Source organism: Bradyrhizobium dasycarpum, from assembly GCF_042019905.1.
Taxonomy (GTDB): domain Bacteria; phylum Pseudomonadota; class Alphaproteobacteria; order Rhizobiales; family Xanthobacteraceae; genus Bradyrhizobium; species Bradyrhizobium japonicum_B.
The window spans coordinates 171,622-284,789 of sequence record NZ_CP169574.1 but is presented as its reverse complement, the minus strand read 5'-3'; the positions used below and the strand labels follow the sequence as shown (position 1 = coordinate 284,789).

Here is a 113,168-nt window from a genome sequence, read left to right as displayed (position 1 = left end):
CCTTGTACCAGCCATCCATCCAGGTCAGCACGACCTGGATGTTGTCTTCGCCGCTCTCGAGGAACTGCTTGCAGCTCATGGTCGAAAGGTCCCATTTGACGGCGTGGGCGGGCATCGACGACAGCGAGAGCGCAGCGGCGAACAGAAGCGAGAACGTGGTCTTCATCGGAATCTCCATCGGCGCCGTGACGCCATAAAAGAAAAGCTTGCAGGGAAATCGGCGGAGAGGCTCTCCGCTCGAACGTCGTAAATGAAGTCTGAAGCGCCGTGCGAGCAGCGCCGATATTGAGTTTAGTTCAACGTAATTTCTGTGCATTACTCCACAATCATCGTGATGGACCGACGCCGATGATCGAGAAGCGTACAGCGCAGCGCCACCGTGTTTTCAAGGGTGGAACGATCACCTTCGAAAACAACGGCTTCGCCTGCACGGTGCGAAACATGTCGGCGGGCGGCGCGGCGATCGACCTCGACGCTCCCGTCACGTTACCGCAATCGTTCACGCTCTCGATCGCGCGCGACGAGCTCGTGCGGAATTGTCGCACAGTTTGGCGCCGTGACAAGCGCGTCGGCCTCGCCTTCGTGCGTTAGCGCCCGCGATGTGAACGGGTGTTCGCATCGCATCCACAAGGCAATGATGATTGCGCGCCGCGACGACGGCAACGCCGGCGCAGGCTTGCGGTCACCCGCGCGGCGGTCGCGGCGGCCTCGTCTTGGATCCCGCAGGTAAAGCTGGGCGGCCGCCGGCCCTGCGCCGAGGCAGCGGTCAGCGCCGGCACGGCGGCGGCGATGACCAAAACCCTCATCGGCGCAATCCCCTTCGTTTGGGGTACAAGCTGGCCCGCAATCGCGGAATAGCAATGCCGCGGGTTCAAGGGCTTGTGGAGGCCTCAGCAAATCTTGATCGGCAAGGACTTCGCCCGACCGCATTCGTGCCTATCTGTCCGCCCGCAGGGGACTTTCACGGATGTTACGGATCATTGCTCATGCGGCGCTGCTCGCCGGCGCACTCGCACTCGGTGCCTGCGGCTTTGCCGACAGCCGCGCGCCGGTGCCGGAGTTCATGCGCATGAAGGAGGCCGAGCAACTCCCGCCCGAAGCGCCTCCCGACGTCAAGCGTGTGGTGCGCGAGCAGATCGATGTGGTTTTCCTCGCCACCTCCTATCCGCGTGAGGTGCACGTCGCCCCGCCCCGTCGCGAGGTGCGCGGGCCGGGTTGGACCGCTTGCGTCCGCGCGCAGCTCACCTCCGCGACCGGCACGTCGCTGGGCGCCCAGACCTACATCGTCACGATCAACGGCGGGAAGGTCGTGGACCGCCGGCGGGCGGAAGCCGACGACATCTGCGGTACCGAGACCTACGAGCCGATCTAGGAACCGTCGCTGCCCGAAGGTTCCGGGAAAAACGAGCATCGCGGCGGGGAACGATCACTGCCTCCCCTTCTTGTTACCGCCGAGGGCAGTTTCGAGGAGGACATGATGAAGACATTTACGATTGCGCTGTTGGCGGGCGTGGGCGCCCTGGCAGCCGTCTCGGGCGCGAGGGCTTCCGATATCTACACCACCAGCGAGTACACCGACCCGGATCTGGTTCAGCAGGTGCGGCTCGTCTGCGACGACGCCGGCCGTTGCTATCGCACGCGCGGCGGTTCGCGGGTGATCGTGCGCGATTCCTACAATTACATGCCGCGTGACCGCTACTATGAGCGCCGGACGTATCATCGTCACTACGATGACGGCCCGCGCGCCGGCGTCGGCATTCGCGCGCCCGGCGTCAGCGTCGGCGTGGGCGTCGGCGACCGCTGGTAATCCGTAACGCGTGATGGTCGGGACCGGACGAGGCGAATCGCCCGGTCCCGTTCGTATGCCTTACGAGGTGACCGCGCTCATGCGGCGGTCGATTGCTGCTGGAACTGCTCGTACGCCGCGATCGCATCCGCGGCGTACATCAGCGAGGGCCCGCCGCCCATGTAGACGGCCATGCCGAGCGTCTCCTCGATCTCTTCGCGGCTCGCGCCGAGCTTGACGAGCGCCTCGGCGTGAAAGCCGATGCAGCCGTCGCAATGCGCGGCGACGCCGAGCGCCAGCGCCATCAGCTCCTTGGTCTTTTTGTCCAGCGCGCCGTCACGCGTGGCAGCCTGGGCAAGTGCGGAGAATCCCTTCATCGTATCGGGAATGTCGCTGCGCAGCTTCTTCCAGGTTGGCGGAGATGTTCCTGGTGATGTCGACGTAGTTCTTGTCCATCGGACCCTCGTTAGCTGGATTTAGCTGTGGTCGAAGCCGCCTCGCGCGGCGCGCGCAAGGCGATGTAGATCGCGGGAATCACCAGCACGGTGAGCAGCGTTGACGAGGCGAGCCCGAACAGCAGCGAGATCGCCAATCCCTGAAAGATCGGATCGAGCAGGATGGTCGCAGCTCCGATCATGGCCGCAAGCGCGGTGAGCAGGATCGGCTTGAAGCGCACCGCGCCGGCCTCCAGCACCACCTCGCGCAGCGACTTGCCGTCCCCGCCGCTGTGCCTGATGAAGTCGACCAGCAGGATCGAGTTGCGCACGATGATGCCGGCGAGCGCTATGAAGCCGATCATCGAGGTCGCGGTGAACGGCGCCCCCAGCAGCCAGTGCCCGATCAGGATGCCGATCAGCGTCAGCGGAATCGGCGTCAGGATGACGAGCGGCAGACGGAAGCTCCTGAACTGGGCGACGACCAGCACATAGATGCCGAGGATGGCCGCGCCGAAGGCAGCGCCCATGTCGCGGAAGGTCACCCAGGTGATCTCCCATTCGCCGTCCCACAGCAGCGTGGGGCGCGACTCGTCCGATGGCTGGCCGTGCAGGCTGATCGCGGGCTTCGGCAGCTTGCCCCAATCATGCGCATCCACACGATCGGCAACCGCGAGCATGCCGTAGAGCGGCGCCTCGAAGCGCCCGGCGAGCTCGGCCATCACCATGTCGGCGAAGCGGCCGTCGCGGCGGAAGATGGTCGGCGAGCCCTCTTCCATGGTCGCCTTCACGACCTGGCCGAGCTCGACCACGGTCTTGCTGCCGGGCACGGTGTTTGCCGGCACCGGCGTCGAGGCCAGCGCCTCGTCCCAGACCAGATCGCGCTTTCCGAGATGCACCGCGATCTCGATCGGGTTGCGGTCCTCGCCGCGATGCGAATAGCCGATCGAGGTGCCGCCGAACAGCGTCTGGATCGTGTCGTAGACGTCGCGCTGCTCGACGCCGAAGAATTCGAGCCGGTCCTGGTCGATCGAGAGCCGCAGCCGTGGCCGCTTCTCGCCGATGGAATCGTCGATGTCGACGATGAACGGCACTTCGGCGAAGATCTTCTTGAGCTCGGCCGTCACCGCCCGGCGCGTCGTCGCATCGGGACCATAGACCTCGGCGAGCAGCGTCGACAGCACTGGCGGCCCGGGCGGCACCTCGACCACCTTGATGCTGGTACCCGCGGGCGGATCGAGCGCCTTCAGCTTCTCGCGCAGATCGAGCGCGATCTCATGGCTCGCGCGCTTGCGCTCGCCGCGCGCAGCCAGGTTGACCTGCACCTCACCGAGCTCGGGCCTCTCCGCAGGTAGTAGTGCCGCACCAGACCGTTGAAATTGAAGGGCGCCGGCGTGCCGGCATAGGATTGCACCGAGGTGACCTCCGGCAATTGCCGTGCGATCTCGGCCGCGCCGAACAGCGTACGCTCGGTCGCCTCCAGGCTCGCGCCTTCCGGCAGGTCGACGACCACGGCGATCTCGGATTTGTTGTCGAACGGCAGCAGCTTGACCGTCACCGACTTGGTCGCAAACAGCGTCATCGACAGCACCGTCGCGATGCCGACGCCGAGCAGGAACAGCCACGCCGACCGCTTGCTCCGCACGATCGGCGTGGCGAAGCGCCGGTACAGCCGGCCGAGGCGGCCTTCGTCGTGCTCCGCATGCGCCGAGGCAACATCGCCCCTCGGCGCGAGCTTGAGCATCAGCCAGGGCGCCACCACCATCGCGACGAAGAACGAGAACAGCATGGCGGCCGACGCGTTGGCCGGGATCGGCGCCATATAGGGTCCCATCAGGCCTGACACGAACAGCATCGGCAACAGCGCGGCGACCACGGTCAGCGTCGCGACGATGGTGGGGTTGCCGACCTCCGCCACCGCCTCGATGGTGGCCTGCAGGCGCGGCCGGCCGTCGCGCATGGCCCAGTGCCGCGCGATGTTCTCGACCACGACGATGGCGTCGTCGACGAGAATGCCGATGGAGAAGATCAGCGCGAACAGGCTGACGCGGTTGATCGTGTAGCCCATGAGGTTGGCGGCGAACATCGTGAGCAGGATCGTGGTGGGAATCACGACGAACGTCACCAGCGCTTCGCGCCAGCCGATCGCGATCGCGATCAGGACGACGATCGAGACGGTCGCAAGGCCGAGGTGGAACAGCAGCTCGTTGGCCTTCTCGTTGGCGGTCTCGCCGTAATCGCGCGTCACCGTCACCTGGACATCTTCGGGGATCAGGCGCGACTTCAACCCTTCCAGGCGCTCCGCGATATTCTCGGACACCACGACCGCATTGGCGCCGGCCCGCTTGGCCAGCGCCAGGCTGACGGCCGGCGTCCGCGTCCACTGCCCGGCGGCCCCGCGCAGATCCGTCCAGACGCGATGCTCGGTGGTGCTCGGACCGACGACGACAGAGGCGACGTCCTTGACGTAGACCGGCCGGCCGTCGCGGCTCGTGATCAGCAATAGCCCGATGTCGGGGATGCCGGACAGCGTCTGCCCCGCCGCGACGCCCCGCACGATGCCGGCATCGCGAACCTGCCCGGCCAGGAACGAGCGGTTGGCGTCCTTGACCTTGGCCACGAGCTGCTGAAGCGTGACGCCGAACAGCGACAGCTTCTCCGGATCGGGCTCGACCCGGATCTGCTGCGCGGCGCCCCCGGATATGTAGGTCAGGCCGATGTCGTCGACCTTCATCAGCTCCGCGCGCAGCTTGTCGGCGAGCTCGTAGAGGTCCTTGTCGGTCCAGCGGCTGGCGACCTCGGGCTTCGGCGACAGCGTCAACACCGTCACCGCAACGTCATTGATGCCCCGCCCGACGATCAGCGGTTCCGGAATGCCGACGGGAATGCGGTCGAGGTTGGCGCGGATTTTCTCGTGCACCCGCAGGATGGCATCCTCGAACTTGGTGCCGACCAGGAAGCGCGCGGTGACCATCACGCGGTCGTCCTCGGTCTGGCTGTAGACGTGCTCGACGCCGTCGATGCCCTTGACGATCGATTCCAGCGGCTTGCTCACCAGTTCCACCGCGTCGGGCGCGCGCAGGCCGTCGGCATTGACGCGGATATCCACCATGGGAACGCTGATCTGCGGCTCCTCCTCGCGCGGGATCGCCACGACGGCGATCAGACCCACGACCAGCGCACCGATCAGGAACAGCGGGGTGAGCGGCGATGCGATGGTCGACCTGGTCAACCGTCCTGACAGCCCGAGATTCACGGCCGCACCAATTGGTCGCCGGCCTGGATGCCCGACAGGATTTCGAGGCCGTCGGGAAGCGACGGCCTCGGCACGTCGCGGCCGCGCTGCACCGGCACGTCGATCGTCTCGTCGCCCTTCCGGATCCGGACATAGTCGATACCGAACCGCGTCATCACATAGCCTGCGGGAATGACGAAGGCCGTTCGCGTTCCGGCGGCGACCCAGACCCGCAAGCGATCGCCGACGAAATATTCGCCGAGCCCCTCGACCGTCGCATCCGCAATGACGCGCCCCTCCTCGATCTGGGGATAGACGAGATCGACCACGCCCCATTTCGAGGCCTCTCCCGCCAGCTCCGCGCCATCGACGCGGACCTTGTCGCCGGCCTTGAGGAAGCGCGCGTGGCGCTCCGGCACGCGCAGCCGCAGCTTGAAATTCTGCTGGGCGACGGTGACGATGGGATCGCCCGCGAGCACGACGGATCCCACGGTGATCAGCCGCTTCAACACACGCCCGTCCGCCGGCGCGAGCACCTGTCCCTGGTTGAGCTGCTCGTTGATGACAGCACGTTCGGCGGTCTTGGCCCGCAGCCCGTTCTCGGCGACGTTGAGCGCCGTGCGCTGCTCGTCCAGCTTGATCCGCGGCAGGATACCGCGCTCGACCAACCCCTCGGTTCGGGTGAAGTCGAGTTGCGCCTGGTTGGCCTGCGCCTGCAGTGCCTCGATCTGGGCGTCGAGTGATTTCATTTGCAGCACGAGCTTCTCGTCACCGATGGCCGCGATCGCCTGGCCGGCGGCAACGCGATCCCCTTCCCTGACCTTGAGCTGAGCCACCGTGCCGCCGATGCGTCCGCGCGCGGGAACCACGCTGGTGCTTTCGACCGTGGCGAATACCGCCTTTTCGTCCGCGATCGATTGCCGCGCGACCACGATTGTCTCGGCTGCCGTCGCTGCTGTTGCAGACAGGCCTGTCGCCGCGAAAGCAGCCAACAGGCCCAAATATCTCGCCATACATCGCATGGGATTTTTCCGTGTCACGACCAAAGCATCACCACGCCGCAGCGCAGCTCATTTCATCTGCATGGGAGAGAAGCGTGTTGATCCTGGTCAAGGCGCCCTCCCCCGAGCTCTCGTAGGCTTGTTCCTGGCGGACTTCGGTGCGCAGAACGCCTGGTAGAGCGTCTTCAACACTTCACGCGCCGGCTCGCTGGCGATCGAATAAAAGATCGTCTGCGCGTCGCGCCTGGATGCGACCAGGCCATCCTTGCGAAGGAGCGCAAGATGCTGGGAGACCGTGGAGTCGCGCAGACTGAGGAACTCGGCCAGCTCGCCGACCGACCGCTCGCCGTCGATCAACTGACAGATGATGAGCAGACGGTGACGGTTCGAGAGCGCCTTGAGCAGCACGCTCGCCTGATCCGCCGCCCGCTCCATGACTTCGGTATCTATTTTCATACTTGCGTATATACAAAAATACGAATATATAGTCAAGCGCCGCATGACGGCCGGAACTGAACCGGCGAAGCGGCTTGGTCCAACGGAGGTACCCATGGCGGAAGTCGTCGTAATCGGAGCCGGTCTGAGCGGAACGCTGATGGCCTATGAATTGCTGCCCCAGTTGCGAAAGGAGGACCGCGTCAGCGTCATCTCGCAAGGCGCGGTCTATCACTTCGTACCCTCGAATCCCTGGGTGGCCGTCGGCTGGCGCAAGCGCGAAGAGATCGAGATCGATCTCGCAGATGTCATGAAACGCAAGGGCGTGCGGCTGCTGACGCAGGGCGCAAAGCGCGTCCACCCCGGGGAGAACCGTGTCGAACTCGGTGACGGCACGTCGATCGACTATGATTATCTGGTCGTCGCGACCGGCCCCGAACTCGCCTTCGACGAGATTCCGGGTCTCGGGCCGCAGGGTCATACCCAGTCGATCTGCCACGTCGATCACGCCGCACATGCCCGTGACGCGTTGGAGAAGCTCGCAGCCAACCCCGGCCCGGTCGTGATCGGGGCGGTTCAGGGCGCCTCCTGCTTCGGCCCGGCCTACGAATTTCTCTTCATTCTCGAGACCGAACTGCGCCGGCGGAAGCTGCGTGACCGGGTACCGATGACGTTCGTCACCTCGGAGCCCTATATCGGCCATCTCGGTCTCGACGGCGTCGGCGATACCAAGGGCCTGCTGGAACGCGAGATGCGCGAGAAGCACATCAAGTGGATCACCAATGCCCGCGTCGACAATGTCGCCCCTGGCTTGATGTCGGTGGAGGAGTTTGCCGACGACGGCACGTCCCGCAAGGCTCATGAGCTGTCATTCGCCTATTCGATGATGCTGCCCGCCTTTCGCGGCGTCGAGGCGGTGCGCGGCATCGAGAAGCTGACCAATCCGCGCGGCTTCGTCATCGTCGACAAGCACCAGCAGAACCCGGCCTTCCCCAATATCTTTGCAGTCGGCGTCTGCGTGGCGATCGCGCCGATCGGCGCGACACCGGTGCCGGTCGGCGTGCCCAAGACCGGCTTCATGATCGAATCCATGGTGACCGCGACCGCGATCAACATCGGTGCCCTGCTCCGTGGCAAGGCGCCGACGGCGCAGCCAACCTGGAACGCAATCTGCCTCGCCGATTTCGGCGATTCCGGCGTCGCCTTCCTCGCGCAGCCGCAGATTCCGCCGCGCAACGTCAATTGGTCTTCAAAGGGCGAATGGGTGCACTTCGCCAAGGTCGCCTTCGAGAAATACTTCCTGCGCAAGATGCGGCGCGGCGAGAGCGAGCCGTTCTACGAGCGCTTCCTGCTCGACCGGCTGAACATCGCCAAGATCAAGGAGGTCCGAACCGGCACATGAGCACGACACGCCAGATCGTCTGCGGACATTGCGGGCGCATCAACCGCCTGCCCGCCGGGCGCGCACCGGAAGGTGCGCGCTGCGGCGCCTGTCACCAGCCGATGTTCACGGGCCAACCGATCGAGGTGGACGAAGCCGCCTTCGGCCGTCATGTCGCCAGCAACGACATTCCCGTGCTCGTCGACGTCTGGGCACCATGGTGCGGACCCTGCCGCGCCATGGCCCCGATGTTCGCACGCGCGGCGCAACAGCTCGAGCCCGGCGTCCGTCTGTTGAAGCTGAACTCGGACAATGCACCAGCTCTGTCGTCGCAGCTCAACATCAGCGGCATTCCGACGCTGCTGCTGATGCGCGGCGGCCGGGAGATCGCCCGCCATTCCGGCGCGATGGATGCACGCAGCATCGTCGCCTGGACCGAAGCCAACTTGACCCGTTCGTAACGTCGCAAGATCAAAAAGGAGTCTGCCATGAATGTCGATAAAGCCGTCCTCGCGTTTGCTGGATGCGTCGTCCTGCTCGGTCTCGCACTGGGCACCTATGTGAATGCCTATTGGTACCTGCTGACGGCCTTCGCCGGGCTTAACATGCTGCAGGCCTCGTTCACGGGCTTCTGCCCCGCCGCCATCGTGTTCAAGAAGCTGGGCCTGAGCAGCGGCTGCGCGTTCTCCTGAACGCGCGGATGCAGCCTGAAATGCGGGGGAATTTGCCATGACCGACGACACCTTCATCGAGGGGCCTCTCTACGAGAAGCGCAGAAAGGTCTATCCGCAGTCGGTCCACGGGCCGTTCCGCCGCATCAAATGGGCGATCCTCTGCGTCACGCTCGGGATCTACTATCTCCTGCCGTTCGTGCGCTGGAATAGGGGCCCCGGGCTGCCCGATCAGGCCGTGCTGATCGATCTGCCGCATCGCCGCTTCTATTTCTTCTTCATCGAGCTATGGCCGCAGGAGGTGTATTATTTCACCGGCCTGCTCATCCTCGCCGCGATGATGCTTTTCCTGATGAACGCCGTCGCGGGACGGCTGTGGTGCGGCTATCTCTGCCCGCAGACGGTGTGGACCGACCTGTTCTATGCCGTGGAACGCTGGGTCGAGGGCGACCGCCGCGAGCGCATGCAGGGCGACAAGCACTACTGGACGTTCGACCACATCCGAAAGGTCGCGCTGAAGCATTTCCTCTGGATCATGATCGCCTGGTGGACCGGCGGCGCCTGGGTGCTCTATTTCGACGATGCGCCGACGCTGGTGAAGGAGCTCGCGACCTTCCAGGCTCCGTTCATCGCCTATCTCTGGATCGGGATCCTGACTGCGACGACCTACGTCTTCGCCGGCCATGCCCGTGAGCAGATGTGCATCTACATGTGCCCGTGGCCGCGCATCCAGGCGGCCTTGACCGACGAATGGGCACTCAACGTCACCTATCGCCGCGACCGCGGCGAGCCGCGCATGTCGGTGAAGAAGGCGGAAGCTGCCCGTGCGCAGGGTGGCCTCGCCGGCGACTGCGTCGATTGCCACCAGTGCATCAACGTCTGCCCGACCGGCGTCGACATCCGACACGGCATCCAGCTCGGCTGCATCCAGTGCGGCCTGTGCATCGACGCCTGCGACAATGTCATGCGCGAGATCGGACGTCCCCAGGGGCTGATCGGCTACGACACCGACATCAACATGCAGCGCCGGCGCGAGGGCAAGCCGCCGATCTATCGCATCGTCCGCCCGCGCACCGTGGTCTACGCCGCGGCGATCGCCATCGTCGGCAGCGTCATGCTGTACACGCTCGCCACGCGCGCGACCATGGACGTCAACGTGCTGCACGAGCGCAATCCGCTGTTTGTCCAGCTGTCGGATGGCGGGGTCCGCAACGATTACACCGTGCGCATTCTCAACAAGGGCGCACAGCGATCGTTTGCAATCGAGGTCTCCGGGCTGCCCGGCGCGACCGTTCGCGTTGCCGGCGTCGAGGCCGCTCCCGGGGACAAGCCCGTCGTCGAGGTCGGGCAGGACCAGACCCGCGAGGTCCGGCTGTCGGTGCAGGTCGGGCCCGCCGACCTGCCGAAGACCTCGCGCGATCTCGAGGTCACGATCACCGATACCGCCGGCGGTGGACGGGCGAGCGCCCGGGATCATTTCGTGCCGGGCGACAAGTAGGGTCTCATTGAGCATCCGGCAACGGATGCTCAATGAGACGTTAACATTACCGTTCGAATTGAATCGGCGCGCCAACGGTATTTTCCAATCTTTGCGCTAAGCATGGCCACGTGACGCGGCACTTGCCCGCGTGAACGGGACGAGGGGACGTGGTCGACATCGCGCAGCAGGCGGCGATTCATCCGGCATCCGCAAAGGACGCCATGGCGGCGCGCGTCCCGCTCGTTGCGATAGACGGCGGTCAATGGCGCGCACTCGCGCAGCGGGCAGTCGAGCCGAACGGATATTACCTGCCCGCCTGGGAACTCGCCGTCAGCGCCACCGCGCGCGGCCGCATGGACGCCTCGGCATTGCCTGCATTCGACGGCTCTTCGACGCGGCTGATCGGCCTGATGCCCGTGATCTCGCTGTGGCGAGCCTGGAGAATTCCCCTGCCCGCGCTGGTGAGCGCGCATCCCTACGGCACGTTGTGCAGCCCGCTGATCGATCGCGACGCTCCGATCGCGGCAGCCACGCAGCTGTTGCAGCAGGCGCGCAAGGCCGGTGCGCACGCGCTCGTGCTGAACGACGTCGCGCTCGACGGCGCCGCGATGAAGGCGCTCAAGCAGGCCTTGAGCCGCGACGGCCTGAAGCCGCGCGTCCTGTCCTCCTACCTGCGCGCCAGCCTCGATGCGACGCAGGACGACGAAACGCTGTTGCGGGACGCGCTCGGAGCGAAGAAGCTCAAGGAGCTGCGCCGCCTGCGCCATCGCCTCGAAGAGCATGGCCCCGTTACGTTCGAGGCCGCACGCCGGCCCGACGAGATCGGCCCCGCGCTCGAAACGTTCCTGCAGCTCGAAGCCAGCGGCTGGAAAGGCAAGCGCGGCACCGCGCTGGTCCAGCATGCCGGCGATGCGACGTTTATTCGCCGCGCCGTCCCGGCGCTGGCGGAGACCGCGCAGTGCGAGATCATCACGCTTCGCGCCGGCACGACGCCAGTGGCCGCCGGCATCGTGCTGCGCCACCAGGATCGCGCCTTCTTCTTCAAGCTCGGCATCGACGAGCGCTTTGCCAGGTATTCACCGGGCGTGCAGCTCACGCTCGAGGCTCACCCGCCATCTCTGCGCCGATCCCGCCATCGCTAGCGCCGATTCCACCGCGAGCGCCGACCATCCCATGATCAACCCGATCTGGCGGGGACGCTTCGCGGTCGGCGACGTGCTGATCCCGCTACGGCGGCACGATCCGGTGGTGGCGCTCATTCACGGAGCGCTGGTCGGCCTCAACGCCGCGCACGAGACCGCGCGACGCCTGGTTCGCCGGCTCCGCAAATCAGCGAAGACTACTCCGCCGCCTGCGCGTTGATCTCCGCCGAGACCTGGCGGATGGCGCGGGCGAGCAGGTTCGGATCCTGCGCGCCGGAGACCGCGTATTTCTGCGCGAAGACATAGGTCGGCACGCCGGAGATGCCCTTGTCGGCGGCCTCCTGGGCGTCCGCCGAGACGCGCGCGACGTCCTCGTCGGTGGCGAGGCGCCTGCGCACGTCCTCGGCATCGAGGCCGATATCGGCGGCCGCCTGCACCAGCACGTTCACATCGGTGAGATCGCCGCCGTCGCGGAAATACAGCTCCATCAGGCGCTGCTTCATCTCGGGCGCCTTGCCGATCGCCTCCGCCCACAGGATGAGACGATGGCAGTCGGTGGTGTTGGGTTGACGCGCGACCAGCTCGGGCTTGTAGACGAGGCCCTCCTCGCTTGCGGCCGCAACGACGCGCCCGGCAATGCCCTTGTAGGCTTCGACCGAGCCGAACTTCTGGGTGAGATAGGCCTCGCGGCTGATGCCTTCGCGCGGCACCCAGGGATTGAGGAAGAAGGGGCGGAAATTGAGCTTGACCGGGACGTCGGGCACCAGCGCCAGCGCGCTCTCGATCCGGTGCTTGCCGATGTAGCACCAGGGGCACACCACGTCGGAGACGACGTCGATCTGGAGCGGTTTCAGCGTGCTCATGTCAGGCGCCTCCTTTGGGCGGGTCACGGGTTCGCCGGAAGATAAGCCGAACCGGGGGAGGCGCAAGGCACCCGTCCCGCATGGCTCAGGGCTGCACCTCTGCGGTTATTGTGATGGCTCCGGCCCGCCGGGATAGTCGTGGCCACGATCAAGCCCTGGGATCAGGAAGGGGAGACCGCGATGAGCGCCATTTTCAAGCCGATATAGCTCAAATGCTTGATGGAGATGCCGGCATAGAACGCCAACTCCGCTTGGGTCAGGCTGCGTCGCAGGCGCCAGCCGCGCAGCAGCTCGCCGACGGGATTGGGGTGCGTAAAGGCCGGGAGGAACGTGTGTCCATCTATCTATTACGCGAGCGCCGACGCGCGCTGTAAACGCCGCTATGACAGCCCGGCCGCCATCTGCTTGAGCCGTTCGGCGGTGCGCTCGTCCGCCGGGAAGAAGGTTTCCAGCGCCAGCTCCGACAGCGTGATGTCGACCGGCGTGCCGAACACCATGGTGGTGGAGAAGAAGCTCAGGATCTCGCCCTGGTGACGCAGCTTGAAGGGGATCGCGACATTGTCGCTCGACAGCGGCCCCGCGCGCGCCGGGATCGGATAGCTCTTGAGGTCGTTGTAGAGCTTGATCAGCTCGGGGTCCGCGGTTGCCTCGCATTGCCGGTGCAGCCGCTCCAGGAGGTGCCCGCACCATTCCGCGAGGTTGACCGTGCGCGGCGCCAGCGCTTCGGGATGGAAGGCGAGCCGCAGCACGTTGAAGGGCTGGCCGAGCAGCCGCTGCGGAATGCCGTCGAGCAGCGGCGCCACCATGCGGTTGGCCGACACCAGGTTCCAGTGCCGGTCCACGGCGAGCGCCGGATTGGGCTCATGGGCCCTGAGCACGAGATCGATGGCCTGGCGGGCTGATTTCAAGGCAGGATCCCCCAGGGGCCGCTGCTGGAAGGCCGGCGCATAGCCGGCCGCGACCAGCAGCACGTTGCGTTCGCGCAACGGCACGTCGAGGCGTTCGGCGAGCCTCAGCACCATGTCGCGCGAGGGCGCGGCGCGGCCGGTTTCGACGAAGCTCAGGTGACGCGCCGAGATTTCAGCCTCGCCCGCGAGATCGAGCTGGCTCATGCGGCGGCGCTGCCGCCATTCGCGCAAATGGTCGCCGATATGGACCGGTTGGCTGCGTTCGGTACGCGCCGTGGATGCATGTGCGTTCATGGCCGAAAATCTAGCATGCAGGTGCCGGCCCTTCCATTACCTGCGAGGTCATGATTCCCCGTTTTGACCGTCGGCACGGAAATGCTAATGAACACCGTCATGCGCCGAATGAATACCAGCGAACTCGAAAGGCAGGCGAAGGGGGTGGCCGCCCTCATGCGCATGCTCGCCAATGAGCATCGTCTGCTCATCGTCTGCAAGCTCGTCGAATATGGCGAAATCAGCGCGAGCGCACTTGCCGAGGATGTCGGCCTTTCCGCTTCGGCTCTATCGCAGCACCTGGCGAAGCTGAAGTCCGAACGCATCGTTGCCTGTCGGCGCGACGGGCAGACGATGTGGTACCGTATCGCAGACCGGCGGATCGAAGAGCTGATTTCGACGCTGCACAGGCTGTTCTGCACGACACCAAAACGGTGATATGCGACTCTGACCGTTTGGGATCGCGGTGATTTGCTGCGTTCACTTCCGCCTGGCTTCGGCGGATTCGACCCACCAGAAGAACAGCGCGGCGCCGGCCGCAAGTGCGGCGAACCAGACGATGTCGGGCACGTGCGTCACATCCGGAAGACGGACTTTGCCCAGCGCCCAGACGTTGAGCACGTGCGCCTTCAACCAGTCGAAGCTGAGGGCGTAGAGGATGGCCCCGGCCACCATGCCGAGCGCACCGACCAAGGCATGGACGCTGCCGGTCGCGATGGCGCCGAGCGCCGTTCCCGGGCAATAGCCGTAGACCACCATGCCGGTGCCGAACAGGGCGGCGCCGAGCGCGACCGCCAGCAGGTTGGCATCCTTCACGTAGTATTTCGCATTGCCGGTGTCGACCAGCAACAACACGCCGATCCCACCGACCACGATCGCGGTGCCCATCACCTTCAGCACGGTGAAATCCCGCAGGCGGAACTGATTCTCGATCACATTGCAGTTGGTCACCTTGCCGCGTTGGAGCAGGAAGCCGAACGCCGCACCCATCAGCACCGGACCAAGGATTGTCATCATCGCTGTCATCGGAGGTCCCTCACCGTTTGCGGAACATGAGCGCGGAAATTCCGAGCCCGGTGGCGAACATCACCGCCAGGAACAGCCAGCTCGACAGCGCGAGCTGCAACCCGCCGGAGATGCCGTGTCCGCTGGTGCAGCCGCCGGCAAGCCGCGCGCCGTACATGATCACGGCTCCGCCGAGGAACGCGCCGATGAAACGCTTTGCGATCGACGGCCCGAACCGCTCCTTCCAGACCTCGGGCACGAGCTCGAGCCGCCACGTCCCCGACATCACCGCGGAGATGAAAGCGCCTGCCGGAATGCCGACGAGGAACCAGACACCGTAGTCCAATTTCAGCGGCATGCTCTTCCAATAGGCGTTCTGTGCCACCGCCTCGGGTCCGACCACGGGAATGGCAAACAGGGAGGCGATGCGCGAATAGGCGGTGGTGACGCCGAGCGGATCTCCGAACACGGCAAAGGCGATCCAGCTCAAAAGGCCAATTCCCGCACCAACGAGATAAGGCGACCAGTCAATCCGCGCCGTGCGCGGCGCTTCGCGAGCGTAGCTTTCCGTGATGGTGGTCATGTGCGTTTCCCCGGAAGCGTTGTGTTGTGCCAGGATCGTTGCGGCACGATCAGCCAGCACCGGCAAACATCATATTCAAAACATTTAATTTAGCAATCTCTAAAGTCTTTTTAGATGCCGGACGCCGGCGAGCCCGCGGCCGGTCGGGCTTGCGGCATGCCGGCGCGGTCGACGATCAGATCCGTGAGCCCCGCCCCCAGCCACATGCCGCCGAGCACGAGCCAGGCGGTGAGCGCAAAGACCGAGGCGCCGGTCACGCCGGCGCCGACCGCGCAGCCGCCGGCGAGCATGGCGCCGAACCCCATCAGCACCGCGCCCAGCAGGTAACGGCGCATGCCGAGCCCGTCCGAGAATCCTTCCAGCTTCAGCTCACCCGCATACGCCGCCGCGGCGAACGAGCCGAGGAACACGCCCGGAATAATGCCGAGGTCGAAGCCGAGCCGCAGCTGCGAGCTGTTCAGAACCAGCATCAGCAATTCGGCCGACGGTCCGCTGAAGGTGAGGCTCTTCAACGTCACCGGCGCGAATGAGGCCTGCGACAGCTGGTAGGTGAAGAGCCAGCCGGCGACGACGGCCGCGCCGGCCGCGAGCGCGGCAAGGATCAGGTGGCGCGGCAGCCGGCTGCGAAAGGCGAAGGACAGCCCCGCAATCAGCCAGACGCCTCCGAAGGCGAGCTTCTCGGGCGTGCCGGCGCCGAACATCGCCATGATGTCGCGCGACGGGCCGCCGTCGACCAGCCACAGATTGGTCACCCACTCGCGCGCGGGCGACAGCAAGCCGCGATAGGAGGCCTGAGCGGCGACCGCGAACACCAGTCCCGACAGCAGCGCCCTGAGATTGCCGTTGGCCGAGAGCACGAGCAGCCGGCTGGCGCAGCCGCGAGCCAGGATCATGCCGCAGCCGAACATCACCCCGCCGGCCAGCGCACCGGAGATGCTGCCCTGCTGCGCGAGCTGGCGCGCCTCGGAGACGTCGAGCCAGCCGAGCGCGACCAAGCCTTGCGTGCCCACCAGCGCGGCGGCGAAGGTCAACAGCCACACCGCAAGGCGCGGCCCGCCGGCGCCGCGGGAGAACTCGACGGCGGCTGCGCGCAGGCAGAAGCGGCTGCGCTGGGCGAAGAATCCAAAGAGACCGCCGACCAGGAGGCCGCCCAGCCATGACAGCCGGTCTTCCCCCATGAGATCGATGAATGTCGTCAGCACGGCCGCCTCGGTATGCCCTGGACTTGCCAATCTATCGCGAGGCGCGGCCGCGCTGTATGAGCGAGATCAAGCCCTGGGCGCAGCCCACGCCCGTTCAGGGACGCAGGTAGGCAAATCCCTGCTGTTGCAACTCGGCGAGCCGTACCACGCCGCCCTTCTCGGCGACGACGAAACCGGGCGTGAGATCGTCCAGCTTGACGCCCTGAGCCTTCATCGTGTTGGCGCAAGCATCGAAGCCGACGCCGGCATCGACGAGCTTCGCCATCATCGCAACAATGTGGTCGTGGGCCGCGAGGGCGTGGAAGGTGCGTAGCGCTGGCCCGTGCACGACCAACCTGATGTCGGCCTTCCCGGGCCCGCCGACGCCGTCGACATGGTTCTGCAGGTTGCCGAGAACGAAGACGACACGATCGGCATCGGCGAGATGATAGACGACGCGCTGTCGCCCCGGCGTTTCCGTCGCTGCGGACGCCTGGCGCACCGCGAAGGCACCAAATAGTCCGGCAAGGCTCGCACGAAGCATCGATCGACGCTGCATGGTCCCCTCCTATCGTGTCTGCTTGATGAACTCGGCGATGCGGTCGGCGACGTCCTCCGCGAACAGGTCGCGGAAGAAATGATCGGCGTCCTCGATTGTGTCGAGCTGCACCCGGCCGCCGCTCGACCCGGCCAGCGGAGCGAAGGCGGCTGCCACGTCGGGCACGACGCTATCCTTGGTCGCGGCGAGCACCAGCACCGGCAGCTTCACGCGCGCCACGAGCGCGGCGGTGTCCTGGCCGGCATCGGCGGCATAGAAAGACACAAAGGCACGGGCGGTCGCCACGGCGTTGCGGCAATAGATGAAGCCGGGCACGTCCATCCACTCCCCGCCGCGCCCGGCCGCGACCTGCTTGGTCGCCTGCTCCAGCAGCGGCGCGAGCGGCTTGCCATAGCTCGTGGCGTAGGCGGCTCGCAGATCGGCCTCGGCTTTTGCGGTGACCGGTGCCAGCAGCACCGCACCCGCCACCGCCGGGGATTCGCTTGCCGCGAGATAGCGCGCGACCTGGTTGCCGCCGCGCGAATGGCCGAACGCGAAGACGAGCCGCGACACGCCTCTTGCCCGCGCAACCCAGGCGCCGATCTCGGCAATCGCATCCTCGACGACGTAGTCATGTCGCACCGCGCAGTCATACATGCCCTTGCGGCGATCGGCTCCCAGCGACAGCGTATGCGCGAGCGAGGCGATGCCGCGCTGCTCCAGCGCCTTGGCAACGCCTTGAATGACCTCCATGTCCTTGTGCGCCAGCGTGCCGTGCGTCAACACGACCAGCGGCGTATCCGGCGTCATCGCATCGGGCGTGCGCAGCGTCGCGAGCGTCGTGCGACCTGCGACCGACAGTTCGAGCTCCTGCTCGGCCGCAGATGCGGGCCCTGCAAGCCAGAGCAACACCGTCAGTCCCATCAACCATCGCATCGGCGGCTCTCCTCACGGCCGGACAATCGTCCAATTCTTTTCGGCAAGATCCATTAGCGCGGTAACCCCGACCTGGGCGACGCTGATGCCTTTGAGCAGCGGAGGCCGCCTGCCCTCCTTCGCCGCCAGCGTCTCCAGCGTGTTGCCGCAGGCAATGAAGCTCACGTTAGGCATCGATTTCAGGAAATTCATCAGGCGCTCCCTCACCGGCGAACGGTCGTCGAGCAGCATGTCGAGGCCGCCATTGAAGGCGACCACGGCAATCTCGACGTCCTCGCCCTGCCCGGAATAATGCCGGGAGACGTTGGCGGCGATATCGAGGACGGCGCGCATCTTGACCGGGTCGTCGTCGCTGATCTGCAGCGCGAGCCTGTGAGGCTCAGCGGCCTGGGCCGCGGCCGGCGAGATTGTGACGAGCGAGCCGGCAGCGAGAGCCGCATGCAGCAGCGTGCGGCGGCTCGCCCGGCCGTGTCTCACTCCACGCCCCGCGACTTCTTCTCCTTGCCGTCCTCGGGCGTCACGTCGATGGCGGCAGCGCGCCCGGTGATCTTCACCGGGGCGATGCAATTCTTCATGCAGGGGTCCTTCTGCCAGAACGATTTCTCGCTGCTGGCGCGGTCGTCCATCACAAAGCCCTGCTCGTTCGGCATCTTGATCGTGGCAAGAGTCTTCCTGTTCAGCTCGAAGTTCTGATCGGTGACGACGTCGTTCAGATACAGAACGTAGGCGACCAGCGCATAATATTCGTCGACGGACAAGGAGCCCGTATTGCCGTAAGGCATGGCGTGCCTGACATAGTCGAACACGGTGGAGGCGTAGGGCCAGTACGAGCCCACCGTCTTGACCGGATTGTCCGAGGTCAGCGAGCCCTTGCCGCCGGCCAGCACCGGCCAGCGGCCGTTGCCCTCGCCGAACTCGCCGTGGCAGCTCGCGCAATTGTCCATGAACAGCTTCTCGCCCTGGGCGACAGTGCCCTTGCCTTCCGGCAGGCCCTGGCCATCAGGCCGCACGTCGATATCCCAACCGCGGATCTCGTCCACGGTCGGCGCGCGCCCGATGTGGTAGCGCGGCCCGCTCTTGGCGTCCGCCTTCTGCTGAGCAAGCGCCGGCGTGCTCAGCGCGCAGGCAAGCAGCGCGGCTGTGATGAGCTTAAGCGACTTCGACATTCTCGACCTCACCATTGGCCTGCACATGCCAGGTCTGGATGCCATTGTTGTGATAAATGGAGTTGACGCCGCGGATCTTGCGCAGCTCGGCCTTGCTCGGCTGCACGTATCCGGTCTCGTCCTGGACACGCGATTGCAGCAGCAGCGGCTCCCCGTTCCAGTCGAATTCGTAGTAGAAGCGCGTCAACGCCTTGTCGAGCACCGGCCCGTCGAGCCGCGCCGGCCACCAATTGCGGCCGCCGTCGAGCGACACGTCCACGCGCTTGACCTTGCCGTTGCCGCTCCAGGCAAGCCCGGAGACGATGGTGAAGCCCTTGCCGTGCCTGATCGGCGCCTGCGGGCTCGGGCTCGTGATCACGGACTTGGCGTCCATCGACCAGGTGAAGCGGCGCGCCTTGCCATTCGGCATGAGGTCCGTGTATTTCGACGTCTCCTCGCGGGTGTGCCAGGGCTGGTCACCGACCTTGATGCGGCGCAGCCACCTGACCCAGAGATTGCCCTGCCAGCCCGGCACCACGAGGCGCATCGGATAGCCCTGCTCGGGATAGAGCGCCTCGCCGTTCATCTTGTAGGCGATGATGCAGTCGTCCAGGGCCTTCTCGATCGGCAGGCTGCGATCCATCGCGGCGGCATCGGCGCCCTCGACCAGCAGCCACTTTCCGTTGGTCTTGACGCCGGCTTCCTCCAGCAGCGTGCGCAGCGACACGCCGGTGTACTGCACACAGTGGATCATGCCGTGGGTGAACTGGCAGCCATTGAGCTGGGCGCCGCGCCATTCCATGCCCGAATTCGCCGCGCACTCCATGAAGTGGATGCGATTGACGCGCGGATAGCGCTTCAGCTCCTCCAGCGTGAGGATCAACGGGCGCTCCACGAGCCCGTGGATCATCAGGCGATGATCAGCCGGATCAACCTCGGCAATACCGCCGTGATGCCGCTCGAAGCAAAGCCCATTCGGGGTGATGATGCCTTCGAGCTCGTGCAGTGGCGTGAAGCTCACCGAGGATTCGCGCGAGGCGGTCAGCCATTCGACGTCGCGCCGCACCACGTCCTTCTCGAATTTCGACGGCTTGCCATAGGGGCGCACGGCGACGCCCTCGCCGAGCGACCTGGTCCATTCCGGCACGTTGGGCGGCTGATTGGCGGGATTGCCGCCGCCCGCAAAAGCGGGCTTGGCGAGCACCGATGCGGCAACACCGGCGCCAGCGGCCAGGAAGTTGCGTCGGGATTGCCGGGAACTGTCCATCTTCGACATCGCTTCTCACGCTCCGGTAACTTTGACGGCCCGGTTGGGTTCGAGCCGAACGGTTTTCTGTCGCGTCAGGTAGTTCGCGACGACGTCCCAGATCGGCGGCCCCTCGGTTCCTTCGTTGACGCTGGCCCAGCCCGCGACCTGGTATTCCCTGGCGGGATCGATCGGCGCGCCGGTCTTGACCATCTGCATGTCCGAGATGCGCTGCCCCTGCGGCTTGGCGACGTCTATCGCGTAGGACAGTCCGCCGATCCGCACCATGTCGCCGCCCTGCTGGTAGTAGGGATCGATGTTGAAGAGATTGTCGGCGACGTCCTCGATGATCTCCTTCAACCGCGCGCCGGTCATGCCCATGCGGTAGACCGCGGGATAGGTGATCGCGGTTGCGTTGGTGACGTCCTCGAAGGTGATATCCTGCCCCGGCAGCACGCTGGTGCCCCACCGGAAGCCGGGCGACAGCGCGATCTCGGCGTCGCGCTCCTGCAGCAGCGCCTGGCAGATCAGATCGTCGAACGTGCCGTTGAAATTGCCACGCCGGTAGAGCAGCGAGTCGGTTCGGCCGAGCACCTTGGAAAGATCGGACGCGAACGGCTTGCGCACCTCGGCGATCTTGGCCGCCATCTCGGCGTCCGCCGCGATCACGTCCGAGAACAGCGGAATGAGCTTGTACCTGTAAGCTTTCACCTCGCCGTCGCGGACGTCGAGATCGAGCCGCGAGACGAACTTTCCGGACGAGCCCGACGCGATCAGCAGAGTCTTGCCGACCTTGACGGCCTCTGGCAGCGCGTCATGGGTATGTCCGGTCAGGATGACGTCGATGCCTTTGACGCGGCTCGCGAGCTTGCGGTCGACGTCGAAGCCGTTGTGGGAGAGCAGCACGACGAGCTGCGCGCCGGCCTTGCGCGCCTTGTCGACCTGCGCCTGCACGTCCTCCTCGCGCACGCCGAACGACCAGGTTGGAATCATCCAGCGCGGATTGGCGACCGGCGTATAGGGGAAGGCCTGACCCAGCACCGCGATCTTGACGCCGCCGCGCTCGATCATGGTCGATGCCTCGAACGCCGCCTCGTTCCATTCGGTGTCGCGGATATTGAGGCCGAGGAACGGAAAGCCAAGGCCTTCGATCGCCTGCTTGACCCGGTCGGTGCCGTAGGTGAACTCCCAATGGCCGGTCATGGCGTCGGGTTTGAGCAGCGCCATGCAGTCGATCATGTCCTGGCCGCGCGTCTTCAGCGACGACCACGAGCCCTGCCAGGTGTCGCCGCCGTCGAGCAGCGCGACCTTGTCGCCGCGCTCGGCGCGGATCGACTTGATCACGGTCGCGGCGCGATCGAGACCGCCGATCCGGCCATAGCTCTTGGCCAGCGCCTCGAAATCCTCGGACGTCAGGGCGTAGGCTGCCGACGAGCCGGGCGCGATCCCGAACCGCGTCAAGAACTCCTTGCCGGTGACGTGCGGCGGAAGGCCCTTGGCCTCGCCCACTCCAAGATTGGTCGAGGGTTCGCGGAAATAGAGCGGCATCAGCTGGCCGTGGATATCGGTCACATGCACCAGCGTGACATTGCCGAGCGGCTCGAATGCCAGCAATTCCTTCTCGGTCAGGCGCTGCTGAGCGACCGCCCGGGTCAGGCCGGAGCCGACACCGCTCGACAGGGCCGCCGTTGCCGCGGCGACCTGAATGAACTCGCGGCGAGAGATCATGCGCAAGACTCCTGCAAGCTCATCGTTTCAGTTGCGCACCGACGGCGTCTCGACCGGCAGCCCGATGCCGCGCCAGGCCACATAGAGCTCGAGGCGCGAGGAACTCGTCCGAGAGCGGCTTGAACGGCTCGGCACGGACGTCGAACATGCAGCCTTCGAAACGCTCATGCAGCGGTACCAGGCGCTGATCGCGCAGCCGATAGGTCGGAAAGCCGTTGGTCTGGCCCTGGCTCAGGAAATCGGCGCGCATGAACTTGCCGTTGTTGCGCTCGTGGCAGGACTCACAGGCCAGATCGAGCTGGCCGTAGCGCGTGTAATAGATCTGCTTGCCGCGCTCGAACCAGGGCGACATCGGTCCGTCGGTCTTCACCGCGACCTTCATGCCGTGCGACTGGTAGCGCACGAAGGCGGTCATGTCGGTCAGCTCCCGGGATTTGAATTTCCAGGGCTCCGCCTTCATCTGCTCGCTGCGGCAGATGTTGATGCGCTGCTCGAGATTGACCGGCTTCTTTAGCTTGTCGTCCCATTTCGGCATGGCGGCGCCGACGCCCTTCATGCCGGTCTCGGCCTCGCCGTGGCAGCTCATGCACGACTTGCCCTCGCTGCCCTCGACCTTCTTCCAGGCCTCCGCCGCGCGCTCCACGGCGAGGAATCCCGGATTTTCCAGATCGTCGTCCTGCAGCGCACGGGTCTCCTTGCTGCGGAACTCATAGCCGGAGATGATGGTCTTGAAGACGTGGCCGGGCGGCGCCGCGATGCCCTTGCGCTCGGCCTCCTCCGCCGATGCGAGCGTTGCAACCGATGCGGCGGCCACGATCGCAGCGGCCAACCCTATGTATCGTGGCGCCATTCGAGCCTCCCTCAATGCGCGATGCGCATCATGCCTTGAGCGCGATCTTCTCTTCGGCCGTGATCACGGTGCCGTCGTCGTCCGTCCAGGAGAACTTGAACGTGCCGGTCTCGTCGATCCTGGCGTCGAACTGGATGTAGGGGTTGGCCGAGATCGCCGGCTCCAGCGCGCAGCCGAACACCGGCTTGCCGTTGAACTCGCAGGTGAACCTGTTGATGATCTTGCGAGGAATGGGCTTGCCCTGCGCATCCTTGCGCTGGCCCGATTCCATCACGTGCGAAACCAGGGTCTTGATCTGGATGACCTCGCCCTTGGCGGCTTCCTTCGGAAGCTTGATGCGCGGTTTTTCTGCCATCTGTCTTCTCCTAAGCCGTTAGCCGCCGCAGCCGCCGATGGTGACCTTGACGGTCTTCTGCTCCGTGAACAGCGAACCGTCGCTCATCTTCGCGATCGCAACCACGTTCTGCGTTGACGCGAGCCGGATCCGGATCGAGGCTTCAGCCTTGCCCGACAGCGGCGTGAAGGACAGCGTCGCCACGCCCGCATTAGGGTTGCCGTCCGCGATGATCAGAACGTCCTTGACGTAAGATTCCGCGGTCATCGGGCTGTCGATGTTGATCGACAGCGGCACGGTGTTGCCGTTCTCCGCGATTTCCGGCAGATCGAGCGAGATCTTGCCCTTGGCCGGCTGCTTGCCGCCGGTGAACTTCTCGATCCACTTCGCCGCGTCGTTCGAGACCTCGGCATCGGCTGCCATGGGCATCAGGGTCAGCATGACGAAGCCGCCCCCGAGTGCAAATGCCTGCCGTCGATTGATGGCTTTCATTCCTGATCCTCCTCGCCGTCAGTTCAGCGTCTTGAGAAAAGCGATGACGTCCTCGACCTGCGCGGCCGTCAGAATGGACTTGCCGACGAATTCCGGTCGCACCCGGCTGAGCCCATCGTTCTTGAAGAACGCGGGCATGACCGTGCCGGTAAAGATGCGCTTGGGGTCGGCGATGATGAGGCGCAATTGAGCCTCGCTGTAGCGGCCTGCGACACCGTCGAGCGACGGGCCGAACTCGCCGTGGAATTCCTGAGATTTCAGGCTGGTGACCTGATGGCAGGCCAGGCAATTGCCGAGCGTGCGCGTCAGGAACACCTTCTTGCCGGCGGCGGCGTCGCCGGGCGCGCCGGTCAGTGATTTCGGCGAGAATCATCAACGATGTCGAGCTTGATCGGCTCCTGCGCACAGGCGCTTCCGATCGTGAGACACCAAGCAAACGCAGCCGCAAGCGAGCGCCGCATGTTTCCTACCCCAGGGATGGCGAGGTGACGCCCGCCTCGTTCATGACGAATCTAACGATCCATCACATTCATTTATTATGATATGATCATGTCTTTGACGGCGTCAAGACATATTTGCGCGCGGCGTCGGGCTAGCCGCCGGTGGCGAGGAAGTCCTTGAACGAGCCGCGCTCGTAGGCGCGATCCCGTACGAAACGAAACATCGCGAGGAAATGCGGCGGCTTCAGATAGCCGGGCGCCCGCGCGACTTCTCGCGCCATCGGCTCCCGCTTTTCGATGCCGCTGGACGATGGCGGAAAGAACTGGAACGTCGGGGTGAACCTGATCCCGTATTTCTGGGCAAGGTCCTTCTCGGACAGTTCCTGACGGTCGAAATCAATCACCTTGCGGGATCCGATCAGATTGAGCTGGAGAACCTCGAAATTCTCGCGGATATAGCTCGCAATACCGGCATCGGCGAAATTCACCAGATGCGTTTCGCGGCAATAGGGACAGCCGCGCAGCTCCCACATGATGGCGAGGCGCTTGCCGTTGGCGGCAGAGCTGTCGAGATCCTCGCGCAGATCGAGAAAGCTCTGCAGAAACCAGGGCTCGTGATAGAGCCCGTCGTCTCCGAGCGCGGGTTCGGCCACGGCCACGCGGCAGCTTGCGGCAATCGCGGCCCCCGGAGCCAGTGCCAGAAGATCGCGCCGCGTCAGCCTGAAGAGATGCATCGGGAATTTCAACCTTGGACAATATTGCGGGTCGAAGCGGGTCTATTATAATATTCGAATACTCGAATGTAACAAGGATTCCCATCTTGCACTGCATCATCGTGCTGTTGACGTGGCTGGCCTCCGGAGCGCTCGCGCTTGGCGCCGAGGGCGACCGCGCGAAGGATTTCGCAGCGGCGATGCAGCCGATCAGGGCCAATCTGCGCAGCGCCGCAAGCTATGCGCGGACCGGAAACATTGCGCTGGCTCAGATTGAGATCGAAGAGGCCACAACGACCTGGAAGCAGCTCGCGACCAATGCGGCCCCTCCCGCTTACACGCCTGTCGCGCTGGCGGAATTTCTCGGCCTCGGCGGCGAGCAGCTTGGTGCGGTCGCGCGCGCGCTCGATGGCGGAGACGTTGTCGCCGCCGGACGAGAGCTGCTCCTGCTCCGCCGGTCGTTCCACGACCTCAGGCGTCGATCCGGCCTCTACGATCTCGCCGATTGCGTCTTCGAGATCGCACCCGCGATGGACAGACTGCGCGTTGCGGCCACGCACGATGGCGAGCACCCTGCCCCGGCAAGGGCCGAGGATACCATCGCCAGCGCAAGCGCGTTGCGCGACCGTCTGCAACGCTGCAACGATTGGGCCCAGGCGGACGTTGCTGAAACGAGCGAGTTCCGTCGGCTGATCGACGGCGCGATCGCCAGCAGCACCGAGATCTCCCATGCGGCGACGGCTGGAGACGGGCCGCTCGTCCATCGCTACCTGATCGAGCTGCAGTCTTACGCGCAGCTTCTCGATTTCCGCTTCGGCTGAAACCGTGATGGTCAACCGATGCTGGTCAATGCAGGGAAATGCTCCAGCAGCCATTCCGAGACGGCTGGCATCAAGCCGGTCAGGAACATCAATCCGGTCGCAACCAGAAAGGCGCCCATCGTCTTCTCCACCAGAGCCAGGTGCCGGCGGGCACGACCGAGCGCGGCGACGAAGCGACCGGTGAAAGCGGCAGCGATCAGGAAGGGGATGCCGGTCCCCGCCGAATAGGACAGCAGCAGCAGAGCCCCCTCGCAGTGGTGTCCTCGGACCCCGCCATGAACAGGACGGCCGCGAGGATGGGACCTGCACAGGGTGTCCAGCCGAACGCGAACGCCAGACCCATGACGAAGGCGCCCGCAACACCGGCAGGCCGGTTCTCGACCTGCAGCGTCGCGCTGCGATAGAGCAGCGGAATCCTGAGCACGCCGAGAAAGTGCAGCCCCATCAAGACGATCAGGGCGCCCGCGACGATGCCGAGCGTCGAGATATGGGCGGAGATAAAGCGCCCCGCAATCGAGGCGGTCGAACCCAGCGCCACGAAGACCAGGGAGAAGCCGGCCACGAACGCCAATGCAGAGACCAGGATGCGCGGCCGCAATGCCGGCTGCCCATCGGAGAGATCCGAGACCGAGACACCGGCCATGTAGCACAGGAACGGCGGGACCAGCGGCAGGATGCAGGGTGACAGAAACGACAACAGGCCAGCGACAAAAGCCGCCCCAAGCGTGACATCCAAGGTCATTGCCTCCCACCTATTACATATGCGAATTTAATGATATAAAGGACCAACGAAGTCCAGAGGCCCGAAGTCCGGAGGTCATCGCGCGGGATGAACCGACACGTTGCATTTCTCTTGGCATTGCTCCTGGCCGCGATCACGCTTGCCCTGCCGGCGACGGGGTCCCGCGCGGCCGAGCTGGTCATGTTCGAGCGGGCCGGCTGCGTCTGGTGCGCGCGCTTTGATTCCGAGATCGCGCCGATCTACGCCAAGACCGAGGAAAGCCAGGCCGCGCCGCTGCGCCGCGTCGACCTCGGCCGTCCCCTGCCCGCCGATCTCTCCGGAATCGATCCGGGTGCCTTCACGCCGACCTTCGTCGTGGTAAAAGAGGGCCGAGAGATCGGCCGCATTCGCGGCTATCCGGGGGATACCTTCTTCTTCGGCCTGCTGAGCCGCATCCTGACGGGTTCGGGATCGATGCCGGGCAGGTCGTGACCAGAAATGCCATTGAGGAAATTGACGCGATGCCGCTGCCAAAGCTGAAGGAGATCGAGGGATCCGCCGAACTCGAGCAGATGATCGAGAAGGCGCGCGAGGCGAGCGACATGCTCAAGGCGCTGTCGCATGAATCCCGCTTGCTGCTGCTCTGCATCCTCGCCGAGGGCGAGAAGTCGGTGACCGAGCTCGAGCAATTCCTCGGCGAGCGGCAATCGACGGTATCCCAGCAGCTCGCGCGGCTGAGGCTCGACCGTCTGGTCACCACCCGCCGCGACGGCAAGACCATCTATTACAGCCTCGCCAGCGAGGACGTCCGCAAGATACTGACCGCCGTCTACGACGTGTTCTGCGAGCCGGTGCGCCGGCGGCGCCGGTAGTTATCCGCTCTGGCTTTCCGCAACCTTCCGGCGCAAGCTGCCCGGAAGGACAACAAACATCTCCGGGAGGAATGCTGAACCCGTCGACCATAGCGTTTGCATGCGGGCTTGCAGCCGGCGCCATGCTCGGTGTTGCGGGTCGCGCGGGACGATTTTGCACCCTGGCGATGCTCGAGGATGCGTTCTTCGGGTCGGATCTGCGCCGGCTGAAATCCTTTGCGCTGGCTGCGGCCGTGGCGCTGCTGGCGACCCAGGCGCTGGCCGAGTTCGGCATCGTCGATCTGTCGCGATCGATCTACCTGACGCCGTCGATCGGGCTTGGCGGTGCGATTCTGGGCGGGCTGATGTTCGGCATCGGCATGGCGCTGGTCGGCACCTGCGGCTTCGGCACGTTGGTCCGTGTCGGCGGCGGAGATCTGCGCGCCATCGTGGTCTTTCTCGTGCTCGGCCTCTCGGCGCTCGCAACCATGCGCGGGATCACGGGCATGCTGCGCGTGATGCTGATCGAGCCGTTGTCTGTGCGGCTCTCCGCAGGCAGCGACCAGACGCTGACCTCGCTTCTCGGCGCCGGAGCCGCGATGCGCGCGCTGCTCGTCGTGTCGATCGCCACGGCCCTCGCCGTCTGGGCTCTCGCCGACGGCAGGCTGCTGCGATCGCCCCGACTGCTGGCCTCCGGCCTTGCCGTCGGCGCCGCGATCGCATTCGGCTGGTTCGCGACCGGCTGGCTCGCCGATGACGAGTTCGATCCCGTCCGCGTCTCCTCGCTCAGCTTCGTCGCGCCGCTCGGCGACACCATCCTCTACGTCGCCACCTTCTCCGGCGCGCGGCTGAATTTTGGGATCGGTTCCGTCGCCGGCGTCGTGGCAGGGTCTTTCGCCGCAGCGATGCTCGCGCGCGGCTTCCGTTGGGAGGCCTGCGACGACGCACGCGAATTGAAGCGTCACATGACCGGCGCGCTCCTGATGGGCATCGGGGGCGTCATGTCGATGGGATGCACGATCGGGCAAGGCTTGACCGCGTTCTCGACCCTCGCCGTCTCCGCGCCGATCACCCTGCTGGCGATTGCCTGCGGAGCCCGACTCGGGCCTCGAGTTCACGATGACCGGCGAGTGGTTGCCGGCATTGCGCCGGCTGTTCGGCGCCTCGACATAGCCAGGACCACCGCGATTTCTCGCGAATTGCGAGCTGCGTCGAACGTCCCAAAGTGCCCTGAATAGCGCCCTGCCTTACCCCTGAGGTAATCGAATTGGCCCGCGGGCCGGCGCATCTTCTGTTGCAACAGGAGATGACCATGATCGCGCTGCTGCTCTACCGGACTATCGCAGACCACCTCGTTCCCTGGGCCATGGCGCTCGCGACCCGCATGCTGGCGCGCAGCCTCAACATGCCGGAGCCGCTGGTGCATTCGACCGGCGATTACGTGGTCGCACAGGTCATCGCCTTCGAGCACGGCGTCGGCAGAAGCCTCTGCCCCTACCGTCTCGCCCGCCTGCTCCGCGCCTGGTGGCGCGGATGGCAGTGAGCTCCACCCCACCCCAAGCAAGGAGACCTACCATGATCGTTGCATCCAACTTCCTCCGCCGCGCCCTGCTGGCCGATGCCGTCTTCAGCGGCGTCGCCGCCCTCGGCTTCACCTTCGGCGCCAGCACGTTCGCTGCGCTGTTCAACCTGCCCGAAGCGCTGCTGCGCGAGACCGGCCTGTTCCTGATCGGCTACGCCGCGCTGGTCGGCTGGCTCGCTTCGCGCGCCGCGGTGGCGAAGCCACTCGTGTTGCTGGTCGTGGTCGGCAACGCGGCCTGGACCGTCGGCAGCATCGCGCTGCTGCTCTCCGGCGCGGTGTCGCCGAACCTCGCCGGCGAGCTCATGGTCGTGGCGCAGGCCATCGCCACCGGCGTGTTCGCCGAATTGCAGTATGTGGGATTGCGCAGGAGCGAGAGTGTGGCGGCGGCGTGAGGCCAGTCACCGTCATTCCGGGCTGGTGCGCGAGCACCAGACCCGGAATCTCGAGATTCCGGGCTCGATGTTGCGCATCGCCCCGGAATGACCCCTGACGATGCGCTGCTTCGTAGCATGACAGCGGAGCTGGAAGCGCAGGCTAGGCCCGCGCGCGGGCCTTGCCGACGGCGTGACCGTTGAGCTTCCTCTTGGCGGCCTTGTTCTTGAGGCCCTTCGCGCCTGCCTTCTGCGCCTTGCGCTCGGCCCGCGCCTTCACCTTGGCACGTTCGGCCCGCGCCTCCGCGCGCAGCTTCTTGCGCTTCTTCTCGCAGGACTCGCATTTGCAGCCGATCGGCTTCAGATAGGCTTTGAAATAGTCGGTGCCGTAATCGTAGTTGATCTCGTCGCCCGGCTCGATGTTCTTGATGGCGCGGATGAACACCTTGCGCTCGCGCGGCCGGACGTCGGACTCGGCGTTGGGCCGGCAGGAATGGTTGATATAGCGGGCAAGATTCTTGCGCACCGACCCGTCGATGGTCCAGCGCCCGTTGAGCTCGAACAGGTACTTGTTCTCGATCTCGTCGTGCGCCGGAATCCGCGAATCCAGGATCGGTCCGAAATAGCGGATGATCCGGGTCCCCTTCTTGATCGGCTTGGTGGCGAAGAGGCCGAGCCCGGTCTTGGAGCGGCCGACACGATAAGGTTTGTTCGAGATGGCTGGCATGATCGAGAGAATGAGGACGCGAACGAGGCAGGAGAAGCCCAAGCGAAGCCGCTCTTCTAGAACGATTCCGCGCCGCTGTCAGGTATATCCCACGCCTGTTTGAACCTTGCCCACAATGAAGACGTCAGATCGTACGAAGTTCCCGTACCATCAAGAACCCCATGATGAAGCATATCACCCGCATTAGCCTCGCGGCCTTGACGATCAGCATCGGCCTGACCAGCGCCGACGCCCAATCCGTGGGCAGCACCTACACCTCGACGGCGCCGAAGGATTGCCTCCAGGTCGGGAGGGCCAGCGAGCTCGACGGCAGCACCACGAGGACATGTCCGGGCAAGAACGGCCTCCTGGTGCTGATTGCCGAGGACGATCTGCGCGAAGTCGTCTCGGTCGGCCGCAATCGCAAGCAAGCCGCCGAGGAACCGGCGGCCAAGGTCTGGTTCGCGCCGTTCAATTCGTCGGAGACCACGATCGAATGGCGCGCGGTGGGCGCAAAGCCGTTCGCGATCATTCAGCGCTGGCACATCGCCGACAACGGCGATCCCGACAAGCAGGGACGGCCGAATACCAAAGCCATGCTGGTCGTGACCCGGCTGCCGCCCGGCCCGGTCTGCCACGTCGCCTATGTCGATGCGATCGCCAATCCCACCGCCAATGAGCTTGCGCGCAAGGCCGCGGACGATTTCGCCCGCGGCTTCACTTGCGGCAAGGACGAGGTGAAGATCGTCGGCACGCGCGGCCGCGCCGTCGAGCTGGCGACGATGCGCTAGGCCCTGGCGCCTCAGACGACGCTAGGCAGGATGCTTCGTCGCCACGGGGGCGGTCAGCATCGCCTCGAGCAGGCGTTCGGCCGTGGTCCCCTCGGGGAGCCGCTCGAGGATATCCTCGAGCCGGCCGTCGAGCAGCAGCATGGTGAAGCCGTGCACCATCGACCAGGCGCGTGCGATGGCGGCGCCCTGGTTCAACGTCAGCGCGTCGCCGCTGATCTGCTCCTGCCGCATCGCGCCGATGGCATTCGCGAGCCCGGCAAAGGAGGCTTCGGCGGCCTCGTGCAGCGAGGGCCTGGAATAATCCAGCCGCTCGGAGCGGAACATGATGCCGTACATGCCGGGATGAGCCTGCGCATAGGCGACATAGGCCTTCGGCTGCGCCAGCGCGGCCTCGAGCGGCGTGGTGGCGGCATTATAGGACGCGGCCATTGCGGCGTTGAACTGGCGGAAGCCGACGGCGGCGAGCTCGCTGAGGAGGCCGGTGAGATCGCCGAAATGATGGGTAGGGGCGGCATGCGAAACGCCGGCCTCGCGTGCCACCGCGCGCAATGTGAGGCCCGCCAGCCCGTCGCGTTCCAGCACCCGTTCGGCGGCCTGGAGCAGCGCCTCGCGCAAGGCGCCGTGATGGTATGGCGTCTCGGCCTTCGCGCTCGTGGTGCGGCGCGAGGTGCGCGATGCCGCGGTCGACGTTGTTCTTCTGGAGGCACGCGGGCTTCGGGCGGTTTCGCTCTTGGTGTCGGTCTTGGCCATTTGCAAGCTATATGACGCAATATTGACAGTGTAAAGATTTCGCTTGACCGAAATCACGGTTGGCGCTATCTAATCTTTACGATGTAAAGATATGGAGGGAACGCCGTGCAGCACGACGCCATCGCCGAGCGCCGCAACAATATCGCGCCGATCCCGTTCGAAGCGGACGCGCCATTTCTCAAGGTCATCGGCGAATTGCCGCGCGAGCTGAACGGCGTGCTCTATCGCAACGGTCCCAACCCGCAGTTCGAATCGCCCGGCGCGCATTGGTTCGTCGGCGACGGCATGCTGCACGCCTTCCACCTCGAGAACGGCCGCGCCAGCTACCGCAACCGCTGGGTCCGCACGCCGAAATGGCTTGCCGAGCACGACGCCGGCCGCGCCTTGTTCGGCGGCTTCGGCCGCAAGCTGCCGGATGCCCTGGCCGATCTCACCGACGGCGGCGTCGCCAACACCAACATCATCTTCCATGCCGGCAAGCTGCTCGCGCTGGAAGAGGCGCATCTGCCGACCGAGATCGAGCCGGGCACGCTGGCGACGCGCGGTTATCACAACTACCAGGGCCGCGTCGCCGGCAGCTTCACGGCGCACCCGAAGATCGATCCCGTCACCGGCGAGCTGGTATTCTTCAGCTACAACGCCGCCGGTCCGCTGACCCCTGCCCTCTCCTACGGCTCGATCGATGCCTCCGGCAAGGCGACGCGGTTCGAGCGGTTCGAGGCGCCCTATGCCAGCATGGTGCACGACTTCATCGTCACCGCGAACCATGTGCTGTTTCCGATCCTGCCCATTACCGGCAGCATGGAGCGCGCCATGAGCGGGCGGCCGCCCTACGCCTGGGAGCCGGACAAGGGCGCCTATGTCGGCGTGATGAAGCGCAGCGGCACGGCAAAGGACATCGTCTGGTTCCGTGCCGAAGCCTGCTACGTCTTCCACGTCATGAACGCGTGGGAGGACGACAATCGCATCGTCGCGGACGTCATGCAGTTCGAGGAAGCGCCGCTGTTTCCGCATCCCGACGGCCGGCCGACCGATCCGGAGAAGTCGCGCGCCCGGCACTGCCGTTGGACGTTCGACCTCTCGGGCAATACCGACCGCTTCCAGCAGACCTATCTCGACGATCTCACTGGCGAATTCCCACGCATCGACGACCGCCGCGCCGGACTGAAGAGCCGTCACGGCTGGTACGCCTGCGCCAATCCGAAACTGCCGATGTTCGGCGCGCTCTCCGGCATCGTCCACGTCGACGGCAACGGCAGACGGCTCGGCCAATACCTGCTGCCGGCCGGCGACACCATCTCCGAGCCCGTGTTCGTCGAGCGCGCGAAGGATGCGGCCGAGGGCGATGGCTGGCTGCTCGCGGTAGTCTGGCGGGCGCGAGAGAACCGCAGCGACCTCGCGGTGTTCAACGCCACCGACGTCGAGGCGGGTCCCGTCGCGCTGGTGCAGCTCGGCCACCGCGTGCCCGATGGCTTCCACGGCAATTGGGTCGGGGCGGCGTAGCCCTCGTCAATGCCGGCGCAACGCAGTCGCGAGCCCGGAATCCCCGTGGATATTGCGTCATCAAGGAGGCCCGATGCACATGCTCCCGATCGCCGCGCAATCCGTCGCTGTCCTCGTCCCGGCGGGCGCCGCACTTGCATTCCTGGCGATACGGCTACGCCGGCGAAGCCTCACGTTCTTCGAAGGCGGCATCCTGCTCGCTGCCGGCCTTCTCCTCGCCGCCACACTCCCGATGTTGCCGCCCCTGCCCTGGACAGGATTGGTCGACGAGATGACCGACCAGCTCGTTGCAGCACTTCATTTTCTGGAGGTCGCTTACGTCGCCTTGACATTGTGAGAGATGGTTGAGCGGCGCGGCTCGCTGTCTTGACCTCGCCGCCCTGGTTATTGCGGTTCCGAATCCCGCGCTGCCGGGTCCCGACCTGGGCGTTCCGGTCGGTTTTTGGGCCCCTGCGCCGTCTCGCAACAGCGCGCCTGTCCTCACAAAGTGATATGCCGGGTATCGCCGGATCAAGTAGGGTGCGCCGGTCTGCGCCTGCCCACTGCTAACCAGGAATGACGATGAAGGACGTATTCGCCCGCCTCGCCTCCGACCTCCTCTCCGTTATCATCTTCCTGGCCGTCTATCTCATCACAGACAACGTGATCCTCGCAACGGCGGTGGCGATTGCCGGCGCGATCGCGCAAGTGATCTATGCGCGGCTCAAGGGACAACCGCTCCACTACATGACCTATGCGAGCCTCGCTCTGGTCGTCGTGCTGGGCGGTATCACGCTGCTGACCAACGATCCGCGCTTCATGCTGGCAAAACCCTCGATCGCACATTTCGCGATCGGCGCGATCATGCTCAAGCGCGGCTGGATGCTGCGCTACATGCCGCCCGTCATCGTCGAGACCGTTCCCGAATATGTCACCATCGCGGGCTATGCCTGGGCGGCGCTGATGTTCGTGATCGGCGCCGGCATGTTGGTAGTCGCCGCCACCGGCGATCTGAAGCTGTGGGCGTTCTATCTCATGGTGGTCGCAGGCGGCGCCAAGATCCTGGCGTTTGCCGTGCAATACTTCGTTCTGCGGCTGATCGTCACCAACCGCCGGCGCGCCGCCGCCCGCGCCTAAATGCCCTATTCGAGGGTTAGGCAGGAGCTGCGAGTTGGGCTATAGGCTCGGCTCCGGGACTGGCCGCGGATCGTCGCGGTCGGCCGGATTTGTTCGGGAGACGGGAATGGCCGTAGACGGCAACTGGAATCTGACCATGACGACGCCGATGGGCGAGCGCCAGGCGACGCTGAGCCTGGAGGCCGCCGGCGGCACGCTCACGGGCACGCAGGGCGCGGAAGGTAATACCGCCGAGATTTTCGACGGCACCGTCTCCGGCGACAATGTTTCCTGGAAGGTCTCGATCGACAAGCCGATGCCGCTTACGCTCGAATTCACCGGCACCGTCTCCGGCGACGGCATGAGCGGCGAGATGGGCATCGGCCCGATGGGCAGCTTCCCATTCACGGGCGCCCGCGCGTAAGGCCACGCGGCCATCGTGCGTGCGCTCCGTCGCATCGCGGCACCGACGCTGGGCGCGCGATCCAGGCGGCGCGCGCCGACGACACCGAACCGGCGTGGCGCGCCAGCGCGCTCGCCCTGGTGCCGGCCGGTGACGTCGCCGAATTGCATTTAGCGAAATAGACCGGCCAAGCACTGCTTCTCGGGTCCCGGACGCGGTGCGGCACGCAGTGACGCGGCGCTGAGCCGGGACCCATGTCTCAGCGTGGCCCCCGGATCAGCAGCGCATTACTTCGTGCTGCGCAGCATCCGGGGAACGCCGCCTCAGCCCAGGTTCAACTCCTTGAAGAAGTCGTTGCCCTTGTCGTCGATGATGATGAAGGCGGGGAAGTCGACGACTTCGATGCGCCAGATCGCTTCCATGCCGAGCTCGGGATATTCGAGCACCTCGACCTTCTTGATGCAGTGCTCGGCGAGATTGGCCGCGGCGCCGCCGATCGAGCCGAGATAGAAGCCGCCATATTTCTTGCAGGCCTCGCGAACCGCGGGGGCGCGGTTGCCCTTGGCCACCATCACCATCGAGCCGCCGGCGGCCTGGAACTGGTCGACGAAGGAATCCATACGGCCGGCCGTGGTCGGACCGAACGCGCCGGAGGCGTAACCCTCGGGTGTCTTGGCGGGCCCGGCGTAATAGACCGGATGGTTCTTGAAGTAATCCGGCAACGGCTCGCCCTTCTCCAGCCGCTCGCGCAGCTTGGCATGGGCACTGTCGCGCGCGACGATCATGGTGCCGGTCATCGAGACCCGGGTCTTGATCGGGTACTTCGAGAACGTCGCCAGGATGTCCTTCATCGGCTGGTTGAGGTCGATCTTGACGACCTCGCCACCGAGCGACTGCTCGACCTGCGGCAAGTACTGTGCCGGGTTGTGCTCGAGCTCTTCCAGATACACGCCGTCCCTGGTGATCTTGCCGAGCACCTGGCGGTCGGCCGAGCAGGACACGCCGAGCCCGATGGGCAGAGAGGCGCCGTGACGCGGCATGCGGATCACGCGCACGTCGTGGCAGAAATATTTTCCGCCGAACTGCGCACCGACGCCGAGCGACTGCGTCATCTTGTGGATTTCCTTCTCCATCTCCACGTCGCGGAAGGCGTTGCCGTCAGGCGAGCCGTGGGTCGGCAGCGCATCGAGATAGCGGGCGGAAGCGAGCTTCACCGTCTTCATGCAGAGCTCGGCCGAGGTGCCGCCGATCACGATGGCGAGGTGATAGGGCGGGCACGCCGCGGTGCCCAGCGTCAGGATCTTCTCCTTCAGGAACGCGAGCAGCCGGTCCTTGGTCAGCACCGAGGGCGTTGCCTGGAACAGGAAGCTCTTGTTGGCGGAGCCGCCGCCCTTCGCCATGAACATGAACTTGTAGGCGTCATCACCTTCGGCGTAGATCTCGCACTGCGCCGGCATGTTGTTGGCGGTGTTCTTCTCCTCGTACATCGAGAGCGGCGCGACCTGCGAGTAGCGCAGATTGCGGCGCAGATACGCGTCACGCGCGCCTTCCGACAGCGCCGCCTCGTCGTCGCCGTCGGTAATGACGTTGCAGCCCTTCTTGCCCATGATGATGGCGGTGCCGGTGTCCTGGCACATCGGCAGCACGCCGCCGGCCGCGATGTTGGCATTCTTTAGGAAGTCCAGCGCGACGAACTTGTCGTTCGGGCTGGCCTCATTGTCCTCCAGAATCGCGCGGAGCTGCTTCAGATGGCCGGGGCGCAGGTAATGGTTGATATCGCCGAAAGCCGCCTCCGACAGCGCCCGCAGCGCCTCGCGCGACACCACCAGCATGTCCTTGCCGAGCACCTTCTCGACCCGGACGCCCTCGGACGAAATCTTCCTGTAGGGCGTTTCGTCCTTGCCCAGCGGGAACAGGGGGGTGTGCTTGTAGGGGGGAACGGGCTTGGACTGGTCGGGGAAGGCGGTCGGGGCGTTCATGGGCGAATCCAGGGTTTGGGGCCACGCGCGGGCCCTCGCATGGAAGCGTTCTAAGCCCATTTTGGACGGAAAAGGAAGGGACCGGGACGCATGGGAGCGGGCGGCGCCCGCTCTTGAGAAGGCGTGGCGCAGCACGTGGAAAGGCCAGACCTCACCCTTGCACTTGGCGTCCGCCGACGCTTGAATGCGCGCCGTAAGGGGCTTTTCATCATGACATTGAAACTGAACGTCCGCGGCGCGATCCTGGTCGCCGCCGCCATCACCGGCCTTGTGACCTTCACCTCGCCGGCCCGGGCCGACCGCTGCGATGACAGCGCCAAGGAGCTGGCAAACCAGGTCGACCGCCTGAAGGTGAATTTCCGTGCTGCAAATGTGGTTTACATGACGCATCCGGCGGCCAAGGAGCTCTCCGTGAGTTGCCGCGGCGATAAATATTCCATCGAGCTCTACGCCAAAGGCGATCGCAAGCCCAAGCCGGAATTCTATGCGCTGGTGGGATCGATGGCCGCGATCGTCTTCACCGTGACCAGGGACGACACCACGACGGGCGCAACACGCTGCCTGAAGCGCATGGGCCTGCTCCGCGGCGACAAGGTCAGCATGCGCTATCGCCGGCTCAACATGGAATGCATCCGCACCAAGACGGAGGCGTCAATCGCGATCACGCGCGGCAAGGACGAATAAGAGGGGGCTTCTCGCGCATGCTGCGGGCGCGGTGCTCGTGTGCCGGTACGCAGCCCACAACACGCTCCGTCATTGCGAGCGCAGCGAAGCAATTCAGAATCCCTCCACGGAAAGACTCTGGATTGCTTCGTCGCATCAGCGCAAAATCGTTACGCAATTTTGTCGCGAGCTCCTCGCAATGACGAGGAGAGACTTGTCACCGCCCTCATCCAGCGTCGATGAAGCCAGCCATCCCCGCACCAATCCCTCGCATTTTAACGATCGCCTTGAAGGAATTTTCGCTCCTCGCAGCGCAGGCTGAATTGTTTCCATATGTGAGGATTTGCGGATGAAGGTTTCTACCGTAGCACCGCCGCCGATCGCGATCGTGGTTCCCAGCTACGACACGACCAAGCAGCAGGACGATCAGACCAAGACCAGGGACGCCGACCCGACCTACAAGCCGCAGCCGCCCGTGCCGCTGCCGCCGGGCCAGGGCACGCGGATCGATCAGCTGGCCTGATCGATCCTCTCGCAATTGCCGAATCCGGTCTTGGTCGCCGCCACGGGCGCATGTTGCCCTCGGCGTTCGCTGCCCTGAGGCGGCCGTATCCCCTTCGCGCACCAGGGGCGTGGAAACCGCGCGTTTCTTGACGCGAACCGGTATCCACTTCGCTTGAAAAAGCTTTACCCGTCCAGCTCCTTGTAGTGGCGGAAGATGCCCTGCTCGTTGAAGGGAATGCGGCGCGGGCTTGCGAGATAGGCCTTGATGTTGGGCCGCGCGGCGATCCGATCGTGCAGGCCGGCGAGGCCCGGCACGTCCGTCTCGAACGCCTTCATGCGCTTGGGAAAGCCATAGCGCAGCCCTGCGACGATCTGGAACAGCGAGAGATCGACATAGGTGAGCCGGCGGCCCGTGACATAGATGCCGCCATTCGCGTCAAGCAGCTGCTCGAAATAGCCGAGATATTTCGGCACCCGCTCGTCCCAGAATGCGGCTGTGCGCTTCTTCGCCGGCGGCTTCTGATCCTCGTAATAGAGCGAGGGCCCGAGCGGATGATGGGTGTCGTGGATCTCGACCACGAAGTCGGTGATGGTGAGCTGGAGCTGGTGCACCCAGAGCTTTCCCGCCTCCGTCTTCGGCGCAAGCCCGTGGCGGCTGCCGAGGTAGAGCAGGATGTTGGCGGTCTGGCCGATGACGAGCTTGCCTGCCTTGAGGAACGGCGGCGCAAAGGGCGGCGTGCCCTTGCGCGCGTCCATCATCTTCATCATCGCCGCCGTCCCGCGCGCTCCGCGCGCGACATCGACGTAAGCCGCGCCTGCCTCCTCCAGCGCCAGCCGCACATATTCGCCGCGGCCCTGAATCTCGGGCCAGTAATAGAGCTCGTATTTCATGGGAGGGGTCCGTGAACGTGAACACGTGCGGACTAATGTAACATGCCGTCGCAGGTTCCGTCAGGTTGAGACGAAGCGCTCGCGCCACATACGCCGTCATTACGGGCGTAGCGACTTGTCCGCCGAAGCCTTGGCGAAGGCGGAAGCAATCCAGTCTGCCTCGGCGGAATAGTCTGGATTGCTTCGTCGCAAGAGCTCCTCGCAATGACGCGCGGAGAGAGTGTCGGGCCTCATTTCAATTCGCAGCGAAACAATACAGCAGCCCGTCGCCGCCGGTGCTCCGCAGGTCGGCCTGCGAGCAGCCACCCTCGGAACCGCGCGAGGGATGCGAGCTGTTCCAGGACTTTGACGGTTCGTCGTCGCGCAGGCCCTGGCGATCGGCGTGGCCGACCACCGCCGCACCTTGCGTGCTCGACGTCCAGTTCTTGCACGTCTTGTCGTCACCGGCCGCGAACGCGGTGCCGTCGGGTTGGCTTCCCGTCAGGATGTCGTGCCGGTTCGGCGTGTCGCCGCGGCCGTTGATGACGTCACCCTTCTCGCTCAGAGCCGTCTGCTTGGTCAGGTTGTTGGCGGGACCGTGCAGCTCGGCCACGTCCTTGGCAATCACCGCACCCTTGGCATTCTGCCACGGTCCTTTGCCGATGCGATCGCGCGCATTGACGGCCGGCTTGCCCTCGGCGGCCTGCGTCGAGAGATAGGCGCGCCAGGTCTTCGCGCCGGCGCCGGAGGCTTGAGCCAGCTTCTGGCACTGCGCATCGGCTCCTCCAGGCCGCCGAGGTCGGCACCCTTGCCCGGACCGCTGGAGGTCACGAAGAACGTCATGTCGGCCGACTGCGCCCGCGCCGACGGCGCGGCAAACCACGCAAGCGGCACCGCGGCGAGCACGGAAATCGTCAGGGAGCTCTTGATACGGATCATGCTGTCCTCCCGTTTTTTGTCGTTGGTCGTTTGTCGTAGGCCGCCTGATTTCAACCCGCTGCGCCCCCGCTTATTCCGATGCCACGATGCAGGACCACAAAAGAAAAGGCGCCGTGCGGGAAGCACGGCGCCCTTGTCTTCAATCGCTTTGCGATCAGTTGGTCTGCTGGATCGCCGACAATTCCCAGCCGCTGCCGGGCCGGCGGGCGAACGTCCAGACCTCGGTGACTTCACCCGGCTGCTCGCTACCGGCGACGAGCGTGCCGCTGTTGCGGTCCAGCGTCTTGTCGGTGAGCGCGAAGCGCAGCGCCACCGTGGCGTAGTCGGTCTCGCCTTCGCGCCAGGCTTCGGCGAGGTCGCCCTGCAAGAGCTTGACGTCGGTCACCTTGTTGACGACGTTCCGCGCACGGTTCTGGGCGAGGTCCTGCTCGAAATAGGAGACCATCTCAGGCGTCGCGAGCGTGTGCAGCTTGGCCACGTCCTCGTTCGACCAGGCCGCCTGAACCTCGCCGAGCAGGCGCTCGAACGCCTCGTAATCGTCCGGCTTGATCTCGAGCGGCGCGTTGTTGGCATTGGCGCCGAAACCGAAGCCGCCAAGGCCACCGGCAAGACCGCCACCGAGACCGCTGCGCTGGTTCGCCTGCGGTCCGGGAGCTGCGCCCGCATCGGCATTGGCATAGGCCGCCTGCGGCGAGTGACGGCGCTGCCACCAGGACATCGCCAGCCGCACCACCAGCACCACGAGCACGATCTGGATGATCAGGCCCAGGATCGAGGACAGACCGCCGAGGCCGCCGAACAGGCCGCCGCCGAACAGCATGCCGAGCAGGCCGGCGCCGAGGAAGCCGGCCGCAAGGCCGCCCATGAAGCCGCCGGCGCGGCCGAACATGCCGCCGCGCGCAGGGCGCGGCAGCAGCCGAGTTCATGCCTGCGCCCGGCTGGGTGTAGGTCCGGTTGAACTGCGAGGCCGAGCCCGGCGCCGTCGTGGTCGGGGGCGGAGCGGAATAGGTGCGCGAGCCGCGCGAACCGGACGAGCCGCCGCCGCCGACGCGCGCGTCGGCGGACGAGATGACGAGCGCTGTCGGCAGCGCAAGCGCCAGCATGACGGCGAGCGTCTTGAAGAGATTGCGGGAGCGTTGCGAGAAAGTCATGTGCGTTTCCCATATCCCCGGCATGGGGACGTGCCCCTAAGATGGGCAGACTTCCCGAAAAGTGAAGCCGGTTTCGGAACTTGTGGCTGCGGCCCTCAGTCGCGGGGCTGTGGCAAAAGCCCATATTTGACGGGGGTTTGTCCGGGGCGGGCGGGGAACCATGGTCGCGGGTTACCGGCCGTTTCGAGTACAGACTTCCGCTCTCTCCCCATCATTGCGGCGGGGAAGCAGGTGAGCGCAATGACGGAGAATGGAGGCACGCCCGCCCCTCAGCCCTGCTTCGTCATCGTCTCCTTCACCGCCGCCACGAGCTGGCTGAGCGTGAACGGTTTTGGCAGGAAGTCGAACTGCTGCCCCTCGGGCAGGCTCTTCTCGAAGGCGTCCTCGGCATAGCCGGAGACGAAGATGAACTTGATGTCGGGGTTCTTCTCCCGCATCGCCTTCAGCAGCGTCGGGCCGTCCATCTCGGGCATGACCACGTCGGAGACGACGAGATCGATCGCCCCGCTCTGCTCCTCCAGCATCTCCATGGCTTCGACGCCGTTCTCGGCCTCCACCACGGTATAGCCGCGCGAGCGCAGGCCACGTGCGTTCAGCGCGCGCAGGCCCTCCTCGTCCTCGACCAGCAGGATGGTGCCCTGTCCCGTGAGATCGGTGCGCGGCTTGGCCTCGACGGCAGCGGCGTCCTTCGCGGCGCCATTGGTCGCGCTGGCGACAGCCGGCTGCTCGACCTGCACCTCCGGCTCGGCGTGATGGCGCGGCAGGAAGATGTGGAACGAGGTGCCCTGCCCCGGCTCGGAGTCCACGTAGATGAAGCCGCCGGTCTGCTTGACGATGCCGTAGACCGTGGAAAGGCCGAGGCCGGTGCCTTTGCCCACTTCCTTGGTCGAGAAGAACGGCTCGAAGATCTTGTCGCGGATGTCGGCGGGAATGCCGGTGCCGGTGTCGGCGACCTCGATGCGGACGTAATCCGCCGCCGGCATGCCCTTGTAGGCGAGCTTGCCGGCGTCCTCGGTGGAGACGTTGGCGGTGCGGATGATCAGCTTGCCGCCGTCGGGCATGGCGTCGCGCGCGTTCACCGCGAGGTTCACGATCACCTGCTCGAACTGGGAGACGTCGACCTTCACCGGCCAGAGATCGCGGCCGTGGACGAGGTCGAGCTTGACCTTCTCGCCGATCAGCCGACGCAGCAGCATGGTGAGATCGGAAAGCGCGTCGCCGAGGTCGAGCACCTGGGGCCGCAGCGTCTGCCGCCGCGAGAACGCCAGCAGCTGCCGCACCAGCGTCGCGGCGCGCGTGGCGTTCTGCTTGATCTGCATGATGTCCTGGAACGACGGATCGGTCGGCTTGTGCGCGTTCAGCAGGAAGTCGTTCGCCATCATGATGGCGGACAGCACGTTGTTGAAGTCGTGGGCGATGCCGCCGGCGAGCTGGCCGACCGTCTCCATCTTCTGCGACTGGTTGATCTGGTTCTCCAGCGCGCGCCGCTCGGTGGTCTCGAGCATGTGCACGATGGCGGCTTCCGCGTCGTTCTCGGCCGAATCGACCGGCGTGACGAAGAACTGGCCCCAGCGCTCCTTGGTCCTTCCAGCGCCACCTCGACCGGCGCGATGTCGGCCTGGCCTTCGGCGGCCTGGTTGATGGCCGCGATCAGGAGGTGGCGGTCGCGCGCATTGACCGCGCGGAAGATCGACTTGGAGGCGCTGTCGAGCCCCAGCGCCTGGCCGAGCTTGGCATAGCGGGCATTGGCGCGCACGACGTTGCCGGCGCGGTCGACAGTCGCGATCGCCATTGGCGTATGGTCGAAGAAGCGCATGAAGCGCACTTCAGCGGCGCGGTCGGGATCGCTGCGCTCGTCGCGGGCGCGGCTGATGACGAGCGTGCGCGACGGCCCCGGCGCGCCATCGGCTCCGAAGGCGAGCTTGTGATAGAGCCGCACCGGCATGGTCTTGCCGGTGCGCATGCGCAGATCGATGTCGAAGACTTCCGTCTTCACCTCGCCCGGCACCGCCACGATCGACGTCAGCAGCGAGGCGCCGTCGCCGGAGACGATGTCGGTCAGCTTGAGGCCGCCCGAACCGATCTCGGCGAGGTCGTAGTCGAGCCAGTTCGCCAGCGTCGCGTTGACATAAGCGAGCTCGCCGGCCGGATTGACCGAGAAGAAGCCGCACGGCGCGTGATCGAGGTATTCGATGGCGTGCTGGAGTTCCTGGAACACGTCCTCCTGGCGCTCGCGGTCGCGGGTGATGTCGGCGATCGACCATACCGCGTATTTCGCCTCGCGCTTTTCAGTGCCGAGCGGGCGAACGCGCATGCGCAGCCAGCGGCCTTGGCTGCCGTCGTGGCCGGAGATGCGCACCTCCTCCTGCTGGCGCTTGCCCTCGCGCGCGGCCTTCAGCAGCCGAAACACGGCTTCGGAGACATCGGGGTTGCCGATGAAGACGCGTTCCACCGGGCGCACGTCCTGCGGACCGCTGGCGCCGGTCAGCGTCAGATAGGCGGCATTGGAATAGATCACGTGGCCGCGGGCATCGGTGACCGCGAGCCCGTCGAAGGCGTGATCGGAAATGCGGCGAATGATCGGATCGTCGAGATTGCGGTCGGCAAAGCGGATGATGCCGGCGGCAAACGCGAACAGGTTGAACAGGCCCACCATCGCCAGCACGGCGAGGACACCGAGGATATAGGGCTGCGCCTGCACCCGTCCGAGCGTCATCAGTCCGACGGCGACGGCGACGAGGCCGGCGGCCACCAGCAGCACCAGCGCAATGCTGCCCGAGCGCGGCGACGGCTCGTGCGCCGCACCGGGCTCGCGTGTGAGGTCGTGGTCGGTCTCGGCGGTCATCTCAAGCTGGCGCGGCCTGTCGGCAGAGAATCAACGCGCCACGGGGCGCATGGGGTCCTCCCTGCCTGAATCGGACCCTGAGGTGCAAGGGCAGCAGGGGCGAAAGGTACGCTGATTCCCAGATTACGGCCATTTCCGGTATTTTTCGGGTGCTTTATCCCCGCCCCGCGCCAAATCCGCGCTTCAGCCGCATGACGTAGCCGATCACCTCGGCGACCGCGTGGTAGTGCTCGGTCGGGATTTCCTGGTCGATCTCGACGGTGGCGTAGAGCGCTCGGGCCAGCGGCACGTTCTCCACGATCGGGATGTCGTGCTCGCGCGCGATCTCCCGGATCTTGAAGGCAAGGTTGTCGACGCCCTTGGCGACGCAGATCGGAGCCGTCATGCCGCGCTCGTAGGACAGCGCCACCGAATAGTGGGTCGGGTTGGTGATGATCACCGAAGCCTTGGGAACCGCCGCCATCATGCGTTTCTTGGCGCGCTGCTGCCGCAATTGCCGGATCTTGCCCTTGATGTGCGGATCGCCTTCGGACTGCTTGTATTCTTCCTTGATCTCCTGGAGCGACATCTTCTGCCGCTGGAACCAGCTGCGATACTGGAAGAAATAATCGGCGATGGCGACGATCGCGAGCGCTGCGACCACCGCGCCGAGCAGTTGGACGGTCATGCTGGTGCTGGCGCCAAGCATGGCGGCCGGATCGAGCCGGACCATCGCCTCCATGCGATGCCGCTCCGGCCACAGGATCATGGTCATGACCACGGCCAAAGCAACGAGCTTACCGATGCCCTTGAGAAAATTGGCGGCCGCCTGCTTGCCGAAGATGCGCTTGAAGCCGGCACCGGGCGAGATCTTGTTGAATTTGGGCTTGAGGGACTCGGCCGACCACACCAGACGGTGCTGGAGCATGTTGCCGGCGATGGCCGCCAGCACCAGCATCAACAGGGGCACGCCGAGCGCGGCGAGCACGGCGAGCTCGATCTGCTGCATCAGGGCGAGCAGAGCCTTGCCGTCGGTCTTGATCATCCAGGAGTTGGCGAGCAGGTTGCGCATCGGCGTCAGCAGCCCGCTGCCGACCGAGCCCGAGAAGGTTGCGACCACGAGCGTGCCGCCCGCCATCATGAACCAGGTGTTGATCTCCTGGCTCTTGGCGACGTCGCCGCGTTCGAGCGCATCGTCGAGGCGCTTTTGCGTCGGGTCTTCTGTTTGACTTTCGGGATCGTTGTCTTCCGCCATCGTTCGACCCCCGTCACTTGAGCGGCATCATCTGGTGCATGACACCGATGAAATAATCGAGAAAGGTGCCCATCATCGCGGTCAGCACCACGGCGAGCACCAGGAAGCCCGCGAAGATCGACAGCGGCACGCCGACGAAATAGACCTGCATCTGCGGCATCAGCCGCGCCAGTATCCCGAGCCCGATGTTGAAGACGAGGCCGAACACCAGGAACGGCCCGGATAGCTGCAAGCCGAGGCGGAACGCGGCGGCAAAGGCGCGCGTTGCCAGCGAGGCGACATCGCCGCTTCGAGACGGTCTCGCCCGGCGAGAAGATCGTATAGCTGTCGTTCAGCGCCGCGATCACCAGATGATGGCTGTCGGTGGCAAACAGCAGCGTCACGCCCAGGATGGTCAGGAAGTTGCCGACCAGCACACCCTGCTGTCCCTGGGTCGGATCGACCGAGGTGACGAAACCGAGCCCCATCTGCTGCGCGATCACCGATCCGGCGACCTGGAGCGCCGACAGCGTCACGCGCGCGGTCGCGCCCAGCACGATGCCGATCGCGATCTCATGCAGCATCAGGACCAGGAGCGGCGCCAGCGAGCCCATGTCGACCTGGTAGGCGTTGCGATGCAGCGGCAGGATGATCAGCGTGAGCAGCAGCGCGATCGACAGCTTGATCCGCGTCGGGATATTGGTCTCGCCCAGCCCCGGCAGCAGCATCACCATCGCGCCGACCCGGGCGAAGGCGAGCATGAAGGACGCGGCGAGCTCCGGCAGCAGCGAGACGTCGATGCGCATAATCGCTGCATCTTGCCTCAGCCGCCGATGATTCGCGACGAGATCCGCAGCATGTGGGAATGCAGCGCGTCGGCCATGAACGGCAGCGCCAGCAGCATCGTAGCAAAGATGGCCAGGATCTTCGGCACGTAGATCAGCGTCTGTTCCTGGATCTGCGTCAGCGCCTGGAACAGCGACACGACGACGCCGACCACCAGACCGACCACCATCAGCGGGGAGGACACGATCACGATCGTCCAGATGGCATCGCGCGCGACGTCGAGGGTCTCGGGGCCGGTCATTTGATAATTCTCACTGTCGGTTGTTTCCGTCATTCCGGGGCTCGCGAAGCGAGAACCCGGATCTCGAGATTCCGGGTTCGGTGCTTTGCACCGCCCCGGAATGACGAGCCCCCAGTTCAGATCGGCATCTTCATGATGTCTTCATAGGCCGCGATCACGCGGTCGCGGACCGACACCAGCGTGGACACCGCGACGTCGGTGTCGGCGACCGCGGTCACGACGTCCATCACGTTGGCCTTGCCGGAGGCCATCGCGATCGTCTGCGCGTCCGCCTTGCGGCCGGATTCCATGACGCTGCCGACGGCGTCCTTCAGCATCGAGGCAAAGGATTGCCCGCTTGCCTCGGCGCCCTTGCCGGCACCGCCGGTCTCCAGCACCCGGGCAAGGTTGGCGTAAGCATTGGCCGCGATCGTGGGTGATGCCATGGCTCAATTGTCCTGTTCAGCTCTTGAGGATGTCGATCGTGCGCTGGATCATCCGGCGCGTTGCACTGATGATGTTGAGATTGGCCTCGTAGGACCGCTGCGCATCGCGCATGTCGGTCATCTCGACCACCGAGTTCACATTTGGGTATTTGACGTTGCCGCTGGCGTCCGCCACCGGATTGTTCGGCTCGTATTTGACGCGGAAGTTCGACTGGTCGGGCTTGATCCTGCCGAGGGTGACGACCTGCGCGTCCAGCGAGCGGTCGAGCGCGGAGGAGAAGGTCGGAACCTTGCGCCGGTAGGGGTCGCCGCCGGGGGTCTGCGCGGTCGAATCCGCGTTCGCGATGTTTTCCGAGATCACCCGCATGCGGCCGGCCTGCGCCCGCAGACCGGAGGTCGCGATCGCCATCGAGCGGGCGAAGTCGCTGCTGTCATTGGCCATGATGCGCCTCCTCTAGCTGTTCTGTTCCCGGATCATGCGGCTAGGCCTTGCCGATCGCGGTCTTGAGCAGACGCAGGCTCTTCGAATAGAGCGAGGTCGCCGCCGCGTAGTCCATCTGGTTGCTGGCGGCCTTCATCATCTCCTCTTCGAGATTGACGGCGTTGCCGGCAGGGCGGGTTTCGAAGCCCGCGTTCTTGTTCTGGTCGAATACGGAGGCCGCGCCCGACGGCGTCATGTGAGAGCCGCTGGTGCGGGTCAGCGCCAGGGGGCCCATCGAGCCCGTGACGGCCCCGTTCTTGTCGAGTTTCGGCTCGACCAGATCGCGCGGCCGGAATTTGGGCGTATCGGAATTGGAGACGTTCTCGGACAGGACGCGCTGGCGTTCCTGGTGCCACTGCATCTTGGTGCGAAGCGCCGACAGCTCCGGGAGGTCGTTGATGGACATCGTCGCGGCTCCTTCCGCCTGACACGGACCTCGAGATCCGCAGCTAGGCAGAATTTGCCGCGTGTATGGTTAACAGCTGGTTAAGAAATCCCCGACGCATGTCCCCGAGCGGGACAGGATTTGCGCGCCCCGTGATTCTACGCCCTCCAAAATCAGCATTAACCCAACCGTTGGCGGGCCGTGCACAGGCCAAGAAGTCGTTTTGGATCGAGCGATTCATGGGTTATTAAGAGTTGGGGACGGCAAAACTTGCCGTGGGACGTTAAGAAATCGCAGTTTGGGGCATCGTAGGCCGGTGGTTGGCGTATCCGACCATGGGCACGAGAGAAGCGCCATTTGTCGGGGACTAGTATGCAAGGCAGCCCTATCACCTTCATCGTCGCGTTCATCGTCGTTCTGGCGTTGATCGGCGTCGCTGCTTGGCTGGTTCGCCGATTCGCCACCAGCCGGCTCGGCGCCAACACCCAGCGCGGCAGGATGCCCCGCCTTGCCGTGATCGATGCCGCCGCGGTCGACGGCCGGCGCCGCCTGGTGCTAGTCCGGCGCGACAATGTCGAGCACCTCCTGATGATCGGCGGCCCCACCGACATCGTGGTCGAGCCCAACATCGTTCGCGCCGCGCATGGCCGCGATCAGCTCCCCCAGCGTCCCAACGCCGCCGAGCCGCCGCGCCTTGCTCCGATGCCGGACGCCGGCGGCTGGGCCGACGAGGCGCCGCGGCCCGAGATGCTCGATCATCCCGAGCCGCAAATGCCCGAGCCGCCGCCGCGGCCTTCGCGCCCGTCCTTCGCCGACGAGGTGCGCCGGCCCGCCCCCGCTCTGGCTGAACGCCGCAGCGATCCCCTGGCCGGCTTCACGGCCGATACGATCGCGCCGCGCCCCGAGCGCGAGCCGCGGCCCGAGCCGCTGCCGCCGCGCGTTCCGCGCAGCGAGCCGCCGCTGATGCCGAGGCCGCCGCGCCAGAGCGAGGCGATGAAGATGCCGCCCGTCCGGGCCGAGCGCGCTGCTGCCCCACCGCCTCCTCCGCCGGCTCCGCCCGTTGCACCGCCGGCGCCCGCCGCGAGCCCGTCGAGCGCCGAGCAGAACCTCGCGGAAATGGCACAGCGGCTGGAAGCCGCACTGCGCCGCCCCGCCGGCGAAACGGTCGCCCCGCCCGTCGCGCCGGAGCCACCGGCCGCGCCCCCGCGGGCGGCTCGCAGCGAGCCGGCGTCGCCACCGGCCCCGCCGCAGAAGCCGGCCGCGGAAAAGACCAGCTTTGAAAATCTTGAAGACGAGATGGCCTCGCTGCTCGGCCGTCCGAAGCCGTCTTCGTGAGGCTGCCGTCCCTCCCGCGTAGAGTTCTTTTCCTTTCTGTCCTGCTGGTCGCGGCCTCGCCCGCAGGCCTTGCGCATGCGCAGGACATCAGCATCAACCTCGGCGGCGGCGCTGGCGGTGGCGGCGTCACCGAGCGCGCGATCCAGCTCATCGCGCTGCTCACGGTGCTGTCGATCGCACCGTCGATTCTGATCATGATGACGTCGTTCACGCGCATCGTGGTCGTGCTGTCGCTGCTGCGCACCGCGCTGGGCACGGCGACCGCGCCGCCGAACTCGGTGATCATCGCGCTGGCCATGTTCCTCACCTTCTTCGTGATGGGCCCGGTGCTGCAGAAATCCTACGACGACGGCATCCGACCGCTCGTCGCCAACCAGATCGGCGTCGAGGACGCGCTGCAGCGCGCCTCCGTCCCGCTGCGCGGCTTCATGCAGAAGAACGTGCGCGAGAAGGACCTCAGGCTGTTTCTGGATCTGTCGGGCGAGCCGGCACCGGCCACCCCCGACGACCTCGCACTTCGCATCCTCGTCCCCGCCTTCATGATCTCCGAGCTGAAGCGCGCCTTCGAGATCGGCTTCCTGTTGTTCCTGCCCTTCCTGATCATCGACCTCGTCGTCGCCTCGGTACTGATGTCGATGGGCATGATGATGCTGCCGCCGGCGACGATCTCGCTGCCGTTCAAGCTGATCTTCTTCGTGCTGGTCGACGGCTGGTCGCTGGTGGCGGGAAGCCTGGTGCAGAGCTACGGGGGGTGACGGCGGCTCCAGCTGCCGCGCCGCTGGCGCATCCTCTCCGCTCTCCCGCAATAGCCGCCGCCCCCTCCCCGTCATTGCGAGGAGCCCTTGCGACGAAGCAATCCAGACTGCCAACGCGGAAAGATTCCTGGATTGCTTCCGCCTTCGCCAAGGCTTCGGCGGACAAGTCGCTGCGCTCGCAATGACGGCGCATAGAGCGGCGGCGCTCGCAAGTGACGGCGGACGCGGCACGGTCCCGGGCCGCGCTTTGCGCGGAGGAATCCTACCGCGTCATCTTGATCTGCCGCACGACGGGGATCGTCGGCAGCGAGCCGGTGTGGTCGGCTTCTTCCTTGGCCTGCGGCGCGCGGGCGGAGGCGTCGGGGAAACGCTGCTTCATCTCGCGCAGGAAGCCGTCGAGCGTGTCGACGCTGGCGGCGAGCTTGGCGATCTCGGCGAATTCGGCGCTGGAGGCCGCGGCCGGCTTGCTGGCGATGTCGAAGGCGAGACGGTCGGCGCTCTCGCTCATCAGCGGCGCGTATTTCTCGCGGAAGCGCGACAGGCCGATCGAGTCGTCGGCGAGCGCATAGCCGACGGCGGCGCGGATGATGTCGCTCTTCTCCACCGCATTGAGCGGCTTGAAGTCGCGGAAGCGCTCGCCGTAATAGAGCTCGATCTGCTCGGCGGCCTCGCGCCAGCGCCGTGCCGCCCAGAAGATGTCGGAGCGCAGGCGGAGCACTTCGCGCCCGGCGACGTTGGAGACGATGTCGAGCGCGAGATCGTGACGGCCGACGTCGCTCTGCGCGCGCGCTTCCAGCAGCAGGCGCTGCTGCCTGAGCTCGCCGGAGAGATCGCTGATGCGGCTGGCGCGCAGTGCGGTGATCGCCATGTCGGGCTTGCGGTTGGCGAGGTAGATCATGGCAAGACGCGCGGCGACCTGGGCACGCGCGGCGCCTTCGAGGCGATGGTCGACCTGGTATTGCAGGAGCTCGGCGGCCTGGTCGAGCAGATCGATCGAGGCGAGACGGTCTGCGAGCCGGCGGATCAGCTCGTCGCCGCGGCGACCGATCGGCGTCAGTTCGCGGAACTCGTAGAACATGCCGAGCGCTTCGACCGGCGGCAGGTCGTCACCTTTCGGTCCGAGGAATATCTGCGTGAACAGCTCGGAGGCGAGGTCCTGCGCCTGACGGGAGGCTTCCGCGTTCGGCTGAAGCCTTGTCGCGGTGCGCGCCGCGGTGAGCGCGTCGCGGTAGCGACCGCTCTCGGCATACATCCGCGACAGCATCTGCAGCGTCTTGACCTCGATCGAGTCGCCGCGCCAGGTCATGGAGAGGGTCTCGAGCTCGCGCAGCGCGTCGTCCTTGCCGATCTCGTCGCGCCTCTGCCGCAGCGCGATCTCGAGCTGCTTGGCCTCCGCCGCCGCCTGCCGGTCGGCCGAGGCGGCTGCGAACCTGTAGTCGTCGAGCGCGTCCTTGTCGTGGCCGAGCGCCTCGGCGAGCCGGCCGCGCAGCACAGCGAAGCCGGGCCCCGCCTCGGGCGAGACGCCGACCACTTCGAGCTCGCTGCGGCGCTTGGAGGCGCCGGCATAGTCCTTCACCTCGAGGGACGCGCGCATCGCGTCCATCGTCACGATGCGCTGGATGTCGAGCGGCAGCGAGGCGATGGCGAATTCGACGTTCTTGAACTTCTCGCGCGCGTCCGCCCATTTGCCTTGGCGCGCAAAGGCGAGCGCCTTCCAGAGCTGGGAATCGTGGCTGTTGCCGATCACGGGATTGGAGAGGTCCTTCAGGCCCTGCGCCGGCCGGCCGATCAGGATGCTGGCGATCGCATGGATGATCAGCGCGCCGCTCTCCTCCTTGTTGAGGGGATCGGTCAGCATGACGTCGGTGACGGCCTTGGCCTCGTAATACATCGCGCGCGACATGTAGAACTGCGCGAGGTCGAGCCGCGGCAGCGAGCGCAGCGCCGGCTCGACCGCCGAGATCGCCGTCATCAGCTCGCTCTGGCGCGCCATGAAGTTTTCCGACTGGCCCTTGCGCCAGGCTTCGGGGCTGAACACCGGGCGCACCGCGGTCGGCGCCCGTTCGGCCGAGATGTCGACCGGCGACAGCGTCAATCCGCCCTTCTTGCCGAGGATCACCTTGTCAGCGCCGACCTCGACGCCGACCTCGTCTGAGTTCGGCCGGATCGCGATGCCGTGCGCGGATTCCAGCAGCGAGAGATCGACGAGGTCCTGCCGCTTGATGAAGCCGCGCACCGGCCGCTGCGCGGTGATGACATAGAGCGTGTCGCCGGCGTCGGGGTCGGTGAGCTTGTGCAACTGGCCCGGGTTGGCGAAGGGGATCGCGATGTTGGCAAGCGCGGGGTCGGTGATGTTGCGCGACATCATCAGCGGCAGCGGCGTCGACTGGATCTTGTCGGCCAGCGTCAGGAGCCAGTTGGTTTCCTTGCCGACCTCCTCGCTCGCCAGCGAGTAGACCAGCGGGCGGGTGAGACGGATGCGCACCGCCTGCCCCTTGTCGAGGGGGATGCGGCCGACCTCGCCGATCATCGCGCCGCCCTTGGTGCGGATCGCCTCGACGTCGATCGGCTTCGGCGTATCGAACACCAGCCAGACGGTGTCGCCGCGGCGGAACGCGGCCGCGGCCGTTGCGACCTGAATCGGGAACGTCACGCGCAAGCCGTCGCTGTCGCGACGCGCATCGACGCCGGCGACCGTGGGCTGCGGCGCAGGCTTGACAATTTCCTTGGCCGTTTCCTTAGCCGTTTCTTTGGCGACTTCCTTGACCGGCTCCTTCGCGGCCTCTTCGGCCCGCGCGGGCTTGGCCGGCACGGTCGCAGCTTCGGCAGCAGGGGGCGCCGGCTTCGCAACTTCCTTCGCGGCCTCCTTGGCCGCCTCCGAGCGCGCGCCGCCTCAGTCGCGGGAGCCGGCACCGGTTTCGGCGCTTCGGCTGCCGGCATCGCCGCCGGCGCTTCCGGCTTCAGCTCGGGCTTGACGTCCGACCTGACGTCGATCTTGGCTTCGCGCGCGATCGTCTCGGAGGTCGGCGGCACGATCTCGCCTTGGGCATCCTTCGGCTTCTCGGCCGCGGGCTTGTCGGGCGAAGGCCGAGGTCCGGAACCTCCGGGTTTCATCTGCGTGAGCGCCGCCTCCGGCGCCGCGGCAATCTTACCCTTGTCGGGCTGGAAAGACACGTCGACGATGTAGTTCTTCTCGTCGCGGAACGAATGCACGTCGGAATCGCCGATCAGCGCGATCTCGACATTGGTCTGGTCGATGTCGGCCTTCTGCTTGATCGAGGCAACGTTTGGCGGCGCCGCGACGACGGCGTCGGCCAGATCGAAATTGAGGTTGGCATTGAAAGCCAGCGTGAGCTTCTGCTCGTTGAGCACCGAGGAGACGCCGACACCGTCGGGCATCTCGAACACGAAGCGCACGAAGGTCGGCTGCACCGAGGCACGCACGCGGATCGGCGGACGCTTCTTGGTCTCGGCCGCGACGCGCTGGGCGCGCAGCGCGCGCTCGGCGATGCGCGCACGCTCGGCGAGCTCCTTGACGACGTCCATCGGCAGGCTCGGCGGCGGCCCCTTCCAGCCCTCGGGCAGGAGATCGATGAAGGTGCGCTCGCCGGCGTTCATGGTGTTGACGGTGACGCGCCGCGCCAGCGACAGGCGGATGGCGCTGCCGTCGGGATCGCGACGCGCGGAATTGATGTAATCAGGGGCGCCTTCCGGCACGCGGTCGACGGGAACGTCGACCGGCCGGTCGAAGCGGATGATGAGGATGGAGCCCGCGGTCGCCACCTCGGAGGGAACGTCCTCGCCGAGCTTGATGACGAGGCGGGCAAAGCCGCCGCCGGCCGAAAAAGTCGCCTCACCCCTGACGGGATCGGCTGCCCGGACCGGCGCACCGAAACCGATCAGCAGGCAGACCGCCAGCATGCCCGCCGCGCGGACATGACGCGACAGGCCCGGCGCGAAAGCGCGGGCTCGCGACACAAATCCAGCGGCAGCCTCTCGCGCCATTGGCGGCATTTCTTCCGTTTCGACGGTCGACGCCGGTCCTGATCCCGGCCACAGCCTCGACTCTAAGGTTTTGCCAATTAAGGACTTCTTAAGTATGCGCCCTCAATTCGGCTTTTGCGTCGGCTTGCCGTCGATCTTGGGCAGCTCCGCGGCCGAGGCCGATTGGTCGCCGCCGCCATTGGCACGCCGCGCCATCTCGACCGTCAGCTTCTCGGCGGCCTCCGACGACATCAGCCCGAGGATGTCCGACATCTTCCGCGGCGCGATGGCCGAGGCGATCTCGATCAGCACGCCCATCTCCAGCCGGTCGAACACCCGTGCGGCGTCCTTCGGCTTCATGCCTTCGTACATGGTGACGAGGCCCTTCATGCGCTGGGCTTCGGCGGCCTTCTGCTCGGCCTGCGTCGCCGAGATGCGGGTTTCCACCGCCTTCATCTCCTCGACCTTGCCTTCGATGCGCTTCTCGGCCGATTTGAGCAGGCTTTCGCGGATGTCGATCTCGCGCTGGCGGGCCTCGATCTCCTGCCGGCGCGCCTGCAACCGCTCGAGGATCGCGCGCTCGGAGGCCGAGAGCTGCGGCTGGGTCTCGTCGATCTTGACCGGGGTGCCGCCCTCCATCTTGGTCTCGGGCGCGGCCGGCTTCGGCGGTTCCTTCGGCGCGCCATGGGTCGATCCCGTGATATCGGGATCGTCGCGGCCGGTCGGAAAATTCAGGTTCTCTTCCGCCCAGGACTTCTTGCCCTGGTTCGGCTTGTAGTCGAACACGTAGCCGCCGTTGATCGCGAGGCCCGCCACCTTCAGCGTGGCGAGGCCCGCGATGGCGATCAGGACGACCGGGATGACGCGGATGTTACGAAAGGATTTCATGCCCTGACTTCATGCGGCAAGACCGTTGGAGCGTCGGCGCTCGGAAAAGGCTTCGGCCGCCGCCGCCACCGCCTTCGCGGTCGAGGGCTTGGGCGTGGGCGCGGAGACCGCTTCCGGATTGGTCACGGGGCGCGCGGCGATCGCGATCTTGGACAGGCGCCGCACCACGTTGTCGGCTTCGCCGAGCTGCTTGTAGAGCTGGTCCGACATCTGCGTCGCCGCGGCAAGCTGGCTGCCGAGATTCTCGTTGACGTCGCGCACGGCGAGCTTCAGCCCGCCGATCGCGCGCTCGGCGATCTCGGTCGCGGTGATCAGCTCGCCGATTACCGCCTTCAGCGAATGCTCGTCCGCCTTCAGCCGCGTCAGCCGCTTGTTGAGCATGACGCAGTAGACGATCGTCAGCATCAGCAGGATAGCCACCAGCGTCTCGATCGCCATTCCCAGGGAGTGGTTCATGGGGCCTCCATCATCTTGTTCTGCTCGTCCACCTTCTCGAACATCGCAAGTGTCGTGCTTGGCTTGCGCAAGGGTTTGGTCACGCGGATCGCGACGCGGTCGCCGACCCGGCCCATCCGTCCCTCGGTCAGCGTGACGTCGCCGCAGCGGACGGTGACGTTGGCGTCGGCGCGCATGTCCAGCGGCAGCGTGTCGCCGACCTTGAGCCGCATCAGTTGCTTGAGCGGGATGTCGGCCTCGTAGAGCACGGCATCGACGGCGATCTCGGCCTGCACGATCTCGGTGGCGAAATGGCCTTCCCAGACCGGGTCGCGGCCGAATTTTTCGCCCATGAACATCTGGAGCAGGACGCCCCGGATCGGCTCGATGGTCGCATAAGGCAGCAACAGCTCGATGTTGCCGCCGCGGTCTTCCATGTCGATGCGCAGGCGCACCAGGATCGCGGCATTGGCCGGACGGCTGATCGCGGCAAAACGCGGGTTGGTCTCGAGCCGGTCGATCGTGAAGGTCACCGGCGACAGCGGCCGGAACGCCTGCTCGGCGTCGGCCAGCACCACCTCGACCAGCCGCTTCACCAGCTCGGTCTCGATCGTGGTGTAGGGCCGGCCCTCGATGCGGAGCTGGCTGGTGCCGCGGCGGCCGCCGAGCAGCACGTCGATCATCGAATAGATCAGGTTGGAATCGACCGTCGCCATGCCGAAGTTTTCCCATTCCTCGGCCTTGAAGACGGTGAGGACGGCGGGCAGCGGGATCGAGTTCATGTAGTCGCCGAAGCGCACCGAGGTGATGCGGTCGAGCGAGACTTCGACGTTGTCGGAGGTGAAATTGCGCAGGGACGTGGTCATCAACCGCACCAGGCGGTCGAAGACGATTTCGAGCATCGGCAGACGCTCGTAGGAGACCATCGCCGAATCGATGATGGCGCGAATGCCGGAATGGTCGTCGAGCGTGACGTCGCCGACGGTGAAGCCGAGGAGATTGTCGATCTCCTCCTGCGACAGCACCCGCTCGCCGGAGTTCTTGCCGCTTCCGAGATCGCGGCTGCCGTCCTCGACCATGGCCGCCCATTGCAGGGCCATGGTCTCCGACAATTCGTTTTCGGCGGCAGCCTTTGCCGCCTCCGCAGGATCCTCGGAATCGAGCGACGCCTCCCATTGGGCGGCAATCGCATCCTGGTCCATTTGCTCGTTGCCGGCCATGGCCCTAGCCCGTTGCCTTCCGCAGCGCCATCACTGGACCACGACTTCCTTGAACAGCACCGCGCTGACCTGGATCGGGGCGACCGCGGCGTTGACGCGCTTGGTCAGCTCCTCCTTGAGGCGGAAGATGCCGGCGGACCCGTTGAGGTCGGAGGGGCGCAGCTCGCGCACATAGGTCTGGAAGATGTCGGTGACGCGCGGCATCGTCGGCTTGATCGCCTCGATCTGCTTCTCTTCCTTCAGCTCCAGCACGATCTTCAGCCGCAGATATTGCACGCGCTCGCCGGGCGAACCGGCGAGGTTGACCATCAGGTCGGGGACGTCGACGAAGGCCGGCGGCTTCGGCGGCGGCGCGGCCTCGGCATGGTGCTCGGCATCGCCGTGACGGAAGAAGAAGAACCAGGTCGCAGCACCGCCGCCGAGGATGGCGAGCACGCCGACGGCCATGATGATGAGCTTCAGCTTGTTCTTCGGCGGAGCGCCTTCGGTGCCCTCACCGGCCGCGCCGCCTTCTGCTTCGTTCTCTGCCATGGTCGCCGCGCCCGGATCTCTCAAAGGGGTCGAAAGAGCGAAGGCTCAAGACAGTGACGCGATACAAATGCCCCGGCGCAATGCGCTCCTTTTCATGGCAAACGCTACGGTAATAATGGTTAACGGAATCTTTCGATCGGGCTTCTGCTAGGAAAAATCTGCCGGGCAGACATGGCTAACAGAACCTTTCTGCCGCCCTCCCGCGCCCCTCGAAAATCGGCAAGACATTGAAATCACGAATTTTTCCAGGTTGGCACGGCTTTCGCTGAGAAAGGGCCGAGACCCACCGGTTTGGGAGAACCTGAAGGTCTCGTTCACGGGGTCGGCCAAGGCGCTTGGGAGAGCGAGATGGCGGATCCACTCAGGGGAGATTTCCGATGCAGAACGCGCTTCTGATCGGGTTGTCACGGCAGATGACGTTGGAACGGCAGATGGATGTCATCGCCAACAACGTCGCCAATGCCAACACCAACGGCTTCAAGGCCGACCATTCGCTGTTCGAGGAGTACCTCAACTCGAACGCGCGTGAGGACAATTTCATCGGCGCCGACCGCCGCGTCTCCTATGTGCAGGATCGCGGCACCTTCCGCGACGTCGGCCCAGGGCCGATGGAAATGACCAAGAACCCGCTAGACCTCGCGATCACCGGGGACGCCTATTTCGCGGTGCAGGTCAATGGTGGCGAGCGCTACACACGCGACGGCAAGTTCTCGCTCAACTCGACCGGCCAGCTCGTCACCTCCGACGGCAACCTCGTGCTCGGCACCGGCGGCCCGATCACCTTCCAGCCGACCGACCACGACATCAACATCGCCCCCGACGGCACCATCACGGTGCTCGAGGGTACCGCCAGGACCGACTCGATCCGCGGCAAGATCAAGATGGTGTCGTTCGACGATCCGGCCAAGCTGACCAAGCTCGGCGCCAATCTCTACGACACCGGCCGAGCGACCCAGCAGCCCGCCACCAAGTCCACCGTGGAGCAGGGCTACGTCGAGAAGTCGAACGTGAATTCGGTCGTCGAGATGACCCGCATGGTCGAGGTCATGCGCAGCTACACCGCCGTCGCCAACCTGCTCCAGCAGCAGAGCGACCTCCACAAATCGGCGATCGAAAAGCTCGCCGACGTTCCGGCCTGATTGAGGGAGAACTGGAGATGCAGGCACTTCACACCGCAGCGACCGGAATGGCGGCACAGGAACTCAACGTTCAGGTGATCTCCAACAACATCGCCAACCTGCGCACCACCGGCTTCAAGAAGCAGACCGCGGCGTTCCAGGACCTGATCTACGAGCACGTGCGCCGCGTCGGCGCGCAGGCCTCGGACCAGGGCACCATCCTGCCCGTCGGCGTCGACATCGGCGGCGGCGTCAAGACCGTCGGCACGCCGCGCAGCATGACGCAGGGCACGCTGTCGCAGACCGGCAACGATCTCGACCTCGCCGTGTCGGGCGAAGGCTTCTTCAAGATCCTGATGCCCGACGGCACCTATCAGTACACCCGCGACGGCACCTTCCAGATGGACAACCAGGGCCGCGTCGTCACCGCGCAGGGCAACCCGGTGCAGCCCACCATCACGATCCCGAATAACGCTTCCGGCATCTCCGTGAGCGAACAGGGCCAGGTCTCGGTGACGCTGCCGGGCTCCTCGACCTCCTCGATCGTCGGCCAGATCGGCGTGACCCGCTTCATCAACAAAGCGGGCCTGCAGCCGGTCGGCAGCAACCAGTTCACCGAGACCCCGTCGTCCGGCCCGCCGCAGGACGGCACCGCGAATTCCGAGGGCTACGGCAAGATCACGCAAGGCAGCCTCGAGCAGGCCAATGTCGACGTGGTCTCCGAGATGAGCGACCTGATCGCCGCCCAGCGCGCCTACGAGATGAACGCCAAGGTGATCAGCGCCGCCGACCAGATGATGCAATCGACCACGGCGCTGTTCCGCTGAGGCCAAAACTGAGGCCAAGTCTGAAGCCAAGGCTGAAGCAATGACACTGAAGCAATGACGATGATCCGTACCACCCTCGCCACCATCTCCGCCCTGCTCGCGCTGGCCCTGCCGGCAGCGGCCGCGGACGACTTCATCGCCTCGCCGGCGCTGCGCGCGAGCGTCAGCGTGACCTCGGACGTGGTGCGGGTCGGCGATCTCATCGACAATGCCGGATCGGCCGCGACGATCCCGGTCTACCGCTCGCCCGATCTCGGCACCACCGGCACGCTGACGGTCGGCCAGGTGCTGTCGGTGCTCCGCGCCAAGCAGGTGATCGGCGTGATGACCGGCGACATCAGGGAAGTCCAGGTCACCCGCCTCGCCCGCACGCTCGCGGGCAAGGATATCGAAACCGCGGTCGCCTCGGCGCTCGAGCGCCGTTTCGGCCTCGGCGATGCCGCCAACATCACCATCACCTTCGACCGCGCCGTCACCGAGATGCGGTTGGACGCCGCCTACAGCGGCGCGCTGCAGCCGGTCGCAACCCGCTACGATGCCCGCAGCGGCCGCTTCGACGTCGCCTTCGAGATCGCCAACGACAACAATCCGACCCCGACCAAGCTGCGCTTCGCCGGTACCGCGATCGAGACGATCGAAGTGGCCGTGCTGACGCGCGACATCGACCGTGCCGACGTGCTGAAGTCCTCCGACATCGCGCTGGAGCGTCGGCCGAAGGCCGAGGTCACCGGCGAGCCGGCTTCGCGCGAGCGCAGCGTCGGCATGCAGTTGCGTCGGGCGATGCGGGCAGGCATGCCGCTCCGCGCTGCCGACATCGTCAAGCCCGACTTCGTGGTGCGCGACCAGAGCGTGACCATCATCTTTCAGGCGCCCGGCCTCTATCTCACCACGCGCGGCAAGGCGATCGAGAGCGGCGCGGAGGGCGACACCGTCAGCGTGCTCAATCTGCATTCCAAGCGCACGCTGACCGGAATCGTCACCGGCCGCGGCCAGGTGACGATCCAGGGCGCGAGCCAGTCGGCGCCGATAGCGCCCGCGGTCGAGCAGAGCTCCTCGCTCCAGCGGGAAACGCCCGCCCCTGCGGCCGCAGCCCTCGCCCGGAGCCCGATCGAGGCGCCGACCTCGCCGGCCCGGATCGCCCAAGCCCAGACCAATCAGGCCCAGACCAATCAAGCCCAGCTTCCGCAAGTTCGCCTCTCGCAGGCTCCAGCCAAGTCAGAGTAAATCATGTCCACGTTCAGTCCGGCCTTCCGCCTTCGTCGCATCGCCATCTCTGCCCTGCTGCTGGCCTCTTGCGCGCTGGGCGGCTGCTCCTCGATCGACCGCCTGTCGCAGATCGGCGAGCAACCGAAGCTGTCGGCGATCGAGAATCCGACGGCACAGCCCGGTTACAAGCCGGTGCAGATGCCGATGCCGAAGCCGGAAGTCGCCTCCTACAATCCGAACTCGCTGTGGCGCAACGGCAGCCGCGCCTTCTTCAAGGACCAGCGCGCCCGCCAGGTCGGCGACCTCCTGACCGTGACCGTGAACATCACGGACAAGGCCAACATCGAGAACGACACCTCGCGCAGCCGCACCAACAAGGAAGATTTGGGCATCACCGACTTCATCGGCGCGAAAACGCTCGGCACGCAGGCGCAGAAGGTCCTGCCGGGCCGCATCCTGACCGCCGATTCGACCTCATCGAGCGAGGGCAAGGGCAGCGTCGACCGCAAGGAAGCCTTGCAGACCAACGTCGCCGCCGTGGTCACCCAGGTGCTGCCGAACGGCAACCTGGTCGTCGAAGGCAAGCAGGAGATCCGCGTCAACTTCGAAATTCGCGAGCTGATCGTGGCCGGCATCGTGCGCCCCGAGGACATCCAGAGCGACAACACCATCGATTCCACCAAGATTGCCCAGGCCCGCATCGCCTATGGCGGCCGCGGCCAGATCATGGACGTGCAGCAGCCACGCTACGGCCAGCAGGTGATGGACGTGCTGCTGCCCTTCTAAGCCTCTTCAAGAGCTCCCACATCGTGTTCGCGAAACCTAGGCGCGAACGACGATGTACGACGCGGCCCTCGCTAGCTCCCCTGGCGAGGGCCGCATGTATTTTGGCGGATGGCATATTGGCCGCGAGTGAGATGGTGCATCGGGCGACGCTCCATCCACGTCATTGCGAGGAGCTCGCGACAAGATTGCGAAGCAATCTTGCGCTGACGCGACGAAGCACTGCGCTTGCAATGGTCGCGGAGGGTTCCTGCCCCCTTACGTGAACTCCGCCTCCACCGCGCCCAGCCCGTCCAGCTCCATCCGCACCCTGTCGCCGGCCTTCAGCCACAGCGTCTTGACCAGGCTGCCCGTCAGCACGAGCTGCCCCGCGTGGACACCCTTGCCTTCGGCGGCGAGATGGTTGGCGAGCCAGGCGAGCGCATTGTGGGGATGGCCGAGCACGTCGGCGCCGGTACCGTGGCTGACCTCCTCGCCGTTGACGATGGCGCGGCCCTTGACCGCTTTCAGATCCGGCACGGACGAGCGCGGCACGGACGGCCCCAGCACGCAGCCGGCCGCGAAGAAATCGTCCGCGATGAGCGTCGGGGCGCCCATGGTCTCCCACTTCACGTAGCGGTCGTCGACGATCTCGATGGCGGGATGGTAGGCCTCGACCGCCTCGCCGACCCATTCGGCCGTGAACGGCGCCTCGCCGGCGGCGAGATCCCGCTTCAGCCGCACCGCGATCTCGCATTCGACGCCGACCCGGACATAGTCGGAGGCGGCCAGCCTGGCGCCGCTGTCATGCACGCCCTTCTGGAACACGCCGCCGCCGCAGGGATGCGGGATGCCGATATAGTCCTGCATCACCTGGCTGGTGCAGCCGATCTTGTAGCCCACCAGCGGCCCGACACGCGCCAGCAGCAGATCGTGCAGCGCGCGCTGGACCTGATAGCCCTCGGCCTCATCCATGGGCGGACGCTCCAGCGCCGCGAGCGGCGCATGATTGCGGCGCGCCAGCGCGATCGCCTTGGCAGCTTCGAGAATCCTGTCCATCGGCGCCGCCTCCCACGCTACGCATTCAAGAACGGCACTTCAGCATTCCCGCCCGGGCATGACAAGCGCAGGACGGCGCTCATCCGGGTCGATTACGGGATGCTCGCCCCGCTTAAGGAAATATTGAGTTGGTCAGGTCTTTATGGAGCCACGCGCCCGCCCTACGCGCGGCAGAGACCCTGATTGCAGCGATGCGTGAAGCCGTTGCGCCGCCGTCTCAAGATGCCGGTCGATCTCCTTGATGCGACTCGCAAAACGTCCAGCACCTGACGTGAAGGCTTTTTCTCATGCGAATTCACGTGAGCACAGAGGATCTGACTCTAGCCCATTGATCGCGATTCATTTTTCGCGATCCCTGCAAATCGGTCCGCGCGACAATCATGTTGTGGCGCAGGAACGCGTCACAACGCTGAGTGCAACGGCACCGCCTTCGTCACTTACGTCCGAGTGCGATGCGGATGGCGACTTCGACCGGCGAGTAATCGCCCTCCTTCCGGTCCAGCCGGTATGGCTCGGCGAGATGCAGCGGCGGCTGCGCCAGGAAGCGCGGTCGCGTTCCCCGATGCTTCTGCGCGGCATGAACCAGGAAGGGATGACAGAGATAGACCGTCCCAGCCGCCCCGGTCGCCACCGCAACCGGGCAGTCGGCCCCCATCCGCTCCAGCATCATGTGCGCCCGCCCCGCATCGCCGGCGGGCGCCAGATAACGCGCCATCGGCAGATGCGAACCGACGCGGATCCGCGTCGGCGCATCGTCGTCACCGACATCGGAGAACAGGAACAGCAGCAGCAGCGCCCGGCCCCGCGAGGTGACGTTGACGCGCCAGGCCGAGAAATCCTGCGCCTCGTCCGGGTTGCAGCCCTCGCCGGGAAAGCTGAGATCGACGTGCCAGCCATCGTCGCCCGGATCGTCCGGATGGGGAAAGCGCACCGGAAAGGTGCCGATATCGCCTCGCGGCCGCCATCGTCCCTGTCCGACGATCTGGTCGAACGCGGCATGCAGCACTGCGGTGTGATGGCATCCCGGAACGGCGGGTCGCCATAGTAGGGCAGCCGCACCACGGGCCGGGTCCAGCTTGCGGGGTCGTGCTCGCTGCATGGCAGATCGCGCCACATGATGGCACGCGCCGCCTCGGCCAGGCCGGGCGGAAAGGCGTTGTCGATCCGAATGAAGCCGTCGCGAATGAATTGGTCGATCTGCGCGTCGTCCAGCGCGCGAGGATTGGCCGTCATGATGATCTCTCGATGTCTCGCCCAGCCCGCATCGTCCGCTCGCTGCGGAACCGGCTGGGGCGATCGGTGGGGAATCCGCAAGCCGCACTTGCGGGACGCAATGCCTCCGCGGCGGAGGCGCCCTGCGCTCAACCCAGGAAGAAGACCGATGCGATGTTGAGAGTGCAAATCATCATGGCGGCGCGAATCTACGCGCCGGACAGGCGACATTCAAGCGGCAGGCAAAAACGCCCGACGCGGCGCGAAACCGCGCACCATCCGCCACGAAATAAAAGAGCCGCATCTCTGCGGCTCCGCCTCTATTCGTCGCGATAGACCTTCTCGCGTTTCTCGTGGCGCTCCTGCGCTTCCACCGACAGCGTCGCGATGGGCCGGGCCTCGAGCCGCTTCAACGAGATCGGCTCGCCGGTTTCCTCGCAATAGCCGTAGGTGTTGTCCTCGATACGCTGGAGCGCGGCGTCGATCTTGGCGATCAACTTGCGCTGGCGGTCGCGGGCACGGAGCTCGATAGCACGGTCGGTTTCGGACGATGCCCGATCGGCGAGATCGGGGTGGTTGACGTTCTCCTCCTGCAAAGCTTGCAGGGTCAACTTGGACTCTTTGAGGATCTCATCCTTCCAGGCAAGGAGCTTCAAACGGAAGTACTCCTTCTGCCGGTCGTTCATGAAAGGCTCTTTTTCGGTCGGTCGGTAGTTTTTCAACTTTTCCAAGGGCGGCCTATCTGTCTAAGCAACGACTCGCAACGGAAACAGGGTCCGTTGAACCGGGCCTTATATAGTGGCCTCCTGTGACAGACAATATTTCCCTGAGCGTCTGGCCGGCGCCCCCAAGCCCTTGCACAGGAAGGTTTATCCTAAGGTTTATCCTGGAGGGCTCGGGGGCGGCCGAAAGCCCTAGTAACCGACCGTGAAGCGCTGCCTCGGATGCGCCGGGCGCTCGATCTCGTCGGCGAGCGCGATGGCGTAGTCGGCAAAGGTGATCCAGCTCTTGCCGTTCGCATCTGCGAGAAGCTGATCGGTCCCGAGCCGGAACTTGCCCGTGCGTTCTCCTTCGACGAACAGCGCGGACGGCGAAAGGAAGGTCCAGTTCAGCTCCTTCTCCTGCCGCAACAGGTCGAGGAAGGCCCCGCCTGCCTCGGCTTCCGCCTTGTACTGGGCCGGAAAATTGGGAGTCGTGACCAGCTTCACGCCCGGCGCGACCTCGAGGCTGCCGGCGCCGCCGACCACGAGATAACGGCCAACCTTGGCGTCCTTCGCCGCGTCAATCAGCTTGCGGGCATCGCTCGCCAGAAAGTGCACGGAACTCACGGCGACGTCGTGGCCGGCCCACAGTCTGGCGAGGCCGGCCTGATCGAGCACGTCCCCCTTGGTGGGCGTGACATTCGGCAGGGCCGCGATCTTCTCCGGGTTCCGGGCGATGGCGGTGACCGCGTGGCCGCGGCGGGACAGTTCCCTGGTGATCTCCGACCCGGCCCGGCCCGAGGCGCCGGCGACTGCGATTTTCATGGAAGGCTCCTTTTGCTACCATAGTAACCAATGGAGACTAGATATCGCAAAGAATGCTGGTGTTAAGAGAGCACTTTGTGCTTACCTGCTTACACGAGGGTAACCTCCACCGTTATTTCTTGGATTTCGAGGACCGACGATGAAACCCGACGTCTACGCGGCCAACTGCCCCACGCGCCAAATCCTCGATCGGGTCGGAGACAAATGGGCGGTGCTGATCCTGTTGCTGCTGCGCGAGCAGCCGATGCGATTCAATCAGTTGCGCCGCACGATCGAAGGCATTTCGCAGAAGATGCTGAGCCAGGTCCTCAAATCGCTTGAACGCGACGGCCTGCTCAGGCGCCATGCCATCGCGACCGTACCCGTGACCGTCGAGTATTCGATCACGCAGCTCGGGCTGACCCTCGCCGGCGCGGTCGATCCGCTGCGCGATTGGGCCGAGCAAAATCTGAAAGACGTTCTCGCCGCCCAGCGCCGCTACGACGCGCGGCAGAAGGAGGAAGCGGCGTAGGTGAGCGGTGAGTGTTACGCCTGCCCGGCCTTCGCCAGCTCGACCTCGACGCGCAGCTCGATCTCGGCCAGCACCGCATCGAGACCGGCATCGCCCGAGGACGATTTCAGGTTCGCTGCGGCATCCCGCAGCCGCATCACGGTCGAGGCGTCGAGATTACCTGACAAGAGACCCATCTTGAGGTCGTCGAGCACGTCGAGCGCAGTCCTGCCGCGAGCGACCGAGCGCTTGCGACGCTCGACCGGGTCCTCCTCGACGCCTTGCAGGGCCAGCAGCCCATCGATGTTGGTGGCGGATTTCGGTGCGGCCGCGCTCCGGGTCTCCTGCGCCGACGAGGTGTTGGGCAGCACGAAGGTGCCGGAGCCGGTCCGCCTGGCCTGGCTCGCCGGCGTTCCAAGCGTGGTGCCATTCGGTCCGTAGATGCGCATCGGAGGGAATCCGGGTGATCGATGCCGTCACCTTCGCCGTCTTATGGTTAACGGCGCGTAAACGGCCCGGCAAAATCTGCCGACGGGCGGCAGTTTCGCTCCTCAGGGACAACGCCGGCTGACACCGGTCGAAACAGATTTATTCAACCTATTCAGCCACCTAACCTCGATGCCCGGGTTGGCACGGCCCTCGCAAGGACAGCACCGGACCAGCTCGTCATGGGAGTGTCGTGCAGGTCTTTCCGATTTGTGGGGCCGCTTTAGGAGCCTTGGGGAGCAGAGGATGCCAGGCGTTCGTTGGGTAAGGATCGTCGGGGTGGCCTGCGCAGTGCTGTCGGCGCTGGCGCTGTCGGTCGCGCCCGCGGCTGCGACCTCGCGCATCAAGGATCTCGCCAACATCGAAGGCGTGCGGCAGAACCAGCTGATCGGCTATGGCCTCGTCGTCGGCCTCAACGGCACCGGCGACACGCTCAACAACATCCCCTTCACCAAGCAATCGCTGCAGGCGATGCTCGAGCGAATGGGCGTCAACATTCGCGGTGCCACCATCCGCACCGGCAACGTCGCCGCCGTGATGGTGACAGGCAATCTGCCGGCCTTCGCCACCCAGGGCACGCGCATGGACGTCACGGTCTCCGCGCTCGGCGACGCCAAGAACCTGCAGGGCGGCACCCTGCTCGTCACCCCCTGTTAGGTGCCGACGGCAATGTCTACGCGGTGGCGCAGGGCTCGCTCGCGATCTCCGGCTTCCAGGCCGAGGGCGAGGCGGCCAAGATCGTGCGCGGCGTCCCGACCGTGGGACGTATCGCCAACGGCGCCATCATCGAGCGCGAGATCGAGTTCGCGCTCAATCGCCTGCCGAACGTGCGTCTGGCACTGCGCAACGCCGACTTCACCACCGCCAAACGCATCGCGGCCGCCGTCAACGACTATCTTGGCGTCAAGACCGCCGAGCCGATCGACCCCTCGACGGTGCAGCTCTCGATCCCGCCGGAGTTCAAGGGCAATGTCGTCGCATTCCTCACCGAGATCGAGCAGTTGCAGGTCGACCCCGATCTGGCCGCCAAGATCGTCATCGACGAGCGCAGCGGCATCATCGTGATGGGCCGCGACGTTCGCGTCGCCACCGTCGCGGTGGCGCAGGGCAACCTCACCGTCACCATCTCCGAGAGCCCGCAGGTGAGCCAGCCCAACCCGCTCTCGCGCGGCCGCACCGTGGTCGCACCGCGCAGCGCCGTCACCGTCACCGAGGACGGCAAGAAGCTGGCCGTGGTCAAGGACGGCGTCTCGCTCCAGCAGCTCGTCGACGGCCTCAACGGGCTCGGCATCGGCCCGCGCGACATGATCAGCATCCTGCAGGCGATTAAGGCCGCCGGCGCGATCGAAGCCGACATCGAGGTGATGTGATGCAGACCAGCACGATCAACACGCCGCGTCTCGCCACCTCCTCGGCCTTTTCGGTCGAGAGCCGCAACGGACGGCCCGATTTCGACCTCGCCAGCGCCCTGCAGAAGGTCTCGCCGAAGGAGCAGGCCAGGGCCCAGAAGACCGCCACCGATTTCGAGGCGATGTTCCTCAACAGCATGTTCGCGCAGATGACCTCGGGCCTGAAGGGCGAAGGCCCGTTCGGCGACACGCCCGGCACCGGCGTGTGGCGCTCGATGCTGACCGAGCAATATTCCAAGAACTTCGCCAAGGCCGGCGGCGTCGGCGTCGCCAGCGAAGTCTACCGTACCCTCATCATGCAGCAGGCGAAAACGATCCGCACGGCATAAGGTCAAACGAGATGAACCATTTCAACGCCTCACGTCAGCCGATGCAGGCCCAACGCCCGAACATCGCGCCGGGCAGCGCCGAGGCGCGCAAGCTCGCCGAAGACCTGATGGATGCGATGAGCGCCCTGCTCGGACTGATCGAGCGCGAGACCGAGCTCGTTCGCGCCGGCAAGGTCCGCGAGGCGATGACGCTCGAGAGCAAGAAGCAGGAGCTCTCGCGAAACTATGTCGGTGCCGTCAGCCAGTTGAAGGCGAACCAGGCGCAGCTTGCGAAATCCGCCCCGGAACTGCTCTCGACGCTGCACCGCCATCACGACGCGTTCCGCGCCATGCTGCAGGTCAATCTCACCGTGCTCGCGACCGCGCACGCCGTTTCCGAAAGCGTCGTGCGCGGCGTCAATGCCGAGATCCAGAAGCGCAACGTGCCGAACACCTATACGGCCGCCGGCCGGCGCGCAGCTGCGGGTCCGCGCCACATCACCCCGCTCGCGGTCAGCCGCTCGCTCTGAGCGGGCACGAAAACAACCGACAATTTTACGAAAAACCGCGCGGCGATTTCGTCGCGCGGTTAGGCACGTTTCCTTACCGGGTCTTCAGTCCTGACGTTCCATGGTTGCGTTATTAGAGGGGTTGGGATTTGACTCAATCAAGGCAACCAGGAGGCTGCCATGAGTACAGATTTCAGCATCAGGCCGGTGGGGATCCCGGCCCCCGTGCAGATCGTAACGACGTCCAGCGTGGCGGCGAACGAGGCTGTGCAAACCGATCTCCCGGTGAGACAGACGGTCGCCGCGGCAGATACGAGCGCCCCCTTGCGCAATGATCTGCCGAACCACGAGAACATCTCGCGCCAGGTCGTGTTCGACCAGGCGGCCGCGTCATTCGTCTTCCAGGTCGTCAACGACAAGACCGACGCGGTGGTCAACCAGTTCCCCGACGAAGCGATGCTGCGGCGGCGAGCCTACTTCCATGCGCTGGATATGAAGTCCGAGCCCTCGCGTCCGCTCAGCACGGACGTCAGTGCCTGACCATCACGTGTCGGGATCGCGGGATCGGTGACCATGTTCTCCTCAGCGTCTGACCGGCACCGGTCAGCGCGACATTGGCATTGCCGAAGCAGAACTGCGGGTCCTGTTCGTCACCTGCCCTGATGGCGAGGTCGCCGCGGCATGGCGCGACGAGCCAGAGACAGGCGACAAGACGTTCGATCTGGATGAGGACGCAAGAAAGCTCGTGATCTCGACCATCACGAGTTCCGGTCACGGCCGCCCGGACAGACCCGCAGCGATATTGCGGTTGATCTCTATCAGCGGACGGAAGTGATCGAATTGCGGGCTCATCTGCAGCGCCGCGGTCTGGCTCAGCACGAACACGCTGATGTTGGCGATCTTCTGCCGCACGTCGATCGGCTGCGGATTGTTGTCGCGCATCGCCTCGCTCAGAAAGATGGTCCAGAGCTTGCGGTTGAACATCAGGGCCTGCATGGTCTGCTCGCTGAGCGGATCGGCGTTGTTCACGGCGTCCTGGAGCTTGTTCGCGGCCTTGAGCAGGGTCTGCGCCTCGATGTCGCGAGGAGATGCGGTGGTCGTTGCAACGCGCGCATAGGCTGAGGCAGCGGAATTCGACATCAATCACACCCTGGAGGTTACCTAGCGCGTTGTACGCGCTTAAGGATTTCTTTCCCAACCCTAGGCAGCACCGCTTAAGATTTGCTTACGTGTGTGCTTTGGAAGCACTCCGGACAATTACGGGGCACGGAGGTCTTCGTCATCACAACGCTAGATGCACGCACGCACGATGTAAACTCGCTCGCCGTGATGCGTGGCGATCTCGGCTAATCTTGTCTTAGCGATCTCCCTCAAAAGAACGGCGGAGCGTTGGCTCCGCCGCGAAATTCGAATGGTGACGTTGCGCGCGAACTAGCGCAGCAGCTGCAGCACACTCTGCTGCGACTGGTTGGCCAGCGACAGCGCGGAGACCGCGATCGACTGGCGGGTCGACAGCGCCTGGCTGTTGGCCGCCTCCTCGTTGGTGTCGGCCAGCGTCAGGTTGGCCGAGCCGGTCTGCAGTACGTTGATCAGGTTCTTGGAGAAGTCCTGACGCACCTGCACGATCGACAGGTTCGAACCGAGTGTCGAGCCTTCCGAGCGCAGCGTGCTCGAGGCCGCGTTCAGGCTGGCCAGCACCCTGTTGGTGGCGCCGTTGTCGATGAAGTCGACGCCGTTGACGAGATTGCTGAGACCAAGGCCGGCGGCATTGAACACCACGCCGTTGATGCTGAGCGTGGAGCTGCCGGTCTCGTTGAAGACCAGCTTCAGCGTGTCGCCGTTGAGCAGGTTGACGCCGTTGAAGGAGGAGTCCTGCGAGGTGGTGTCGATCTGGGCCAGGATGTTGTTGAACTGGTTGACCAGATTGGAGCGCGCGGTCTGCGCCACCGGATCCTGGATCGGCGGCTGCGCCGTGGTGAAGGCCAGGACGCCGGTGATCGTGCCGCCGACGGCGCCGCCGGCGAGCGTCGAGCCGAGGGTCGAGGAGGCGTACTCGTTGACGGTGGTCACCGTGAGCACGCCGTTGGCATCGATCGTCGCAGTCAGATGGTTGGCCTGCAGCTGCGCGTTGAGCTGGTCCAGCGTCTTGACGGTGCCGTTGGTGCCGTCGCCGAAGGTGACATTGACCGGCGTGCCGCCGTTGAAGGAGGTGAACGTCAGCGTCTTGCCGCTGATGCCGCCGACGCCGGAGGTGCGGGCCGCGGTGAAGGCGGTCGCCGTTCCCGTGTTGCCGCTGAGGCCGAAGGCGCTGAGGGCATTGCCGGTGCCGGTGATCGAGAGATCGGCATTGACGCCGGTGGAGATCGCCAGCTGGCCGCTGGAGTTCACCGACGAGGGGATCTGCCCCGACGTGGTCGAGAGCGTAGCCGCGCCGTTGAAGATGCTCGCGGTCTTGACGCCGGTGGCAAGGTCGATCGAGTTGAGCAGGTCGGTCAGCGTCGCGCTCTGCAGATAGACGGTCGAATTGCCGTTGCCGTCGGTGACGACGTTGCCGCTGACGCCGTAGCCGTTGGCGACGCTCGCAGCCGATTGCGGCGTCTGCGCGTTCTTGAAGGTGATGGTCTTGCCGTCGATGTTCAGCGTCGAGCCGTCCTGAACGAGAGTGCCGAGCGAGCCGGCGGTCGTCGAGCGGTTCGCACTCACGCTCGCATTGCCTGCGCCGGTCGCCGAGGTCAGGCCGAGCTTGTTGAGGAAGTCTGCCTTGCCCGTCAGGCTTAGGTCGGCGCCGGTCGAGCTCTTCAGCGTGATCTGGCCGCCGCCCGAAATCGAGGATGGTGTCTGGATAGTACCAACCGTCGCGCCGCTCGTCGCGATGGTCGCCGCGCCCGCACTGATAGTTGCGGCCTTGACGCCGCTGGCGAGGTCGATCGCGGTGAGGACGTCATTGATGGTCGCCAACGGCGCCGCCGCCGTTCCCTCGTAGACGATTGAATTGCCGTTGCCGTCGGTGGCGATGTGGCCGCTGGCGTCGAGGCCCCAGCCGGTCGGCTGCGTGCTCGGAGCAACCCCGGTGCGGAAGGTGATGGTCTTGCCGTTCACCGTGATGGTATCGCCGTCGGCGGGCGGAGCACCGAAGGTGGTGGACGCGGTGGTGCCGACAAGCGTGGCGGTGCCACTGAGCACGGTGGTGCCGTCGGCCGCAGTCGCCGCAAATCCGACCAATGTGCCGGCGTTTGAACCCAGCGAGGCGCCGAGCGCGGCGGTTCCCGTCACCGGGGTCACGCCACCGGCGGCGCCGGTATAGAGCACGTTGCTCTTGGCCGTCGCGCTCGCATAGGAGGTGGTGCCGCGCAGGTCGGCCGGCGTCGCGCCGGGAATGGTGGTGGAGACGTTCGACTTGGTGGAGTAGCCGACCGTGGTCTGCAGCGCCTGATTGGCGATCGACTTCGCGCTGTCGATCAGCTTCTGCAGCGAGGTGATGCCTGTATTGGCCGCCTGCAGCACCTGGACACCGTTGTTGATGCCGTCAAGCAGGTTGCTGATGTCGCTCGCCCGGTTGTCCAACCCCTGTGCGGTGAAGAAGTTGGTGGGATTGTCGAGCGCCGTGTTGACCTTCTTGCCGGTCGCCAGCCGCTCCTGCGTCGTGGCCAGCAAGTCGGCCGTCGACTGCAGCGACAACAGGTTCTGGCGAACTGACGCCGAGAGAACGATGTTGGACATTGGCGAGTCTTCCTCTTGAACCGGATACGAATCGGCCGCTCGGGTCTGCAAAGCGGGCTTTCGTCCAGTTTTAGGAGGTGTCCTTTAAAGTATGGTTAACGCGAGTTTAAGCGATAGGGTTAATGCCGGATGAATGCCCCCGCCCGCCTCCGGACGCAAAAAAAGAGCGGCGGGGCAAAGCGCCCCGCCGCTCGATTTTATTTAGTGATTTCAGCCGCTTGTTAGCGGAGCAGCTGCAGCACGCTCTGCTGCGACTGGTTGGCCAGCGACAGCGCGGAGACCGCGATGGACTGGCGGGTCGACAGCGCCTGGCTGTTGGCGGCCTCGACGTTGGTATCGGCCAAGGTCAGGTTGGACGAGCCGGTCTGCAGCACATTGATCAGGTTCTTGTTGAAGTCCTGACGGATCTGCACGACCGAGAGGTTCGAGCCGAGGCTCGAGGCCTGCGAGCGCAGCGTGCTCGAGGCGGCGTTGAGGTTGGTCAGCACCCTGTTGGCGGCGGCGTTGTCGATGAAGTCGACGCCGACCGTCAGCGAGGCGAGGCCAAGACCCTTGGAATTGTAGGTCACGCCGGTGATGTTCAGGCTCGACTTGGCGGTCTCGTCGAACACCAGCTTGAGCTGGTCGCCGTTCAAGAGGTTGACGCCGTTGAACGAGGAGTCCTGCGCGGTGGTGTCGATCTGGTTCAGGATGTTGTTGAATTGAGTCACCAGATTGGCACGCGCCGTCTGGGCAACCCCATCCTGGACAGGGGTGGAAGCCGTCGAGAAGGTCAGCGCCGAAGTGAGCGTGCCGCCGATCGCACCGCCGGCAGCCGTCGAGCCAAGGGTCGAGGAGGCATAATCGTTCGACGCGGTGATGGTCAGCAGGCCGTTGGCGTCGATCGTCGCGGCCAGGTTGTTGGCCTGCAGCTTGGTGTTGAGCTGATCCAGCGTCTTGACCGTGCCGTTGGTGCCGTCGCCGAAGGTGACGTTCACCGCCGTGCCGCCGTTGAAGGAGGTGAAGGTCAAGGTCTTGCCGGCGATGCCGCCGATGCCGGAGGTCCGGGCCGCGGTGAAGGCGGTGGCGCTGCCGGTGTTGCCGGCGAGGCCGAACACGTTCAACGCGTTGCCGGTGCCGGTGATCGACAGGTCGGCATTGATGCCGGTCGAGATCTTGAGCTGACCGGAGGTATTGATGGTCGAGTTCGACTGGCCGGTGGCGGTCGCAAGCGTCGCGGTGCCGTTGGCAGCGATCGTCGCGGTCTGCACGCCGGTGGCGAGGTCGATCGCCTTCAGCACGTCGTTGACCGTGCCGCCCTGCAGATAGACGGTCGAGTTGCCGGCGCCGTCGGTAAGGACGTTGCCGTTGGCACCGAAGCCGGTCGGAATGCTCGGCGCACCGGTCGAGCCAGGGATCGGCGCGTTCTTGAAGGTGATGACCTTACCGTTGACGTTCAGCGTCGAACCATCCGTGAGGGTCGCGCCCAGCGAAGCCGCGCTCGTGGTGCGGTTGACGTTGACGGTGGCATTGCCGCCGCCCACCGATCCGCTCAGACCGAGCGCCTTGAGCAGGTCGGCCCTGCCGGTGACGCTCAGATCCGCGCCCGTCGAGCTCCTCAGCGTGACGGCGCCCGCAGCAACGCTGGAAGCGGTCTGGTTGAAGCTGGTGGCGATCGTCGCGGCACCGGAGCTGATGGCAACCGTCTTGACGCCGCTGGCCAGATCGACCGCGGTCAACAGATCGGCGACGGTGGCAGCCGGGGTGCCGGCGGTGCCGAGATAGACGGTGGTGTTGCCGTTGCCGTCGGTGACGAGGTTGCCGCTGACGCCCGAACCGGCAGGAACGGCGGTCGAGGCCGGAGCAGCGCCGCTGCGGAAGGTGATGGACTTGCCGTTCACGGTCAGCGTATCGCCGTCGGCGGGCTGAGCGTTGCCGAGGAGACCCGTCGCGGTGGTGCCGTTGGTGGCGATCAGGGTGATGGCGCCGGTCAGCGCGGTGGTGCCGTCGCCGGCCGTCCCCGCGGTGCCCGTGAACGTGCCGATGGTGGCGCCGAGCGTGGTGGTGCCGTTCGCGGCCGTCGTGCCGCCGGCCGTGCCGTTGTACAGCACGTTGCTGCTCGCGGTCGCGCTGGCAAACGAGGTGGTGCCGCGCAGGTCGGCCGCGGTCGCACCGGCGATCGTGGTCGAGACGTTGGACTTGGTGGAGTAGCCGACGGTGGTCTGCAGCGCCTGGTTGGCGATCGACTTGGCGCTGTCGATCAGCTTCTGCAGCGAGGTCAGGCCGGTGTTGGCGGCCTGCAGCACCTGCACGCCGTTGGCGATGCCGTCGAGCAGGTTGTTGATGTCGCTGGCGCGGTTGTCGAGCGACTGTGCGGTGAAGAAGTTGGTGGGATTGTCCAGGGCCGAGTTGACGCTCTTGCCGGTCGACAGACGGTTCTGTGTGGTGGCGAGAAGATCGGCGGTGGACTGGAGAGAGAGCAGGTTCTGACGAACCGACGCAGAGAGAACAATACCGGACATGACTCTTACCCTTCTGGCTTACGCGTCTTCGTTCGATCGCTTCGGATCGAGTGACGGGGCCAGCGTGCCGCGACATGGCTAATAAAGGGTGAAACGAGCATCGCCTGCATAAGCGCCGGTTCACCATAAGCGCTGACGAGGCGCCGGCGGCAATCGGCAATCGGCATGAAATCATTGGTATTTCTTCGCGCTTACGCTTCATTAACCATAACCGCTGGTTACTTTTTCGGGCGCGCCTGCCTTCTCCAAATCTCGAGCCGTCAGCAAAAAAAGCGGCGGGGCCGAAGCCCCGCCGCCGGATCCTGCTTGCGATGTCTGCCGCTTGTTAGCGGAGCAGCTGCAGCACGCTCTGCTGCGACTGGTTGGCCAGCGACAGCGCGGAGACCGCGATCGACTGGCGGGTCGACAGCGCCTGGCTGTTGGCCGCCTCGACGTTGGTGTCGGCCAGCGTCAGGTTGGACGAGCCGGTCTGCAGCACGTTGATCAGGTTCTTGTTGAAGTCCTGACGAACCTGCACGATCGTCAGGTTCGAACCCAGAGCCGAGGCCTGCGAGCGCAGCGTGCTCGACGCGGAGTTCAAATTGGTCAGCACCTTGTTGGTGGCAGCGTTATCGATGAAGTCGATACCGCTGGTCAGCGCAGCAAGGCCCAGACCCTTGGAGTTGTAGGTCACGCCGGTGATGCTGAGGCTCGACTTTGCAGTCTCGTCGAACACCAGCTTGAGCTGGTCACCATTCAGCAGGTTGACGCCGTTGAACGAGGAGTCCTGGGCGGTCGAGTCGATCTGCTGGAGGATGTTGTTGAACTGGTTGACCAGGTTGGCACGCGAGGTCTGGGCAACAGTATCCTGGACGGGAGTGGACGCCGTCGAGAAGGTCAGCGAAGTCGTCAGCGTGCCGCCGATCGCACCACCCGCGGCGCTCGAACCGATGGTCGAGGACGCGTAGTCGTTGGTGGTCGAGATCGTCAGCAGGCCGTTGGCGTCGATCGTCGCGGACAGGTTGTTGGCCTGCAGCTTCGAGTTGAGCTGATCGAGCGTCTTGACCGTGCCGTTGGTGCCGTCGCCGAAGGTGACGTCGACCGCCGTGCCAGCGTTGAAGGAGGTGAAGGTCAAGGTCTTGCCGCTGATGCCGCCGATGCCGGAGGTGCGGGCCGCGGTGAAGGCGGTCGCAGTCCCGGTGTTGCCGGCGAGGCCAAGCGCGTTCAGCGCGTTGCCCGTGCCGGTGACCGACAGGTCGGCATTGACGCCGGTCGAGATCTTGAGCTGGCCCGAGGCGTTGATCGACGAGTTGGTCTGGCCGGTGGCGGTCGCAAGCGTCGCGGTGCCGTTGGCAGCGATCGTCGCGGTCTGCACGCCGGTGGCGAGGTCGATCGCCTTCAGCACGTCGTTGACCGTGCCGCCCTGCAGATAGACCGTCGAGTTGCCGGCGCCGTCGGTAAGGACGTTGCCGTTGGCACCGAAGCCGGTCGGAATGCTCGGCGCACCGGTCGAACCCGGGATCGGCGCGTTCTTGAAGGAGATGACCTTACCGTTGACGTTCAGCGTCGAGCCGTCCGTGATCGTCGCGCCGAGCGAGGCCGAGCTCGTGGTCCGGTTGACGCTCACGGTGGCATTGCCGCCGCCCACCGACGTGGTCAGGCCGAGCGCCTTGAGCAGGTCGGCCTTGCCGGTGACGCTCAGATCCGCACCCGTCGAGCTCTTCAGCGTGACGGCGCCTGCAGCAACGCTCGAAGCGGTCTGGTTGAAGCTGGTGGCGAGCGTCGCAGCACCCGAGGTGATGGACGCCGTCTTGACGCCGCTGGCCAGATCGACCGCGGTCAACAGATCGCTGACGGTCGCAGCCGGGGTGCCGGCGGTGCCGAGATAGACGGTGGTATTGCCGCTGCCGTCGGTGACGAGGTTGCCGCTGACGCCCGAGCCGGACGGAACGGCGGTCGAGGCCGGAGCAGCGCCGCTGCGGAAGGTGATGGTCTTGCCGTTCACCGTCAGCGTGTCGCCATCGGCGGGCTGGGCGTTGCTGGCCAGACCGGTCGCGGTCGTGCCGTTGGTGGCGATCAGCGTGATGGCGCCGGTCAGGGCGGTGGTGCCGTCGCCGGCCGTCCCCGCGGTGCCCGTGAACGTGCCGATGGTGGCGCCGAGCGTGGAGGTGCCGGTCGCCGCGGTGGTGCCGCCGGCAGCGCCGCTATACACCACGTTGCTGTTCGCAGTCGCGCTGGCATAGGACGTCGTGCCGCGCAGGTCGGCCGCCGTCGCACCGGAGATGGTGGTGGAGACGTTCGACTTGGTGGAGTAGCCGACCGTGGTCTGCAGCGCCTGGTTGGCGATCGACTTGGCGCTGTCGATCAGCTTCTGCAGCGAGGTGATGCCGGTGTTGGCGGCCTGCAGCACCTGGACGCCGTTGGCGATGCCGTCGAGCAGGTTGTTGATGTCGCTGGCGCGGTTGTCGAGCGACTGTGCCGTGAAGAAGTTGGTGGGATTGTCCAGGGCCGAGTTGACGCTCTTGCCGGTCGACAGACGGCTTTGGGTGGTGGCGAGGAGGTCAGCGGTGGACTGGAGAGAAAGCAGGTTCTGACGAACCGAGGAAGAGAGAACGATACCGGACATTGAGTGTTACCCTTCTGGTACGCAACGCAACAGACTTCGATTAGGATTAATCGATGTCCGGGACGGTGAACGCAGACGGCTAACAAAGCATGAAGCGTGTCGCTCCAGTCCTTCCGCGGATTCACCATGTGCGCATTCGGAGCCTGATCGTGCTCACGCATATCGTCATGATTGAATGACGCTTTTTGGTGCCACGCCGATGCGTTTGCGACTTGTCAACCATAACTCAGAGTGGGCAATTGGCTGCATCTGGACGCACAGCCTCCACTCGCCCCGCGGCACTTTAGTGCCGACGCAAAAAAAGCGGCGGGGCCGAAGCCCCGCCGCCGGATCCTGCTTGCGATGTCTGCCGCTTGTTAGCGGAGCAGCTGCAGCACGCTCTGCTGCGACTGGTTGGCCAGCGACAGCGCGGAGACCGCGATCGACTGACGGGTCGACAGCGCCTGGCTGTTGGCCGCCTCGACGTTGGTGTCGGCCAGCGTCAGGTTGGACGAACCGGTCTGCAGCACGTTGATCAGGCTCTTGTTGAAGTCCTGACGAACCTGCACCACCGAGAGGTTCGAGCCGAGGCTCGAGGCCTGCGAGCGCAGCGTGCTCGAGGCGGCGTTGAGGTTGGTCAGCACCTTGTTGGTGGCAGCGTTGTCGATGAAGTCGACACCGCTGGTCAGCGAGGCGAGGCCCAGACCCTTGGAGTTGTAGGTCACGCCGGTGATGCTGAGGTTCGACTTGCCGGTCTCGTCGAACACCAGCTTGAGCTGGTCGCCGTTCAAGAGGTTGACGCCGTTGAACGAGGAGTCCTGCGAGGTCGTGTCGATCTGGTTCAGGATGTTGTTGAACTGAGACACCAGATTGGCGCGCGAGGTCTGCGCCACCGTATCCGCAACGGGGGTGGAAGCCGTCGAGAAGGTCAACGCCGTCGTCAGCGTGCCGCCGATCGCACCACCCGCGGCGCTCGAACCGATGGTCGAGGACGCGTAGTCGTTGGTGGTCGAGATCGTCAGCAGGCCATTGGCGTCGATCGTCGCGGACAGGTTGTTGGCCTGCAGCTTCGAGTTGAGCTGATCGAGCGTCTTGACCGTGCCGTTGGTGCCGTCGCCGAAGGTGACGTCGACCGCCGTGCCGCCGTTGAAGGAGGTGAAGGTCAAGGTCTTGCCGGCCATGCCGCCGATGCCGGAGGTGCGGGCCGCGGTGAAGGCGGTCGCAGTCCCGGTGTTACCGGCGAGGCCAAGCGCGTTCAGCGCGTTGCCGGTGCCGGTGATCGACAGATCGGCGTTGACGCCGGTCGAGATCTTGAGCTGGCCGGAGGCGTTGACCGACGAGTTGGTCTGGCCGGTGGCCGTCGTAAGCGTCGCGGCGCCGCTGGCGATCGACGCGGTCTGCACGCCGGTGGCGAGGTCGATCGCCTTCAGCACGTCGTTGACCGTGCCGCCCTGCAGATAGACCGTCGAGTTGCCGGCGCCGTCGGTAAGGACGTTGCCGTTGGCACCATAGCCGGTCGGAACGCTCGGAGCACCGGTCGAGCCCGGGATCGGCGCGTTCTTGAAGGAGATGACCTTACCGTTGACGTTCAGCGTCGAGCCGTCCGTGATCGTCGCGCCCAGCGAGGCAGCACTCGTGGTGCGGTTGACGTTCACGGTGGCGTTGCCGCCGCCCACCGACGTGCTCAGGCCGAGCGCCTTGAGCAGGTCGGCCCTGCCGGTGACGCTCAGATCCGCACCCGTCGAGCTCTTCAGCGTGACAGCGCCCGCAGCAACGCTGGAAGCGGTCTGGTTGACGCTGGTGGCGATCGTCGCCGCACCGGCGCTGATCGATACCGTCTTGACGCCGCTGGCGAGGTCAACCGCGGTCAACAGATCGCTGACGGTCGCAGCCGGGGTACCCGCGGTGCCGAGATAGACGGTGGTGTTGCCGCTGCCGTCGGTGACGAGGTTGCCGCTGACGCCCGAGCCGGTCGGAACGGCGGTCGAGGCCGGAGCAGCGCCGCTGCGGAAGGTGATGGTCTTGCCGTTCACGGTCAGCGTGTCGCCATCGGCGGGCTGGGCGTTGCTGGCCAGACCCGTCGCGGTCGTGCCGTTGGTGGCGATCAGGGTGATGGCGCCGGTCAGCGCGGTGGTGCCGTCGCCGGCCGTGCCCGCGGTGCCCGTGAACGTGCCGATGGTGGCGCCGAGCGTGGAGGTGCCGGTCGCCGCGGTGGTGCCGCCGGCAGCGCCGCTATACACCACGTTGCTGTTCGCCGTGGCGCTGGCATAGGAGGTCGTGCCGCGCAGGTCGGCCGCGGTCGCACCCGAGATGGTGGCGGAGACGTTCGACTTGGTGGAATAACCGACCGTGGTCTGCAGCGCCTGGTTGGCGATCGACTTGGCGCTGTCGATCAGCTTCTGCAGCGAGGTGATGCCGGTGTTGGCGGCCTGCAGCACCTGCACGCCGTTGGCGATGCCGTCGAGCAGGTTGTTGATGTCGCTGGCGCGGTTGTCGAGCGACTGTGCCGTGAAGAAGTTGGTGGGATTGTCGAGAGCCGAGTTGACGCTCTTGCCGGTCGACAGGCGGTTCTGCGTGGTGGCGAGAAGATCGGCGGTGGACTGGAGGGAGAGCAGGTTCTGACGAACCGACGAGGAGAGAACGATACCGGACATGACTCTGTTACCTTTCTGGTAAACGACGCTACTGTTACACGTCTGCTTGGATCGCGATCGACCCAGCGACGGCGGACGGTGCCGCCGAGACCTCTAACGAAACATGAAATGAAACCCGTGCTTTTGCCCGGTCGCGCGTGATTCGGTCCGGGATGCCGCGCGCATCGATGCGCCGGCACGCGAGTGCGCCTTTGAAATCTTTGAGTTTTTTAGAACGAATGGCAGGAATTTACAGCTCGTTAACTAGTTGCGAGCGAGAATCACGTCTTGGCAGGCCGCAACGAACGCTCGGTTACGAAAGCGTTGATGGAGAACAGGAATGGCCCTCAAGGTCGAGCTCAGACCGCACGAACGCATCATCGTCGGCAACTGCGTGATTACCAATACGGACCAGCGTGCCCGTCTCCTCATCGACGGCGACAACGTGCCGATCCTGCGCGAGCGCGACATCCTCACGCCGGAGACCGCCGATACGCCTGCCAAGCTCGTCTACCTGGCGGTGCAGCTCATGTACATCTCACCGGATCCGCAGACCCAGCACGGCACCTATTTCAACCTGGTGCGCGACATCGTCACCGCGGTCCCGAGCGCCTGGCCGATCATCGAGGCCATCAACAACAACATCCTGAACGGCGACCTCTACCGGGCGCTGAAGGATGCCCGCAAGCTGATCGCCTATGAAGAGAAGCTGCGGAGCCAGTTCGAGGCCACCCATCCCAAGGCCGAAGAGGCCAAGGACGACGTGAGCTCCGCCGCTTGACCATCAACGTCCGCGTGGCGAAGCCTCGCGAACGATCCAGCTCTGCAAACGACAACGGCCCCGGATCATCTCCGGGGCCGTTGTCGTCTCAACCATGCGCGGGCTATTGCGCCGCGAGCGGCGGCGCCTCGACCTCGATCACGTCGTCGCCGCACCGCCGTCCGCCGAACTGCAGCACCGCCGCGACCAGCACATCGATGTCCGCCTCCTCGGTGCGGTGATTGACGATCGCGGCACGGATCGCAAACCTGCCGTCCAGCGTCGTGCTCGACGGCGCCGCCACTCCAGACTCCTGGATATCGGCGACGATCTCGCGGTTGACCGCATCGTCGGCGCGGTAGCGGAAACAGACGATGTTGAGGTTGACCGGAGCCAGCAATTCCAGCCGCGGCTCAGCCAGCACGCGCGCCTCGAGATACTTCGCCAGCGCACAGCTTCGTGTGATCGTCGCGCCCAGCCGGTCGATGCCGAACGTCTTCAGGGTGAACCACGTCTTCAGCGCACGGAAGCCGCGCGACAGGTCGGGGCCGAGATCGCAGGGCCAGACCGCTCCCGCCGCAAGCCCCTCGCCTCGCGGCGCAGATAGGCCGCGGGCTGTGCAAAGGCCTGCCGATGCTGCTCGCCGTCGCGCACCAGCAGGAAGCCGGCATCGTACGGCACCTGTCCCCATTTGTGGAAGTCGAGCGCGATGGAATCGGCGAGCTCGATGCCGCCGAGCAGCGGCGCAAGCTCGGGCGAGAAGATCGCAAGCGCACCAAAAGCACCGTCGACGTGAAACCAGATTTCCTCCTCGCGGCACAGCTTCGCGACGGCCTTGAGATCGTCGATCGCGCCAACGTCCACCGTGCCGGCGGAGGCGACGACCAGGAACGGCTTGAAGCCGACCTCGCGATCAACGGCGATCTGCGCGCGCAACGCGGCAATGTCGATGCGATGATCGGCATCGACGCCGACCTTGCGCAGCGCATCGGTGCCGAGCCCGGCAATGTCCATCGCCCTGGAGACGCAGCCATGCGCGACCTGCGAAGTGTAAGCGGTGAGCAGCGCACCGTCATTGCCGATGCCGTGTTGCCGCGCCAGCGCGCCGAGCGCAGCCGTGCGCGCCACCAGCACCGCCATCAGATTGGCCATCGACGTGCCCGTGACGAAGATGCCACTCGCACTGTCCGGAAAGGCGAACAGGCGGCGCATCCAATCGACGATCTGGCGCTCGACCTCGATCGGCATATGGTCCCGGCCGCCGAGATTGGCGTTGAGCCCTGCCGCGAGCATGTCCGCGAGCATGCCCACCGCGGTGCCGCCGCCATGCACCCAGCCCATGAAGCCGGGATGGACGTTGCCGGTCGCATAGGGCGCGACGTGCTCGGCGAATTCGCGGTAGACCTCGGCGAGGTCGCTCGCCTCGCGCGGCACGTCGGCCTTGAAGGCCGCGCGGACGTCGTCGGGGATCGGTTGCCAGACCGGACGCATCCGGACGTTGGCGATGCCGTCGATCGTATCGTCCAGCATGCGATGGGCGAGCGCGCGAAACGCGCTCCAGTCCTGCGGATCGAGCGGGGTGTGCGCCACGGAGCTCTGCGCGTTGCGGACGATCTCGTTCATGTTGCGCTCTCCACGCCTTCTGCGTGCCGCGACAGCATCGCTGCGAACGCCGCAAAGATCTTGCGCATCTGCGGCGGCTTGTAAGGAAACACGGCTGGCGAATCCATGTTGTGCACAACGGCGGTGTTGTCGGCTTCGAAGACCAGGAGTTCGCCGTTCTGGTTCTCGGCACAATCGACGATGAAATAATCGAGGCCGACCCGCCTGCTCATCTCGTCGAGCGCGCTTTTGTGGCGCGCCGCGAAGGCGTGGTCGAAGTCGCGCATGAAGATCGCCTCCTCCGCACGCTTCTCCTCGCTGAAAGCCATGTTGGCGTTGAGATACCAGATATCCCAGCGGTCGGCGATCGCCATGTGGCAGGCGTAAGGTTTGCCGTCGACCATCGCGAGACGATATTTGCGATAGAGCCCGTCTGGATTCACGTAATCCACGAAACGCGCGACGAAGAAATCCTGCTCGTTACGCTCGGCAAGATAGGATGCGAGCACCGCCGCATCGTCGAGCTTCGCGAGTCCGACGCCGGCATGCGAGCCGCGCGGCCGCGCGATCATGGGAAAGCGCAGTTCACTCGCGATGTCCCGGCAGGCGATCCGCCCGCTCGAAAGCTCCGACAATTGGGCGCGCGTTGCATGAATCGTCGCGGGAATGTCGAGGCCGGGCACGCCGGCCAGCAGTCGATGCAGCTTGTCGCGATCGAGATTGCCGATGCGATCGGGACGATTGAGCAGCGGCCGCGGCCAATGCGGCGCGGCCTTCTCGATCAAGGCGAGCGCTTCGCGGCATTCCTCGGAATCGGAGGCGACCACGATGGCGACGTCGTGCTCCGGCAAATTCTCCGGCAGGCCGACGCCCATGACCACGTAGAGCGTCAGCAGCTCGATGTTGGAGCCTTCGAGCAGAAAATCGATCGGCGTGTTGCCGCCCATATCGATGTCGGCCGCGAGCGCGAGCACGCGCAGGCCGGGCTTCGAGCGGCGCTCGGCGTGCGAAACAATTGATGGAAGGCCAGCACCTCCGACTGGATCGCAAGCCCCTGATCCTTGTTGCCGAGAAGCTGGGTGATCAACGACAGATCCAGTCCTTCGCCCGCCAGCGCCGTCCCCGCCGCGATCCGCGCCAGCAATTGGTCGCGCAGCGGATGCAGGTCGACACCTTCGAAGGCCTGGCGCGTCAGCTGCGCAAAGCCGATGCGATCGGCATAGTTCGCCGCAATCATGCCGATTGGCGCGGAAAGCGGATGCTGCATCTCACACCTCGAACGCGGAGTTTACCGGCGCGGCTGCGACTGCGCCACGGTCGAGCAGCAGCTCGATCTTTACCAGCACATGGGCGATGCGATCGAGCACCTGCTGCACGTTGCGTTGCGCCTCTGCCGTATCAGGCGACCAGGCCTCGGTCACGGTTCGGGCACCGACGCAAAGCCGCAGCACGGCCTGCGGGGTCGCGTCCTGCCGCTCCAGACGGACCGGCTGGCCGATCAGGCAGCGCTGCGCGGCAACCTGTCGGTCCGCCGCGGTGCCGCCGATCGCCTGGCTCATGTCACGCGCCAAAGCCTGATGGATGGCGTTGGTCTCGGCGATCGAAACCGGCTTGCCGCTGCGCAGCAGCATGAACGGAAAGATCGTAGTTTGTACAAATTCCTCGTCATCCGCGTCGGCCGTACTGGTCGCGGTTGAGACCGAGCGAAGCGACGGCGACAACGCGATCATGCTGTCGATGCCGGCGGCGAGCTCGGCGAGCACCTTGGCCCGGAATGCACCGGGCACGGCGTAATAGCCGCCAATCTCGGCGAGCGCCGCCTCCCAGCGCAGCCATTGACCGAAATTCGGACGACGCTCGAAGCGCGAACGCAGCTTCGTCCAGGCCATCGGCCAATCGCAACGGCCGGCATAGTCGAAAATGCCGGGCGCGATCCCCTCGGCCCTGTCGAGCGAGCGCGACAGGCTCTCGGGCACCAGCAGCGCACCGCTGAAGGCAGGCCCACCGAAGAATTTCGAGCCCGTGATCAGCACCATGTGGCCGCGGTCGAGATAAGAGCGCAGCCGGCGGCGACCGAGCCGCGCCTGACAGGCGTCGACGACGATCTGGACCTTGCGCGGCCAGCGTCGCGCGATCTCATCGAGGCAGGCTGCACTTGGTGCGCGCCAGCCGAGCTTCGATGCATCCATGATCTGGAGCAGCACAGGCGCACCTTGCGCGATCGTGGCTTCGACCGCACGCAGCACCGCGGCATCGGCATCCCCGCGCATGGCAGGCGCGGGGCCTGCCTCGAGCAGCGGCAATGCGAGACTGGCGCCGGCGAGCCCCGCCACCGCGCCGTCCTTGCGAACCGCAACGCCGCTTGCCGTGATGGAGGCGAAATGGTGCCCACGCGCGGTATGGATCGTCCCGCTTCCGGTCTGGTCGGCGCCGACCACGATCGTCACCGGCGACGCCCCGAGCGCCGCGCGCGCCAGGAACAAGGCGTGAAGCTGGGAGTCCGTGCCGGAGGGCGAGAACACGATTTCGACGCGCGGTGGAAGCTGGAGGTGCCCGCGCAGCTCGTTCCGCATGTCCTCGCAGCGCGAGTCGAAGGCGACCTCGACTTCGTCGAACAGGCATTTGTGCACCAGCTCTTCGCGCGCCAGCGCGACACGGTCATAGGCAGCCTGCGAGATCGTCGACGCCGTCGAGGAGGCGAAATTCCAGATCTCCGGCTCCGGCACGGCCGCGCAGCCATACACGTTGAGGCGGTCCGCGGCGTCGAGCGCCAGCCGCGGATCTCCTCCGGAGACGAGCAGCGTATCGAGCGGCGTGAAGAGATCGCGCAGGCGGTACCGCGAACCGCGGTCGGATGCGCGTTCCGCTCCTGACAGGCGGGATGCGCCGATGCTCATCCCGAAAGCCTCAGGCCGCATCGAGCGCCGCCGCTGCGGGCGCTGGTGCGAATTGCGAGGCGATGTCGCCATGAAACACCGACGGCCCAACGTGATCGAGCGAGCTCTGGATGTCGGCCCAGATCTCGCCGCCGATATCGGTCCAGCGCTTGCAGAAGGCGAAGTCCTCGGAAAGATAAGTGCCGGTCACCGGGTCGATCATGCATTCGAACAGCGCGAAGCGGTTCTGGCTCGCAACCAGCGTGTCGTGCGAATGCTCGCGGAAGAACTGCAGGCCTGCATAGTCCGGATGGCGGCACATCGCCTCCAGCGCGTGGCGCCGGATCATCAGGAAGCCGGTGCCGGCATAGCGCACGCGGGTGAAGCCGTTGACGACGACGATGCGGTCGGGATCCTCGATCTCGAGCACGTAGTCCAGCGAAGCCGCCGGCACGTCGGCCCGGCCCGACTGGATCGCCCGCGCGGCCTTGTCCCAATTGACCCGCTTGATCGGATAGCAGCCGGCAACCACATCCGCGCCGCATTCGATCAGGCGGAACACCTGCTCCGGCTTGAAGCCGATATCGGCGTCGATGAACAGGAAATGCGTCGCGTTGGGATCGTCCAGGAACATCGCGACCAAATTGGCCCGCGCGCGGGTGATCAGCGCGTCGCCGTCCCGCAGCAGTACCTTGAGCTCTAGATTGGACATGCCGTGAACGGCGCGCTGCAGCGCGAAGATCGAGCTCGCATAGATGCTCGACACCTGCCCGCCGAAGCATGGCGTTGCCACCACCAATTGCATCCTGTCCGACATCGGCAGCTCCGCCCCGCTCCAATCCTCACCAAGAGGTAAAGAGGCATGGTTAACGGCGCCTTAACGCGGGCCCTTACAAGAACTTGACCAGCGAGAGCTGCGCGAGGTTCGAGGTCACCTGGTAGGACGCCTGCAGCGCGTTCTGCAGCGCCAGGATCTCGCTTGCGACCTGGTCGGGCGAGGCCGATTCCGCCTGGTCGATGATGGTCTGGAGCTGCGCCTTGGCCTGGGTCTGGCGCGTGGAGGCGTCCTTCATCGTGTTCTGGGCCATCGCGATGTCGGTCTGGATGTCCTCGATGCGCTGCTGACCCGGCTGCTGCGTCAGCGCCTGCGTCACCCGCAGGCTCAGCGCGGAGACCTGCCCGCCCGAATACTGCCCGGTCGGCGAGGTCGAGAACGTCCCGAACACCGCGATCGCCTGCAATTGGCGGCGGATCGCGTCCTCGTTGGCCTGGGCGCCATACTGGACCGCGATGGAATCGTCGACCCGCGCCATCGCGGTCGAGCGCGCCGAGCCGGGCCCGTCATTGCCCAGATACCATTTCACGGTGTTGGCCGTACCGTTGACCAGCGTCGTCGCCGAGCTCGCCGGCGAGGAGCCGACCCGCAGCGGCGGCTGCGTGGCGGTCACGGGCGTCGCGCCGAATCCGAGCGAGCCCAGCGCGCCGGTATTCGAGCTGGTGATGTTGAGGCTCGCCGCATCGTCGGTGTTGATCGTGATCGAGCCGCCATGGACCGTCGAGGGCTTCGACGTCCCCGTGATGGCGTCGATCTTGCCGAGCAGGGTCTGGATGCTGTCGGTGACGTTGAGCTGGTTGCCGGTCGCGCCCGAGGCCACGAAGGTCAGCGTGGTGCCGTTGACGGTGATGGTGTCGCCGGCGACGAAGCCCGGCGAGATCGAATCCGAGGGGCTCGCCCCGGACAGCGCCGTAGCGCCGGTGACGGGCGCCGGAATCGCCGCCTGGTTGTTGACCGGCGTGCCGATCGCAGAGCTGGCGGTATTGAAGAAATTGTCGCCGGCGACGATCGCGGATGCCGCGACCAGCGAGGTGTTGGCGAGCTTCGTGATCGCGGTGTTCAGCGCGGTATTGAGATTTGTCGCGGTATTGGTCGGGTTGACGGGGGTGCTCGCATCGATCGCGAAGCTGCCGAGCGGCGTCGGCGTCGCCGAGGATGCGGTCAGGTCGATCTGCTCGGTCGTGCCGTCCGGCAGCGTGAACTGGATGCTGAGCTTGTCGCCGTTGTTCGGGTTGTTGCCGTTGAGATCGACCGAGAACGACACCGGCGAGCCGCTCGGGCCGGTGACGGTCGCACCCGTCAACGTCGAGGAAACCGCCTTGAGCTTGAGGCCGAACGGCGAGCCCGCGACGTCTTCCGACACCTGAATCGAACTCGGCGTCGGCTGCGTCTGCACCAGACGGCCCATGCCGTTGGCCCCGAGGTCGGCGGCCTGGCGCTCCGCCATCACCGTCTTGAAGCCCGCCTGCGTCGTGGTGCCGTTGATGATGTCGCCGGCATCCGTAACCGACTGGGTGTTGACGGCGGTTCCCGAGAACAGATAGCGGTTGCCCGTCTGCGTGTTGAGGACGCCGACCATCGAGCCGAACTGGGCCGCGGCGGTGTTCTGCGCGATGGTCTGGCCGTTGACGTTGAGATCCTGCGCGGTGTTGGCGGAGCCGGTCTGCACCGTGCTGCGGATCTTGGTCAGCGACTGCAACGCGGTGTTGGCGAGGTTGATGCTGACATTGACGTTGGTGATCGTGTCGGTATAGGCGGCGATGTTGGAGAGCTGCGCGCGCCCGGCGATCGCGAAGCCCTCGTTGGTGCCCATCCCGGCATAGTTCTGCGACAGCTTGCCGGTCGAGAGCTGCGTCGACAGGTCGGTGAGCTGCTGATTGATGTTACGGATCTGAGCGCCGAGGACCGACGATGCGTAGTTGATGCTGCTGATCGACATATTTTCAGAGCCCTGTTACTTGTTACTGAGCCTGGAGCAACGTGTTCATCATGCTCTGCACTACCGACATGACGTGGGCGTTGGCGGCATAGGCATTCTGAAGTTGGATCAGGTTCGACATCTCCGAGTCCAGGTTGACCTTGGAGGTCGAGTCGAACTTGGCCTGGAGCGTCGAGACCACGACGCTCTGGCCCTGCTGAAGCTGGGTGGCCTGGGTCGCGGCATTGGCCTGCACGCTCAGGAACTGCTGGAGAAAGTTCGAGACGCTGCCGGTGAACGGCTGGCTCGCCGAGCCGAGGCCGCTCTGCGGCGAATAGGAGAACACTGCATTGGTGAGCTGCGAGTAGAGATAGTCCGAACGCGTGGTGTCTCCCGCGGGCGTCACCGGCGAAGTATTGTAGACCGACATCCGGGTGGGATCGGTCACCAGTTGCGTGTTCACGGCGATGCGCCCGGCAAGACCGGTCATCTGCGAGCCCGATGCCGTGATCGCGCCGGTATAGAACGCCTGCCCGCCGTCGGTGAACAGCGGCAGCTGCGGATTGCCCGAGGTCAGCGATGACATCGTCTTGCTGGTCGAAGCCGAACCGACCTTGGCAAGCCCGGTATTGTCGTCGGTCACCCGCAGCGTCGTGGCGGTCGCCGGCGACGGGGCGGCGGAGAATGACAGGTGCGAGCCCGACAGCGCGGTGTTGAGCGCGGAGGCAATCGCGCCCATGCCGCCGGCGAAGTCGACGCCGATCCGCATCGGGTTGGCGTTGGTCGCGTTCTGGAGCGGCAGCGCGGCCGGGTCGGTCACGTTGACCAGCGTGATCTGGCGCTGCGTGTTGGTCGCGGTGTCCGTATAGGTGATGTTGACCGTGTTGCCCGGCAGCGCACCGGCGAGCTCGAGGTCGAAGCCGGCCGGCGGGCCGGAGACCGTGCTGCCCGCCGTGGTCTTGTCGGACAGCGCGCTCGCCATCGTGGCGGCGAGCTGGTCGATCTGGTTCTGCGCCTGCACCAGAATCTCGTCCCGCAGCTTCAGGTCCGCCGCGATCTGGCCGGACGAGACCACGTTGTTGGCGACGACATCGACCTGCGAGCCGTTCGGCAGCTTGATGTTGAAGGCGCCGACGCCGGACTTGGCAGGGTCGATGTTGTATTGCGACGTCGCCGTCAGCGTGCCGGCGGAGGCAAAGGAGAATTCCGAGGCGAGCCCGGCGCCGACCAGCTGAATGCCGGTCGTCGTATAGATGTTGGCCTGGTTCGAGTTGTCGGTGGTGACGCGGACGTCGACATATTTCGACAGCGTGTTGATGGCCTGGTCGCGCTGGTCCATCAGCGTTGCGGCCGAGGGATCGTTGGCCGACAGGCCCTGGAGCCTGGTGTTGATGTCGGCGATCTGCTTCATGGCCGCATTGGCGGCCTGCGCCGAGTTGCCGAGATCCTGCTCGACGTTGGAGCGCAGCGACTGGATGCCCTTGGTGGTCACGTTGAGCTGCGTCGCGAGCGCCTGCGCCGCTCCGAGCGCGACCGTCTGCGCCGACGATGCACCCGAGCTGGTCGACAGCGCCTGCAGCGCCGTGGTGAATTTGTTCAGCGCGCTTTCGAGCGTGCCGGAATTGCCGGGCGTGCCGTAGACATTCTGAAGCTGCTTCAGGATGTTGGCCATCTGATCGGCGTAGCCGCTGCCGCCGGTCTCGGTCCGCAGCTGGTTCTGCACGTAGGTGTCGAGCAGGCGGCTGACGCCGGTGGTCATCGCCGTCGAGCCGAACTCGCCGGTGGTGACCTCGATCTGGTTCGGGGTCTGGACGACGTAACCCGGCGTCTGCGCATTCGCGACGTTCGAGGAGACGATCGAGAGCGCGGCCTGGTTGGCACGCAGACCGCTCATCGCACTGGCGAGGGCTGAACTCAAACCCATATCACTGGCCCGCCTTTGGTTGCCTCACGCGCCGATCAGCGCAACACGTTCAGGAGATCCTGCACCATCGAATTCGCGGTCGTGATCACCTTGGTGTTGGCCGAATAGGCCTGCTGCGTCACGATCAGCTTGGTGAATTCGTCGGCGATGTCGGTGTTGGATCCCTCCAGCGACGAGCCGCTGATGGTGCCCGACGCGCCGTCGATGGCGTCGCCCGACTGCTCGGTCGCGGCATAGGCGCCGCCGTCCATCGCCTTCAGGTAGTTGGTGCCGTTGAAGTGCGAGAGCTGCACCTGGGCGAGGTTGAGGTTCTGGCCGTTGGAGAAGGTGCCGACCACGACGCCGTTGTTGTTGACGGCGACCGAGCGGAGCTGGCCGGCGGCATAGCCGTTCTGCGTGATGGTGTTGATGGTCACCGCGCCGCTGGTGCTGGCATATTGCGTCAGCCCGCCCGAGGAGATGTTGAAGGCGACCGAGCCGAGCGACTGGCCGCTGACGGTGACGTTGTTGATGGTGATGCCCGAGCCGCTCGGCGAGGTCAGCGAGCCGTCGGCGGCAAAGGTGAAGGTCTGACCGGTGTTGACCCAGCCGACGGTCGTGCCGGTCGCGTTCGGATCGGTCTGGTAGAACAGGTTCCAGCTGTCCGAATGGCCCGCGCCGAGCGAGGCGCTGTCGGTCTTGGCCCAGCGCAGTTGCAGGTTCACCGGGGTGCCGGCGGCGTTGTAGGCGGTCACCGCGCCGCCGCTGATCGATTCCTTGGTGAAGGTGGCGATGTCGTTGCCGATCACGCCGCCGGTGCCGGCCGTGCCGCCACCCTCACGATTCCGGGTGATCGTCGAGGTGAAGCCGAGCGCCGAGAAGGCGGCGCTGTTGGAGCTGGAGACCGTCAGGTTCGAGACGGTGCCGGTGTTGAGCGTGATCACACCGCCGCTGCTGACCGACGACCCCGAGGCGCCGGAAAGCCCATCGATCTTGCCGAGCAGGGTCGTGACGTTGTCGGTGACGTTGATCTGGTTCGGTCCCGAAGCACCCGAGGCCATGAAGGTCAGCGTCTGGCCGTTGACGGTGATGGTGTCGCCTGCGGAGAAGCCGGATGTGAGCACCTGGGCGCCGCCGGCGGTCGCGCTGCCGCTCAGCACGGTCGCGCCGGAGATCGCGGGCGACGACAGCACGTTGCCGCCACGGGTCACGCTGCTGATGCCGAGCGCGGTCGCGGCCGTGCCGCTGCCGATCGCAACGTCCGTGCCGGTGCCGGTCGCGATCTGGATATTGCCGCTGACCGAGAGCGAGGCGGTGACGCCGGCGCCGCCGGCGGTCTGGATCGCGTTCAGGATGTCAGCCACCGTCGCCGTGGTGCCCGCACCGAGGCCGATCGTGGTGTTGCTGCCGACGGTCGAGACCGTGGTGCCGCCGTTGAAGGTGATGGTGTTGCCGTTGACGGTCAGCGTCTGGCCGCTGAGCGCGGTCAGGATGCTGGAGGCCAGATGCGTGCCGGCGGCATTGTCCAGCGACGTGGTCGTCGAGGCGACCGCCGAGGAATTGTTCTGGAGCGCGACGGTGCCGGTGGCCGACGTCGAGGAATAGGCCGAGCGGATGTTGCCCGTCGCAGCCGCGCCCGACACGGTCGCATTGGCATAGGGCGCCGGCGGCGTGCCGACCGGCAGCGGGTTGGCGGCGAAATCGGACGGGTTCAGGCCGCCGGCCGCGAGCAACGTGCCGGTCGACGCCGTGGTTTTCGCCACGGTGTTCGGCTGCGTCGGCAGGTTTGCCGCGTATTGGATCGAGGTGGTTGCCTGCGCCGGAATGAAGTTGTTCTGGAATTGCAGCACGTTCGCCACGCTGCCGGTCGGGTTGCCGGTCTTCGGGTCGACCGTGACGCCCATCAGGTAATAGCCGGCGCCGTTGACCAGATTGCCGTTGGCATTGAGCTGGAAGTCGCCGCGCCGCGTGTAATAGGTGACGCCGGTGAACACCGGCACGTTGTCGACGACGCCGCTCGCCTTCTGGATCGAGAAGAAGCCGTCGCCGGTGATCGCCATGTTGGTGGCGACGGTGGAGGACGAGATCGTGCCCTGCGTGGTGATGGTGGCCTTCGCGTTGGCCTGCACGCCGCCTGCGACCTGCTTGCTCGGGACCGATGAGTCGGGAATGAGGTCGACGAAGCTGGTGCCGATGCCCTTGTAACCGGTGGTGGACGAGTTCGCGATGTTGCCGGAAATGTTCTGCAGCGCGAAGGACTGCGCCTGCAGGCCACCCACCGAGGTGTTCATTGCATCGAAGATACCCATAACTTTGTCTCCAAATCCGATCTCGGCGGCCGGTCGACCATGGCCGCAGTCGGGGGAGACCGTCGCAAGGGCTGTGCCAATGCGGGTATTCTCATGAAATCAACGACTTAATGAAAAAGCCCCGGCCTGACGACCGGGGCACAATTGCCGGGACCGGCAACAATTGCCGGGGCCTTCGGTCATTCCGGGGCGGTCCGCAGGACCGAACCCGGAATCTCGAGATCCCGGGTTCGCCGTGCGGGCGCCCCGGAATGACAAGATGGAAACCTACGTCGCCGACGCCGCCGCGGGATGGAACACCAGCCCGAAACCGTCGATGCAATAGCGCAATCCGGTCGGCTTCGGACCGTCGTCGAAAACGTGGCCGAGATGGCCGCCGCAGCGCCGGCAATGCACCTCGGTGCGAACCATGCCGTAGGCGCGGTCTTCGGTCTTGCCGACATTGCCCTCGATCGGCTGGTAGAAGCTCGGCCAGCCGGTGCCGCTCTCGAACTTGGTCTCGGACGAAAACAACGGAAGATCGCAGCCGGCGCAGGCGAAAATGCCCTTGCGGTGCTCCTTCAGCAGCGGGCTGGAGCCCGGCCGCTCGGTGCCGTGATTGCGCAGGATCTCATATTGCTGCGGCGTGAGCTGGGCGCGCCATTCAGCCTCCGTCTTCATGATCTCGAACTTTTTCGCAGTCTTCTCGCCGGCCTCGGCAGGCGTTCCCCTCAGCCAGCGGAAGGCCCCAAGGCCAAACAGGCCGGCGGCAGTCGTCAACAGGATGCGGCGGTCGAACATCTCATTCTCCGTGCGGGAGCTCCACGCCCTGAGATACGGTCTTGAACGGCTGAAGTTACACGTTCAGGCGGATTTTTTCGCGCGTATCAAGCATGATCCGGAGACGTGCGCAGCGGTTTTCCGGAAAGATCATGCGTTTAGCGCGAAACGTCGGCCTCGTGCGAGGCCGGCTCCCCCGCTTGGTCTCCCGCCGCGGGTCTCGTCGGCGGCGCCGGCCGCGGCCTGACGCCGGGCGGCGGGCGGCGCGGACCGGTGCCGGCGGCCCGATTGGCTTCGGCAAGACGCGCCTCGCGCTGCCGGTCCTTGACCCTGGCACGCTCGCGATAGCGGGCGAGTGAGCCCGCGGCGGCGGAACTCGCCCTGCTCCAGATCCCGACCAATTGGCCTGCGACCCGCCCGGTGGCGCCGCCGGCCCAGACCAGCTCGAACGGCGAGAACAGCTTCCAGCGCTCGTCGCCCCCCAGGATGCTGCGCGCGATCATCTGCCCGGCCATGGCCGAGGTGTTCATGCCCTGGCGGCCGAAGCCGCTCGCCACCCACAGGCCTTTGCGCAACTGGCCGATCTGCGGCATGCCGTGCACGGTCTGGCCAATGGCGCCGCCGAACATGTCGGCGATCTCGACATTGCCGAGCGCTGGGAAGATCGTGCGGATCCGGCGTTCGACGGCGCCCGCAAAGCGCTGCGGACGCGCGGCCCAGGTGGTCTCCGGGCTCTCCCACATCAGCCGGTCGCCGTCGACGATGCGGAAATGATCGATACCGTCGCTGTCCATCACCGACCCCTTGAAGGCGATGATCTCATGCACGCGCTCGCCGAGCGGCGCGGTGATTCCGGCATAGCGCCAGACCGGCAGCAGCGTCTCCGACAGGCGCTTCAAGGGCGCGCCGAGATGGATGTTGCCCGCGAGCACGATGTGGGTGGCGCGCAGCCGCGCCGAGGGCGTGACGATGCGTTTGCGGATGCCGGAATGATCGATGCTGACGACCGGCGTGTCCTCGAAGATGCGGGCGCCTGCCCGCCGCGCCAGCCCTGCGAGGCCGTGGACATATTTGCGGCCGTCGACCTGGAACGCCCTGGGATAATACACGCCGTGGAAATAGCGATCCGTCTTCAGCGCCTCGCGGACGCGATCGACCTGCCACCCCTCGACCTCGGTGTCGAAATCCTCGTTCAGCATCTGCAACCGGCTGATCAGCCGGTCGCCGGCATCGACGTTCGAGACCTCCAGCACGCCCTCGCTCAGGGCGATCCCCGGCATGTTCTCCTCCGTGGCGTTGGCCCGGACGAACTCGGCGCCCTCCTTCGACAGCGTCCACAATTCGCGCGCGTCCTCGAAGCCGATCCGTTCGATCAGGTCGGTGAGCGGCAGCGCAAAGCCCGGCATCACCGTGCCGAGCTGGTTGCCGGACGCGTTCCAGCCGATGTGCCGGCCCTCGAGCACGGCGACACTGGCCCCTAGCCGGGCCGCCTCCAGCGCGATGGTGAGCCCGGCCAGCCCCGCACCGATGACGCAGATGTCGGCGTCGAGGTCGAACGACAGCTGCGTGCGGTCGCGGAAGCCGGCTTCGTCCTGGGACACGCTTGTGTAAGTCTCGCTCATGCAGTTTTCTTAGAGCATGATCCGGAAAAGTGTGCAGCGGTTTTCCGAAAAGATCATGCTCGAAACAAAAATTCAAAGCGCGATGGGAATTTGCCCTAATCTCATCGCGCTTTAAAGGACCGATCGGGCGCCTGTCACCTTGTCCTCAACCGGCGCCTGTAGATTATTCTGGACGGGGAGCGATTCGAGAATGCCATGCGCCGTTTGATGTTGCTGCGTCACGCCAAGACCGAGACCGACGCGCCGAGCGGCCGTGACCAGGACCGCCGGCTCGACGAGCGCGGCCGCAGGGATGCGGCGCAGATCGGCGACTGGCTCGCCGACCATCCGCCCTTCCCCGATACCGTGCTGGTGTCGCACGCCGTCCGGGCCCGGCAGACCTGGGACATCGCCTGGGAGGCGATGAAGGACCGCGTCCCGGCGCCGCAGGTCGAGATCCTGCCGGAACTCTATGGCGCCGACCCCGCGCAGATCCTGGATTCCATTCGCACGGCAACGGCCCCGGCCGACCCGAAGCAATTGCTGCTGGTCGCCCATAATCCCGGCATGCACGAGGCCGCGCTCATGCTGATGGGCGGCGGCGATCCTGATGGCGCCAACGCGCTCGCCGACAATCTGCCCACTTCGGGACTTGCGATCTTCGACTTTGACGTCAAGGATTGGGCCGACGTGGCCTACCGCCGCGGCAAACTGGTGCTGTTCACCAGCCCCAAGCTGCTTCGATCGGGATGATCGCGACGTACCCGCAGACCGCTGACCGCAAATCTGGAGGCGCAGATGTTCAAGTCCATCCTCGTGCCCATCGACCTCGCCGACACCGATCTGGCCAAGCCGGCGATCGCGACCGCGGCAACGCTGTCGCAGACCTGGAGCGGCACGGTGCGGCTGCTCAACGTGCTGCCGATGACGCCGGTGATGCTGGCCGAATACGTGCCGGCCGATTTCGACGAGCAGCAGCGCCAGACCTCGGAAGAGGCGCTCGCCATCGTCGCACGCGAATCCGGCATCGAGCCGGGGCGGATCTCCAGCGTGGTGCGCCAGGGCGGCATCTACCACGAGATCCTGGAGGAAGCCACGCAGATGAAGGCCGATTTGATCGTGATGACCTCGCACCGGCCGGCGATGCGCACCTATTTCCTCGGCTCCAACGCCGGCCACGTCGTGCGCTACGCCAAGTGCTCGGTGCTGGTGGTGAGGCACTAGGGCTCGGAGCAAAGTCATGAACGATATCGGCGGAGACGGACCCATGAGGTCCGGTCGGTGATGCGTGAAAAGTGAAGGCGTTGGCACAGGATACCGATCAGATTCGGGATTCGCCCAGGAACCAAACCGACGACGCGCTCGTTTGGACTACCTGCAACATTTCTCATTTTTGCTCTGAGGCATCGTGCAGACCCCTATGAGGTACTGCCCGATGACCTTGCTGCAAACTCGTTTCCCTTCGCTCGTCTCCAGCTGCCTCGGCGCCGTGAGGCGATATCCCGCGCTGGCCGCCGTGACCGGGGCCGTAACGGTGATGGCGGGGGCCGCCCTCATAAATCGGCAGCTTGCCAGCAAGGCACAACGCGATAATCCACCACAGGGACGGTTCATCGAAGTCAATGGCGTACGTCTGCACTACGTGGGCGTGGCAACGGCCGCCCGCTGGTTCTCTTTCACGGCAACGGCAGCATGATCCAGGACTTCGAGTCCAGCGGCTTGATTGATCTGGCAGCTGCAAACTACCGGGTTATCGTCTTCGACCGCCCGGGATTCGGACATAGCTTGCGGCCCCGCAATGCGGTTTGGACTGCTGAGACGCAGGCAGATCTGTTCAAGGAGGCACTCGGCCGTCTGGGTGTTCAGCGCGCGATTGTGGTTGGACATTCATGGGGAGCGTCGCTCGCCGTGGCGCTGGCGATCCGGCATCCAGCGCTGGTCGAAGCATTGGTGCTGGCGTCGGGATACTATTTCCCGACCGCCCGCACCGACGCCGCGGCCTCTTTGGCACCTGCAATCCCTGGACTCGGCGATGTCATCAGTTACACCGTGTCCCCGATCTTGGGCCGGCTGATGTGGCCCGTGATGTTGCGCAAGCTATTCGGCCCGCGCGCAGTCCCCGGGAAATTCGCAGAGTTTCCCATGGCAATGGCTGTGCGGCCGGCGCAGATGCGTGCCAGTGCCGCAGAAGCGGCCTTGATGGTCCCGGCGGCCCTTATCGCTGCAAAGACCTATAGCGAGCTCAGGATGCCCACGATCATCATCGGGGGTGACGACGACCGTCTGATCGACATCGAAAAGCAATCGGTCAGGCTCCACAAAGAGATCAAGCAGAGCAAACTGCACCGGATCGCCGGCGTGGGTCATATGGTCCATCAATCTGCGACGCCCGAATTGATGGCGGCCATCGATGAAGCCGCTGCCGCGACATTGCACTAAACAATGGATGCCACGAATGCTGGCGAGCACCGCGCCCTCCGCTGCCGGACTGGCCCGACACGGCAGAATTTGGTGATGGGACGTGGCTTGGCCTTGCGGCACCCGGCATTGCGTTCGGCCGGCTGCATAGCCATCTCCTCTTCAGCGACGCCGCAGATCGGACTGTCGCAGCGATGCCGACCTGAGCCTCGAGCCGACACGTCTCATCCGGCGGCCAATTCCAGTCAGCGCAGTTGGAGCCAAGGCCTAAGCATGCAAATCCGGGTCGGCTTCGAAATGGTCTACGACTTCCCCCAGGTTACGCCATTGATTGCGATGGTCGGAACGCATTTCACGCGGGCATCCGATGTTGTCATACCGGATCACCTCATCACCTCGCCTTCCGTTCCGATCACGCCCTACCGCGACAGTTTCGGCAACTGGTGCAGCCGAATCGTTGCGCCCCCGGCCGCATGCGCCTTTCGGCCGACGGAACGGTGCGCGACAGTGGCTTGCCCGATCCGATCGTGCCTTCAGCCGCGCAGCACGCGGTCCAGGATCTTCCATCGGACACCCTGCTCTATCTGCTCGGCAGCAGGTATTGCGAGACAGATCGGCTTTCCGACATCGCTTGGAAGCTGTTCGAGAAGACGGCGCCCGGCTGGCTGCGCGTCCAGGCGATCTGCGATTTCGTCCACCATCACATCACGTTCGGATACGAGCACGCGCGGGCGACCATGACGGCGTGGGAGGTCTTCAACGAGCGGAAGGGCGTCTGCCGCGACTATGCGCATCTCGCCATCGCGTTCTGCCGCTGCATGAACATTCCAGCGCGCTACTGCACCGGCTATCTCGGCGACATCGGCATTCCGCCGCCGCACGCCCCCGGCGACTTTGCAGGTTGGTTCGAGGCCTACCTCGGCGGTCGCTGGTACACCTTCGACGCACGCAACAACACGCCGCGCATCGGCCGTGTCCTGATCGCGCAGGGCCGCGACGCGGCGGATGTTCCGATTGTTCATATTTTCGGACCAGGCGAGCTCATCAGCTTCAAGGTGTGGACCGACGAACTGGTGTGAGCTGCTCGTCGGGGACGACGGACGAGATTGATCTCGCTAATTGGCAAGGTGGGTGCTACAAGACAGGCATCACCGCGCGCTTCCTGGCTGTTATCGGTGACTGAGAGCATCGCGCTCCCGCCTCCACCCGATAGAAGGCGGTCAGATGTCCGATTTGGTCAAATTCGACATTCGTGAATGGCTCGTGCCACCTTTGCTGGTGCCTATTTTCCTCGTGCTGCTGATCGCGATCGTGGCCGTTCTCTAGTGGCAGGTCCGTTCGATTGAACCGCGCCAGAACGCAAGCGCGGCGCTTGAGCCGAGACTCGCAGACACGCGAGCCGAGACAGGAGGCGAGAATGGCAAACACAGCAATGATCAGAGATGCCTATGGCGTTCCGGCGGTTTTCACGGGTTCGAAGACAGGTCGGGACGATGCCCCCTCGTGTTCGTGAGGGTCGGCGACGAGGAGCGCAGGATGCGCTGGTCCGAATGGGATGCTTTGCCGGCCTGGACCGGCGAGCGACCCATTTGGGCGAGTAGAACCAAGTAAACATGGGGTGTTCAGCATGACAGCGGCTCGGACAGGCCCATGGACCAGAGCGCTCCTGCTGGCGGCGGCCCTGGGCACATCCACGGCCGCAGCGTTTGCAGCGGAGCCAAACTGCCGTGCGATCGAAAGCACCAGCGCCCGGCTGTCCTGTTACGATGCGGCATTTCCTCCAAAAGTAGCAAGGCCCGCCGAAGCCAGCATCGGCTCATCGTCAGGCTACAAGGATCCATTTGTTGCGGAAGAAGCCCGAATCGCCGCGAAGCTGAAAAATATTTGCCGCGGCTGCTGAGTTTCACGGATAGTTCCCGCGCGCCAACGAAATAAAGCGCTCGCTATCCCGCAGATGAAGTCGCATTGTCTCGCCACCGCCGAGCGGTCCGTAGCATCTATCGGTGGTGTGAACGCGAGTTGCGATCCCCCTTACCCCGCAGCGGAGCATGAACATCTTGGCTCGACGATCCTCAGGACCATCATCGACATTCGAATATCGCCTGGCGCAAGAGGCGGTCAACCTTCGCCAGCAGGCCGAAGGGATGCCTGCCGGCGTCCGTCGCGCGGAGCTTTTGCGAAAAGCCCGGCAGATCGATGTTGCCGGAGAGGTCAACAAGTGGCTGACCTCGCCGGGCCTATCGGCGCCGCTCTAGGGCTTCATCGCCACGGGCTGAACCGATCTCCGCCCCGTAGAGACCAACTGGTATCGGGATTTTACTCTCACCCTCCCGGGGCTGATCAGCCGCCGCCTGCGCTTCATTTCAAGCGGGCGGCGTTTTTGCTTGCGGCGGCGCCGAGGGAGCAGCACTCCATTCGGCACCGAGACCCCAATCCCTTGCGTTACCGGGCGGGCAAAACACCCAACCCCTCGGTCAATCCGCGCCCCGAAAATATTCCGCTTTACCGAAATTCGGAAATGACGTATGTGTCGCGCAACCCGGCCCAAGGAAGAGGGGCGTATCGCGATCGTCACGAACGCGGGCCGGGCGGCGGTGGACGCTGATGGCATCGGCGCGAAGGGCTTCGCAGGGCGGGCAACCGTGAGCGAAACGTCTCGCGCATGCGACCGATGCGGTCGGCGTACGGCAAAATCGTGTGGTCCTGGCGCCCGCAGGCTGGCGTCAAGTCTTTGCGGCGATGTGGCGGCCAACCGGTGCGCACATCGATCAGCCGCAAGGCGACGGGGGCAATAGTGCAACGCTCCCCGAGGAGAGCGCGACATAAGCCGTCAACCCACTGCGCAGGGAAGGCCAGGATGTCCCGGCTACACCTGTATGCCGCTGTGCAGATCTCTTATTCCAACCTCGCACAGTGGACCTCGGGTGCCAGCAGGCTCCCGGCCTTCCCTGCGCCTTCTTTCAATTGAGGGCGAAGAGATCGAGCAAAGCTCGGGCGAATGCGCCGCGAGGATGCGGGGGTGTGTCTGCGATGAAAATGCGAACTGGAAGAGCTACGCTCTCACCCCGTCATTGCGAGGAGCTCTTGCGACGAAGCAATCCAGACTGCCTCCGCCGAGGGATTCTGGATTGCTTCGCTACGCTCGCAATGACGTTGTTGAAGCACTCGCGCGTCGGACTATGGCTCTCGTGTCCCGGACGCAGCGCAGCGCCCCCGGCGATGCGAAGCATCGTCCGGCGCGGTGCGCTGCAGAGCCGGGGTCCATGTTGCAGCGAGCGCGACGGCTTCCGGGGTCCCGGCTCTCCGCAGCAACGCTTGCGCGTTGCAGCGCGTCCGGGACACGCAAGGCTCGAGCGTCGAACGGCTCAGAGATACCGCGTCAACTCGGCTTTGACCTGTCCGTAGACCGCGTCCTCGATCTGGCTGCGCGTGATCCCGATGTCGCGCAGGGCGCGGTCGTCGAGCTCGTTCAGCGTCTTGACGGCGGAGCGGCGCTCCAGGCGGTCAAACAGCGCATAGGCAGCGTGGGCGAGCGTTGCAAAAAATCCGCTCGAGGAGGATGGGCGAAAGCTCCGCCCGGCAGTTTGCGAAATCGTGGTCATTCTTCTTTCTCCGGCCTGTCGTTCCGCGCGGCGAAGCCAATGCCGTTGGCGCGGGCGCTTGTGAGCGCCTGCACCTCATTTGCCGTCGGATTGCTCTCGCTCTCCTCGGCTCAATCGCGGACCTTGATGGAACTTAAATGCTTCAGTACACTGCTCGGAGCAAGGAAAACATTGCTCTCGGTGCAATAATGTCCAAGTTCGAGTACGTGAAGCTTGCCGATGCCATTGCCTTGGATATCTCTAACGGCACGTTAAGGCCCGGCGACCGGCTGCCGCCGCAGCGCAATTTCGCCTATGACCGCGGCATCGCGGTCTCGACCGCGAGCCGGGTTTATACGGAATTGCTTCGCCGCGGCCTCGTGGTCGGCGAGGTCGGCCGCGGCACCTTCATCTCCGGCGATATCAGGCGCGAAGTCGAGACGATGAGGGAGCCGGCCGAGGCGCGGATCAATTTCGAGGTCAATTACCCGCTGCTGCCGCAGCAATGGGCGATGATCGCCAAGAGCCTGGCCGGGCTCGAGCGCGTCGATGCGCTCGAATCCGCGCTGCGCGTCTCGACCAGCACCGGCACCAGGAGCGCGCGCAATGCCGCTGCCGCCTATCTCGCGCGCAAGGATTTCGCGCCGCAGGCCGAGCAGATCGTCTTCACTGCCAACGGCAAGCAATCGCTCGCGGCGGCGCTCGCCGCGCTGGTCCCCACCGGCGGCCGCTGCGGCGTCGAGGCGCTGACCTATCCCTACGTCAAGAGCATCGCCGCGCGGCTCGGCATCACGTTGGTCCCGATCCCGATGGACGAGCTCGGCGCACGGCCCGATGCGATCCAGAAGGCGCATCGCGAGGCGCATCTGTCCGCACTGTATCTGCAGCCCATCATTCAGAACCCGCTCGGCGTCACCATGAACGCGACGCGACGCGCCGACATCATGCGTATCGCCGAAAAGCTAGACCTCACCATCATCGAGGACGCGGTCTACGGCTTCCTCGCCGACGACACGCCGCTGGCCGCGCTCGGGCCGGACCGCTGCATCGTGATCGACAGCCTGTCCAAGAAAGTCGCGCCCGGCCTCGCGCTCGGCATCCTCGTGGCGCCGCCGCGCTTGCGCGAGAGCGTGATGAGCGCCGTCCGCACCGGCGGCTGGATCGCCTCCGGCCATGCGCTTGCGGCCGGGCAGCGGCTGATGGCCGACGGCACCGTTGCCGAGCTCACGCGGCTGAAACGCATCGATGCCTCGCGCCGTCAGCAGACCGCGGCACGGTTGCTCGCCGGCTACCAGCTCGCCGCCGACCCGCGCTCCTATCATCTGTGGTTGACGCTGCCGCCGCATTGGCGCTCGCAGACCTTCGTCGCGGCCGCGGCCCGGCGCGGCATCGCCCTGACGCCGTCCTCCACCTTCGCCATCGCCCACGGCCACGCCCCGAACGCGGTGCGCCTCGCCCTCGCCCCACCCTCGCTCGAGCAGCTCGATGCCGGCCTGCGCACCATCGTGTCGCTGCTCGGCACCAAGGAAGAGGATTTTGACTCGACGGAATAGCTCTCAAGCCTCCGGCCAGTCCACGATGAAGCCTTTCGCCTTGTACGGCTCGATGTTGTCCCATTCGTGCAGCATGCGGCGACGAAATTCGGCATCGGTGTGCCAGAGCGCGCGCGGCGTCGCGAAGCTGTCGACGGTAAGCAGCATCTTATCGACCTCCGGCCAGTGCCGATGCAGCGTCATCGGGTAGCGCCGCGCGGTCCAGGTGTTGCCGAGGCAGATCACGCTGCGAATGGTGGCAAGGCCGAGCGCCGCATCGATGATCGGCAGCGAGAAGATCACGTTCTCGCCCGTATTCATGGCTCGATGCTCCTCGAGGACAAGTTCCGCCGGAATGCCGGCCGCAATCATCGCCGCCTTGATGATCGAGCACTCTGATTGCTCCGAGCCCGACGTCACCCCACCGCTGACAATCGCCCAGCGGAAATAGCCCTCGCGCCATAGCCGTGCCGCGGTATCGGCCCGCAGCGTGTCGTCCTCCCGGGTGCCGAACACGAACAACAGATCGGCCGGCACGAGCGGCGTCCCGATCAGATGCGTGCGGTTGATCTCGGCGATCTCATCGGCGGTCGGCAGACGAGCACCATTGTCCTTGGTTGACATGGCCACACGATGCGGCAACGGCGCACGGCTGCGAACTCACGTTTCATTGCGGCCGGTTGCAAGCTATGGCAGCAGCGCCTCGGGCAGCCGCTCCAGCGTATAGCTCCCCGGCCGGTTGCGGCGCACGAAGCCGCCGACCTGCCAGGCGAACAGCGCGGCAAAGCCGAGGACGAACAGCGCGCCGGCGAACTCGCCGATCACGAGGGCGCGGATCAACAGGCCCGCCATCGCGACCGTCAGCATCGCGAGGAACGCCAGCACCATCGCATAAGCCATGCGGCCGAGCCCCGACGTCAGCACCGCGCGGCTGCCGGCTTTGGCCATCCGCGCATGCAGTTCGACGATGAGCGTGCGAAAACTGTTGTTCTGCGGCGCCATCAGCGCGGCGGTCTGCCAGCTCGTCGACAGGATCGCGATGCGGCGGCCGCTGCTGTGGGTGATATCGGCACGAAAGCGGTGCTGCTGCATCGAGACCGGGCGGAACGACAGCCGGATCGCACTGATCTCGTCATAGGGCCACAGGCCCGAGCGGCCGCCGATGTGCCAGGACAGCCCCTGCTCCGTCAGCGCGAAGCGATGCGCCGAGCCGATCAGTGACGCCTTGTAGGCATAGCTCGTGACTGACGCGGCCTCGGCTTCCGAACCCTGCATCCCGACAATCGATCCCGTCCGCGCCATCGCGCCCGCGATCCGCTTGCGCGGTCGCCCTCGCCCATCCTACAAGCGAGGCATGGTTGAGACGACCTTTTTTCCGCGCCGCCTGATTCTCGGCGCCGCAATGATCTCCGGCGTGCTGCTGGCGCTCGCGGTGCACATGCTGGGCGCGCGCTACGGGCTCGACCTCGGCGGGCTCTGGCGCTCCGACTCGGCCGAATTCATCCCCGCGGGCGCGGCGATCGCGTGGTGGCTGATCGCGACGGTCGGCTTTTCCGGCGGCTATTTCACCGCGACGCTGATGCAGAGCGCGGCGTCCGGCCAGATCCCGCAGCGGATGCGCCAGTTCCTCATCGCGGTCGGCGTGCTCCTGCTCGCGGGGGCGGGTCAGGCAGCCTCGGCGCCGAGCCCGATCCCGACCGTCTCCGCCGTGCTGGCCGGGCTCGCCGCGCTCTGCCTCGGCGCCGTCATGGCGTTCTGCGGCGCCCATTTCGCGCTGCGCCGGGGCTGAAGCCGACACGCGCCGCAAAAAGAACGCCGCGCGGAGGCCGCGCAGCGTTCGTCGAATTGGGCTCGGCTCAGCTCGCCGCGCGCAGGTTCACCTTGCTCTCGGCCAGCGTGGTCAGCTTCTGGTCGGTCGCCTTCTCCTCCTCGAGGCGTCTTGGCGAGCACGGCGGCGCAATCGTTGCGGCCGAGCTGCTTGGCCCAGGCGATCAAGCTGCCGTAGCGCACGATCTCGTAATGTTCGGCAGCCTGGGCCGCGTTGATCAGCGCGGCGTCGAGCACGGCCTTGTCGGCAACTTCGCCGGCGGTCTCATCGGCTTCCTCGATGATGCCGTCGATCGCCGGACAGTCGACCGCCTTGACGGGGACGCCATGCATCTTGAACACTTCCTCGAGCCGCGAGACGTGCTGCTTGGTCTCTTCGAGGTGCGTCAAAAAGCCCTGTTTCAGCTGCGGATCGGTGGCCTTGCTGGCCATCTTCGGCAGCGCCTTGGTCAGCTGCTGCTCGGCGTAGTAGATGTCCTGAAGCTGATGCACGAACAGGTCGTTCATGGTCTTGATGTCTTTTGTGAACAGTCCCATCGTTCCGTCCTTTTTCGATTTGCTGGAACACGCAGGCAGCGGCTTGCACGAAAAGCCGCTCATTCCGCCATGTTCGGGTTGCTGTTCGGACCCAACGAACGCGCGACATCGACGTTCCAAAAACCCCCGCATGGCATTGCGTTGGAACAAGGCGGGCGGCGCCGGGATCTGAAATCATAGGCCAATACGAACGCACGCGCCGGCCGGCTTCACGACTCATATGCTTAACGCGCCTCCGAGTGTGAACCGCGTATGACAAAGTTGCCGGTCCGGCGCAGAACCTATTGTTGTCAAGGGCTGCACAAGCTGCAGTTTTTGCCTTAAATGAGCTGGATCACGCCTAGCGATCGCTGCCTGCCTTTGGTGATGATCGCACCCGAACTGGCCAATGCCTGGCCCGGTCGGTCTTGCCCCCCGCCGGGAGGATGAATGCACGGACTGCTGCCCGCGCTGAAACGCGGCTTCAAGAGATGGATCGGCTGGCGACGGCTTGGAGTTGCCGCGAGCATCTTCATCATCGCCTTCGCGATCACCACGCTGGTGCGGACCCTCAAGGGCATCGATACCGGGGTCATCCTGACCGCGTTGACCGAAATTCCCCGCGGCAGTATCGGGCTGGCGGCGGTGTGCGTGTTCTTCGCGTTCTGCACGCTGACCTTCTACGATTATTTCGCACTGCGAACGATCGGCAAGAAGCACGTGCCCTATCGCATCGCGGCGCTCTCCAGCTTCACGTCCTATTCGATCGGCCACAATATCGGCGCCACCGTCTTCACCGGCGGCGCGATCCGCTTCCGGATCTATTCGGACTACGGGCTGAACGCGATCGACGTCGCCAAGATCTGCTTCCTGTCGGGCCTGACCTTCTGGCTCGGTAACATCTTCGTGCTCTCGATCGGCTTGGCCGTCCATCCGGACGCGGCCTCCTCGATGGATCAGCTTCCTCCATCGATCAACCGGCTGATCGCGCTCGGCGGCCTTGCCTCGATCGGGGCTTATCTCGCCTGGCTCGTCATGGGCGAGAAGCGGCGCGAGCTCGGCCAGAAGGGTTGGAAGGTGGTGCTGCCCTCGGCGCCGCTGACGCTGGTGCAGATCCTCATCGGCGTGGTCGATCTCGGCTTCTGCGCCATGGCAATGTACCTCTTGATGCCGGCCAATCCGCCGATCGACTTCATGTCGCTGGCCGTCGTGTTCATCCTGGCCACCCTGATCGGCTTTGCCAGCCATGCGCCCGGCTCGATCGGCGTGTTCGACGCCGCCATGCTGGTGGCGCTGCCCCAGTTCGGCCGCGAGGAGTTGCTGGCGACGCTGCTGGTGTTTCGCATCCTCTATTTCGTGATCCCGTTCGGCCTCGCCATCTCCATCATGGGCACACGCGAACTCTGGATGAACGTGGTCGAGCCCTGGCAGGAGCGGCGGCGGCTGGCGGAGGCCTGTGCGCAGGCAAATCTGCCCAAAGAGGTGACGCCGATGCAGCGCGAGCGGTTGCTGCGACAGGCCAACAAGCGCTGAAGCGGCCCGCCCGGACCTGAGGGTTGCGGGCGGCAGCGCAATGCCCTCTTATTTCCGCCTCAACTTTGCCGTTGAAGACGCGGGCCATGATCCCTGTATTGCTTCGTACCCTCTGCGCCAGCGTCCTGCTGCTGGCCGGACTTTTGACCGTTTTGCCGGCCGAGCGCGCCGCCGCGCAGGACGCCGGCCCCCTGCAGATCAGTTGGGAGGTGCGTAACCGCTTCCGGCTGTTCCGCGAAGAGCGCGACTTCCTGCTCCATGTCGAGAATGCGCGTAACCGCAGCATCCTCGCCGCAGAACAATCGCTGGAGCTCCAGAGCGAAGGCCGCGGCTGGGCGCGCAACATGGTCAACCGCCTCTGCATCGACCTTCAGGGCCGCGTCAACCAGCCCTGCACCCGCGACAACACCAAAGAGAACTACCTCACCCCGATCGACCATCCCGTCACCGTGCGTCTCGTGGGCGCGGTACCCGTCGGCGCCACCTGCGCCTGGTCGTTCGACGACGGCGACGGCCCGCAGCAATCGACCTTCGACTGCGCCGAGCCGATCAACCTGCGTGTCCGCTACGGCAAGCAGACGGTCGCGACCGTCGACGTCTCCGCCGGCTCCGATCCGACCCAGCGGGTCCAGACCGAGATCCAGGTCCGCGACATCTTCGTCGCCGGCCTCGGGGACAGCATCGCCTCGGGCGAGGGCAATCCGGACCGGGCGCTGGCGCTGTCCGACGAAGGCTTCTGTTTTCGCTCCTATCTCGGCACCGCCGGCGGGCAGTACTACCGGCCGAGCCGCCACGGCTTCAAGGGCGGCCGGGCTTGCGAGGCCCCGGATACGCTCGCCAACTGGCAACGCTATAGCGCGCTCTGGTTCAACGCGCCGTGCCACCGCTCGCTGTACAGCTACCAGACGCGCACGGCCTTGGCGCTCGCAGTGCGTTACACGCACATCGCGGTGACCTACCTGCCGCTCGCCTGCACCGGCGCCAGCATCGGCGACGGCCTGCTCGGCTCGCAGCGCGCCCGCGAATGCCCGCCCGGCAAGACCGGCGTCTGCAACACCAGCGTGAACGCGCAGGTCGCCGAGCTGCGCGAGGCCCTCACCGCGGCGAAGAAACGCCAGCCCGACCGCGCGCTCGATCTCGTGCTGCTGTCGGTCGGTGCCAACGACGTCTATTTCTCGGGCCTCGTCGCCGACGTCATCGTCGACACCGCGACCGAGCGGGCGCTGTTCCGCCGCTCAGGCGTGATGGCGAGCGTCGACGAGTCCCGCGATGCGCTGGCGCGCGAGCTGCCGCAGAACTTCGTCAAGCTGCGCGAGGCGCTGAAGCCGCTGGTCGGCGGCGACCTCTCGCGCGTGGTCTATGTCTCCTACGCCAATCCCGCGCTCGCCGACGGCGGCGTGCCCTGCCGCGGCGGCCGCGCCGGCTTCGACATCCATCCCTCCTTCAACGCCGACCCGCAGCGGCTCGCCCGCGTCTCGACTTTCGTCGACACCGAATTCCTGCCGCAGCTGAAGGGGCTCGCCACCTGCACCCGCGGCGCGCTGTGCCGCGATCCCGAAGCCGAGCGCATGACCTTCGTCGATGCGCACCAGGCCGCGTTCGCCGATCACGGCTTCTGCGCCCATTCCGGCAACGATCCGGAGTTCGACCGCACCTGCTTTGCCGAGAACGGCCAGAGCTTCAATCCCGATATCGTGAGCGCAGCGAGCCAGCCGATGCTGTGCGGCCGCGGCGCCTCGGAATATCGCGCCTATTGGCCCCGCGCGCGCTGGATCCGCGACGCCAATGACAGCTATTTTTCCGCGATGACCTATCCGCAAGGGCTGCCGGCGGCGAGCCAGCCGACCGACATCCACGACGCGACCTGGGGCGTGCTCTCCGCCGTCTATGGCGGCGCGGTGCATCCGAGCGCCGAGGGCCATGCCGCGATGGCGGACGCCGCCCTGCCGGCCGCGAGTGCCGTGCTCGGGCTCGACGCCGTCCCACCGGGCGTGACGCGAGGATTGCTGCCGCAATTGTTGCCGAGCGCACAGCAATAGAAGCGAAGATGAACTCTCTCCTCGCGTCATTGCGAGGAGCTCGCGACAAAATTGCGAAGCAATTTTGCGCTGATGCGACGAAGCAATCCAGACTGTTTCCGCAGACGCATTGCTGGATCGCTTCGCTGCGCTCGCGATGACGAGTTTGTGCGGCGTGCACTCCCACACCCTCCCGGTCGCTCGCGGCGACTCCATCTTGCGCATAGCCATCGCTCGCGCTTCCCGTCACGCCATCATCATTCCCCTCGCCTGCGTTCCATCGATCCAAAAACGGCATCGATCGATACCCGCTTGAACTTGGACACGCCGCGGCGGGCGCCTCTACGAGTCGTGAACGTTCCTCCTGAGGGCTCCCATGGGGAGCTCGACCAGGCAACTCAACGGCGGCTTCACGGCCGCCGTCTTTGTATTGGAGGTGATCGATGCTAGAAGTGCCGGGGAAGCGCCTTATTCATCTAAGGCATGTATCGATGTTCGACCTCAACCAGCTCCGCTGTTTCGTCACGGTCGCGGAGGAACTGCATTTCGGCCGCGCCGCCGTGCGGCTGAACATGACGCAGCCGCCATTGTCCCGGCAGATCCAGGTGCTCGAGCACATCATCGATGCGCCGCTGCTGGAGCGCACCAGCCGCTCGGTCCGCCTCACCCCTGCCGGGCGCAGCTTCCTGCCCGAGGCGCGGCGCATCCTCAAGCTTGCGGAAAGCGCCTCGCAGGTCGCCCGCCGCATCGCGCTCGGCAAGATCGGCTCGTTGAAGATCGGCTTCACCGCGGCCGCGGCCTATGGCTTCCTGCCCGAGCTCATCGCCGCCTGCCGCGCCAGGCTGCCCGAGGTGGATTTCTCCCTGAAGGAGATGGTGTCGGGCGATCAGTTCGAGGCGCTGACCTCAGGCCAGATCGACGCCGGCCTGCTGCGGCCGCCGATCGCGCGGCCCGAGCTCGCCAGCCGCCGCGTCGTCGCCGAGCCCCTGCTCGCCGCGATCCCGAAGAAGCATCCGCTGGCGAATGCCGACAGCATCACCATCAAGGATTTCGACGATCAGCCCTTCGTGATGTATTCGCCCTATGAGAGCCGCTACTTCCACGATCTGCTGGTGGCGCAATTCACCCGCGCCGACGTGCTGCCGCGCTATGTCCAGCATCTCAGCCAGATCCACTCGATCCTGGCCATGGTCCGCGCCGGCCTCGGCCTCGCCATCGTGCCGGCCGCGGCGGCGGGCCTGAAGATCTCCGACGTGCGGCTGCGGCCGCTGAAGCTGAAGGGCCGCGTTCCGGTCGAGCTGTTCATGGTCTGGCGCCGCGACAACGAGAATCCGCTGCTATCGGCGCTGGTCAAAATCGCCGGTGAACTGTCCTCCGCGGAGGTGGCGGAGGATTGATGCTCAATCCGCATCAGTCGATATAGGCTTTGGCTTGGACCCGCATCGAACGGTCTCTTAAACCACGGCGCATGGACGCGCAGGCCTTTAAGGGCCCCGTCCTCCGCAACACGCACGAAGGAACAGTGCCCGTGAGCAAGATGACCCCGCAGGAGATGGCCCAGAAGATCGGATCCGGCCTCCTGTCCTTTCCCGTCACGCCGTTCAAGGCGGATTACTCCTTCGACGAAGCGACCTACCGCGCCAACATGGACTGGCTGTGCGGCTACGACGTCGCAGGCCTGTTCGCCGCCGGCGGCACAGGCGAGTTCTTCTCGCTGACGCCGACCGAGGTTCCTGAAGTCGTGAAGGTCGCCGTCGAGGAAACCAAGGGCCGCGTGCCGGTGCTTGCCGGCACCGGCTACGGCACTGCGATCGCCCGCGAGATCGCTATTGGCGCTGAAAAGGCCGGTGCCGACGGCCTGCTCTTGCTGCCACCCTATCTCACTCACTCCGAGCAGGACGGCCTGGCCGCCCATGTCGAGGCGGTGTGCGCCGCGGTGAAGATCGGCGTCATCGTCTACAACCGCGACAACGCGATCCTCCAGCCCGACACGCTGGCCCGCCTTGCCGAGCGCTGCCCGAACCTCGTCGGCTACAAGGACGGCATCGGCGACATCGAGCTGATGACCCGCGTCTACACCAAGCTCGGCGACCGCCTCACCTATGTCGGCGGCCTGCCGACCGCCGAGACCTTCGCGCTGCCCTACCTCGACATGGGCGTGACGACCTATTCGTCCGCCGTGTTCAACTTCGTGCCGGAATTCGCGACCCATTTCTACGCGGCCGTGCGCAAGCGCGACCACGCCACGATCCAGGCCGGCCTGAAGAACTTCATCCTGCCGCTGATTGCGATCCGTAACCGCAGGAAGGGCTATGCGGTCTCGATCATCAAGGCCGGCATGAAGGTGATCGGCCGCGATTCCGGCCCGGTCCGCCCGCCGCTCACCGACCTCACCGAGCGGGAGCTCGCGGAGTTGACCGCGCTGGTGCAGAATCTGCCGGCCATCCGATCGACACAACAGGCTGCAGAATAGGCCGACCACAGCGAGGAGCGAGCGATGGCCCTGAGGGGTCTCTGCAGAGCGCCGGCCGTCACATCGATGCAGGTGATCCGGTCTCGGGCCCCACAGGCGCCGCTCCAGATCCAGGGCGACAGGATTGCGGTCCCGGACCGGCCGGGCGTGGGTATCCAAATCGACAGGGCCGCCATCGATGCCGCGCATGAGCTCTACAAGCAGCATGGACTTGGCACCCGGGATGACGCTATTGCCATGCAGGACGTGATCCCCGGCGGGACCTTCGACGACAAACGTCCCTGCCTTGTACGGTAAGACACTCTGGAGGAAACGATGACTGCGATCCTGAAGAACTTCATCGGCGGCGAATGGGTCGACGGCTCCGGCGTCACCAGGAACATCAACCCTTCCAACACCAACGACGTCGTCGGCGAATACGCCAAGGCCGACAAGGCGCAGACCGAGAAGGCGATCGCCGCAGCCAAGGCGGCCTTCCCCGCCTGGTCGCAATCGACCCCGCAGGCGCGCTTCGACGCGCTCAACAAGATTTCCCTCGAAATCCTCGCCCGCAAGGAAGAGCTCGGCCGCCTGCTCGCGCGCGAGGAAGGCAAGACCCTGCCGGAAGGTATCGGCGAGGTCGCCCGTGCCGGCCAGATCTTCGCGTTCTTCGCCGGTGAAGCGCTGCGCCTGATCGGCGAAAAGGGCGCTTCCGTGCGTCCCGGCCTCGACGTCGAGCTCACGCGTGAGCCGGTCGGCGTCGTCGGCATGATCACGCCCTGGAACTTCCCGATCGCGATTCCCGCCTGGAAGATCGCCCCGGCGCTCTGCTACGGCAACACCGTGGTGTTCAAGCCGGCCGAGCTGGTGCCGGGCTGCGCGCATGCGCTCTCCGAGATTATTGCCAAGTCCGGCATTCCGGCCGGCGTCTTCAACCTCGTGGTCGGCTCCGGCTCGGTGGTCGGCCAGACCCTGCTCGAGCATCCGGATGTGGCCGCGATCTCCTTCACCGGCTCGGTGCAGACTGGACGCAAGATCGCGCAGGCCTGCGTGCTCTCCAACCCGATGAAGAAATTCCAGCTCGAGATGGGCGGCAAGAATCCGCTGGTCGTGCTCGACGACGCCGACCTCAAGACTGCCGTCGAGGTCGCCGTCAACGGCTCCTATTTCTCGACCGGCCAGCGCTGCACCGCCTCCTCCCGCCTGATCGTCACCGAAGGCATCCACGACCGCTTCGTCGCGGCGATGGCCGAGCGCCTGAACAGCCTGTCGGTCGACGACGCGCTCAAGGCCGGCGTGCATATCGGCCCGGTGGTCGACCAGAGCCAGCTTGACCAGGACCTGCGCTACATCAAGATCGGCCAGGACGAGGGCGCCAAGCTCGCCTTCGGCGGCGAGCTGCTCAAGCGCGAGACCCCCGGCCACTACCTGCAGCCGGCGCTGTTCACCGAAGCCAACAACAACATGCGCATCGCGCGTGAGGAGATCTTCGGTCCCGTCGCCGCCGTCATCCGCGCCAAGAACTACGACGAGGCGCTGGCGATCTCCAACGACACCGAGTTCGGCCTCGCCTCCGGCATCTGCACCACCAGCCTGAAATACGCCTCGCACTACAAGCGCAACAGCGAGGCCGGCATGGTGATGGTCAATCTGCCGACCGCCGGCGTCGACTATCACGTGCCGTTCGGCGGCCGGAAGGGCTCGAGCTACGGCGCCCGCGAACAGGGCTCCTATGCGCGCGAGTTCTACACGACGGTGAAGACGGCCTATACCTTCCCGGGCTGAGCGGCTGACTCCGTAGGGTGGTTCGCGCAGCGTAACCCGCCCCTTCTGCTTCCCAGGATGAAGACCTTGGTGGGTTACGCCGAGCGATTGCGCTCCGCGCAATCGCAGGGCTAACCCACCCAACAAATTCCGGAGTCCTCCTATGGACCAGGACGTCGCAGCGAAAGAGCAGCCCCGCTACATCAAGCTCAACGAGCGCGACAACGTCGCGATCGTGGTCAACGATTTCGGGCTTCCCGCCGGCTCCCGCTTTGCCGATGGGCTGACGCTGCGCGCCTTCGTTCCGCAGGGGCACAAGACGGCGCTGGTCGACATCGCGCAAGACCAGCCGATCATCCGCTATGGCGAGATCATCGGCTACGCGCTGTCTCCGATCCTCGCCGGCGAATGGGTGGACGAGGCGCGCATCCGCATGCCGGAGGCCCCTGACCTCGACAAGCTCGAAATCTCCACCGCCGTCCCCGCGCCGCTGCCGCCGCTCGAAGGCTTCACCTTCGAAGGCTATCGCAATCCCGACGGCTCGGTCGGCACGAAGAATATTTTGGGCATCTCCTCCTCCGTGCAATGCGTCAAGGGCACGATGGAATATGCGGTAAAGCGCATCCGCGCCGAGCTGTTGCCGAAATACCCTGCTGTCGACGACGTCGTGCCGCTCACCCACGCCTATGGCTGCGGCGTCGCCATCAATACGCCCGACGCGGTGGTGCCGATCCGCACGCTACAGAATCTCGCGCTCAACCCGAATTTCGGCGGCGAGATCCTCGTCGTCGGCCTCGGCTGCGAGAAGCTTGCGCCCGAGCGGCTGGTGCCGGAGGGCGTCAGCGATGCTATCGTGCGGATGCAGGACGAAGCCTTTGACGGCTTTGGCGCGATCGTCGACGCCATCATGACCCAGGCCGAGGCGCGGCTGAAGGTGCTCAACGCCCGCAAGCGCGAGACCTGCCCGGCCTCCGATCTCGTCATCGGGCTGCAATGCGGCGGCAGCGATGCGTTTTCCGGCGTCACCGCGAACCCGGCCGTCGGCTTCGCTGCGGATCTCCTGGTGCGCGCCGGCGCGACCGTGATGTTCTCGGAAGTGACCGAAGTGCGCGATGCCATCCAGCTGCTGACGCGGCGCGCCATCAACCAGGATGTCGGCCGCGCGCTGGTGCGCGAGATGGCCTGGTACGATTCCTATCTCGCCCGCGGCGGCGCCGACCGCAGCGCCAACACCACGCCCGGCAACAAGAAGGGCGGCCTCGCCAACATCGTGGAGAAGTCGCTCGGCTCGATCGTGAAGTCCGGATCATCCGCGATCACCGGCGTGCTCTCGCCCGGCGAGAAGGCGACGCAGAAGGGCATGCTGTTCGCGGCAACGCCGGCTTCGGACTTCATCTGCGGTACGCTCCAGCTCGCCTCCGGCATGACCTTGCAGGTGTTCACCACAGGCCGCGGCACGCCCTACGGTCTTGCGGCCGCGCCCGTGATCAAGGTCGCGACCCGCAGCGAGCTCGCGCTGCGCTGGAAGGACCTGATCGACTTCGACGCCGGCAGCATCGCCACCGGCACGAAGACCATCGAGGAGTGCGGCTGGGACCTGTTCCGCCTGATCCTCGACGTCGCCTCCGGCCGCACCAAGCCATGGTCGGACCGCTGGGGCATCCACAACGATCTCACGCTGTTCAATCCGGCACCGGTGACCTGAGCAACCAGGAGCAGAACTCGCGGCTGACTAGCTGCGAGCTGCGTCGATCGATGCCGCGAAACCATCCGGAAACATTGACGCGAAAGACTTCGTCATCGTTTCATCCTGTCGCGTCACGCAATCAAATAGATGCGCTCACGGCCACATCATTGTTCGCACACGAGCGAACCTGTTCCTGCATCGTCACGACCAAACCTCCGATTGACATCTTCAACGGAGCTTTTCCAATGCGTATTCTCACAATGATTGCCATCGCCGGCGCCGTGATTGCGAACTCAACCGGCGCGTTTGCCAGTGAGCTTCCCACTTACGAAGTGAATTCGTTGCCGATCTCGGCGACCCAGGTGCAGGTGCTCGGCGGCGCCGGCGTCGAGGAGCAGTCGGCCGCGCCCACCATGATCGTCGCCGGCATGCCGGCCTCGCCCGCACAGGTTTCGGTGCTGTCGCCTCGCGTCAAGCGGCTCGCGAGCGCGGGTTCGGAGAGCGAGGCACGCTAAGCCTTCCGCATCGGCATCGCTTGCGGCGCCTGCATCGGATGCGGGCGCCGTCGGCGTTTTTCAGGTCATGCTGCCCGGCATGAAGCAGCGCACGCGCGGATGACCGTCGATATAGTGCTTCCACACCATGGTGCGACCGATCTTGTTCGGCACGGTGATGACGGCACCGTCGGGCACCACGACCCATTCGTCGTCGATGCGGACGCGGTAGCGGCCACGATCGGACTCCCAATCGACGTCGGCAATGATGTAGCCGTCGGCGTCGGTGCAGCACTGGCCGAATTCGCTATGCAGGCTTTCGAACCAGGGCTTCAGCGGTGAGTTGGCG

At 65.4% G+C, this 113,168-nt stretch carries 93 protein-coding genes and 20 pseudogenes (2 of these 113 only partly in view); 49 read left to right on the top strand and 64 right to left on the bottom strand.

The genetic code is table 11. From position 1 onward, the window contains the following. Positions 1-166, bottom strand: the 5' portion of a protein-coding gene (locus tag ACETMP_RS01330) for an HdeA family protein (RefSeq protein WP_028137398.1). 128 nt of this gene lie to the left of the window's left edge; the window shows 166 of its 294 coding nt (coding positions 1-166); it begins with the start codon at positions 164-166; its stop codon lies beyond the left edge, outside the window. Between the two features lie 182 nt (positions 167-348). On the opposite strand from ACETMP_RS01330, the gene ACETMP_RS01325 reads away from it, so the two are divergent. The 3 genes from ACETMP_RS01325 to ACETMP_RS01315 all read left to right on the top strand — a co-directional run bounded on the left by ACETMP_RS01325 (position 349) and on the right by ACETMP_RS01315 (position 1,807). Next, entirely contained in the window at positions 349-591 is a 243-nt protein-coding gene (locus ACETMP_RS01325) for a PilZ domain-containing protein (protein WP_375159625.1), read from the top strand. Positions 592-967: 376 nt separating this feature from the next. Beyond that, positions 968-1,372 (top strand): hypothetical protein, encoded by a 405-nt coding sequence (locus ACETMP_RS01320; RefSeq protein WP_375159624.1) that lies wholly within the window; start codon positions 968-970, stop codon positions 1,370-1,372. A 102-nt stretch (positions 1,373-1,474) separates the two neighbouring features. Continuing rightward, positions 1,475-1,807, top strand: a complete 333-nt coding sequence (locus ACETMP_RS01315) for a hypothetical protein (RefSeq protein ID WP_375159623.1) — start codon at positions 1,475-1,477, stop codon at positions 1,805-1,807. A gap of 77 nt (positions 1,808-1,884) precedes the next feature. Here ACETMP_RS01315 and ACETMP_RS01310 read toward each other — a convergent pair. The 4 genes and pseudogenes from ACETMP_RS01310 to ACETMP_RS01295 all read right to left on the bottom strand — a co-directional run bounded on the left by ACETMP_RS01310 (position 1,885) and on the right by ACETMP_RS01295 (position 6,891). Continuing rightward, a pseudogene (locus ACETMP_RS01310) lies at positions 1,885-2,242 on the bottom strand (carboxymuconolactone decarboxylase family protein). Positions 2,243-2,252: 10 nt separating this feature from the next. After that, positions 2,253-5,476: pseudogene (locus ACETMP_RS01305) on the bottom strand (efflux RND transporter permease subunit). After that, positions 5,473-6,468, bottom strand: coding sequence for an efflux RND transporter periplasmic adaptor subunit (locus ACETMP_RS01300; protein ID WP_375159622.1), 996 nt, complete (start codon positions 6,466-6,468; stop codon positions 5,473-5,475). Before ACETMP_RS01300 ends, ACETMP_RS01305 begins: the two are co-directional and overlap by 4 nt. A gap of 96 nt (positions 6,469-6,564) precedes the next feature. Next, the gene (locus tag ACETMP_RS01295) at positions 6,565-6,891 is read right to left on the bottom strand and encodes a metalloregulator ArsR/SmtB family transcription factor (RefSeq protein ID WP_028137405.1); all 327 of its coding nucleotides are present in this window, start codon (positions 6,889-6,891) and stop codon (positions 6,565-6,567) included. A 115-nt stretch (positions 6,892-7,006) separates the two neighbouring features. On the opposite strand from ACETMP_RS01295, the gene ACETMP_RS01290 reads away from it, so the two are divergent. From ACETMP_RS01290 to ACETMP_RS01270, 5 genes and pseudogenes are all read left to right on the top strand, one after another. Next, positions 7,007-8,293: an NAD(P)/FAD-dependent oxidoreductase gene (locus ACETMP_RS01290; protein ID WP_375159621.1), complete on the top strand. Its 1,287-nt coding sequence runs from the start codon at positions 7,007-7,009 to the stop codon at positions 8,291-8,293. After that, positions 8,290-8,733: a thioredoxin TrxC gene (gene trxC, locus ACETMP_RS01285; RefSeq protein WP_257196198.1), complete on the top strand. Its 444-nt coding sequence runs from the start codon at positions 8,290-8,292 to the stop codon at positions 8,731-8,733. Before ACETMP_RS01290 ends, trxC begins: the two co-directional genes overlap by 4 nt. A 27-nt stretch (positions 8,734-8,760) precedes the next feature. Then, positions 8,761-8,964 carry a DUF2892 domain-containing protein gene (locus ACETMP_RS01280; RefSeq protein ID WP_375159620.1) on the top strand — a complete coding sequence of 68 codons (204 nt, stop codon included), beginning with the start codon at positions 8,761-8,763 and terminating at the stop codon, positions 8,962-8,964. Positions 8,965-9,001: 37 nt separating this feature from the next. Then, positions 9,002-10,441: a cytochrome c oxidase accessory protein CcoG gene (ccoG, locus tag ACETMP_RS01275; protein ID WP_375159619.1), complete on the top strand. Its 1,440-nt coding sequence runs from the start codon at positions 9,002-9,004 to the stop codon at positions 10,439-10,441. Positions 10,442-10,590: 149 nt separating this feature from the next. Next, positions 10,591-11,785: pseudogene (locus ACETMP_RS01270) on the top strand (GNAT family N-acetyltransferase). Here the strand turns inward: ACETMP_RS01270 and ACETMP_RS01265 are convergent. Both ACETMP_RS01265 and ACETMP_RS01260 read right to left on the bottom strand, forming a co-directional pair. Beyond that, complete coding sequence (locus tag ACETMP_RS01265; protein ID WP_375159618.1) at positions 11,763-12,428, bottom strand: DsbA family oxidoreductase; 666 nt, start codon at positions 12,426-12,428, stop codon at positions 11,763-11,765. The pseudogene ACETMP_RS01270 and the gene ACETMP_RS01265 sit on opposite strands and share 23 nt — an antisense overlap. Before the next feature lie 380 nt (positions 12,429-12,808). Then, positions 12,809-13,630 carry a helix-turn-helix domain-containing protein gene (locus tag ACETMP_RS01260; protein ID WP_375159617.1) on the bottom strand — a complete coding sequence of 274 codons (822 nt, stop codon included), beginning with the start codon at positions 13,628-13,630 and terminating at the stop codon, positions 12,809-12,811. An 87-nt stretch (positions 13,631-13,717) separates the two neighbouring features. On the opposite strand from ACETMP_RS01260, the gene ACETMP_RS01255 reads away from it, so the two are divergent. After that, a complete protein-coding gene (locus tag ACETMP_RS01255) occupies positions 13,718-14,047 on the top strand; it encodes an ArsR/SmtB family transcription factor (protein WP_375159616.1) in 330 nt (109 codons plus the stop codon). Between the two features lie 42 nt (positions 14,048-14,089). Here ACETMP_RS01255 and ACETMP_RS01250 read toward each other — a convergent pair whose 3' ends face one another. The 14 genes and pseudogenes from ACETMP_RS01250 to ACETMP_RS01185 all read right to left on the bottom strand — a co-directional run bounded on the left by ACETMP_RS01250 (position 14,090) and on the right by ACETMP_RS01185 (position 24,821). After that, positions 14,090-14,635, bottom strand: a complete 546-nt coding sequence (locus ACETMP_RS01250; RefSeq protein ID WP_375159615.1) for a YeeE/YedE thiosulfate transporter family protein — start codon at positions 14,633-14,635, stop codon at positions 14,090-14,092. A 10-nt stretch (positions 14,636-14,645) separates the two neighbouring features. Next, entirely contained in the window at positions 14,646-15,197 is a 552-nt protein-coding gene (locus ACETMP_RS01245) for a YeeE/YedE thiosulfate transporter family protein (protein ID WP_375159614.1), read from the bottom strand. A 110-nt stretch (positions 15,198-15,307) separates the two neighbouring features. Next, entirely contained in the window at positions 15,308-16,399 is a 1,092-nt protein-coding gene (locus tag ACETMP_RS01240; protein ID WP_375159613.1) for a YeeE/YedE family protein, read from the bottom strand. Positions 16,400-16,493: 94 nt separating this feature from the next. Next, positions 16,494-16,937, bottom strand: coding sequence for a DsrE family protein (locus ACETMP_RS01235; RefSeq protein ID WP_375159612.1), 444 nt, complete (start codon positions 16,935-16,937; stop codon positions 16,494-16,496). 9 nt (positions 16,938-16,946) lie between these two features. Further along, a complete protein-coding gene (locus ACETMP_RS01230; RefSeq protein WP_375159611.1) occupies positions 16,947-17,852 on the bottom strand; it encodes an alpha/beta hydrolase in 906 nt (301 codons plus the stop codon). A 12-nt stretch (positions 17,853-17,864) separates the two neighbouring features. Next, positions 17,865-18,299, bottom strand: a complete 435-nt coding sequence (locus tag ACETMP_RS01225; protein ID WP_375162058.1) for a hypothetical protein — start codon at positions 18,297-18,299, stop codon at positions 17,865-17,867. 26 nt (positions 18,300-18,325) lie between these two features. Beyond that, a complete protein-coding gene (locus ACETMP_RS01220; RefSeq protein ID WP_375159610.1) occupies positions 18,326-19,018 on the bottom strand; it encodes a c-type cytochrome in 693 nt (230 codons plus the stop codon). Then, positions 19,002-20,273, bottom strand: coding sequence for a sulfite dehydrogenase (gene soxC / locus ACETMP_RS01215; RefSeq protein ID WP_375159609.1), 1,272 nt, complete (start codon positions 20,271-20,273; stop codon positions 19,002-19,004). The genes ACETMP_RS01220 and soxC overlap by 17 nt, the downstream gene beginning before the upstream one ends. Before the next feature lie 6 nt (positions 20,274-20,279). Continuing rightward, positions 20,280-21,971 (bottom strand): thiosulfohydrolase SoxB, encoded by a 1,692-nt coding sequence (soxB, locus tag ACETMP_RS01210; protein ID WP_375159608.1) that lies wholly within the window; start codon positions 21,969-21,971, stop codon positions 20,280-20,282. Between the two features lie 27 nt (positions 21,972-21,998). Then, positions 21,999-22,821, bottom strand: a pseudogene (gene soxA, locus ACETMP_RS01205) (sulfur oxidation c-type cytochrome SoxA). Positions 22,822-22,849: 28 nt separating this feature from the next. Then, the gene (gene soxZ / locus ACETMP_RS01200) at positions 22,850-23,176 is read right to left on the bottom strand and encodes a thiosulfate oxidation carrier complex protein SoxZ (RefSeq protein ID WP_375159607.1); all 327 of its coding nucleotides are present in this window, start codon (positions 23,174-23,176) and stop codon (positions 22,850-22,852) included. Between the two features lie 18 nt (positions 23,177-23,194). Continuing rightward, on the bottom strand, positions 23,195-23,647 hold the full coding sequence (gene soxY, locus ACETMP_RS01195) for a thiosulfate oxidation carrier protein SoxY (RefSeq protein ID WP_028137424.1): 453 nt from the start codon (positions 23,645-23,647) through the stop codon (positions 23,195-23,197). Between the two features lie 18 nt (positions 23,648-23,665). After that, positions 23,666-24,108: pseudogene (gene soxX, locus ACETMP_RS01190) on the bottom strand (sulfur oxidation c-type cytochrome SoxX). A gap of 131 nt (positions 24,109-24,239) precedes the next feature. After that, complete coding sequence (locus tag ACETMP_RS01185; RefSeq protein ID WP_375159606.1) at positions 24,240-24,821, bottom strand: SoxW family protein; 582 nt, start codon at positions 24,819-24,821, stop codon at positions 24,240-24,242. 14 nt (positions 24,822-24,835) lie between these two features. Here ACETMP_RS01185 and ACETMP_RS01180 point away from each other — a divergent pair, with 14 nt between their 5' ends. Next, the gene (locus tag ACETMP_RS01180; RefSeq protein ID WP_375159605.1) at positions 24,836-25,621 is read left to right on the top strand and encodes a hypothetical protein; all 786 of its coding nucleotides are present in this window, start codon (positions 24,836-24,838) and stop codon (positions 25,619-25,621) included. 11 nt (positions 25,622-25,632) lie between these two features. Here ACETMP_RS01180 and ACETMP_RS01175 read toward each other — a convergent pair. Beyond that, positions 25,633-26,363 (bottom strand): annotated as a pseudogene (locus tag ACETMP_RS01175) (cytochrome c biogenesis CcdA family protein). An 87-nt stretch (positions 26,364-26,450) separates the two neighbouring features. On the opposite strand from ACETMP_RS01175, the gene ACETMP_RS01170 reads away from it, so the two are divergent. The 5 genes and pseudogenes from ACETMP_RS01170 to ACETMP_RS01150 all read left to right on the top strand — a co-directional run bounded on the left by ACETMP_RS01170 (position 26,451) and on the right by ACETMP_RS01150 (position 29,167). Continuing rightward, entirely contained in the window at positions 26,451-26,834 is a 384-nt protein-coding gene (locus tag ACETMP_RS01170) for a thioredoxin (protein WP_375159604.1), read from the top strand. Between the two features lie 29 nt (positions 26,835-26,863). Beyond that, entirely contained in the window at positions 26,864-27,214 is a 351-nt protein-coding gene (locus ACETMP_RS01165; RefSeq protein WP_028137430.1) for a metalloregulator ArsR/SmtB family transcription factor, read from the top strand. Between the two features lie 71 nt (positions 27,215-27,285). Beyond that, positions 27,286-28,366 (top strand): annotated as a pseudogene (locus ACETMP_RS01160) (YeeE/YedE family protein). A 139-nt stretch (positions 28,367-28,505) separates the two neighbouring features. Beyond that, entirely contained in the window at positions 28,506-28,736 is a 231-nt protein-coding gene (locus ACETMP_RS01155; RefSeq protein ID WP_375159603.1) for a hypothetical protein, read from the top strand. A gap of 32 nt (positions 28,737-28,768) precedes the next feature. Beyond that, complete coding sequence (locus ACETMP_RS01150; protein WP_375159602.1) at positions 28,769-29,167, top strand: hypothetical protein; 399 nt, start codon at positions 28,769-28,771, stop codon at positions 29,165-29,167. A gap of 142 nt (positions 29,168-29,309) precedes the next feature. On the opposite strand, the gene ACETMP_RS01145 is transcribed toward ACETMP_RS01150, so the two are convergent. Then, positions 29,310-29,873 carry an SET domain-containing protein-lysine N-methyltransferase gene (locus ACETMP_RS01145; protein WP_375162057.1) on the bottom strand — a complete coding sequence of 188 codons (564 nt, stop codon included), beginning with the start codon at positions 29,871-29,873 and terminating at the stop codon, positions 29,310-29,312. A gap of 164 nt (positions 29,874-30,037) precedes the next feature. On the opposite strand from ACETMP_RS01145, the gene ACETMP_RS01140 reads away from it, so the two are divergent. Next, entirely contained in the window at positions 30,038-30,643 is a 606-nt protein-coding gene (locus ACETMP_RS01140; protein WP_375162056.1) for a hypothetical protein, read from the top strand. Between the two features lie 21 nt (positions 30,644-30,664). On the opposite strand, the gene ACETMP_RS01135 is transcribed toward ACETMP_RS01140, so the two are convergent. Continuing rightward, positions 30,665-31,393, bottom strand: a complete 729-nt coding sequence (locus ACETMP_RS01135) for a TetR/AcrR family transcriptional regulator (protein WP_375159601.1) — start codon at positions 31,391-31,393, stop codon at positions 30,665-30,667. Between the two features lie 105 nt (positions 31,394-31,498). On the opposite strand from ACETMP_RS01135, the gene ACETMP_RS01130 reads away from it, so the two are divergent. The 4 genes from ACETMP_RS01130 to ACETMP_RS01115 all read left to right on the top strand — a co-directional run bounded on the left by ACETMP_RS01130 (position 31,499) and on the right by ACETMP_RS01115 (position 34,415). Beyond that, the gene (locus ACETMP_RS01130; protein ID WP_375159600.1) at positions 31,499-32,896 is read left to right on the top strand and encodes a carotenoid oxygenase family protein; all 1,398 of its coding nucleotides are present in this window, start codon (positions 31,499-31,501) and stop codon (positions 32,894-32,896) included. Between the two features lie 79 nt (positions 32,897-32,975). Next, the gene (locus ACETMP_RS01125; RefSeq protein WP_375159599.1) at positions 32,976-33,233 is read left to right on the top strand and encodes a hypothetical protein; all 258 of its coding nucleotides are present in this window, start codon (positions 32,976-32,978) and stop codon (positions 33,231-33,233) included. Between the two features lie 224 nt (positions 33,234-33,457). Beyond that, on the top strand, positions 33,458-34,012 hold the full coding sequence (locus ACETMP_RS01120; RefSeq protein ID WP_375159598.1) for an inner membrane-spanning protein YciB: 555 nt from the start codon (positions 33,458-33,460) through the stop codon (positions 34,010-34,012). A gap of 106 nt (positions 34,013-34,118) precedes the next feature. Beyond that, positions 34,119-34,415 (top strand): hypothetical protein, encoded by a 297-nt coding sequence (locus tag ACETMP_RS01115; protein ID WP_375159597.1) that lies wholly within the window; start codon positions 34,119-34,121, stop codon positions 34,413-34,415. A gap of 302 nt (positions 34,416-34,717) precedes the next feature. Here the strand turns inward: ACETMP_RS01115 and ACETMP_RS01110 are convergent, their stop codons facing one another. Next, positions 34,718-36,373 (bottom strand): fumarate hydratase, encoded by a 1,656-nt coding sequence (locus tag ACETMP_RS01110; protein WP_375159596.1) that lies wholly within the window; start codon positions 36,371-36,373, stop codon positions 34,718-34,720. 210 nt (positions 36,374-36,583) lie between these two features. On the opposite strand from ACETMP_RS01110, the gene ACETMP_RS01105 reads away from it, so the two are divergent. Both ACETMP_RS01105 and ACETMP_RS01100 read left to right on the top strand, forming a co-directional pair. Further along, positions 36,584-37,057 (top strand): hypothetical protein, encoded by a 474-nt coding sequence (locus tag ACETMP_RS01105; protein WP_375159595.1) that lies wholly within the window; start codon positions 36,584-36,586, stop codon positions 37,055-37,057. Between the two features lie 328 nt (positions 37,058-37,385). After that, positions 37,386-37,559 (top strand): hypothetical protein, encoded by a 174-nt coding sequence (locus ACETMP_RS01100; protein ID WP_196236045.1) that lies wholly within the window; start codon positions 37,386-37,388, stop codon positions 37,557-37,559. 164 nt (positions 37,560-37,723) lie between these two features. On the opposite strand, the gene ACETMP_RS01095 is transcribed toward ACETMP_RS01100, so the two are convergent. The 10 genes and pseudogenes from ACETMP_RS01095 to flgB form a co-directional block, all read right to left on the bottom strand. Continuing rightward, positions 37,724-38,431, bottom strand: a complete 708-nt coding sequence (locus ACETMP_RS01095; RefSeq protein WP_375159594.1) for a glutathione S-transferase — start codon at positions 38,429-38,431, stop codon at positions 37,724-37,726. A 235-nt stretch (positions 38,432-38,666) separates the two neighbouring features. Beyond that, positions 38,667-39,349: pseudogene (locus ACETMP_RS01090) on the bottom strand (lectin). A gap of 154 nt (positions 39,350-39,503) precedes the next feature. Further along, positions 39,504-40,524: pseudogene (locus tag ACETMP_RS01085) on the bottom strand (Tim44 domain-containing protein). 245 nt (positions 40,525-40,769) lie between these two features. Next, positions 40,770-43,345: pseudogene (cckA, locus tag ACETMP_RS01080) on the bottom strand (cell cycle histidine kinase CckA). Positions 43,346-43,499: 154 nt separating this feature from the next. Beyond that, positions 43,500-44,579 (bottom strand): flagellar biosynthesis protein FlhB, encoded by a 1,080-nt coding sequence (flhB, locus tag ACETMP_RS01075; protein ID WP_375159593.1) that lies wholly within the window; start codon positions 44,577-44,579, stop codon positions 43,500-43,502. Positions 44,580-44,592: 13 nt separating this feature from the next. After that, positions 44,593-45,364, bottom strand: a pseudogene (gene fliR / locus ACETMP_RS01070) (flagellar biosynthetic protein FliR). Between the two features lie 17 nt (positions 45,365-45,381). Next, on the bottom strand, positions 45,382-45,645 hold the full coding sequence (gene fliQ / locus ACETMP_RS01065) for a flagellar biosynthesis protein FliQ (RefSeq protein ID WP_007612284.1): 264 nt from the start codon (positions 45,643-45,645) through the stop codon (positions 45,382-45,384). A 116-nt stretch (positions 45,646-45,761) separates the two neighbouring features. After that, positions 45,762-46,070: a flagellar hook-basal body complex protein FliE gene (gene fliE / locus ACETMP_RS01060; RefSeq protein WP_375159592.1), complete on the bottom strand. Its 309-nt coding sequence runs from the start codon at positions 46,068-46,070 to the stop codon at positions 45,762-45,764. Positions 46,071-46,086: 16 nt separating this feature from the next. After that, entirely contained in the window at positions 46,087-46,512 is a 426-nt protein-coding gene (gene flgC / locus ACETMP_RS01055; RefSeq protein ID WP_375159591.1) for a flagellar basal body rod protein FlgC, read from the bottom strand. A 40-nt stretch (positions 46,513-46,552) separates the two neighbouring features. Next, positions 46,553-46,957, bottom strand: coding sequence for a flagellar basal body rod protein FlgB (gene flgB, locus ACETMP_RS01050; protein WP_375159590.1), 405 nt, complete (start codon positions 46,955-46,957; stop codon positions 46,553-46,555). Positions 46,958-47,308: 351 nt separating this feature from the next. On the opposite strand from flgB, the gene ACETMP_RS01045 reads away from it, so the two are divergent. Then, entirely contained in the window at positions 47,309-48,271 is a 963-nt protein-coding gene (locus ACETMP_RS01045; protein WP_375159589.1) for a flagellar biosynthetic protein FliO, read from the top strand. After that, positions 48,268-49,026, top strand: a complete 759-nt coding sequence (fliP, locus tag ACETMP_RS01040; RefSeq protein ID WP_375159588.1) for a flagellar type III secretion system pore protein FliP — start codon at positions 48,268-48,270, stop codon at positions 49,024-49,026. The genes ACETMP_RS01045 and fliP overlap by 4 nt, the downstream gene beginning before the upstream one ends. A 262-nt stretch (positions 49,027-49,288) precedes the next feature. Here the strand turns inward: fliP and ACETMP_RS01035 are convergent. The 5 genes and pseudogenes from ACETMP_RS01035 to fliL all read right to left on the bottom strand — a co-directional run bounded on the left by ACETMP_RS01035 (position 49,289) and on the right by fliL (position 56,084). Next, positions 49,289-53,031: pseudogene (locus ACETMP_RS01035) on the bottom strand (tetratricopeptide repeat protein). 102 nt (positions 53,032-53,133) lie between these two features. After that, a complete protein-coding gene (locus tag ACETMP_RS01030) occupies positions 53,134-53,898 on the bottom strand; it encodes a MotE family protein (RefSeq protein ID WP_375159587.1) in 765 nt (254 codons plus the stop codon). A gap of 9 nt (positions 53,899-53,907) precedes the next feature. Next, positions 53,908-54,354: a DUF6468 domain-containing protein gene (locus ACETMP_RS01025; protein WP_028137458.1), complete on the bottom strand. Its 447-nt coding sequence runs from the start codon at positions 54,352-54,354 to the stop codon at positions 53,908-53,910. Then, positions 54,351-55,553: a flagellar motor switch protein FliM gene (gene fliM, locus ACETMP_RS01020; RefSeq protein WP_018321852.1), complete on the bottom strand. Its 1,203-nt coding sequence runs from the start codon at positions 55,551-55,553 to the stop codon at positions 54,351-54,353. The genes ACETMP_RS01025 and fliM overlap by 4 nt, the downstream gene beginning before the upstream one ends. 30 nt (positions 55,554-55,583) lie before the next feature. Continuing rightward, positions 55,584-56,084 (bottom strand): flagellar basal body-associated protein FliL, encoded by a 501-nt coding sequence (fliL, locus tag ACETMP_RS01015; protein WP_028137460.1) that lies wholly within the window; start codon positions 56,082-56,084, stop codon positions 55,584-55,586. A gap of 377 nt (positions 56,085-56,461) precedes the next feature. On the opposite strand from fliL, the gene flgF reads away from it, so the two are divergent. Genes flgF through flgH form a run of 4 tightly spaced genes read left to right on the top strand, consistent with a single transcriptional unit; the run spans position 56,462 to position 60,021 of the window. Further along, complete coding sequence (gene flgF / locus ACETMP_RS01010) at positions 56,462-57,223, top strand: flagellar basal-body rod protein FlgF (RefSeq protein ID WP_375159586.1); 762 nt, start codon at positions 56,462-56,464, stop codon at positions 57,221-57,223. A 17-nt stretch (positions 57,224-57,240) separates the two neighbouring features. Next, the gene (gene flgG, locus ACETMP_RS01005) at positions 57,241-58,029 is read left to right on the top strand and encodes a flagellar basal-body rod protein FlgG (protein WP_028137462.1); all 789 of its coding nucleotides are present in this window, start codon (positions 57,241-57,243) and stop codon (positions 58,027-58,029) included. A gap of 60 nt (positions 58,030-58,089) precedes the next feature. After that, positions 58,090-59,253 carry a flagellar basal body P-ring formation chaperone FlgA gene (flgA, locus tag ACETMP_RS01000; protein ID WP_375159585.1) on the top strand — a complete coding sequence of 388 codons (1,164 nt, stop codon included), beginning with the start codon at positions 58,090-58,092 and terminating at the stop codon, positions 59,251-59,253. Between the two features lie 3 nt (positions 59,254-59,256). Continuing rightward, positions 59,257-60,021 (top strand): flagellar basal body L-ring protein FlgH, encoded by a 765-nt coding sequence (gene flgH / locus ACETMP_RS00995; protein WP_375159584.1) that lies wholly within the window; start codon positions 59,257-59,259, stop codon positions 60,019-60,021. Positions 60,022-60,276: 255 nt separating this feature from the next. Here flgH and ACETMP_RS00990 read toward each other — a convergent pair whose 3' ends face one another. Together ACETMP_RS00990 and ACETMP_RS00985 are read right to left on the bottom strand one after the other, a co-directional pair. Next, on the bottom strand, positions 60,277-61,056 hold the full coding sequence (locus tag ACETMP_RS00990) for a 2-keto-4-pentenoate hydratase (RefSeq protein WP_375159583.1): 780 nt from the start codon (positions 61,054-61,056) through the stop codon (positions 60,277-60,279). A gap of 433 nt (positions 61,057-61,489) precedes the next feature. Then, positions 61,490-62,241 (bottom strand): annotated as a pseudogene (locus ACETMP_RS00985) (phytanoyl-CoA dioxygenase family protein). Between ACETMP_RS00985 and ACETMP_RS00980 the strand changes: the two are divergent. Further along, positions 62,143-62,604, top strand: a complete 462-nt coding sequence (locus tag ACETMP_RS00980) for a hypothetical protein (protein ID WP_375162067.1) — start codon at positions 62,143-62,145, stop codon at positions 62,602-62,604. The pseudogene ACETMP_RS00985 and the gene ACETMP_RS00980 overlap by 99 nt on opposite strands. On the opposite strand, the gene dksA is transcribed toward ACETMP_RS00980, so the two are convergent. Both dksA and ACETMP_RS00970 read right to left on the bottom strand, forming a co-directional pair. After that, entirely contained in the window at positions 62,589-62,954 is a 366-nt protein-coding gene (gene dksA, locus ACETMP_RS00975; protein ID WP_085966600.1) for an RNA polymerase-binding protein DksA, read from the bottom strand. The genes ACETMP_RS00980 and dksA overlap by 16 nt on opposite strands. A 228-nt stretch (positions 62,955-63,182) precedes the next feature. Further along, complete coding sequence (locus tag ACETMP_RS00970; RefSeq protein WP_375159582.1) at positions 63,183-63,794, bottom strand: NAD(P)-dependent oxidoreductase; 612 nt, start codon at positions 63,792-63,794, stop codon at positions 63,183-63,185. 139 nt (positions 63,795-63,933) lie between these two features. Here ACETMP_RS00970 and ACETMP_RS00965 point away from each other — a divergent pair, with 139 nt between their 5' ends. Next, positions 63,934-64,305, top strand: a complete 372-nt coding sequence (locus ACETMP_RS00965) for a helix-turn-helix domain-containing protein (protein ID WP_257175514.1) — start codon at positions 63,934-63,936, stop codon at positions 64,303-64,305. Between the two features lie 14 nt (positions 64,306-64,319). Here ACETMP_RS00965 and ACETMP_RS00960 read toward each other — a convergent pair whose 3' ends face one another. Beyond that, positions 64,320-64,733, bottom strand: a complete 414-nt coding sequence (locus ACETMP_RS00960; RefSeq protein ID WP_375159581.1) for a flagellar assembly protein FliX — start codon at positions 64,731-64,733, stop codon at positions 64,320-64,322. Positions 64,734-65,016: 283 nt separating this feature from the next. Here ACETMP_RS00960 and ACETMP_RS00955 point away from each other — a divergent pair. The 4 genes and pseudogenes from ACETMP_RS00955 to ACETMP_RS00940 all read left to right on the top strand — a co-directional run bounded on the left by ACETMP_RS00955 (position 65,017) and on the right by ACETMP_RS00940 (position 67,536). After that, positions 65,017-66,140, top strand: a pseudogene (locus tag ACETMP_RS00955) (flagellar basal body P-ring protein FlgI). Then, a complete protein-coding gene (gene flgJ, locus ACETMP_RS00950) occupies positions 66,140-66,508 on the top strand; it encodes a flagellar assembly peptidoglycan hydrolase FlgJ (RefSeq protein ID WP_375159580.1) in 369 nt (122 codons plus the stop codon). Before ACETMP_RS00955 ends, flgJ begins: the two are co-directional and overlap by 1 nt. Before the next feature lie 11 nt (positions 66,509-66,519). Next, positions 66,520-67,017 carry a hypothetical protein gene (locus ACETMP_RS00945; protein ID WP_375159579.1) on the top strand — a complete coding sequence of 166 codons (498 nt, stop codon included), beginning with the start codon at positions 66,520-66,522 and terminating at the stop codon, positions 67,015-67,017. 159 nt (positions 67,018-67,176) lie between these two features. Next, positions 67,177-67,536, top strand: a complete 360-nt coding sequence (locus ACETMP_RS00940; protein WP_375159578.1) for a hypothetical protein — start codon at positions 67,177-67,179, stop codon at positions 67,534-67,536. 231 nt (positions 67,537-67,767) lie between these two features. Here the strand turns inward: ACETMP_RS00940 and flaF are convergent, their stop codons facing one another. The 5 genes from flaF to ACETMP_RS00915 all read right to left on the bottom strand — a co-directional run bounded on the left by flaF (position 67,768) and on the right by ACETMP_RS00915 (position 78,455). Then, positions 67,768-68,136: a flagellar biosynthesis regulator FlaF gene (gene flaF, locus ACETMP_RS00935; RefSeq protein WP_008554779.1), complete on the bottom strand. Its 369-nt coding sequence runs from the start codon at positions 68,134-68,136 to the stop codon at positions 67,768-67,770. A gap of 291 nt (positions 68,137-68,427) precedes the next feature. Next, positions 68,428-70,716 (bottom strand): DUF1522 domain-containing protein, encoded by a 2,289-nt coding sequence (locus ACETMP_RS00930; protein ID WP_375159577.1) that lies wholly within the window; start codon positions 70,714-70,716, stop codon positions 68,428-68,430. A gap of 221 nt (positions 70,717-70,937) precedes the next feature. Beyond that, positions 70,938-73,217 (bottom strand): DUF1522 domain-containing protein, encoded by a 2,280-nt coding sequence (locus ACETMP_RS00925; RefSeq protein WP_375159576.1) that lies wholly within the window; start codon positions 73,215-73,217, stop codon positions 70,938-70,940. A 325-nt stretch (positions 73,218-73,542) separates the two neighbouring features. Further along, the gene (locus ACETMP_RS00920) at positions 73,543-75,822 is read right to left on the bottom strand and encodes a DUF1522 domain-containing protein (RefSeq protein WP_375159575.1); all 2,280 of its coding nucleotides are present in this window, start codon (positions 75,820-75,822) and stop codon (positions 73,543-73,545) included. 356 nt (positions 75,823-76,178) lie between these two features. Next, complete coding sequence (locus ACETMP_RS00915) at positions 76,179-78,455, bottom strand: DUF1522 domain-containing protein (protein ID WP_375159574.1); 2,277 nt, start codon at positions 78,453-78,455, stop codon at positions 76,179-76,181. Between the two features lie 319 nt (positions 78,456-78,774). On the opposite strand from ACETMP_RS00915, the gene flbT reads away from it, so the two are divergent. Further along, a complete protein-coding gene (flbT, locus tag ACETMP_RS00910; RefSeq protein WP_375159573.1) occupies positions 78,775-79,215 on the top strand; it encodes a flagellar biosynthesis repressor FlbT in 441 nt (146 codons plus the stop codon). A gap of 103 nt (positions 79,216-79,318) precedes the next feature. Here flbT and ACETMP_RS00905 read toward each other — a convergent pair. From ACETMP_RS00905 to ACETMP_RS00865, 9 genes and pseudogenes are all read right to left on the bottom strand, one after another. Continuing rightward, a pseudogene (locus ACETMP_RS00905) lies at positions 79,319-80,817 on the bottom strand (pyridoxal phosphate-dependent decarboxylase family protein). Further along, a pseudogene (locus ACETMP_RS00900) lies at positions 80,814-82,063 on the bottom strand (RimK family alpha-L-glutamate ligase). The pseudogenes ACETMP_RS00905 and ACETMP_RS00900 overlap by 4 nt, the downstream one beginning before the upstream one ends. A gap of 1 nt (position 82,064) precedes the next feature. Further along, entirely contained in the window at positions 82,065-83,714 is a 1,650-nt protein-coding gene (locus ACETMP_RS00895) for a hypothetical protein (protein ID WP_375159572.1), read from the bottom strand. Continuing rightward, positions 83,704-84,489 (bottom strand): hypothetical protein, encoded by a 786-nt coding sequence (locus ACETMP_RS00890; RefSeq protein WP_375159571.1) that lies wholly within the window; start codon positions 84,487-84,489, stop codon positions 83,704-83,706. The genes ACETMP_RS00895 and ACETMP_RS00890 overlap by 11 nt, the downstream gene beginning before the upstream one ends. 73 nt (positions 84,490-84,562) lie before the next feature. Then, positions 84,563-86,446, bottom strand: a complete 1,884-nt coding sequence (locus ACETMP_RS00885) for a flagellar protein (RefSeq protein WP_375159570.1) — start codon at positions 86,444-86,446, stop codon at positions 84,563-84,565. 22 nt (positions 86,447-86,468) lie between these two features. After that, entirely contained in the window at positions 86,469-88,349 is a 1,881-nt protein-coding gene (gene flgK, locus ACETMP_RS00880) for a flagellar hook-associated protein FlgK (RefSeq protein ID WP_375159569.1), read from the bottom strand. Between the two features lie 35 nt (positions 88,350-88,384). Further along, positions 88,385-90,637 carry a flagellar hook-basal body complex protein gene (locus ACETMP_RS00875; RefSeq protein ID WP_375159568.1) on the bottom strand — a complete coding sequence of 751 codons (2,253 nt, stop codon included), beginning with the start codon at positions 90,635-90,637 and terminating at the stop codon, positions 88,385-88,387. 267 nt (positions 90,638-90,904) lie between these two features. Then, a complete protein-coding gene (gene msrB / locus ACETMP_RS00870; protein WP_375159567.1) occupies positions 90,905-91,417 on the bottom strand; it encodes a peptide-methionine (R)-S-oxide reductase MsrB in 513 nt (170 codons plus the stop codon). 137 nt (positions 91,418-91,554) lie between these two features. Next, positions 91,555-93,018, bottom strand: coding sequence for an NAD(P)/FAD-dependent oxidoreductase (locus tag ACETMP_RS00865; protein ID WP_375159566.1), 1,464 nt, complete (start codon positions 93,016-93,018; stop codon positions 91,555-91,557). A gap of 195 nt (positions 93,019-93,213) precedes the next feature. Between ACETMP_RS00865 and ACETMP_RS00860 the strand changes: the two genes are divergently transcribed. From ACETMP_RS00860 to ACETMP_RS00845, 4 genes and pseudogenes are all read left to right on the top strand, one after another. Further along, positions 93,214-93,750 (top strand): histidine phosphatase family protein, encoded by a 537-nt coding sequence (locus ACETMP_RS00860; RefSeq protein WP_028137495.1) that lies wholly within the window; start codon positions 93,214-93,216, stop codon positions 93,748-93,750. Between the two features lie 45 nt (positions 93,751-93,795). Continuing rightward, positions 93,796-94,221 carry a universal stress protein gene (locus tag ACETMP_RS00855; protein ID WP_375159565.1) on the top strand — a complete coding sequence of 142 codons (426 nt, stop codon included), beginning with the start codon at positions 93,796-93,798 and terminating at the stop codon, positions 94,219-94,221. Between the two features lie 211 nt (positions 94,222-94,432). Next, a pseudogene (locus ACETMP_RS00850) lies at positions 94,433-95,436 on the top strand (alpha/beta fold hydrolase). Positions 95,437-95,688: 252 nt separating this feature from the next. After that, positions 95,689-96,494 (top strand): annotated as a pseudogene (locus ACETMP_RS00845) (transglutaminase family protein). Between the two features lie 2,286 nt (positions 96,495-98,780). Here ACETMP_RS00845 and ACETMP_RS00840 read toward each other — a convergent pair. Continuing rightward, positions 98,781-99,017, bottom strand: a complete 237-nt coding sequence (locus ACETMP_RS00840) for a DUF1127 domain-containing protein (protein WP_375159564.1) — start codon at positions 99,015-99,017, stop codon at positions 98,781-98,783. A gap of 188 nt (positions 99,018-99,205) precedes the next feature. Between ACETMP_RS00840 and ACETMP_RS00835 the strand changes: the two genes are divergently transcribed. Further along, the gene (locus ACETMP_RS00835) at positions 99,206-100,549 is read left to right on the top strand and encodes a PLP-dependent aminotransferase family protein (protein ID WP_375159563.1); all 1,344 of its coding nucleotides are present in this window, start codon (positions 99,206-99,208) and stop codon (positions 100,547-100,549) included. A gap of 3 nt (positions 100,550-100,552) precedes the next feature. Here ACETMP_RS00835 and ACETMP_RS00830 read toward each other — a convergent pair whose 3' ends face one another. Together ACETMP_RS00830 and ACETMP_RS00825 are read right to left on the bottom strand one after the other, a co-directional pair. After that, entirely contained in the window at positions 100,553-101,152 is a 600-nt protein-coding gene (locus ACETMP_RS00830) for a YdcF family protein (protein ID WP_375159562.1), read from the bottom strand. Positions 101,153-101,215: 63 nt separating this feature from the next. Further along, a complete protein-coding gene (locus tag ACETMP_RS00825) occupies positions 101,216-101,803 on the bottom strand; it encodes a hypothetical protein (RefSeq protein ID WP_375159561.1) in 588 nt (195 codons plus the stop codon). Positions 101,804-101,882: 79 nt separating this feature from the next. Here ACETMP_RS00825 and ACETMP_RS00820 point away from each other — a divergent pair, with 79 nt between their 5' ends. Then, positions 101,883-102,317, top strand: a complete 435-nt coding sequence (locus ACETMP_RS00820) for a hypothetical protein (protein WP_375159560.1) — start codon at positions 101,883-101,885, stop codon at positions 102,315-102,317. 67 nt (positions 102,318-102,384) lie between these two features. On the opposite strand, the pseudogene ACETMP_RS00815 reads toward ACETMP_RS00820, so the two are convergent. Further along, positions 102,385-102,892 (bottom strand): annotated as a pseudogene (locus tag ACETMP_RS00815) (ferritin-like domain-containing protein). Positions 102,893-103,321: 429 nt separating this feature from the next. Between ACETMP_RS00815 and ACETMP_RS00810 the strand changes: the two are divergent. The 8 genes and pseudogenes from ACETMP_RS00810 to ACETMP_RS00775 all read left to right on the top strand — a co-directional run bounded on the left by ACETMP_RS00810 (position 103,322) and on the right by ACETMP_RS00775 (position 112,840). Continuing rightward, positions 103,322-104,404: a YbhN family protein gene (locus ACETMP_RS00810; protein ID WP_028137506.1), complete on the top strand. Its 1,083-nt coding sequence runs from the start codon at positions 103,322-103,324 to the stop codon at positions 104,402-104,404. Positions 104,405-104,490: 86 nt separating this feature from the next. Next, entirely contained in the window at positions 104,491-106,443 is a 1,953-nt protein-coding gene (locus ACETMP_RS00805; protein WP_375159559.1) for a hypothetical protein, read from the top strand. Between the two features lie 470 nt (positions 106,444-106,913). Continuing rightward, on the top strand, positions 106,914-107,819 hold the full coding sequence (locus tag ACETMP_RS00800; RefSeq protein WP_375159558.1) for a LysR substrate-binding domain-containing protein: 906 nt from the start codon (positions 106,914-106,916) through the stop codon (positions 107,817-107,819). 131 nt (positions 107,820-107,950) lie between these two features. Further along, on the top strand, positions 107,951-108,895 hold the full coding sequence (gene kdgD / locus ACETMP_RS00795) for a 5-dehydro-4-deoxyglucarate dehydratase (RefSeq protein WP_375159557.1): 945 nt from the start codon (positions 107,951-107,953) through the stop codon (positions 108,893-108,895). 99 nt (positions 108,896-108,994) lie between these two features. Beyond that, a pseudogene (gudD, locus tag ACETMP_RS00790) lies at positions 108,995-109,192 on the top strand (glucarate dehydratase); the annotation flags it as partial. An 18-nt stretch (positions 109,193-109,210) separates the two neighbouring features. Beyond that, complete coding sequence (locus ACETMP_RS00785; RefSeq protein ID WP_375159556.1) at positions 109,211-110,659, top strand: aldehyde dehydrogenase family protein; 1,449 nt, start codon at positions 109,211-109,213, stop codon at positions 110,657-110,659. A gap of 142 nt (positions 110,660-110,801) precedes the next feature. Then, positions 110,802-112,343: a galactarate dehydratase gene (gene garD, locus ACETMP_RS00780; protein WP_375159555.1), complete on the top strand. Its 1,542-nt coding sequence runs from the start codon at positions 110,802-110,804 to the stop codon at positions 112,341-112,343. A gap of 227 nt (positions 112,344-112,570) precedes the next feature. Then, the gene (locus ACETMP_RS00775; protein ID WP_375159554.1) at positions 112,571-112,840 is read left to right on the top strand and encodes a hypothetical protein; all 270 of its coding nucleotides are present in this window, start codon (positions 112,571-112,573) and stop codon (positions 112,838-112,840) included. A 60-nt stretch (positions 112,841-112,900) separates the two neighbouring features. Here the strand turns inward: ACETMP_RS00775 and ACETMP_RS00770 are convergent, their stop codons facing one another. Further along, positions 112,901-113,168 carry the 3' portion of a hypothetical protein gene (locus ACETMP_RS00770; protein ID WP_375159553.1) on the bottom strand. It continues 89 nt past the right edge of the window, so 268 of the gene's 357 nt are visible here — the last part of the coding sequence; its start codon lies off the right edge, out of view; it ends in the stop codon at positions 112,901-112,903.

Bases quoted from the DNA above. Each gene is read 5' to 3' on its own strand.
- ACETMP_RS01325 (WP_375159625.1), top strand. From the start codon at position 349: ATGATCGAGAAGCGTACAGCGCAGCGCCACCGTGTTTTCAAGGGTGGA.
- ACETMP_RS01320 (WP_375159624.1), top strand. From the start codon at position 968: ATGTTACGGATCATTGCTCATGCGGCGCTGCTCGCCGGCGCACTCGCA.
- ACETMP_RS01315 (WP_375159623.1), top strand. From the start codon at position 1,475: ATGATGAAGACATTTACGATTGCGCTGTTGGCGGGCGTGGGCGCCCTG.
- ACETMP_RS01300 (WP_375159622.1), bottom strand. From the start codon at position 6,468: ATGGCGAGATATTTGGGCCTGTTGGCTGCTTTCGCGGCGACAGGCCTG.
- ACETMP_RS01295 (WP_028137405.1), bottom strand. From the start codon at position 6,891: ATGGAGCGGGCGGCGGATCAGGCGAGCGTGCTGCTCAAGGCGCTCTCG.
- ACETMP_RS01290 (WP_375159621.1), top strand. From the start codon at position 7,007: ATGGCGGAAGTCGTCGTAATCGGAGCCGGTCTGAGCGGAACGCTGATG.
- trxC (WP_257196198.1), top strand. From the start codon at position 8,290: ATGAGCACGACACGCCAGATCGTCTGCGGACATTGCGGGCGCATCAAC.
- ACETMP_RS01280 (WP_375159620.1), top strand. From the start codon at position 8,761: ATGAATGTCGATAAAGCCGTCCTCGCGTTTGCTGGATGCGTCGTCCTG.
- ccoG (WP_375159619.1), top strand. From the start codon at position 9,002: ATGACCGACGACACCTTCATCGAGGGGCCTCTCTACGAGAAGCGCAGA.
- ACETMP_RS01265 (WP_375159618.1), bottom strand. From the start codon at position 12,428: ATGAGCACGCTGAAACCGCTCCAGATCGACGTCGTCTCCGACGTGGTG.
- ACETMP_RS01260 (WP_375159617.1), bottom strand. From the start codon at position 13,630: ATGAACGCACATGCATCCACGGCGCGTACCGAACGCAGCCAACCGGTC.
- ACETMP_RS01255 (WP_375159616.1), top strand. From the start codon at position 13,718: ATGAACACCGTCATGCGCCGAATGAATACCAGCGAACTCGAAAGGCAG.
- ACETMP_RS01250 (WP_375159615.1), bottom strand. From the start codon at position 14,635: ATGACAGCGATGATGACAATCCTTGGTCCGGTGCTGATGGGTGCGGCG.
- ACETMP_RS01245 (WP_375159614.1), bottom strand. From the start codon at position 15,197: ATGACCACCATCACGGAAAGCTACGCTCGCGAAGCGCCGCGCACGGCG.
- ACETMP_RS01235 (WP_375159612.1), bottom strand. From the start codon at position 16,937: ATGCAGCGTCGATCGATGCTTCGTGCGAGCCTTGCCGGACTATTTGGT.
- ACETMP_RS01230 (WP_375159611.1), bottom strand. From the start codon at position 17,852: ATGCGATGGTTGATGGGACTGACGGTGTTGCTCTGGCTTGCAGGGCCC.
- ACETMP_RS01220 (WP_375159610.1), bottom strand. From the start codon at position 19,018: ATGTCGAAGTCGCTTAAGCTCATCACAGCCGCGCTGCTTGCCTGCGCG.
- soxC (WP_375159609.1), bottom strand. From the start codon at position 20,273: ATGTCGAAGATGGACAGTTCCCGGCAATCCCGACGCAACTTCCTGGCC.
- soxB (WP_375159608.1), bottom strand. From the start codon at position 21,971: ATGATCTCTCGCCGCGAGTTCATTCAGGTCGCCGCGGCAACGGCGGCC.
- soxZ (WP_375159607.1), bottom strand. From the start codon at position 23,176: ATGGCAGAAAAACCGCGCATCAAGCTTCCGAAGGAAGCCGCCAAGGGC.
- soxY (WP_028137424.1), bottom strand. From the start codon at position 23,647: ATGAAAGCCATCAATCGACGGCAGGCATTTGCACTCGGGGGCGGCTTC.
- ACETMP_RS01185 (WP_375159606.1), bottom strand. From the start codon at position 24,821: ATGCATCTCTTCAGGCTGACGCGGCGCGATCTTCTGGCACTGGCTCCG.
- ACETMP_RS01170 (WP_375159604.1), top strand. From the start codon at position 26,451: ATGAACCGACACGTTGCATTTCTCTTGGCATTGCTCCTGGCCGCGATC.
- ACETMP_RS01165 (WP_028137430.1), top strand. From the start codon at position 26,864: ATGCCGCTGCCAAAGCTGAAGGAGATCGAGGGATCCGCCGAACTCGAG.
- ACETMP_RS01155 (WP_375159603.1), top strand. From the start codon at position 28,506: ATGATCGCGCTGCTGCTCTACCGGACTATCGCAGACCACCTCGTTCCC.
- ACETMP_RS01150 (WP_375159602.1), top strand. From the start codon at position 28,769: ATGATCGTTGCATCCAACTTCCTCCGCCGCGCCCTGCTGGCCGATGCC.
- ACETMP_RS01145 (WP_375162057.1), bottom strand. From the start codon at position 29,873: ATGCCAGCCATCTCGAACAAACCTTATCGTGTCGGCCGCTCCAAGACC.
- ACETMP_RS01140 (WP_375162056.1), top strand. From the start codon at position 30,038: ATGAAGCATATCACCCGCATTAGCCTCGCGGCCTTGACGATCAGCATC.
- ACETMP_RS01135 (WP_375159601.1), bottom strand. From the start codon at position 31,393: ATGGCCAAGACCGACACCAAGAGCGAAACCGCCCGAAGCCCGCGTGCC.
- ACETMP_RS01125 (WP_375159599.1), top strand. From the start codon at position 32,976: ATGCTCCCGATCGCCGCGCAATCCGTCGCTGTCCTCGTCCCGGCGGGC.
- ACETMP_RS01120 (WP_375159598.1), top strand. From the start codon at position 33,458: ATGAAGGACGTATTCGCCCGCCTCGCCTCCGACCTCCTCTCCGTTATC.
- ACETMP_RS01115 (WP_375159597.1), top strand. From the start codon at position 34,119: ATGGCCGTAGACGGCAACTGGAATCTGACCATGACGACGCCGATGGGC.
- ACETMP_RS01110 (WP_375159596.1), bottom strand. From the start codon at position 36,373: ATGAACGCCCCGACCGCCTTCCCCGACCAGTCCAAGCCCGTTCCCCCC.
- ACETMP_RS01105 (WP_375159595.1), top strand. From the start codon at position 36,584: ATGACATTGAAACTGAACGTCCGCGGCGCGATCCTGGTCGCCGCCGCC.
- ACETMP_RS01100 (WP_196236045.1), top strand. From the start codon at position 37,386: ATGAAGGTTTCTACCGTAGCACCGCCGCCGATCGCGATCGTGGTTCCC.
- ACETMP_RS01095 (WP_375159594.1), bottom strand. From the start codon at position 38,431: ATGAAATACGAGCTCTATTACTGGCCCGAGATTCAGGGCCGCGGCGAA.
- flhB (WP_375159593.1), bottom strand. From the start codon at position 44,579: ATGGCGGAAGACAACGATCCCGAAAGTCAAACAGAAGACCCGACGCAA.
- fliQ (WP_007612284.1), bottom strand. From the start codon at position 45,645: ATGACCGGCCCCGAGACCCTCGACGTCGCGCGCGATGCCATCTGGACG.
- fliE (WP_375159592.1), bottom strand. From the start codon at position 46,070: ATGGCATCACCCACGATCGCGGCCAATGCTTACGCCAACCTTGCCCGG.
- flgC (WP_375159591.1), bottom strand. From the start codon at position 46,512: ATGGCCAATGACAGCAGCGACTTCGCCCGCTCGATGGCGATCGCGACC.
- flgB (WP_375159590.1), bottom strand. From the start codon at position 46,957: ATGTCCATCAACGACCTCCCGGAGCTGTCGGCGCTTCGCACCAAGATG.
- ACETMP_RS01045 (WP_375159589.1), top strand. From the start codon at position 47,309: ATGCAAGGCAGCCCTATCACCTTCATCGTCGCGTTCATCGTCGTTCTG.
- ACETMP_RS01030 (WP_375159587.1), bottom strand. From the start codon at position 53,898: ATGAAATCCTTTCGTAACATCCGCGTCATCCCGGTCGTCCTGATCGCC.
- ACETMP_RS01025 (WP_028137458.1), bottom strand. From the start codon at position 54,354: ATGAACCACTCCCTGGGAATGGCGATCGAGACGCTGGTGGCTATCCTG.
- fliM (WP_018321852.1), bottom strand. From the start codon at position 55,553: ATGGCCGGCAACGAGCAAATGGACCAGGATGCGATTGCCGCCCAATGG.
- fliL (WP_028137460.1), bottom strand. From the start codon at position 56,084: ATGGCAGAGAACGAAGCAGAAGGCGGCGCGGCCGGTGAGGGCACCGAA.
- flgF (WP_375159586.1), top strand. From the start codon at position 56,462: ATGCAGAACGCGCTTCTGATCGGGTTGTCACGGCAGATGACGTTGGAA.
- flgG (WP_028137462.1), top strand. From the start codon at position 57,241: ATGCAGGCACTTCACACCGCAGCGACCGGAATGGCGGCACAGGAACTC.
- flgA (WP_375159585.1), top strand. From the start codon at position 58,090: ATGATCCGTACCACCCTCGCCACCATCTCCGCCCTGCTCGCGCTGGCC.
- flgH (WP_375159584.1), top strand. From the start codon at position 59,257: ATGTCCACGTTCAGTCCGGCCTTCCGCCTTCGTCGCATCGCCATCTCT.
- ACETMP_RS00990 (WP_375159583.1), bottom strand. From the start codon at position 61,056: ATGGACAGGATTCTCGAAGCTGCCAAGGCGATCGCGCTGGCGCGCCGC.
- dksA (WP_085966600.1), bottom strand. From the start codon at position 62,954: ATGAACGACCGGCAGAAGGAGTACTTCCGTTTGAAGCTCCTTGCCTGG.
- ACETMP_RS00970 (WP_375159582.1), bottom strand. From the start codon at position 63,794: ATGAAAATCGCAGTCGCCGGCGCCTCGGGCCGGGCCGGGTCGGAGATC.
- ACETMP_RS00965 (WP_257175514.1), top strand. From the start codon at position 63,934: ATGAAACCCGACGTCTACGCGGCCAACTGCCCCACGCGCCAAATCCTC.
- ACETMP_RS00960 (WP_375159581.1), bottom strand. From the start codon at position 64,733: ATGCGCATCTACGGACCGAATGGCACCACGCTTGGAACGCCGGCGAGC.
- flgJ (WP_375159580.1), top strand. From the start codon at position 66,140: ATGCAGACCAGCACGATCAACACGCCGCGTCTCGCCACCTCCTCGGCC.
- ACETMP_RS00945 (WP_375159579.1), top strand. From the start codon at position 66,520: ATGAACCATTTCAACGCCTCACGTCAGCCGATGCAGGCCCAACGCCCG.
- ACETMP_RS00940 (WP_375159578.1), top strand. From the start codon at position 67,177: ATGAGTACAGATTTCAGCATCAGGCCGGTGGGGATCCCGGCCCCCGTG.
- flaF (WP_008554779.1), bottom strand. From the start codon at position 68,136: ATGTCGAATTCCGCTGCCTCAGCCTATGCGCGCGTTGCAACGACCACC.
- ACETMP_RS00930 (WP_375159577.1), bottom strand. From the start codon at position 70,716: ATGTCCAACATCGTTCTCTCGGCGTCAGTTCGCCAGAACCTGTTGTCG.
- ACETMP_RS00925 (WP_375159576.1), bottom strand. From the start codon at position 73,217: ATGTCCGGTATTGTTCTCTCTGCGTCGGTTCGTCAGAACCTGCTCTCT.
- ACETMP_RS00920 (WP_375159575.1), bottom strand. From the start codon at position 75,822: ATGTCCGGTATCGTTCTCTCTTCCTCGGTTCGTCAGAACCTGCTTTCT.
- ACETMP_RS00915 (WP_375159574.1), bottom strand. From the start codon at position 78,455: ATGTCCGGTATCGTTCTCTCCTCGTCGGTTCGTCAGAACCTGCTCTCC.
- flbT (WP_375159573.1), top strand. From the start codon at position 78,775: ATGGCCCTCAAGGTCGAGCTCAGACCGCACGAACGCATCATCGTCGGC.
- ACETMP_RS00895 (WP_375159572.1), bottom strand. From the start codon at position 83,714: ATGCGGCCTGAGGCTTTCGGGATGAGCATCGGCGCATCCCGCCTGTCA.
- ACETMP_RS00890 (WP_375159571.1), bottom strand. From the start codon at position 84,489: ATGTCGGACAGGATGCAATTGGTGGTGGCAACGCCATGCTTCGGCGGG.
- ACETMP_RS00885 (WP_375159570.1), bottom strand. From the start codon at position 86,446: ATGTCGATCAGCAGCATCAACTACGCATCGTCGGTCCTCGGCGCTCAG.
- flgK (WP_375159569.1), bottom strand. From the start codon at position 88,349: ATGGGTTTGAGTTCAGCCCTCGCCAGTGCGATGAGCGGTCTGCGTGCC.
- ACETMP_RS00875 (WP_375159568.1), bottom strand. From the start codon at position 90,637: ATGGGTATCTTCGATGCAATGAACACCTCGGTGGGTGGCCTGCAGGCG.
- msrB (WP_375159567.1), bottom strand. From the start codon at position 91,417: ATGTTCGACCGCCGCATCCTGTTGACGACTGCCGCCGGCCTGTTTGGC.
- ACETMP_RS00865 (WP_375159566.1), bottom strand. From the start codon at position 93,018: ATGAGCGAGACTTACACAAGCGTGTCCCAGGACGAAGCCGGCTTCCGC.
- ACETMP_RS00860 (WP_028137495.1), top strand. From the start codon at position 93,214: ATGCGCCGTTTGATGTTGCTGCGTCACGCCAAGACCGAGACCGACGCG.
- ACETMP_RS00855 (WP_375159565.1), top strand. From the start codon at position 93,796: ATGTTCAAGTCCATCCTCGTGCCCATCGACCTCGCCGACACCGATCTG.
- ACETMP_RS00840 (WP_375159564.1), bottom strand. From the start codon at position 99,017: ATGACCACGATTTCGCAAACTGCCGGGCGGAGCTTTCGCCCATCCTCC.
- ACETMP_RS00835 (WP_375159563.1), top strand. From the start codon at position 99,206: ATGTCCAAGTTCGAGTACGTGAAGCTTGCCGATGCCATTGCCTTGGAT.
- ACETMP_RS00830 (WP_375159562.1), bottom strand. From the start codon at position 101,152: ATGTCAACCAAGGACAATGGTGCTCGTCTGCCGACCGCCGATGAGATC.
- ACETMP_RS00825 (WP_375159561.1), bottom strand. From the start codon at position 101,803: ATGCAGGGTTCGGAAGCCGAGGCCGCGTCAGTCACGAGCTATGCCTAC.
- ACETMP_RS00820 (WP_375159560.1), top strand. From the start codon at position 101,883: ATGGTTGAGACGACCTTTTTTCCGCGCCGCCTGATTCTCGGCGCCGCA.
- ACETMP_RS00810 (WP_028137506.1), top strand. From the start codon at position 103,322: ATGCACGGACTGCTGCCCGCGCTGAAACGCGGCTTCAAGAGATGGATC.
- ACETMP_RS00805 (WP_375159559.1), top strand. From the start codon at position 104,491: ATGATCCCTGTATTGCTTCGTACCCTCTGCGCCAGCGTCCTGCTGCTG.
- ACETMP_RS00800 (WP_375159558.1), top strand. From the start codon at position 106,914: ATGTTCGACCTCAACCAGCTCCGCTGTTTCGTCACGGTCGCGGAGGAA.
- ACETMP_RS00785 (WP_375159556.1), top strand. From the start codon at position 109,211: ATGACTGCGATCCTGAAGAACTTCATCGGCGGCGAATGGGTCGACGGC.
- garD (WP_375159555.1), top strand. From the start codon at position 110,802: ATGGACCAGGACGTCGCAGCGAAAGAGCAGCCCCGCTACATCAAGCTC.
- ACETMP_RS00775 (WP_375159554.1), top strand. From the start codon at position 112,571: ATGCGTATTCTCACAATGATTGCCATCGCCGGCGCCGTGATTGCGAAC.